90 protein-coding genes (1 of these 90 running past the window's edge) are annotated in these 115,343 nt (G+C 49.7%); 53 read left to right on the top strand and 37 right to left on the bottom strand.

Annotated elements, in window-relative coordinates; genetic code table 11:
- Both uvrB and pepE read right to left on the bottom strand, forming a co-directional pair.
- Nucleotides 1-1,883, bottom strand: the 5' portion of a protein-coding gene (gene uvrB / locus L4D19_RS15220) for an excinuclease ABC subunit UvrB (RefSeq protein ID WP_428453143.1). 142 nt of this gene lie to the left of the window's left edge; the window shows 1,883 of its 2,025 coding nt (coding positions 1-1,883); its start codon is at nucleotides 1,881-1,883; its stop codon lies beyond the left edge, outside the window.
- Nucleotides 1,884-2,583: 700 nt separating this feature from the next.
- Nucleotides 2,584-3,321, bottom strand: a complete 738-nt coding sequence (pepE, locus tag L4D19_RS15215; RefSeq protein WP_428453142.1) for a dipeptidase PepE — start codon at nucleotides 3,319-3,321, stop codon at nucleotides 2,584-2,586.
- A gap of 479 nt (nucleotides 3,322-3,800) precedes the next feature.
- Between pepE and rsxA the strand changes: the two genes are divergently transcribed.
- From rsxA to gloA, 9 genes are all read left to right on the top strand, one after another.
- A complete protein-coding gene (gene rsxA / locus L4D19_RS15210) occupies nucleotides 3,801-4,382 on the top strand; it encodes an electron transport complex subunit RsxA (RefSeq protein WP_075764789.1) in 582 nt (193 codons plus the stop codon).
- Between the two features lies 1 nt (nucleotide 4,383).
- The gene (gene rsxB / locus L4D19_RS15205) at nucleotides 4,384-4,965 is read left to right on the top strand and encodes an electron transport complex subunit RsxB (protein ID WP_075764791.1); all 582 of its coding nucleotides are present in this window, start codon (nucleotides 4,384-4,386) and stop codon (nucleotides 4,963-4,965) included.
- A gap of 2 nt (nucleotides 4,966-4,967) precedes the next feature.
- Nucleotides 4,968-7,547 carry an electron transport complex subunit RsxC gene (gene rsxC, locus L4D19_RS15200; RefSeq protein WP_428453141.1) on the top strand — a complete coding sequence of 860 codons (2,580 nt, stop codon included), beginning with the start codon at nucleotides 4,968-4,970 and terminating at the stop codon, nucleotides 7,545-7,547.
- A gap of 2 nt (nucleotides 7,548-7,549) precedes the next feature.
- Nucleotides 7,550-8,599 carry an electron transport complex subunit RsxD gene (gene rsxD / locus L4D19_RS15195; protein WP_428453140.1) on the top strand — a complete coding sequence of 350 codons (1,050 nt, stop codon included), beginning with the start codon at nucleotides 7,550-7,552 and terminating at the stop codon, nucleotides 8,597-8,599.
- Nucleotides 8,600-8,607: 8 nt separating this feature from the next.
- Nucleotides 8,608-9,243: an electron transport complex subunit RsxG gene (gene rsxG, locus L4D19_RS15190; protein WP_160648586.1), complete on the top strand. Its 636-nt coding sequence runs from the start codon at nucleotides 8,608-8,610 to the stop codon at nucleotides 9,241-9,243.
- A complete protein-coding gene (locus L4D19_RS15185) occupies nucleotides 9,240-9,938 on the top strand; it encodes an electron transport complex subunit E (RefSeq protein ID WP_428453139.1) in 699 nt (232 codons plus the stop codon). Before rsxG ends, L4D19_RS15185 begins: the two co-directional genes overlap by 4 nt.
- Before the next feature lie 131 nt (nucleotides 9,939-10,069).
- On the top strand, nucleotides 10,070-10,711 hold the full coding sequence (nth, locus tag L4D19_RS15180; RefSeq protein ID WP_428453138.1) for an endonuclease III: 642 nt from the start codon (nucleotides 10,070-10,072) through the stop codon (nucleotides 10,709-10,711).
- 218 nt (nucleotides 10,712-10,929) lie between these two features.
- Entirely contained in the window at nucleotides 10,930-12,564 is a 1,635-nt protein-coding gene (locus L4D19_RS15175) for a methyl-accepting chemotaxis protein (protein ID WP_428453137.1), read from the top strand.
- A gap of 71 nt (nucleotides 12,565-12,635) precedes the next feature.
- Nucleotides 12,636-13,028 (top strand): lactoylglutathione lyase, encoded by a 393-nt coding sequence (gloA, locus tag L4D19_RS15170; protein WP_239413363.1) that lies wholly within the window; start codon nucleotides 12,636-12,638, stop codon nucleotides 13,026-13,028.
- A 59-nt stretch (nucleotides 13,029-13,087) separates the two neighbouring features.
- Here the strand turns inward: gloA and L4D19_RS15165 are convergent, their stop codons facing one another.
- Complete coding sequence (locus tag L4D19_RS15165) at nucleotides 13,088-13,420, bottom strand: hypothetical protein (protein ID WP_428453136.1); 333 nt, start codon at nucleotides 13,418-13,420, stop codon at nucleotides 13,088-13,090.
- A gap of 171 nt (nucleotides 13,421-13,591) precedes the next feature.
- Between L4D19_RS15165 and L4D19_RS15160 the strand changes: the two genes are divergently transcribed.
- Nucleotides 13,592-14,206 carry a superoxide dismutase gene (locus L4D19_RS15160; RefSeq protein WP_428453135.1) on the top strand — a complete coding sequence of 205 codons (615 nt, stop codon included), beginning with the start codon at nucleotides 13,592-13,594 and terminating at the stop codon, nucleotides 14,204-14,206.
- 14 nt (nucleotides 14,207-14,220) lie between these two features.
- On the top strand, nucleotides 14,221-14,664 hold the full coding sequence (locus L4D19_RS15155; RefSeq protein ID WP_428453134.1) for a DUF2753 domain-containing protein: 444 nt from the start codon (nucleotides 14,221-14,223) through the stop codon (nucleotides 14,662-14,664).
- Between the two features lie 110 nt (nucleotides 14,665-14,774).
- Here L4D19_RS15155 and motY read toward each other — a convergent pair whose 3' ends face one another.
- Nucleotides 14,775-15,665 carry a flagellar protein MotY gene (gene motY / locus L4D19_RS15150; protein ID WP_428453133.1) on the bottom strand — a complete coding sequence of 297 codons (891 nt, stop codon included), beginning with the start codon at nucleotides 15,663-15,665 and terminating at the stop codon, nucleotides 14,775-14,777.
- Nucleotides 15,666-15,815: 150 nt separating this feature from the next.
- On the opposite strand from motY, the gene rnt reads away from it, so the two are divergent.
- From rnt to L4D19_RS15135, 3 genes are all read left to right on the top strand, one after another.
- Nucleotides 15,816-16,487: a ribonuclease T gene (gene rnt, locus L4D19_RS15145; RefSeq protein WP_239413607.1), complete on the top strand. Its 672-nt coding sequence runs from the start codon at nucleotides 15,816-15,818 to the stop codon at nucleotides 16,485-16,487.
- A gap of 599 nt (nucleotides 16,488-17,086) precedes the next feature.
- A complete protein-coding gene (locus L4D19_RS15140) occupies nucleotides 17,087-18,355 on the top strand; it encodes an outer membrane protein transport protein (protein ID WP_428453132.1) in 1,269 nt (422 codons plus the stop codon).
- Between the two features lie 51 nt (nucleotides 18,356-18,406).
- The gene (locus L4D19_RS15135) at nucleotides 18,407-20,878 is read left to right on the top strand and encodes a VolA/Pla-1 family phospholipase (RefSeq protein ID WP_428453131.1); all 2,472 of its coding nucleotides are present in this window, start codon (nucleotides 18,407-18,409) and stop codon (nucleotides 20,876-20,878) included.
- Nucleotides 20,879-20,958: 80 nt separating this feature from the next.
- On the opposite strand, the gene L4D19_RS15130 is transcribed toward L4D19_RS15135, so the two are convergent.
- On the bottom strand, nucleotides 20,959-21,564 hold the full coding sequence (locus L4D19_RS15130; RefSeq protein ID WP_428453130.1) for a peroxiredoxin C: 606 nt from the start codon (nucleotides 21,562-21,564) through the stop codon (nucleotides 20,959-20,961).
- 303 nt (nucleotides 21,565-21,867) lie between these two features.
- Here L4D19_RS15130 and L4D19_RS15125 point away from each other — a divergent pair, with 303 nt between their 5' ends.
- The 3 genes from L4D19_RS15125 to L4D19_RS15115 all read left to right on the top strand — a co-directional run bounded on the left by L4D19_RS15125 (nucleotide 21,868) and on the right by L4D19_RS15115 (nucleotide 29,232).
- Nucleotides 21,868-23,190, top strand: a complete 1,323-nt coding sequence (locus tag L4D19_RS15125; RefSeq protein ID WP_428453129.1) for a Na+/H+ antiporter family protein — start codon at nucleotides 21,868-21,870, stop codon at nucleotides 23,188-23,190.
- 183 nt (nucleotides 23,191-23,373) lie between these two features.
- Complete coding sequence (locus tag L4D19_RS15120; protein WP_428453128.1) at nucleotides 23,374-24,702, top strand: response regulator; 1,329 nt, start codon at nucleotides 23,374-23,376, stop codon at nucleotides 24,700-24,702.
- A 153-nt stretch (nucleotides 24,703-24,855) separates the two neighbouring features.
- A complete protein-coding gene (locus L4D19_RS15115) occupies nucleotides 24,856-29,232 on the top strand; it encodes a transporter substrate-binding domain-containing protein (protein WP_428453127.1) in 4,377 nt (1,458 codons plus the stop codon).
- A 90-nt stretch (nucleotides 29,233-29,322) separates the two neighbouring features.
- Here L4D19_RS15115 and L4D19_RS15110 read toward each other — a convergent pair whose 3' ends face one another.
- The 3 genes from L4D19_RS15110 to L4D19_RS15100 form a co-directional block, all read right to left on the bottom strand.
- Nucleotides 29,323-30,654, bottom strand: coding sequence for a sigma-54-dependent transcriptional regulator (locus L4D19_RS15110; RefSeq protein WP_428453126.1), 1,332 nt, complete (start codon nucleotides 30,652-30,654; stop codon nucleotides 29,323-29,325).
- A 6-nt stretch (nucleotides 30,655-30,660) separates the two neighbouring features.
- Nucleotides 30,661-33,186, bottom strand: a complete 2,526-nt coding sequence (locus L4D19_RS15105; RefSeq protein WP_428453125.1) for a PAS domain S-box protein — start codon at nucleotides 33,184-33,186, stop codon at nucleotides 30,661-30,663.
- 148 nt (nucleotides 33,187-33,334) lie between these two features.
- On the bottom strand, nucleotides 33,335-35,737 hold the full coding sequence (locus L4D19_RS15100; RefSeq protein WP_428453124.1) for a HEAT repeat domain-containing protein: 2,403 nt from the start codon (nucleotides 35,735-35,737) through the stop codon (nucleotides 33,335-33,337).
- Nucleotides 35,738-36,094: 357 nt separating this feature from the next.
- Here L4D19_RS15100 and L4D19_RS15095 point away from each other — a divergent pair, with 357 nt between their 5' ends.
- The 4 genes from L4D19_RS15095 to L4D19_RS15080 are packed head-to-tail and all read left to right on the top strand — an operon-like array spanning nucleotide 36,095 to nucleotide 41,724.
- On the top strand, nucleotides 36,095-37,186 hold the full coding sequence (locus L4D19_RS15095; RefSeq protein ID WP_428453123.1) for a cytochrome-c peroxidase: 1,092 nt from the start codon (nucleotides 36,095-36,097) through the stop codon (nucleotides 37,184-37,186).
- 10 nt (nucleotides 37,187-37,196) lie between these two features.
- Entirely contained in the window at nucleotides 37,197-38,426 is a 1,230-nt protein-coding gene (locus tag L4D19_RS15090; protein WP_428453122.1) for a cytochrome-c peroxidase, read from the top strand.
- An 11-nt stretch (nucleotides 38,427-38,437) separates the two neighbouring features.
- On the top strand, nucleotides 38,438-39,025 hold the full coding sequence (locus L4D19_RS15085) for an arsenate reductase (azurin) small subunit (protein ID WP_425439635.1): 588 nt from the start codon (nucleotides 38,438-38,440) through the stop codon (nucleotides 39,023-39,025).
- A 2-nt stretch (nucleotides 39,026-39,027) separates the two neighbouring features.
- A complete protein-coding gene (locus L4D19_RS15080; protein ID WP_428453121.1) occupies nucleotides 39,028-41,724 on the top strand; it encodes a molybdopterin-dependent oxidoreductase in 2,697 nt (898 codons plus the stop codon).
- A 145-nt stretch (nucleotides 41,725-41,869) separates the two neighbouring features.
- On the opposite strand, the gene L4D19_RS15075 is transcribed toward L4D19_RS15080, so the two are convergent.
- Together L4D19_RS15075 and L4D19_RS15070 are read right to left on the bottom strand one after the other, a co-directional pair.
- Nucleotides 41,870-42,355, bottom strand: coding sequence for a plastocyanin/azurin family copper-binding protein (locus tag L4D19_RS15075; RefSeq protein ID WP_428453120.1), 486 nt, complete (start codon nucleotides 42,353-42,355; stop codon nucleotides 41,870-41,872).
- A 186-nt stretch (nucleotides 42,356-42,541) separates the two neighbouring features.
- Nucleotides 42,542-42,883, bottom strand: coding sequence for a Grx4 family monothiol glutaredoxin (locus L4D19_RS15070; RefSeq protein WP_075764838.1), 342 nt, complete (start codon nucleotides 42,881-42,883; stop codon nucleotides 42,542-42,544).
- Nucleotides 42,884-43,255: 372 nt separating this feature from the next.
- On the opposite strand from L4D19_RS15070, the gene sodB reads away from it, so the two are divergent.
- The 3 genes from sodB (at nucleotide 43,256) to L4D19_RS15055 (ending at nucleotide 48,292) form a co-directional block, all read left to right on the top strand.
- Nucleotides 43,256-43,840, top strand: a complete 585-nt coding sequence (sodB, locus tag L4D19_RS15065) for a superoxide dismutase [Fe] (RefSeq protein WP_075764840.1) — start codon at nucleotides 43,256-43,258, stop codon at nucleotides 43,838-43,840.
- Between the two features lie 247 nt (nucleotides 43,841-44,087).
- Nucleotides 44,088-45,200 carry an efflux RND transporter periplasmic adaptor subunit gene (locus L4D19_RS15060; protein WP_428453119.1) on the top strand — a complete coding sequence of 371 codons (1,113 nt, stop codon included), beginning with the start codon at nucleotides 44,088-44,090 and terminating at the stop codon, nucleotides 45,198-45,200.
- Nucleotides 45,200-48,292 carry an efflux RND transporter permease subunit gene (locus L4D19_RS15055; protein ID WP_428453118.1) on the top strand — a complete coding sequence of 1,031 codons (3,093 nt, stop codon included), beginning with the start codon at nucleotides 45,200-45,202 and terminating at the stop codon, nucleotides 48,290-48,292. Before L4D19_RS15060 ends, L4D19_RS15055 begins: the two co-directional genes overlap by 1 nt.
- A 106-nt stretch (nucleotides 48,293-48,398) precedes the next feature.
- Here L4D19_RS15055 and asd read toward each other — a convergent pair whose 3' ends face one another.
- Entirely contained in the window at nucleotides 48,399-49,514 is a 1,116-nt protein-coding gene (asd, locus tag L4D19_RS15050) for an aspartate-semialdehyde dehydrogenase (protein WP_428453233.1), read from the bottom strand.
- 745 nt (nucleotides 49,515-50,259) lie between these two features.
- On the opposite strand from asd, the gene nhaC reads away from it, so the two are divergent.
- The 4 genes from nhaC to fldA all read left to right on the top strand — a co-directional run bounded on the left by nhaC (nucleotide 50,260) and on the right by fldA (nucleotide 57,970).
- Nucleotides 50,260-51,756, top strand: a complete 1,497-nt coding sequence (nhaC, locus tag L4D19_RS15045; protein WP_428453232.1) for a Na+/H+ antiporter NhaC — start codon at nucleotides 50,260-50,262, stop codon at nucleotides 51,754-51,756.
- A 548-nt stretch (nucleotides 51,757-52,304) separates the two neighbouring features.
- Complete coding sequence (gene hcp / locus L4D19_RS15040; RefSeq protein ID WP_428453117.1) at nucleotides 52,305-53,654, top strand: hydroxylamine reductase; 1,350 nt, start codon at nucleotides 52,305-52,307, stop codon at nucleotides 53,652-53,654.
- 163 nt (nucleotides 53,655-53,817) lie between these two features.
- Complete coding sequence (gene nifJ, locus L4D19_RS15035; protein WP_428453116.1) at nucleotides 53,818-57,390, top strand: pyruvate:ferredoxin (flavodoxin) oxidoreductase; 3,573 nt, start codon at nucleotides 53,818-53,820, stop codon at nucleotides 57,388-57,390.
- Between the two features lie 85 nt (nucleotides 57,391-57,475).
- Entirely contained in the window at nucleotides 57,476-57,970 is a 495-nt protein-coding gene (gene fldA, locus L4D19_RS15030; RefSeq protein ID WP_160648606.1) for a flavodoxin FldA, read from the top strand.
- 122 nt (nucleotides 57,971-58,092) lie between these two features.
- Here the strand turns inward: fldA and L4D19_RS15025 are convergent, their stop codons facing one another.
- The 3 genes from L4D19_RS15025 to yejK all read right to left on the bottom strand — a co-directional run bounded on the left by L4D19_RS15025 (nucleotide 58,093) and on the right by yejK (nucleotide 61,668).
- Nucleotides 58,093-58,452 carry a nitrous oxide-stimulated promoter family protein gene (locus L4D19_RS15025; RefSeq protein ID WP_239411761.1) on the bottom strand — a complete coding sequence of 120 codons (360 nt, stop codon included), beginning with the start codon at nucleotides 58,450-58,452 and terminating at the stop codon, nucleotides 58,093-58,095.
- A 222-nt stretch (nucleotides 58,453-58,674) separates the two neighbouring features.
- Nucleotides 58,675-60,432 (bottom strand): Hpt domain-containing protein, encoded by a 1,758-nt coding sequence (locus tag L4D19_RS15020; RefSeq protein WP_428453115.1) that lies wholly within the window; start codon nucleotides 60,430-60,432, stop codon nucleotides 58,675-58,677.
- A gap of 222 nt (nucleotides 60,433-60,654) precedes the next feature.
- Nucleotides 60,655-61,668: a nucleoid-associated protein YejK gene (gene yejK, locus L4D19_RS15015; protein WP_428453114.1), complete on the bottom strand. Its 1,014-nt coding sequence runs from the start codon at nucleotides 61,666-61,668 to the stop codon at nucleotides 60,655-60,657.
- Between the two features lie 74 nt (nucleotides 61,669-61,742).
- Between yejK and L4D19_RS15010 the strand changes: the two genes are divergently transcribed.
- Together L4D19_RS15010 and L4D19_RS15005 are read left to right on the top strand one after the other, a co-directional pair.
- Nucleotides 61,743-61,961, top strand: a complete 219-nt coding sequence (locus L4D19_RS15010) for a YejL family protein (RefSeq protein WP_075764867.1) — start codon at nucleotides 61,743-61,745, stop codon at nucleotides 61,959-61,961.
- 45 nt (nucleotides 61,962-62,006) lie between these two features.
- Nucleotides 62,007-63,863 carry a DUF3413 domain-containing protein gene (locus L4D19_RS15005; RefSeq protein WP_428453113.1) on the top strand — a complete coding sequence of 619 codons (1,857 nt, stop codon included), beginning with the start codon at nucleotides 62,007-62,009 and terminating at the stop codon, nucleotides 63,861-63,863.
- An 88-nt stretch (nucleotides 63,864-63,951) separates the two neighbouring features.
- On the opposite strand, the gene L4D19_RS15000 is transcribed toward L4D19_RS15005, so the two are convergent.
- Nucleotides 63,952-64,227: a hypothetical protein gene (locus L4D19_RS15000; protein ID WP_428453112.1), complete on the bottom strand. Its 276-nt coding sequence runs from the start codon at nucleotides 64,225-64,227 to the stop codon at nucleotides 63,952-63,954.
- Between the two features lie 167 nt (nucleotides 64,228-64,394).
- Between L4D19_RS15000 and L4D19_RS14995 the strand changes: the two genes are divergently transcribed.
- Together L4D19_RS14995 and L4D19_RS14990 are read left to right on the top strand one after the other, a co-directional pair.
- Complete coding sequence (locus L4D19_RS14995; protein ID WP_428453111.1) at nucleotides 64,395-65,090, top strand: SDR family oxidoreductase; 696 nt, start codon at nucleotides 64,395-64,397, stop codon at nucleotides 65,088-65,090.
- Between the two features lie 295 nt (nucleotides 65,091-65,385).
- Nucleotides 65,386-67,008: a GGDEF domain-containing protein gene (locus L4D19_RS14990; protein ID WP_428453110.1), complete on the top strand. Its 1,623-nt coding sequence runs from the start codon at nucleotides 65,386-65,388 to the stop codon at nucleotides 67,006-67,008.
- On the opposite strand, the gene L4D19_RS14985 is transcribed toward L4D19_RS14990, so the two are convergent.
- The 5 genes from L4D19_RS14985 to L4D19_RS14965 form a co-directional block, all read right to left on the bottom strand.
- Nucleotides 67,005-69,002 carry a DNA topoisomerase III gene (locus tag L4D19_RS14985; RefSeq protein ID WP_428453109.1) on the bottom strand — a complete coding sequence of 666 codons (1,998 nt, stop codon included), beginning with the start codon at nucleotides 69,000-69,002 and terminating at the stop codon, nucleotides 67,005-67,007. The two genes, L4D19_RS14990 and L4D19_RS14985, sit on opposite strands and share 4 nt — an antisense overlap.
- Before the next feature lie 124 nt (nucleotides 69,003-69,126).
- Nucleotides 69,127-70,221: a tRNA 2-selenouridine(34) synthase MnmH gene (mnmH, locus tag L4D19_RS14980; protein ID WP_428453108.1), complete on the bottom strand. Its 1,095-nt coding sequence runs from the start codon at nucleotides 70,219-70,221 to the stop codon at nucleotides 69,127-69,129.
- Nucleotides 70,221-71,258, bottom strand: a complete 1,038-nt coding sequence (gene selD, locus L4D19_RS14975; protein ID WP_428453231.1) for a selenide, water dikinase SelD — start codon at nucleotides 71,256-71,258, stop codon at nucleotides 70,221-70,223. Before selD ends, mnmH begins: the two co-directional genes overlap by 1 nt.
- Nucleotides 71,259-71,415: 157 nt before the next feature.
- Complete coding sequence (locus L4D19_RS14970) at nucleotides 71,416-71,964, bottom strand: NAD(P)H nitroreductase (RefSeq protein ID WP_428453107.1); 549 nt, start codon at nucleotides 71,962-71,964, stop codon at nucleotides 71,416-71,418.
- A gap of 183 nt (nucleotides 71,965-72,147) precedes the next feature.
- Nucleotides 72,148-74,160: an oxidoreductase gene (locus L4D19_RS14965; RefSeq protein ID WP_428453106.1), complete on the bottom strand. Its 2,013-nt coding sequence runs from the start codon at nucleotides 74,158-74,160 to the stop codon at nucleotides 72,148-72,150.
- Nucleotides 74,161-74,424: 264 nt separating this feature from the next.
- On the opposite strand from L4D19_RS14965, the gene sppA reads away from it, so the two are divergent.
- Both sppA and ansA read left to right on the top strand, forming a co-directional pair.
- A complete protein-coding gene (sppA, locus tag L4D19_RS14960; RefSeq protein ID WP_428453105.1) occupies nucleotides 74,425-76,278 on the top strand; it encodes a signal peptide peptidase SppA in 1,854 nt (617 codons plus the stop codon).
- A gap of 84 nt (nucleotides 76,279-76,362) precedes the next feature.
- Nucleotides 76,363-77,373 carry an asparaginase gene (gene ansA, locus L4D19_RS14955; RefSeq protein ID WP_428453104.1) on the top strand — a complete coding sequence of 337 codons (1,011 nt, stop codon included), beginning with the start codon at nucleotides 76,363-76,365 and terminating at the stop codon, nucleotides 77,371-77,373.
- 92 nt (nucleotides 77,374-77,465) lie between these two features.
- Here ansA and L4D19_RS14950 read toward each other — a convergent pair whose 3' ends face one another.
- The gene (locus L4D19_RS14950) at nucleotides 77,466-77,738 is read right to left on the bottom strand and encodes a hypothetical protein (protein ID WP_428453103.1); all 273 of its coding nucleotides are present in this window, start codon (nucleotides 77,736-77,738) and stop codon (nucleotides 77,466-77,468) included.
- 187 nt (nucleotides 77,739-77,925) lie between these two features.
- Here L4D19_RS14950 and L4D19_RS14945 point away from each other — a divergent pair, with 187 nt between their 5' ends.
- On the top strand, nucleotides 77,926-78,597 hold the full coding sequence (locus L4D19_RS14945) for a glutathione S-transferase family protein (protein ID WP_428453102.1): 672 nt from the start codon (nucleotides 77,926-77,928) through the stop codon (nucleotides 78,595-78,597).
- Nucleotides 78,598-78,616: 19 nt separating this feature from the next.
- Here L4D19_RS14945 and L4D19_RS14940 read toward each other — a convergent pair whose 3' ends face one another.
- On the bottom strand, nucleotides 78,617-78,910 hold the full coding sequence (locus tag L4D19_RS14940) for a YeaC family protein (RefSeq protein WP_428453101.1): 294 nt from the start codon (nucleotides 78,908-78,910) through the stop codon (nucleotides 78,617-78,619).
- Nucleotides 78,911-79,187: 277 nt separating this feature from the next.
- On the opposite strand from L4D19_RS14940, the gene L4D19_RS14935 reads away from it, so the two are divergent.
- Nucleotides 79,188-79,985, top strand: a complete 798-nt coding sequence (locus tag L4D19_RS14935; RefSeq protein ID WP_428453100.1) for a DUF2989 domain-containing protein — start codon at nucleotides 79,188-79,190, stop codon at nucleotides 79,983-79,985.
- A gap of 93 nt (nucleotides 79,986-80,078) precedes the next feature.
- On the opposite strand, the gene msrB is transcribed toward L4D19_RS14935, so the two are convergent.
- Nucleotides 80,079-80,480 (bottom strand): peptide-methionine (R)-S-oxide reductase MsrB, encoded by a 402-nt coding sequence (gene msrB / locus L4D19_RS14930; protein ID WP_428453099.1) that lies wholly within the window; start codon nucleotides 80,478-80,480, stop codon nucleotides 80,079-80,081.
- Between the two features lie 347 nt (nucleotides 80,481-80,827).
- Here msrB and gap point away from each other — a divergent pair, with 347 nt between their 5' ends.
- Nucleotides 80,828-81,823 carry a type I glyceraldehyde-3-phosphate dehydrogenase gene (gene gap / locus L4D19_RS14925; protein WP_075764902.1) on the top strand — a complete coding sequence of 332 codons (996 nt, stop codon included), beginning with the start codon at nucleotides 80,828-80,830 and terminating at the stop codon, nucleotides 81,821-81,823.
- Between the two features lie 253 nt (nucleotides 81,824-82,076).
- Complete coding sequence (locus L4D19_RS14920; RefSeq protein WP_428453098.1) at nucleotides 82,077-82,952, top strand: D-hexose-6-phosphate mutarotase; 876 nt, start codon at nucleotides 82,077-82,079, stop codon at nucleotides 82,950-82,952.
- Nucleotides 82,953-83,059: 107 nt separating this feature from the next.
- Here the strand turns inward: L4D19_RS14920 and L4D19_RS14915 are convergent, their stop codons facing one another.
- Nucleotides 83,060-83,440 carry a VOC family protein gene (locus L4D19_RS14915; protein WP_075764906.1) on the bottom strand — a complete coding sequence of 127 codons (381 nt, stop codon included), beginning with the start codon at nucleotides 83,438-83,440 and terminating at the stop codon, nucleotides 83,060-83,062.
- A 573-nt stretch (nucleotides 83,441-84,013) separates the two neighbouring features.
- Here L4D19_RS14915 and L4D19_RS14910 point away from each other — a divergent pair.
- Genes L4D19_RS14910 through L4D19_RS14900 form a run of 3 tightly spaced genes read left to right on the top strand, consistent with a single transcriptional unit; the run spans nucleotide 84,014 to nucleotide 88,818 of the window.
- Nucleotides 84,014-85,948, top strand: coding sequence for a PrkA family serine protein kinase (locus tag L4D19_RS14910; protein ID WP_160648625.1), 1,935 nt, complete (start codon nucleotides 84,014-84,016; stop codon nucleotides 85,946-85,948).
- 38 nt (nucleotides 85,949-85,986) lie between these two features.
- On the top strand, nucleotides 85,987-87,258 hold the full coding sequence (locus L4D19_RS14905; protein ID WP_075764910.1) for a YeaH/YhbH family protein: 1,272 nt from the start codon (nucleotides 85,987-85,989) through the stop codon (nucleotides 87,256-87,258).
- Nucleotides 87,259-87,288: 30 nt separating this feature from the next.
- On the top strand, nucleotides 87,289-88,818 hold the full coding sequence (locus tag L4D19_RS14900) for a SpoVR family protein (protein WP_428453097.1): 1,530 nt from the start codon (nucleotides 87,289-87,291) through the stop codon (nucleotides 88,816-88,818).
- Nucleotides 88,819-88,891: 73 nt separating this feature from the next.
- Here the strand turns inward: L4D19_RS14900 and fadR are convergent, their stop codons facing one another.
- The gene (fadR, locus tag L4D19_RS14895) at nucleotides 88,892-89,743 is read right to left on the bottom strand and encodes a fatty acid metabolism transcriptional regulator FadR (RefSeq protein ID WP_160648627.1); all 852 of its coding nucleotides are present in this window, start codon (nucleotides 89,741-89,743) and stop codon (nucleotides 88,892-88,894) included.
- Nucleotides 89,744-90,209: 466 nt separating this feature from the next.
- Here fadR and nhaB point away from each other — a divergent pair, with 466 nt between their 5' ends.
- Both nhaB and dsbB read left to right on the top strand, forming a co-directional pair.
- Nucleotides 90,210-91,802 carry a Na(+)/H(+) antiporter NhaB gene (nhaB, locus tag L4D19_RS14890; RefSeq protein WP_428453096.1) on the top strand — a complete coding sequence of 531 codons (1,593 nt, stop codon included), beginning with the start codon at nucleotides 90,210-90,212 and terminating at the stop codon, nucleotides 91,800-91,802.
- Between the two features lie 91 nt (nucleotides 91,803-91,893).
- Complete coding sequence (gene dsbB / locus L4D19_RS14885) at nucleotides 91,894-92,415, top strand: disulfide bond formation protein DsbB (RefSeq protein ID WP_428453095.1); 522 nt, start codon at nucleotides 91,894-91,896, stop codon at nucleotides 92,413-92,415.
- A 59-nt stretch (nucleotides 92,416-92,474) separates the two neighbouring features.
- Here the strand turns inward: dsbB and L4D19_RS14880 are convergent, their stop codons facing one another.
- Together L4D19_RS14880 and L4D19_RS14875 are read right to left on the bottom strand one after the other, a co-directional pair.
- Entirely contained in the window at nucleotides 92,475-92,888 is a 414-nt protein-coding gene (locus tag L4D19_RS14880; protein WP_428453094.1) for a (deoxy)nucleoside triphosphate pyrophosphohydrolase, read from the bottom strand.
- Entirely contained in the window at nucleotides 92,888-93,535 is a 648-nt protein-coding gene (locus tag L4D19_RS14875; RefSeq protein ID WP_428453230.1) for a YecA family protein, read from the bottom strand. Before L4D19_RS14875 ends, L4D19_RS14880 begins: the two co-directional genes overlap by 1 nt.
- Before the next feature lie 248 nt (nucleotides 93,536-93,783).
- Between L4D19_RS14875 and L4D19_RS14870 the strand changes: the two genes are divergently transcribed.
- Nucleotides 93,784-94,482: an NAD(P)H-binding protein gene (locus L4D19_RS14870; protein ID WP_428453093.1), complete on the top strand. Its 699-nt coding sequence runs from the start codon at nucleotides 93,784-93,786 to the stop codon at nucleotides 94,480-94,482.
- Nucleotides 94,483-94,552: 70 nt separating this feature from the next.
- A complete protein-coding gene (gene dusC / locus L4D19_RS14865) occupies nucleotides 94,553-95,515 on the top strand; it encodes a tRNA dihydrouridine(16) synthase DusC (protein WP_428453092.1) in 963 nt (320 codons plus the stop codon).
- 49 nt (nucleotides 95,516-95,564) lie between these two features.
- On the opposite strand, the gene L4D19_RS14860 is transcribed toward dusC, so the two are convergent.
- Nucleotides 95,565-96,422, bottom strand: a complete 858-nt coding sequence (locus tag L4D19_RS14860) for a VirK/YbjX family protein (protein WP_428453091.1) — start codon at nucleotides 96,420-96,422, stop codon at nucleotides 95,565-95,567.
- A 463-nt stretch (nucleotides 96,423-96,885) separates the two neighbouring features.
- Between L4D19_RS14860 and L4D19_RS14855 the strand changes: the two genes are divergently transcribed.
- On the top strand, nucleotides 96,886-98,655 hold the full coding sequence (locus tag L4D19_RS14855; protein ID WP_428453090.1) for a bifunctional glycosyltransferase family 4 protein/polysaccharide deacetylase: 1,770 nt from the start codon (nucleotides 96,886-96,888) through the stop codon (nucleotides 98,653-98,655).
- 92 nt (nucleotides 98,656-98,747) lie between these two features.
- Here L4D19_RS14855 and L4D19_RS14850 read toward each other — a convergent pair whose 3' ends face one another.
- Entirely contained in the window at nucleotides 98,748-99,185 is a 438-nt protein-coding gene (locus tag L4D19_RS14850; protein WP_428453089.1) for a YcgN family cysteine cluster protein, read from the bottom strand.
- Between the two features lie 227 nt (nucleotides 99,186-99,412).
- Between L4D19_RS14850 and L4D19_RS14845 the strand changes: the two genes are divergently transcribed.
- Nucleotides 99,413-99,661, top strand: coding sequence for a YkgJ family cysteine cluster protein (locus L4D19_RS14845; RefSeq protein ID WP_075764193.1), 249 nt, complete (start codon nucleotides 99,413-99,415; stop codon nucleotides 99,659-99,661).
- A gap of 27 nt (nucleotides 99,662-99,688) precedes the next feature.
- Here L4D19_RS14845 and L4D19_RS14840 read toward each other — a convergent pair whose 3' ends face one another.
- A complete protein-coding gene (locus L4D19_RS14840; RefSeq protein ID WP_075764191.1) occupies nucleotides 99,689-99,934 on the bottom strand; it encodes a TIGR02647 family protein in 246 nt (81 codons plus the stop codon).
- 191 nt (nucleotides 99,935-100,125) lie between these two features.
- Nucleotides 100,126-100,983, bottom strand: a complete 858-nt coding sequence (locus tag L4D19_RS14835; RefSeq protein WP_428453088.1) for a Tim44 domain-containing protein — start codon at nucleotides 100,981-100,983, stop codon at nucleotides 100,126-100,128.
- Nucleotides 100,984-101,190: 207 nt separating this feature from the next.
- Here L4D19_RS14835 and L4D19_RS14830 point away from each other — a divergent pair, with 207 nt between their 5' ends.
- The 3 genes from L4D19_RS14830 to L4D19_RS14820 all read left to right on the top strand — a co-directional run bounded on the left by L4D19_RS14830 (nucleotide 101,191) and on the right by L4D19_RS14820 (nucleotide 104,344).
- Nucleotides 101,191-101,586, top strand: coding sequence for an NINE protein (locus L4D19_RS14830; RefSeq protein ID WP_075764187.1), 396 nt, complete (start codon nucleotides 101,191-101,193; stop codon nucleotides 101,584-101,586).
- Nucleotides 101,587-101,860: 274 nt separating this feature from the next.
- The gene (locus tag L4D19_RS14825) at nucleotides 101,861-102,457 is read left to right on the top strand and encodes a TetR/AcrR family transcriptional regulator (protein ID WP_160648637.1); all 597 of its coding nucleotides are present in this window, start codon (nucleotides 101,861-101,863) and stop codon (nucleotides 102,455-102,457) included.
- A gap of 12 nt (nucleotides 102,458-102,469) precedes the next feature.
- Nucleotides 102,470-104,344, top strand: a complete 1,875-nt coding sequence (locus L4D19_RS14820) for an MFS transporter (protein ID WP_428453087.1) — start codon at nucleotides 102,470-102,472, stop codon at nucleotides 104,342-104,344.
- A 92-nt stretch (nucleotides 104,345-104,436) separates the two neighbouring features.
- Here L4D19_RS14820 and menE read toward each other — a convergent pair whose 3' ends face one another.
- From menE to L4D19_RS14790, 6 genes are read right to left on the bottom strand one after another with little or no spacing between them, the layout of a single operon-like run.
- Nucleotides 104,437-105,843 (bottom strand): o-succinylbenzoate--CoA ligase, encoded by a 1,407-nt coding sequence (gene menE / locus L4D19_RS14815; RefSeq protein WP_428453086.1) that lies wholly within the window; start codon nucleotides 105,841-105,843, stop codon nucleotides 104,437-104,439.
- On the bottom strand, nucleotides 105,831-106,805 hold the full coding sequence (menC, locus tag L4D19_RS14810) for an o-succinylbenzoate synthase (RefSeq protein ID WP_428453085.1): 975 nt from the start codon (nucleotides 106,803-106,805) through the stop codon (nucleotides 105,831-105,833). The genes menE and menC overlap by 13 nt, the downstream gene beginning before the upstream one ends.
- A gap of 15 nt (nucleotides 106,806-106,820) precedes the next feature.
- Nucleotides 106,821-107,687 carry a 1,4-dihydroxy-2-naphthoyl-CoA synthase gene (gene menB / locus L4D19_RS14805; RefSeq protein WP_160648641.1) on the bottom strand — a complete coding sequence of 289 codons (867 nt, stop codon included), beginning with the start codon at nucleotides 107,685-107,687 and terminating at the stop codon, nucleotides 106,821-106,823.
- 3 nt (nucleotides 107,688-107,690) lie between these two features.
- A complete protein-coding gene (gene menH, locus L4D19_RS14800; RefSeq protein ID WP_428453084.1) occupies nucleotides 107,691-108,479 on the bottom strand; it encodes a 2-succinyl-6-hydroxy-2,4-cyclohexadiene-1-carboxylate synthase in 789 nt (262 codons plus the stop codon).
- A complete protein-coding gene (menD, locus tag L4D19_RS14795) occupies nucleotides 108,463-110,211 on the bottom strand; it encodes a 2-succinyl-5-enolpyruvyl-6-hydroxy-3-cyclohexene-1-carboxylic-acid synthase (protein WP_428453083.1) in 1,749 nt (582 codons plus the stop codon). Before menD ends, menH begins: the two co-directional genes overlap by 17 nt.
- Nucleotides 110,208-111,524 (bottom strand): isochorismate synthase, encoded by a 1,317-nt coding sequence (locus L4D19_RS14790; RefSeq protein ID WP_428453082.1) that lies wholly within the window; start codon nucleotides 111,522-111,524, stop codon nucleotides 110,208-110,210. The genes menD and L4D19_RS14790 overlap by 4 nt, the downstream gene beginning before the upstream one ends.
- 441 nt (nucleotides 111,525-111,965) lie before the next feature.
- Here L4D19_RS14790 and L4D19_RS14785 point away from each other — a divergent pair, with 441 nt between their 5' ends.
- The 3 genes from L4D19_RS14785 (at nucleotide 111,966) to L4D19_RS14775 (ending at nucleotide 115,277) form a co-directional block, all read left to right on the top strand.
- Entirely contained in the window at nucleotides 111,966-113,180 is a 1,215-nt protein-coding gene (locus tag L4D19_RS14785) for a pyridoxal phosphate-dependent aminotransferase (protein ID WP_428453081.1), read from the top strand.
- 145 nt (nucleotides 113,181-113,325) lie between these two features.
- The gene (gene yfbR / locus L4D19_RS14780) at nucleotides 113,326-113,910 is read left to right on the top strand and encodes a 5'-deoxynucleotidase (protein ID WP_428453080.1); all 585 of its coding nucleotides are present in this window, start codon (nucleotides 113,326-113,328) and stop codon (nucleotides 113,908-113,910) included.
- Nucleotides 113,910-115,277 carry an anti-phage deoxyguanosine triphosphatase gene (locus L4D19_RS14775; RefSeq protein ID WP_428453079.1) on the top strand — a complete coding sequence of 456 codons (1,368 nt, stop codon included), beginning with the start codon at nucleotides 113,910-113,912 and terminating at the stop codon, nucleotides 115,275-115,277. The genes yfbR and L4D19_RS14775 overlap by 1 nt, the downstream gene beginning before the upstream one ends.
- The last annotated feature ends 66 nt before the right edge of the window (nucleotides 115,278-115,343 follow it).

Raw genomic sequence — 115,343 nt, 5'->3', positions numbered from 1 at the left:
ATGGTCGTATACGTACCTTTCTGTTCGGCAACCTGATGAAGCTGAGCCGCCTTATTTGGCCTGCGACGTTTACCAGGCTGACCTAATTCCATGATATCCGATACCGCCTTGTTAAGCGCCTTAGGAACAATGCCGCGCTCTTCATTATAGGCTTGCTGCTTTTCCCGACGGCGATTGGTTTCGTTCATAGCCCGCTCCATCGAGCCCGTAATGCGGTCAGCATACAATATTGCCTTACCTTCAAGGTTTCGGGCAGCACGTCCGATGGTCTGAATCAATGAGCGCTCCGAGCGAAGGAACCCCTCTTTATCGGCATCAAGAATCGCCACCAGAGAAACCTCAGGCATATCCAGGCCTTCTCGCAGCAAGTTTATCCCTACCAGTACATCAAACTCACCCAGACGCAGATCCCGAATGATCTCTACCCGCTCAACCGTGTCAATATCCGAATGCAGATAGCGCACCCTGACACCATGCTCATCCAGGTATTCGGTCAGATCCTCTGCCATCCTCTTTGTCAATGTCGTAACCAATACCCGCTCGCCTTTGGCCTCGCGAATCCTAATCTCTGACAACAGGTCATCAACCTGGGTCGCCACCGGGCGAACTTCAATCTGTGGATCGAGCAGCCCTGTCGGGCGCACAACCTGCTCGGCAATATCACCGCCTGACTGCTCGATTTCATAGTTTCCCGGCGTTGCAGAAACATAGAGGGTCTGCGGTGCCAGAGACTCAAACTCCTCAAACTTAAGCGGGCGGTTGTCGAGGGCAGACGGCAATCGAAAGCCGTACTCGACAAGATTTTCCTTACGAGAGCGGTCACCACGATACATAGCGCCAATCTGCGAGACGGTAACATGCGACTCATCAATGATAAGCAGGCCATCGGCCGGCAGGTAGTCAAACAATGTCGGAGGCGGCTCACCCTCCGCTCGGCCGCTGAGGTAGCGCGAGTAGTTTTCGATCCCCGAACAAAAACCCAGCTCATTCATCATTTCAATATCAAACTGGGTGCGCTGAGCTATGCGCTGCTCTTCCACTAGCTTGTTATTCTCTAATAGCTGCTTTTTACGTACCTCAAGCTCAACTTTGATTTTATCTACTGCCTCAAGGATACGTTCACGCGGTGTGACATAGTGAGTCTTAGGATAAATGGTGCAGCGAGGCAGGTCTCGTTGTAGTACGGCTCCAGTCAGCGGATCAAATGCGCTGATGCAATCCACCTCATCATCAAACAGTTCAATCCGTACCGCATTTTTTTCCGATTCAGCCGGAAAGATATCAATGACTTCGCCGCGGACACGGAAAGTGCCTCGTTCAAAGGCAATATCGTTTCGGGTGTACTGCAGTTCAGCCAGTCGGCGAAGAATATCTCGTTGGTCCAGCATATCGCCACGGCGAACATGCAACATCATCTTAAGGTATGAGTCCGGGTCACCCAGGCCATAAATCGCAGAGACGGAAGCAATAATAATAACATCACGTCGCTCCATCAGTGCCTTGGTTGCCGATAGGCGCATCTGCTCAATATGAGCATTCACCGATGCATCTTTCTCTATAAAGGTATCGGTCGTCGGGACATAGGCTTCCGGCTGGTAATAGTCATAGTACGAAACAAAGTATTCCACGGCGTTATCCGGAAAGAACTCCTTCATTTCACCATAGAGCTGGGCCGCCAACGTTTTATTGGGGGCAAGGATCAAGGTTGGCCGATCCGCTTCTGCAATAACATTGGCTACAGTAAAAGTTTTCCCCGATCCCGTCACACCCAGCAATGTCTGGTGAGCAAGCCCCGCATCCAAGCCTTCCAGCAACTGATTGATTGCTGTGGGCTGATCGCCGGAAGGAGAAAAGCGGGAAGATAAATTAAACGTTTTGCTCATACTGAAGTTCCGTAGTAAGGAGGACTTATGGGACATTTTGCTGTTATGACAAGGCTTGTCAATAATCAGGCTTGTTCATCTTTCTATTCTTCCGTCCCTGTCCATTCCCCTCAGTCAAAGCGATTGCTTTTCAGCGTGAAGAAAAAAACGCAAAAAAATTAAATTCAAGGATTGAACAATTTTATCCTTAGGCGTATTATCACCGCCCACGAACAAGAATGACTTTGTTCAGCTATACTTCAGGCTGGTGATTAAAAGCCTATAAAATCCCTCAAAAGCACTCTCTTCAAGAGCGATCATCCACAGCTTTTCCCACAATTGATTCAAATCAATTCACAAGCAACCGTATACTTGGCATTCTCTAAAGTATTTATTCTAATTGATTCATATATATTCTGCCGTTTATTCCTATATCGCTATAATACAACTATTTATTCTTCCTGCGACCATGCTGTACAAAATATAACCACAGCGCTCTACCTGTCGCCATCGCGGCTTTTTCCAAGCATCCATCAACACACTTATCCACAGTTTCCGTGGATAACTCGCCTAAGCCCTTGCCAAGTCTGGGCCGAACAAAATCAAGTGAATTTTAAACGCAATTTTAGAAATCAATTTTGCACTGTGATTATCGGTATCCGCTCACCTCGACAAAAAACGGCAAGCCGTAGCCTGCCGTTATCTTATGTTTAAAGGCTATCTAGCAGCTGTGCGCCATCAGGAACTGAATATCCTGCTGCTCAGAATAATATACTGGCTCGTTTCCATAGCTAAAGAGCTTGAGATCCTTGCCGTTTGCACTGTGATAACTAAGCTGGCCGTTATGCAAATGCAGCCAGGTCCCTTCAGGAATACCAATAACAGGTTCGTGCTTGTTCACCTCCAGAAACTCCTGAATGCGCTCATCCCGGGTTTCACCGTTATGTCCTTCAACCTTTGCTTCCAAATAATGCGGATTAATCTGGAACGGTACCAAATTCAGTGACGGTAATACGGCACCGGTAATAATTGGCATATCGTTGGTAGTACGAATCGTCGGACAGGTAATGTTCGTACCGGCACTCCAGCCGATATAAGGAATACCCAGATCAAGCACTGCTTTGCGTATTGGACCGACAAGCCCCAAGTCATGCAACGTCTTGTTCAGGACCCAAGTATTTCCGCCACTCACCAAAATGCCATCTGCCGCCTGTAGCGCAGCAACAGGATCATCGGCCTGATGGAGACCAGTAACCTGGCAATCCAGTCCGAGAGCATCAAATGTCTCCTGAACCATGGCTACACGATCATCATGACTTGAACGAATGACCGCATACGGGATCAGTACCCAGTTTTTGGCACCGGTGCGTTGTACCTGCTCAATGATTGCCTCACTGGCAAACCCCATAACATGTTCGTTTCCGGCGATCTTGCCGTTGCTCAACATTAAAATATCCATCTTTATCCCCTTACGAATACTTGATAACGGCCAGCCCAATGTCCAGCATACTGTTTTTCATTGACGTTGTTCGCTGGTTTTGTATTTTGATTCTACGCCTAGCCGCCACATATAAAACCACTGACAGGTAATTTATGCAGTGCCTATCACTAAAGTACAGCCGTTAATAAAAAACGAAAACAACACACTTACATCCGCAGGCACATATGTTCAACAGGCAATCACAATTGTCATACATATACTCAACAACCATTTCTAATAGTCCAGAATGCATGTCGACACACTGCGAAAATCAATCAGACAATACACACATTTTTGTGCATGGCATCCATAGATGCTTTCTTATTGATCCGGACTTAACCAAGTAATAACTGATGAAAAAATCAGCAATATCGAAAAACCCTGCAAGACAAGAGTTGTTATAGCTTGTGCAAAGGAAGATAATATGCAGATCTCTAGCAAATTATAATTAAGACGGTATGACTGAATACCTACTACTACTTGTCGGTACAGTGTTGGTTAACAACTTTGTACTGGTGAAATTTTTAGGCCTTTGCCCGTTCATGGGCGTGTCTAAAAAACTGGAAACAGCAATTGGCATGGGTTTGGCAACAACGTTTGTACTTACCCTGGCATCCGTATGCGCGTATCTTGTTGAAGCCTATATCCTCGTCCCTCTTGGCATTCAATACCTTCGAACACTTAGCTTCATTCTGGTGATCGCTGTCGTGGTTCAGTTTACCGAGATGGTCGTCCATAAAACCAGCCCGACGCTTTATCGTCTACTGGGGATATTCCTGCCACTAATCACGACAAACTGTGCGGTTTTGGGGGTTGCACTCCTGAATATCAACGAACGCCACAATTTCATTGAATCTGTGGTGTATGGCTTCGGTGCTGCTATTGGCTTCTCGCTGGTCTTGGTGCTGTTTGCTTCTATGCGTGAGCGCATTGCCGCAGCGGATGTTCCGAGTCCTTTTAAAGGCGCCTCAATCGCCATGATCACAGCCGGCCTGATGTCTCTTGCCTTTATGGGCTTTACTGGATTGGTGAAACTATAAAATGAGCGGAATATTAATTGCAGTTATTGCAATCGCAGTACTTGCCGCGATTTTTGGCCTGGTCCTTGGCTTTGCCTCGATCCGCTTCAAGGTAGAAGCCGATCCGATTGTCGAGCAAATCGATAGCATTCTGCCACAAACTCAGTGCGGCCAGTGCGGTTACCCTGGCTGCCGTCCCTACGCGGAAGCCATTGCCAACGGTGATGATATTAACAAATGCCCTCCCGGCGGCCAGCAAACCATAGAGAAGCTGGCTGATTTGATGGGGGTAGATGTTCAGGACTCGGCTCACGATGATGACAAAGGCCTGAAAAAAGTCGCGTTTATCCATGAAGACATGTGCATCGGCTGTACCAAGTGCATTCAGGCATGTCCTGTTGATGCGATCGTCGGCGGCACTAAGGCGCTACACACCGTCATCAAAGATGAGTGTACCGGTTGCGATCTTTGTGTCGCACCTTGTCCGACCGACTGTATCGAAATGGTTCCGGTAGAAATGACCCCGGAAAGCTGGAAGTGGGAGCTTAACAAAATCCCCGTCGTCAATATTCCTGCTGATACAAGCGCCAACAAGGTAGAGTAACCATGCTGTCAATCATCGAACAAATAAAACAGGGTCAGCTATGGGACTTCCCGGGCGGAATTCACCCACCAGAGCAAAAAGCCCTGTCCAGCCATTCTGAAATTGCCGAAGCCAAGATCCCTGGTGAGCTGGTGCTGCCCCTAAAACAGCACATCGGCGCCGTTGGTGATGTCTTAGTCACAGCCGGAGACAAAGTACTCAAAGGTCAGCCACTGACGCATGCCGACGTAGCACTGAGTGTACCTGTTCACGCCCCGACTTCAGGCACAATTAAGGCGGTAAAACCTCATACTATCGCCCACCCTTCCGGCTTATCCGATCTTTGTATCATTATTGAGCCGGATGGCAATGATACCTGGGGTGAGAAAACAACCATCGCTGACTATCGCCAGACTGAAACAGCTGATCTGATTGATCATATCCGCCTCCAAGGGATCTCCGGCATGGGCGGTGCAGGTTTTCCAGCCGGCCGTAAACTTCAAAGTGGTTTGGGAAAAACAGATATCCTGATCATTAATGCTGCTGAGTGCGAACCATATATCACTGCCGACGATCGCCTGATGCAAGATAACGCTCGCGATGTCGTTGAAGGCATTCGGATCCTGAATCATATCCTTGTCCCCAAGCTCACTATCATCGGTATCGAAGATAACAAGCCGGAAGCAATCGAGGCGCTTCAACGCTGTATCAGCGAAGATGACGGTATTGTTATTCGTGCAATCCCGACCAAATACCCTTCCGGTGGCGAGAAGCAGTTAATCAAGGTGCTGACAGGCAAAGAGGTTCCGACTAAAGGGATACCTGCCGACATTGGCATCATGATGCACAATGTGGGAACCACGCATGCAATCAAGCGTGCCGTAGTTGACGGCGAACCCTTGATTCAGCGTGTTGTTACCGTCACCGGCAAAACGTTCAAACAGCCTGGCAACACCTGGGCATTGCTAGGAACACCGGTAAATTTCCTGCTGGAGCGTTTTGGCTATAAAGCCGATAAGAAACTACCACGCGTGATCATGGGTGGCCCGATGATGGGTTTTACCCTGCCACACTGTGATGTTCCAATCACCAAGATTGCCAACTGTATTCTGGCTCCGACACGCAAGGAAATTTCTCCGACAAACAATGAAATGTCCTGCATTCGCTGTACAGCGTGTGCCGAGGCCTGTCCGGTCTCCCTGCTACCGCAACAGCTACAGTGGTATGCCAAAGATCAGGACTATGCCAAATGCGAGGAATACAATCTCTTTGACTGTATTGAATGCGGAGCCTGTGCGTATGTCTGCCCAAGTGAAATCCCGCTGGTTCAATACTATCGCCAGGCCAAAGCAGAAATTCGTCAGCGTAAGCAAGATGAAGAGAATGCCGAGCGAGCCAAACAACGCTTTGAAGCCAAGAAAGCCCGTTTAGAGCGGGACAAGGCTGAGCGAGAGAACCGCTTTAAGAAAGCAGCTGATGATCGCCGCAAAGAAATGGCCGCTTCCGGAGGCGATGACGCGGTTGCTGCTGCTATAGCACGTGTTAAAGCCAAACAAGCAGCGGCCAGCACCAATGCCGACACCGACAAGAAACCAGCAGTTGCAGCAGCGATTGCCCGGGCAAAAGCCAAGCAGGCTGCAGCCCAGTCCGGTGACAGCCAAGTTTCTCAAGAAGCTTTGCCTGACAATACAGAGATGGCAAAACTTCGCGAAGAACGCAAGCGTCTGGCTCGCGAGCGAAAAGCTGTCAAACAAACAGAAAGTACCGCTGATACACCAGCATCGGAAACAACAGGCGATGCTAAAAAAGATGCAGTAGCTGCTGCCATTGCACGGGCCAAGGCCCGCAAAGCCGCGCAAGCATCTGAGCAAGCTCAGGATGCAACTGAGCCTGCAGCGACCGAAGCTGAGGCTGATCCGAAGAAAGCTGCCGTTGCTGCTGCCATCGCCCGTGCCAAGGCCCGCAAAGCCGCGCAAGCGTCTGAAGCTGCTCAGGAAACACCTGAGCCTGCAGCGACCGAAGCTGAGGCTGATCCGAAAAAAGCTGCCGTTGCTGCTGCCATCGCCCGTGCCAAGGCCCGTAAAGCCGCTCAAGCGTCTGAGCAAGCTCAGGAATCGCCTGAGCCTGCAGCGACCGAAGCTGAGGCTGATCCGAAAAAAGCGGCTGTCGCTGCTGCCATCGCTCGTGCCAAGGCGCGTAAAGCTGCACAAGCGTCTGAGCAAGCCCAGGAATCGCCTGAGCCTGCAGCGACCGAAGCTGAGGCTGATCCGAAAAAAGCGGCTGTTGCTGCTGCCGTTGCCCGCGCCAAGGCCCGCAAAGCCGCGCAAGCTCAGGAAACACCTGAGCCTGCAGCGACCGAAGCTGAGGCCGATCCGAAAAAAGCCGCTGTCGCTGCTGCCATTGCACGCGCTAAAGCTCGCAAGGCTGCCAAAGAAGCTGAAGCGCAGACGGAGCAAACGCAGGACGAGCCAGTCAGCACTGTCACTGAGGAAGACGTCGATCCAAAGAAAGCCGCTGTCGCTGCTGCTATTGCCCGTGCCAAGGCTCGCAAGGCTGCCCAACAAGCAGCAAAAGATACACAACAGAATAACGAGGATAACTAATCGTGGCTTTTAATATTGCCAGCTCACCCCATACACATAGCCGACGCAGTACCAGCGATATCATGCGTACTGTCATTCTTTGTTCGGCCCTTGGTATTGCTGCCCAATGGTTCTTCTTTGGCTGGGGTGTACTGATCCAGGTTATTCTGGCTTCTTTGATAGCGCTCGCCTCTGAAGCTGCAATACTGGTTTTGCGTAAGCGCCCGGTATTACCTTACCTGCGCGATAACAGTGCGCTGCTTACCGGTATCCTAGTTGGTATTTCAATCCCGCCGCTGGCTCCTTGGTGGATCACCGTGATCGGTGTTGTCTTTGCTATTGTTATCGCCAAGCACTTATATGGCGGCCTCGGACAGAATCTCTTCAACCCGGCAATGGTAGCCTATGTTGTCTTGCTGATTTCCTTTCCGGTGCAGATGACAACCTGGCTTCCTCCCTCTTCAATCAGTGCCGCTCCAGTGTCGCTGCTTGATAGCCTGTATACAGTATTTACCGGCTTTACCCAAGACGGGTTCAGTGTGCATCAGCTCAGGATGTCCGTTGACGGCGTAACCATGGCAACACCTTTGGACACCCTGAAGACATCACTGACAACCGGCCATACCACCACTGAAACTCTCGCGGGCCCAATCTTCGGTATGATTGCCGGTATTGGTTGGGAGTGGGTAAATATTGGCTTCTTGCTGGGTGGCTTGCTACTGCTGAAGTTACGCATTATTCAGTGGCAGATCCCTGTCGGTATGCTGGGCGCATTATTTGTGATCAGCACCATTGCCTTCCTTTTCAACCCGGACGGTACGGCATCACCAATCATCCACCTATTCTCTGGTGCTACTATGCTCGGGGCATTCTTTATTGCCACCGATCCTGTATCGGCATCGACCACAGTCAAAGGTCGTCTGATTTTTGGTGCCTTAATCGGGATCCTGGTTTACCTCATCCGAACCTGGGGTGGCTTCCCTGACGGTGTCGCGTTCAGCGTGTTGCTGGCAAACATGTGTGTACCTATGATCGATTACTACACACGCCCACGAACATACGGCCACTTATAGGAGCAAGCATGCTGATTGCAATGAAAAAAAACAGCGGTGTACTGGCAGTATTTGCCCTGCTTGCTACCCTGCTAGTATCTGTTACCCAGCTGCTGACTGCCGGAAGAATTCAAGAGCAGCAACAAAAGGAGCTGCTTAAGGTTCTGAACCAGGTGATCCCTGCAGAAAACCATGACAACGAGCTCTACAAAAGCTGCACCCTAGTCACCAATGAGCAATATCTCGGCACCTCTACGCCAATGCCGGCTTACCTGGCTGAAAAAGAAGGTGAAGTGTCGGGTGTCGCGATTGAAGCTATTGCGCCCGGCGGTTACAACGGAGCCATCAAAATTATCGTCGGCCTTGATACCTCAGGTGTCGTCACGGGTGTGCGTGTCCTAAGCCACAATGAAACCCCGGGGCTTGGCGATAAAATTGATACCCGGATAACCGACTGGATTTACAGCTTTACCGGCAAGAAACTTCAAGGTGAAAAAGATGCCAGCTGGGCAGTACGCAAAGACGGCGGTAATTTCGACCAGTTTACCGGTGCAACCATTACTCCGCGTGCTGTTGTCGGTGCTGTGAAGAAGGTATCGCTGTATTACCAGCGTTACCAACAAGAATTGTTTAATCAACCTCTGAATTGTCAGGGCCACTCATGAGCATAAATAAAGAATTGATGAAAAATGGCCTGTGGGATAACAACCCGGCTATCGTTCAGTTACTGGGACTCTGTCCTCTTCTGGCCGTATCGGCAACCGTCACCAATGCCCTTGGCCTCGGGCTTGCTACCACGGCAGTGCTCATCGGATCGAACCTGATCGTCTCATTGGTTCGTCAATGGGTGCCGTCAGAAGTTCGGATCCCGGTATTCGTAATGATCATCGCGGCACTGGTTACCTGTGTTCAGTTACTGATGAATGCCTTCACTTACGGGCTTTACCAGTCACTGGGGATCTTCATCCCGTTGATCGTAACTAACTGTATTATTATTGGCCGCGCAGAATCTTTCGCCTCCAAGAACGAACCTATACCTGCCGTGTTAGATGGTTTGTGGATGGGGCTGGGTCTTACCTCAACCCTGGTGGTGCTAGGCGCAATGCGCGAAATTCTGGGAAATGGTACCTTGTTCGACGGTGCTGACCGCCTGCTGGGAGACTGGGCAGCATCATTGCGAATTGAAGTATTCAGCTTTGACAGTAACTTCTTGTTGGCAATGCTACCGCCCGGTGCCTTTATTGGTGTCGGCTTTATCATCGCACTCAAGAATGTAATTGATAAAAAACGCGAACAGAAAGCGGCTGATGCTGAAGCCAAACCAGAAATTGAACGGGCACGAGTTACCTCGGCCAACTAAACGTTCAACCTTAAAAAACATACTATAAACCGCAGTTAGCTACATACCTACAGGCGGCTCAACCTGTTTCTGGCCCTACACCAGAGGAATAGCTTACTGCGGCAACAGCCAACAGTTGTTAGGAAGCAAGCATGAACAATGAAAAACGCGTTCAGATCCTTGAACGTCTGCGGGCAGAGAATCCGCACCCGGAAACCGAACTCAACTGGAACTCACCTTTTGAACTACTGATTGCGGTTCTTCTGTCAGCACAGGCCACAGATGTCAGCGTCAACAAGGCCACCGACAAACTCTATCCTGTCGCCAACACTCCTCAGGCCATGTTCGATCTGGGTGTCGATGGGGTAAAGGAATATATCAAAACCATCGGCCTGTTTAACTCCAAGGCTGAGAACGTCATTAAGACTTGCAGGATCCTGCTCGAACAACACGGCGGGGAAGTCCCTGAAAACCGCGAAGCCCTGGAGGCTCTGCCAGGTGTCGGCCGTAAAACGGCCAATGTCGTCCTTAACACCGCATTCGGCTGGCCTACCATCGCCGTCGATACCCATATTTTCCGGGTCTCAAACCGAACCAAATTCGCAATGGGTAAAAACGTTGATCAAGTCGAGCAGAAGCTACTAAAAGTGGTTCCGAAGGAATTCAAGGTTGATGTCCATCACTGGTTGATATTACACGGCCGCTATACCTGTGTGGCCCGCAAGCCCCGCTGCGGCAGCTGTGTTATTGAAGACCTGTGCGAATTCAAAGATAAAGTTTACCCTGGCGAGTAACCACCGTTAACGGCTGTCATTAAGAAGCCGTTAACCTGTTTTTATACCCAATGTGACACATCTAAAAAGGAGTTCTGGGAATTGCGAGGCAACTGTCGCACAACGTAATTCACTATTCCTCACTCAATATGAAAGCACCAGCATAAGTCATACAATTTGAAAACTGATCGTTTTTTCTTACTCTACCTTCAGTGTAGAGGTGCCTTAGTGGTGTTATTATGTTCAATAACTTATCAATATCTCAACGCTTGCTTTTCCCTAGCCTTTTAATTTCTCTGCTTATTTTGCTTGGCAGCTTTATCGGTACCAGACAAATCGAGCAACAGAACCGAATAACCGGGTATATTTTCGCAACAATCAGCCCGGCTCTACTTCGTCATGAAGATGGAAACAAAGATATATTTCAGGCAATGGATGCCATGAAAAGCTATGTTTTGGCCTCTTCAGATAAGCAGAGAAAAAAAGCTAAAGAAGATTACGATAGCAATATTTATAAATCAGCTCCTCGTATTGCCTTCGCCAAAGAAGCCGCAGGGATCCCTGGAACCTCTATCTCAATTGATGCTATAGAGGTGGCCGTTCGTAATATTGAGCAATTAAAACAAGAGATGGACGTTATCATGAACACTCCTCATGAACTGTCCGAAAATATATACAAACAAAGAATTGATAAAATCAATAAGACTCTAGACACCACAATTTCTTCGGCAAAAGTAGTTCACAAAGAGTTATTAGACTCAGAGCAGATACTACTAACGCAGTCAGCCACTGAGTCAACTCAATCTTATTATTACATCCTGATAATTGGCCTCTTAACCGCTTTCATCGTTATTCTAACCGCCGTCTGTACAGCTCGCTACTTCAGTCAACGTATAAAGCTACTTAGTAATCAAGTAATTGATCTAACAAAAGGTAATGGAGACCTAACTGTTCGTCTTGCCGTCACCAATAACGATGAACTGGGCCAACTTTGCCATAATTTCGATTATTTTATTGACTCACTTCACCACACTTTAAAAAATGTTGTAGATGAAAGCAAACAAGTTTCAGAAAACCTTATTGAACTACAGCACCAAGCACATCAGACTAATTCCTTAATGACGGTTCAGCAAAATGAAACTCAAAATGTGTTGTTATCCGTTCATGAATTTGCCAACTCTGCCCAAGATGTCACAACCCAGGCTAATAATGCCCAAAGATATTCAGAACAGGCCCAAACACAAACAAATATTGGTAATGATGCAATTAATATGACTTTCAATGCAATTACCAAACTTGAGCTGGATATTAGCGAATCATCCTCAATGGTCAGGCAATTAGAAAGTGACATTTCCGATATAACTCATGTTATTGATGTTATTCGCACCATTGCCGAACAAACCAATTTATTAGCGCTGAATGCTGCGATTGAATCAGCTCGGGCTGGAGAACATGGCCGCGGATTTGCGGTTGTTGCTGATGAAGTTCGAAGCCTGGCTTCTAAAACGCAGACAAGCACTCGCGAAATAGAATCGATGCTTCACAACCTGCAACAGTCGGCTTCACAAGCAGTAGATAAAATGACGGCCAGCCAGTCTTCATCAGAAATAACACTCAGTGAAGCCCATAAAACAAAAGAAGCCTTTCAACACCTAGTGGCAGCGATAAAAAAAATCAAAGAAGGTAATGAACAAATAGCGACAGCTGCAAACCAACAACGTATCGTAAGTGATGAGATTAATACCAATACACAGCGTATTTCAGAAATGGCTCAAGGGTCTTTAGACCAGGCCATTGCTTCAACAAATACTGCCGACAACTCTCACAGGCAAATGCTAGTGATGAAAGAACATTTAGAACGTTTTAAAATCTAAACGACAATTGAACGTCATTAACTTGCTTTATTATAATACTTGGATTCAGCACCACACACACTGGAGACACTATGGCTAACGGACGCATTCTTCATACTATGCTGCGCGTAGGCGATCTCGATCGCTCTATTCAGTTTTATACCGATATCATGGGCATGCAACTACTTCGCAAGCGTGACAATGAGGCCTATAAATATACCCTGGCCTTTGTTGGCTATGGTGATGAATCAACAGGTGCCGTCATCGAGCTGACCTATAACTGGGGAACAACCGAATACGAAATGGGCGATGCTTTCGGCCATATCGCAATTGGTGTTGAAGACATTTATGCAACCTGTGATGCGATTAAAGCTTCGGGAGGCAACGTGAGCCGCGAACCAGGCCCGGTGAAAGGCGGAAGTACGCACATTGCATTCGTTACCGACCCGGATGGCTACAAAATCGAGTTAATTCAGCGCAGTTAAACACCGCTAATAGAAACAGCAAAGCCTGCTAGAACAGGCTTTGCATACGCATACCGTCACTACTCCACTTTACCGAAGTACTCTACGACAGTTGCGCGGTATTCATTGTCTTTATTAGGATCATTAAACTCTATTGAATAGAAAGGCATCACACTATCTTTCAGCTTCTCGGCAATTTGCAGCTCCAAATTTTCAATACTTACTGTACTGGTAACTTCATACGTATCGGCGCGATTAAGCTCCATTTCGTCTGCTTGCTCTAACGTAATCTGTTTTGCCGAAACCTCACTGGCTAATTGCTCTTTGACTCTTTCTGCATCACTGTCTATCACCGAGTCATCGGCAAATACCAAGCCAGAACCGAACATGAGTACCAACAAAAGCTTTTTCATAACTACCACCGCCCTTTCTTAGTATGTTTATCTCTATACCCATCTCAATTTAGCTCTTTCGGCAGTTACTTCAGCTCCAAAATTAAGAAAGAGGAAAGGCATCATAAAAAGCAAGGTTGATAATGATATTTATTCTCATTAATATACTAAAAAAACCAAGAGAGAACGGTCATGTCATTCAACTTTCCAGAACTACCTTATCCTTATAATGCACTCGAACCGTATATCGATGCCAAAACGATGGAAATCCATCATAGTCGCCATCACAAAACCTATTTTGATAAATTTATCACTGCGATTACTGGCACTGAGCTGGAACAACAATCTCTTCATGAGATTTTTGCTACGGTATCCCAACAATCTCACGCTGTCAGAAATCACGGCGGAGGCTTTTTCAACCACAACCTCTACTGGCAGTGCATGTCTCCCAATGGCGGCGGACAACCTGGCGGCCTACTTGCCGAAGCGATTAACTGTCACTTCGGCAGCTTTGAACATTTCAAAACAGCTTTCTCCGAGGCCGCTGCCAACCACTTTGGTTCTGGGTTCATCTGGCTTTGCGTCAACGATGGGCGGTTGGAAATATCTTCCACCAGCAACCAGGACAACCCGCTGATGGATGTTGTCGATAATTGCGGGGAGCCGATTCTGGCACTCGATGTCTGGGAGCATGCCTACTACATCAACTACCAGAACAAACGTCCGGAATACATCGACGCATGGTGGCATGTTGTTGACTGGCAGCAAATCGAACAACATTTTGTCGAGGCATTACAACAGCAGTAATCTAAGGAATAATCATGGATGTATCACGCTGGGAACGGCATACCTTGCTGGCCGCAGAAGCCGAAGAGAATAACAAGCCAATGATGTCAGTGATTCATTACCAACTGGCTTTGGCCGAATCACAGCAGCTAGAACCGATTCAGGGGACGCGCGAAGAGCTTGAGGACTTACTGACCATCAAAATCACCTCTTGTCATAATCTGGCCTCTTTTTGGCGAAAGGCTGGCGACAACGAGTATGAGCTTAAGTACTTACAGCTTGCCTCTGAGCAAGTAATGGCACTTATTCCTCAGTGTCCTCGCAAAGAATGTGATGCATTCATTGATACCCTTGGATGCTGTAAATCCGCTTTGATCTCATTCCTAAAGCGGCATCCTAACCCGGCGGTTGCCCGGCAGCTTGAGCATATCAATATCAGCAATCAATGCGAGCTGATCGCCAAGTTCCGTCTTCACTAAGACGGCTAAACTTGAATGACTTTATAGCCTGATAGGTACAATGAACTAGGATCAAAAAAGCGAGATACACTGAGTATCTCGCTTTGCTATATTAGGGACTTAGATTTCCGCTAGATCAGTGTCCGGCCAAGCGAAATCACTACCCGACGGTTTTGATTACGCCCGATTGGCGTTTCATTATCGGCAATAGGCCGACGCTTGCCGTAAGCCTCAACCTGGATCCGATCTTTCGGCAAACCCATTGCCATAAAATACTCTTCCAGCTTCTTGGCCCGTCGTTCAGACAGCGCCTGATTGACGTTCTTGCCACCTCGTGAATCGGTATAGGTCGCCACCAATACCAAATCAACATCATCACTATATCGGACAAAGTCACTGATCTGAGCCAGGCGCTTGCGCGAGGCTTTATTCAGCTCATCGCTATCATGATCATAATGGAGAACAGTAAAGGCGATATCATCGAAGCTATAGGGCAGCAAATTATCTATACACTGACTAAATTGCTGATAAGGAGCCTGGAACGATACAGCAGAGAGCCCGACTTCAATACGCTTATTCCTATGCTGCCAGTCCTGATAACTTAGCGTCGGATAACGCCCGCTCTCAAGTTCGGTCAGCATTGCCCAGGCCATTTGCCCACCAATATAGCCATCAAACTGTTTGAAGAAGGTAATTTTAGTGATCGGCTCAGCCGCATCCCCCGGCATCCAGCGCGGTGGCATCGAGACAAGGCTGACATCGCGTGTTTCCCCCATGGGGCGGCGCATCTTGAGTTCAAAATCCAGATTGATTTTTTTACTCGCTCGGGAGGTAAACTGAGCTTCACCGTAATTGGGTATCTTATGCAGCATACGACATTCCAGCGGGGTATCAACAGCGACCTTCCAGCTCGATTGCGCAGGCGTAGCGACATATTGCTTGCTTGCCATCACCGGGCTGCTTGCTGTCGCAACGGCTAGCAATGCGCCAGCCAAGCACAATGATATTGTTGTATTGCCCATATTCCTACCACCAGCTCAATCGTAATGCTGACTATTGTATCGGATCTGACGAAAAAATCTTTAGGTGCAGTTTCCCCACAATGAATTAAGGTTTAGCTCCCGGAGTGAATCTGACATAATGCGCTCTTCATTTTTATCAACCGCAGTGTTATGAGCCAAGATAACGAACTAAACACCCTTAAAAGTCGCTTTCGCGGCTACTTTCCCGTCGTCATTGATGTAGAGACTGCCGGCTTTAATGCCAAAACAGATGCCCTGCTCGAAATCTGTGCAGTCACCCTGCAGATGGACGAAGAAGGCTGGCTTAAGCCTGCTTCGACTATCCATTTTCACATAACACCATTTGAAGGTGCTGTGATCCATAAAGAGGCGCTGGAGTTTAACGGGATCCGGGATCCGTTCAGTCCGCTTCGTGGCGCGGTCTCTGAAGATGCTGCGCTAAAAGAGATCTACAAGCAGATCCGTAAAGAACAAAAAGCGGCAGGTTGCTCCCGTGCAATCATGGTTGCCCATAACGCCAACTTTGATCACAGTTTTGTAATGGCGGCTTCTGAGCGAGCCAAACTAAAACGCAATCCCTTCCACCCATTTGCCACCTTCGATACGGCAGCATTGAGCGGTTTGGCATTCGGCCAGACAGTATTGGCCAAAGCCTGTAGCACCGCCGGGATCCCGTTCGACAACAAGGAAGCTCACTCCGCGCTATATGATACAGAACGCACAGCAGAATTATTCTGTGAGATTGTTAACAAATGGAAGAAATTAGGTGGATGGCCACTTTTTGATTCTGCAGAAGAAAAAAGTGAAGAACCTCAAGCTTAAAGAACAACAAACTCATCGGACCACACTGGAAGCTATCTTTTCGGCATTTTAGAGTAATTACTCAATACGCTTGATTGATATTTTTTTGTGAGTCCGTTAACAAATGAAAGAATTAGGCAAACAGCGACTTTTTAAACCTCAAACAGAAAAAAATGAAGTGTCTTAAAAATTAAACACGCAAAACTCATCAGACCTCCTATGAGTCCAGCTGTGCTGGGCTTTTAGAAACATGTTTTCAAACACCCAATTTATTTAAAACATGTGTTTTAAACATAATTTAATAATATACCATTCAATTACTCATTTCTCACAAAAACAACGTGTTACAACGGCTTAACATTTATATTTTTCATCCTTATACTGCGTAATACTGTTTCATATTGTTTCAGATTGATTCTATGGAAGACTGGTCGCGCCTACGTAATCACCTCGTATCATAATGATGTGAAGCCACTATGCCTGAACAACATGCCTTGTTCTGAGCGCGTTAAGCATAGAGCCGGTGTTATCTGATTCTGCATGAAGCCGTATTTCATTAATTTGTTTTTCCTTCATGGAACGAAGAACAAGAAGCAAAGATCAGAGAGGCAAATATAATAATGTCCAGAAAAATAACACTCACTGCCGTAGCCGTAACCGCGGCATTAATGTCTGTCAATGTCAACGCAGCTGGCTTTCAGGTTAACGAACATTCTGCTTCTGGCTTAGGTAGGGCGTTCTCCGGCGAAGCCGCCGTAGCTGATAATGCATCGGTACTGGCCCGTAACCCTGCCGCAATGACCCTTTTCAAAACCGCTGAATTTTCAGGTGCGATCAGTATCGTCGACCCTGACATCGATGTTAAGGACAATGATTTCAATAAAGAAAACAATGATATAGGCCAAACCGCAAAAGATGTCGCACCTCTGGCTATAGTACCCGCAACTTACTATATTCATCCTCTCAATGATCGCTTTGCAGTCGGACTCGCTATATTTTCCAGCTATGGTGTTGCAACCGAGTATCCGGCAGATTTCAATGCTGGCTCTTCGGCTGGTGAAACATCCCTAATCACGCTGAACTTCAACCCCAATATTGCCTATCGGATCAATGAACACTTCAGCATCGGCGCTGGTGTCAGCCTTGTCTACGGCGACGCCGAGCTCACACGCTTTTTAGGGTCACAGGCTCAAGCAGTTAATGGCGGCAGCCCAAGTGACAAAACCATCAAAATGGAAGGCGATACTACTGGCTGGGGCTGGAATATCGGTGCGCTTTATGAAATCAATGATGATCACCGTTTCGGCCTGAGCTATCGCTCTCAGGTTGACCTAGATTTTGATGGTGACTTCACCGATTACCTCGGCGGTATTACAGGGACTCCAAATAATACCGTTCCCGGCTCACTCTCTGTTGTGCTACCTGCGATTGCTGAATTCTCCGGTTATCACGCTCTAAATAGCCAATGGGCCGTTCACTATGGTATTCAGTGGATACAATACAGTAAATTCGAAGAGCTACGTGGTACCGGCGATCAATGTACCCCTGGTTACGATAACCAAGCCGGGGTTTGCTTGCTGAAAGACGAGGATTACGACGATAACTCCCGCTACTCCATCGGGGCAACCTATATTCTCAACCCGACCTGGACCCTTCGCGCCGGTTTTGCCTTCGACGAGCAAGCCGGTAAATCAACCCTGAGTATCCCTGATACCGATCGTTACTGGTACTCGGCAGGTGCAACCTATACCTACAGTCCGAAGATGACATTTGATGTTGGCCTGACCTATCTCGACGGCAAAGAAGCCACCTTTACAGAGGATGATACCTCATTCACTTCTACCGGTGGTGCAATCATCAGCGCCGCGCAAATCAACTACAAATTTTAGGATTCGGTAGCCCACTCGGCTGCAACATGATTTGAAAGATAGGGATATAACATGAAAAAGAATATTTTAGCGGTACTGATTGCCTCTAGTATTAGCTTGGCTGGTTGTGGGAATGAAAGCGAAGTCGTCGGTAACCCAACCATTGATCCAATCATCGAAAGAAGCCTGAAAGCGGATACCAAGATCAAGTTTGACATTCTTTCCAACCCAAGTGCGCCTGTAGTAGTCAAACCGACCTACCTGGCGGTCGATAAAAACGATGGTACCTTAGCAACAGAAGGTTTAGCTGCAGACCCAACAAAATGGTCTGACCCACTTGTTACCATGGGTAAAACTGATGGCTGGAGCACCAACCAGCCGATAACAATTGAGTTTATTGGCAATAATTTAGATAGCACCACTGCTGCAGATGGATTCTACTTGCTAGAAACAGGCGATCCAACGTCCAATACTTATGCCAGCACCCAACCAGTACCACTGACTGAAGCTAACGGTGACTTCAAAGTCTTTGCCTCAGGAAAAACCTTGACGGTACTGCTGACCAAGCCACTTAAACCTGCGAGCCAATACCAATTTGCTATTACCTCTGATTTAAAAGATATCAACGGTAATGAAGTGGGTATGAGTAACAGCTACGCGGTATTGAAATCAACTACCCGACCACCGAGCGAAAAACTCGAACCAGCACAGCGCCTCGCCCATGCCAGTGAAGCAACGTTTGCAGCAACTGGGGTTGATAAGAACAAGATTATCTTTACCAACTGGTTTACGACCGCATCAGCAGGTGATGTTCTGTTCGCAGGAAAAGCCGCTTCAGCGCTAGCGTTGAAAAGTGGAGCCTCAACCGTCTGGCAGGGTTCTGCAATCGCTGACAATGTTGACCTATCGCAAATTTACGATATGGATCGCCCAACGTTCTTACAAAAAACTGTTGGTGGAAACAACGATATCTATACTGGTACCGTATACCTACCTTATTTCCTCGAAACAGCCGCAGACAAGTTTTCAACAACACCGTGGCAAAGTGGCATGCCAAGTTTGGCTGCTATTAAATACATACTGGAAGATGAAACAGCTAGCAGTGCTGACAAAGCCATTGTTATGCAGAAGCTGACAAGCTGGGGCATTACCTTGGATGACCTTGACAAGGTCAGTACTGATCCGGCCGTACAGCTCAAAGTTCTTCCGCTGCTAACTGGCAAAACAATCACTTTATCCGATGGCAGTCAGCTAGATAGCGAACGCCTAATTACGCGCTACAGCCCTGTACCTAAACTGAAATCCGTTCAGCCAGTTGAGTACACTCTGATCCTTCCTGCTGATGCAAGTTGCAAAGCCACTGGGAAGAACACTGTCAGCATATATCAACATGGGATCACTGCAAGTAGAGAAGAACTAAAAACCAGCTCATTGCCAGATACCATTATCGGCAGCGCCTGTAACGCTATCTTCGCCATAGACTTGCCGTTGCATGGTACACGAGGCGTAACACTTCCAGTCGTTGGTTATACTACAGCATCAACCAAGCCTGAGATCTTCTTAAACCTTGAAACATTACCTGTCGGACGGGACAACCTGCGCCAAAGTGTCATGGACCAGATCAACCTACGTGTTGCTATCGGCCAGAAGTTACTGACGATTAGCAAAGGAGACGCTGGTACAATTGATGAACTTGGATGGCTAAACCCAGCGAATGGAGTTAGCTTTATCGGCCACTCTCTTGGTGCAATGACTGGGGTTGCATTAGGTAACGTAGCCAACCGTCCACTAGGAACATCTGCTGCAGACCAACAAAGCGATGCACTGTTCTTTAATATCAATAAACTTGCTCTAGCCAACCCAGGAGCAGGTATTCCTTACCTACTAATGGAATCGACAGAGTACGGTAACTTTGTAAAAGGCACCCTGCTAGCTGGCTCCAGTGCTAAATTCAAAGCTAATTGTGATGCTCAGACTTTAAATTACAAAACCTGCTATACCGGTTATGAAGCGAGCCTGCTTGGCAATGGTGACCCAACTTCCATAGCAACTTTAACTGAGATATACAAAAACTTCAGTAACTTTGCCTATGCCGCACAGACAATTCTGGATACTGTTGATCCACTCAACCATGCACCACAGATAAGCAGCGGGCTACCTGTCTACTTATCAATGGTGAAAGATGACAGCACAATCCCGACACAGCTTACGTTCAGAAGTACTGTCACTGGTACAAGTATCGCTAAGCCTTATTCGGTATTTGGTGGTACCTTGCCGTTGGTTGACGAAGGCCTGCTAAATTTAACTGTCACCGACAGCAATGTCGCATCTCTAGTCAAGCATGTTACTTACTTCACTGCCGGAGACCATAGCAGTCAGAAGAAAGACAGAAACGCTGCTAGCCCAGATGCAGCTACAGGCGAAATGCAAGATCACATCGCCAACTTGGTCAATGGGGATGGCAATAGCCTTACAGTACCGAATGCAGGTACTGTACTTTCAGCAACCTTGCCAGATCCTTCTACGAAGCAATATGGCTTTTAACTTTCTGCAATACACAAAAAGGCTAGCCTCGCGGCTAGCCTTTCTTTTATCAGTATTCTTCTGCTTATACTGTAACTGAATTACAAATCATCAGTATGTTCAGACAGGTATTTCGCCACCCCTTGTGGTGACGCATCCATACCCTCTTTGCCTTTCTCCCACTGTGCCGGGCACACTTCGCCGTTTTGCTCGTGGAACTGCAGAGCATCTACCATTCGTAGCATCTCGTCGATATTACGTCCCAGCGGCAAGTCATTCACTACCTGGTGACGAACGATACCTTCCTTGTCTATCAGGAACGAGCCGCGGAAAGCAACACCGGCTTCAGGGTGTTCAACATCATAAGCCTGACAAATTTCGTGCTTGGTATCGGCAACCAGCGGGTACTTAACCTGCCCAATGCCGCCATCTTCAACGGCTGTATTACGCCATGCGTTATGAGAAAACTGAGAATCAATCGACACCCCGATCACTTCCACTCCCTTGGCCTGAAAGTCAGCAAAGCGCTTATCAAAAGCGATCAGCTCCGAAGGACAAACAAAAGTGAAGTCCAGAGGATAGAAGAAAAGCACCGCTGCTTTTCCCTGGGTATGCTGTTTCAAATTAAACTGTTCGACAATCTCGCCATTTCCAAGCACTGCCGCAGCAGTAAAATCAGGGGCAGGACGACCTACTAGTACACTCATAACAAACTCCATTTAGTGAATACCTTGCCGGGTTATTGACAGCAAGGCATTGCGTTCGAAAATTAGCGCTAACATATTGTTATCGCTAACGGTTATACATAGCGTTCATTGCAGAATCAGTATAGTCACGGCTTTATGGCAAGGCTGAGACATTCAGCAAAAAAAATAAAATACCCTACCGACATCAAATTTTTCTCGACATGTCGTTAAATTTCAGGAAACTGGATGTTTTTGAGCGAAACAGCCAAAAATAATAATAAACTTTACACATATGCCATAACACAACGGATGGATCTTAGTTTTATGAACCCAGTAGTTATATCGGTATGCGTCATGCTTGTCCTTGCATTAATGCGGGTCAATGTTGTCGTCGCGCTTACCTTCAGTGCCATATTAGGTGGCCTTATCGGCGGGATGCCGCTGGCAGAAACCGTTTCTGCCTTTGAAGGCGGACTAGGTGGCGGTGCCACTACCGCCCTGAGCTATGCCATGCTCGGTACGTTTGCTGTTGCGATTTCACGCTCAGGCATCACAGATGTACTGGCGCAGAAAGTTATCAAGCGAATCAGCGGCCATGAAAATGCAGCAGCTGCAACAGGTGTGAAATACTCCGTTCTTACCATTTTAGTGCTTCTAGCCATCTCTTCTCAGAACGCCATTCCGGTTCATATCGCGTTTATTCCGATTGTGATCCCGCCCCTGCTGCATGTATTTGCCAAGCTGAAGCTTGACCGCCGTCTGATCGCCTGTGTGCTGACCTTCGGTCTGGTTACGCCATATATGGTATTGCCTGTCGGCTTTGGGGGTATATTCCTCAACAACATTTTGCTTAAAAACTTGCATGACAATGGTCTAGATGTCACTGCTGGCCAAGTACCTTATGCGATGTTGCTACCGGCACTGGGCATGATTTTCGGTCTGCTTGTGGCTACGTTCTTCAGCTACCGTAAACCTCGCGAGTACTCTGAGGAAAAAATCCTGGCCAGCGAGCCAGAGCACGCTGAAATCAACATGCAGCATGTCTACATTGCCGTTGGTGCTATTGTTGCTGCACTGGGTGCTCAGCTATACAGCGGCTCTATGATTATTGGTGGCCTGATTGGTTTCATGGTGTTCACATTTGGTGGCGTGATCAAGTGGAAAGAAACCCACGATGTGTTCACCAAGGGTGTACACATGATGGCGATGATTGGCTTTATCATGATCGCTGCTGCCGGCTTTGCCTCGGTAATGAAAGCAACCGGCGGTGTTGAAACTCTGGTTAGTTCTTTGGCCGACGTGATTGGTGATAACAAACCGCTGGCTGCGCTTCTGATGCTGGTTGTCGGCCTGCTGGTGACCATGGGTATTGGTTCGTCATTCTCTACCATCCCAATTCTGGCAACTATCTATGTCCCGCTGTGTCTGACTTTTGGTTTCTCGCCACTAGCAACCGTTGCCCTAGTCGGTACTGCTGCCGCTCTGGGTGATGCGGGTTCACCAGCCTCTGACTCGACGCTAGGCCCAACAGCAGGTCTGAATGCCGACGGTCAGCATGAACACGTCTGGGAAACCGTTGTTCCGACCTTCATCCACTACAACCTACCACTGATTGGCTTCGGCTGGTTAGCATCGATGATCCTGTAGAACAACAAATCGATACGAAATACAATAATAAAAGACCGCGAAAGCGGTCTTTTTCGTTGTTTCGCCCTAATTACATTCACTTCTGTTAATTATCTCAAAACATAGCCAATAATTTTCATATGTGATTTTTCTAAACTATAGTTGATTCATACGGATACGTGTTTTTTCGTGATGGGGCTCTATATGGAAATACTTGCTCAATCAACCTATTTGATCATTGACGACAGCAACATTATTCAGAGTGCTACCCGTGCATTGCTTATGAAGCTCGGAGTACCAATGAATAATATAATTAGTACGGCCAGCGCCAAAGGTGCCATTGCTGCCTGCAACAAACAGAAGTTCGACATTCTGCTCATCGACCATAACCTCGGGACAGGAAGCACCGGATTGCACCTGCTTGAGTTTTTGCGTTACAAGGAGATGCTCAAGCAACAGGCACTGGTTTATATTGTGACCGGCAACGACAGCCAAGATGTATTTCTCGGCTACTCTCAGCTTGAACCCGATGGTTATCTGATCAAACCCATACGCTCAGAAGACATTATCAAGCGTGTGTCGTCCGGGCTATTAAGGCGCGAATTCTGCCAAACTCTCGAGCAGGCATTCAACAGAAACGGGCTGACAGACGTCAAACCGCTGTTTGCCGGTGCGCCGGATACGATGGCGTTAAAGAATGGCATTCTTCATATCGTCAACCTGCTGTGTAAAAACCAGCAATATGACGAAGCGCAGGCAATGCTTTCCGGATTACTGCAACTGCACAACCACCTACCGGCTAAAATCAAGCAAGTCGAAATATTATTACGCAAGCAGCAGCACCAGCAGGCACTTCAACAAGTCAACACCCTGATCAAAGAAAATAAATTCAATGTTCGCCTGCTATATCTCAAAACGGAAATCTGTATCGAGGCAAACCAATGGCCGGAAGCCGAAGATACCATCCAGCGAGCGTTGAAGTTAAACAACAGCAGCATTGAACAAACACTGAATATTACCTGGCTGCATATTGCCAGCGGGCATTTCGACAAAGCAATACCGCACCTGCTGCATGTTGCCCATCTGTTGCCTTATTCGATGTGGGACAACTCGGGCCGCCGTGGTTTGGCTGTCTATGCCGACATGTTCAATACAGAGTTAGAGCCACTGCAAAACTGGCGAACTGATGCCACCTGGTACCGGCTAAGCAAGGGAAACGAAAGTCAGTTATCTTCTAAAGCAACCCTCAAGGCGCTGCAGGCACTGCGGCAGAATCGATTAGGCAATACGGAGCTGGCAGCTGAGCTATTAGGCCAAATCCCCGATCAGGATATTACTGATTTCGAAACTGGCTTTTTAATATGTCTTGGTTATCGTGAACTTGGGCTCAATGAACAGCTTAACCAAATGAAGCTCAAACTGGATGAACTGAACATACATACCACGACAACGCCTGCACTCTCGCGACTTCAGTTTTTGGCCTTGAAGGAGATGGGGAATGTTAATGCCCCTTCAATGACTGTAACTGGTTAACGAGGCCGGTTAACAACAACGACGTTGGAAGGGATGATTGCCATATGTAGTTTTCGGGAGAACTGACTTCAATGCATTAATTCACGAAACATCTCAAGACACACCATTCATTTTAAATTGCTCTTAGAACATTGCTTTACAAGGATGTAGGGAATGATGACCGAACAGTTATTTCACCGGACCAGGTGTTTTTTTATTACCTGTTGTTTGCTCTTGAGTATCTTGCCAATTCCCGGCCAGGCAGATCCACAGTCATCAGTAACGATCGTAAGTGACAGACCCCACCTTCGAGTCGGTCTCCCCGGTTTCAGTTTTCCTCCCTATATTTTCGTTACCGAGAATAAAGAAGCCTCCCCTGGCACCCGCACATCGACAACGACAGAAACTCAGGTTGATGGGTTGCTAATTGAGGTCCTCGACCAGGTCGCCAAACATGCCGATTTTACCTACGAGATTACGTTTTATTCGACTTATAACGAGGTCGTCACAGCCTTTAAAGCCGGTGAATTGGACCTCCTCCCCGGAGTAACCTCCACGTTCAGCCGCCAACAATATATGGCATTCAGCGAACCGATGTTTTCAATACGGCGGGGAGTGATCACCAAGCAACAACCGGTTAATCAGTTTCAGGAATTAACCGGCAAGAAAATTGCCGTAGAGCAAGGCTTTGCCCTGATGGAGCTGTTACCCAGCCTGATGCCGAAAACAACCTTAGTTCCCGTCAGCAACAGCCTGCAAGCCATTGAAGCAGTCCGGCAGTCCAAAGCCGATGGCTATATCGGCGATGCCGTCGTCTTATCCGACCTGCTCCGGCAACATAACGATCCTTCACTGGAACTGTCGATCCTTCCCGGCCTACCGACCAACCATTTACATTTCGCAACTCAAAAGGGTAAGCACAAACTGCTAAGCAGGATCAATTTCGCCTTGGAAGACATAAAAAGTCAAAGCCTGACAGCGATTTATAACCAATGGCTAAATCCCGGGCAAATCAATATGTTCACGAACTATGGACAGCTTCGCCTCAGCCCGGAAGAAAGAAGCTGGTTAGACAAAAATCCCTACATCACCATTGGCGTTCATCGTGACTGGGCGCCCTATGACTATATAAATGTCGATAAGATCCATTCCGGCCTAACAGCAGATTTACTGAATATCATCAGTAATGAACTGGGTGTTAAGTTTGAGATCAGCAGCAAAAGAACCTACTCGGAGCTCAATCGAGCTTTTCATGACGGTGAGCTAATGATGCTCTCTGCACTGCCTGAAACACCGACTCAAGACAAGTTGATGTACTTTTCAACTCCATACGTTGACGAGCCCTGGGTACTGTTTGCACCCGCCGAGGAAGGGATCGACTCCCTGCTTAACAACAGCAAGCTCACTGTCGGCATCATTGCCGATACTTCAGGCTCGGAACTGCTCTCTGATTTTTGTAGCAATTGCTCGTCGGTCTCGTACATCAATCAGGTATCGGCCTTTCAGGCCTTGCAGAAGGAAGAGGTCGACCGCGTGCTGACCTCGCTGCACCACGCCTCCCCGCTGCTACAATCGGACTACCTCGGCCAGTTTAAAATGGTCGGTCAGATCGAAGATAAAAACCTCGTTCCCTTGCATTTTGCGGTAAATTTTCGCCAGCCAATATTACTCAACATCATCAACAAGGCACTCGATTCTATACCGCAAGAAGAATTGACCCGGCTTGAGAACAAATGGCTGACCTTTGAATATCAGGAAGGATTAGCCCCCAAGGAGGTCGCGAAATGGGCCGGCATCATAACATTACTGGTGCTGACGGTGATCATTACCATCACCTGGTGGAACCGTAAAATGGCCGAGGAGATTTTACAGCGGAAAACGGCCGAGAAACGCGCCAAGCGAGCCGAACGGCGCCTGCAACACCTAGCTGACAACCTCGACGGTGTCGTATTACAGCATGTTCAGCCCGACCCGGAACAGCCTCTAAACATCCAATACACCTTTGTCAGTGCGGGCGTTAAAGATCTGCTGGGGGTTTCAGCCACCTCTATCAAGCTCCACCCCGAACACCTGCTCAATCTGCTCGATGACGTTGATATGCCCGCACTTAAACTGAGTATGCGTGAGGCAACTAAGCAAGGTCACTGGGATAGCGAACAAAAACTGAAATACCACAGAGGCCAGCTAAAGTGGATACAGTTCAAGAGCCGTGTCACCCCCCATGAAGAAGGCGGATTTTACTGGAATACGGTTGTCACCGACATTTCCCTGCTAAAACAACAACAACTCGCTCTGGAACATGCGAGACAAAAAGCAGAAATCGCTACAGCCGCAAAATCACAGTTTCTCGCCACAATCAGCCATGAGGTACGTACTCCCATCAGCGGTATTCTGGGTCTACTCGAGTTGATGGCGGACCAACCCCTCAATGATGAGCTTGTTAATCTGCATGGCGGCCTGACCCAATCGGCTAGAAATATGCTCCACATCGTCAATGACGTTCTGGATTATTCAAAAATCGAAGCCGGAAAACTGGAGCTAAATCCAACCAATATCAAGCTCGGCAAAGTGCTGGCTCGTATCATCCAGCCTCAATCCATTCATGCTCAGCAAAAGAACCTGGCCTTTAAATACTGGCAGGATCCCAGGTTGGCTGACTGGTTGCTCGCTGACGATATTCGCCTCCACCAGATCCTTAATAACTTCCTAAACAATGCGGTCAAATTTACCGAACAAGGCACGATCGGGCTGGCTGTTGATGTACTCAGCCCGGTTGATTCTGAGCTCTCTTCCGGGAAACAAACAATACGCTTTACCGTCAGCGACACGGGTATAGGTATCTCACCGGAACAACAAAAGAACCTGTTCAAGCCATTTGAGCAAGCCGATCAAAGCACCAGCAGACGGTTTGGCGGCACGGGGCTGGGACTCGCGATAGCGCGCAAACTGGTCGAACAGATGGATGGGACTATCCAACTCAACAGCCAAGTAGGCAAAGGGAGTGAGTTCAGTATCACAGTAACTCTTCCATTGGGTGAGCCGGAGCCTGAACACAGTCCTTCTCATGCGGCAGACGATACTGATATACCAGCCCCTATGACTAGCGGCTGCAGTCTCATTATCGGCTATTTTATGCAGCGGGAAGCCCTGTACCGCTACCTGCAGCACCTGCAACTCACCCCGGTCATCGTTACTGCCAAGTACCTTCAAGAATTGGAAAACGAAGCGGACAAACACCAGCCCAGACATATCTTTATTGCCATGTCGATCTGGCAGCAGCTTCAGCTCAATGACCAATGGCTGGAAGAACACTTGCCGGACGTCAACATTATTATCATCAACCAGAACCCGATGCTCTCTCCGGAACCTCTCGGAGAGCAGTGGTGTCTGTCTGTCAATCCACTCCTTCCAGACAACCTGCGGCATGTTCTTACCATGCCGGTGAGTAGCATGCAGAATAGACTCATCGAGCTTGTTGAGTCCGAAAACTGGACGGAGAGCCGGGAATCTGCCGAGGCCAACGGGCGGCTGATCCTCGTCGCCGAAGATCACCCCGTCAACCAGCAGGTTATATCCAAGCAACTGAAGAAGATTGGCCTCCATGCCAACATCGTTGACAACGGTGTCCTTGCGCTAGAAGCGATGAAGCACCGCCGCTATGGACTGCTGCTCACCGACTGCCATATGCCTGAGATGGACGGATATACCCTCTCAGCCACAATTCGACAACAAGAACGTCGCGCCACTGACACTGACAACGACAGCGAACTGACACATGAACAACTCATCATGGAATTCGGACCGACCATTAGCCATTCCTACCAACAAATGCATGTCGGACACAGCGTCAAAGGACTCCCCAACTCAGGACTTCCTATCATCGCCCTGACAGCAAATGCGATTCAGGGAGAGGACAGCCATTGTTTTGAAATGGGTATGAGTGACTTTCTAGTTAAACCTGTCTCAATAGCCAAACTCAAACAGGTTCTGCTGAAATGGCTTAACGCAAACCCAGTGACACCGATGAACACAAAAGAGCAAGGCCAAGACGATGATAGCCACAGTGCCAGCGAATTCCTCGATCTGTTCAGCGCTGTCGACCAACAGCTTGACGACGATGATCTGCAAGCGTCTCTGGACGCTCCCCCTCGGAAAGCTAGCAACGCAGATAATATCAACCAAAATGAAAAGTCATCGTCAGCAATACTCGACGAACAAAAGATCCTGTTGCTATTTGAAGACCAGGAGGTGGTCAGTCAACTTATGGAGGAATTTAAGCACAACCACCAGCAAGATTTCAGACTGCTGAATGAGGCAATCGAGCAAGATGACCAGCAAGCAATAAAAACCATTGCCCACCGAATGAAAGGCGCCTCCCAGATGCTGGAGTGCGACACGCTGGCAATACCTTTGGCGGCAATTGAAAAAGAAGCAGAACGCGAACAATTCAGCGCCGACAATACTGCTTATGTCACTTTAAAGGAAATAACAGCCGAGTTGTTAGAAGAAAACCCTGAAGAACATTACAGTAAAACACTAACTGAACCTTAGCCTATACCTTGAACTTGACCGCGGTGGATTACCGCGGTCACAAAAGAACCCCTGAAATTGATTTACGGTACGCCTCCTATACTGCTGCTATTAGGCATCGCTACGTTCGATAATCCGCTGCAGACGAGGACGACTGATTTTGAGGATCTCGCAGGCACGTCCCTTATGTCCTTCAACGCTTTCCAAAATCCGGAGTACATGCTGATACTCAATGTCCTGCAGGCTTTGAGCGGTAACATCCGCAACGGGTTCTTCCCCACCTCCCAAATCAGGGGCAATATCAGCGAATAAATCCAGGGTAAGGATTTCACCCGGGCACAGTGCAACGGCTTTGGTTAAAACATTTTCCAGCTCTCTTACATTACCCGGCCAGTCATAGGCGCACAGCGCTGCCATTGCATCCTGTGCCACTTTGCTGACTTTGGTGCCCAAGTCCCGGTTTGCACGAGCTAACAAGGCCGGGATCAGGTCATTCAGATCTTCCCGCCGTTCTCTCAAGGGCGGAAGGTGGATCCGCACAACCTGCAGCCGGTAGAACAGATCTTCGCGGAAGGTTTTATCTTTAATTGCTTGCTCAAAATCAAGATTAGTCGCTGTAATAATGCGCGCATTAGTCTTGTAGGCGAGCTTACTGCCCAGCGGAGTAAACTCCTTCTCCTGCAGTACACGCAGTAGCTTCGCCTGAATAGGGAGAGCCAGCTCACCCACTTCATCTAAAAACAAAGTACCGTTGTTTGCCAGTTCAAATTTACCCGGCTGATCGGACACCGCACCAGTGAACGCCCCTTTCTTGTGGCCGAACATTTCTGATTCCAATAATGTCTCGACCAACGCGGCGCAGTTTATAGCAACAAAGGGGGCGCTATCGGGCCTACCAGCCTGATGAATCGCCCTGGCTACCATCTCTTTTCCCGTCCCCGACTCGCCAGTGATCATAACCGATGCATTCGTTAATGCGACCCGGCCAATGGTTTTATAGATTTCTTTCATTGCATGGGAAGAGCCAACCATAGAATGGCCCATGCTTTCAGGAATAGCGACGGCAGGCTGCTGGCTGGAAACCTGATACTGTAAGGCTACGGTCACCGCGGAATCGAGTTCATCAAGATCAATCGGCTTATGAATATACTCGTCTGCCCCGCGCTGCATGGCCTCAATCGTACTTTCCATATCGTGAAAGGCTGTGATCATGATGATCCGAGCATCCGGGCACAGCGCCTTGAAGTCAGCAATACCTTCCAAGCCTGATTTACCTTCCATACGAATATCCAACACAATCACATTAGGCTGGAAATTCCGGGCAATCGCTACCCCGTCATCGACACAATGGGCAATTTCAACTTCATGGTCCTGAGACTGAAAATGCAACTGAAGTGTGCGGCTGATCCCTTGATCATCATCGACAATTAACAACTTGCTCATAGCAGCTTAGTGAATCCTTTCATTATTGTTATAACTGGCCGGTGCAACCGGAAGCTGAATACGGGAGCGTGTTCCCTGCCATATACTATCTTTTTGATTCAATGGCTTAATACTTATCTTTCCTTCATGGCTGTCGATAATCCGCTTCACTATCGCCAACCCCAGTCCGGTCCCTTTTGCCTTGGTTGTAAAGAAAGGCTCAAAGACTTTCTCGGTCAGACACGGATCAATAGCCGGACCGTTATTATCAATGTCCACCAATAGCTGTGTGCCGACGTCCGTCATCATAATATTAGTCGCGACCTTCACACACGGAGACTGATTTTCAGTTGATTCTGCCGCCTGTATCGCATTGACCATAATATTCTGCAGCGCCTGACGCAATTTCACCGGATCGGCATAGACGGTCGGCAGGTTGGGTTGGAAAGAGATATCCAATGCCACCCCTTTCTCCTTCGCTAATTTCTGCTGGGTCAAAGTAACCAGCTCCACCAGTTTATTGAGATCCAGCCAGTCCGGCTTAAATTGATCCGGGCGTGAATAAGTCATCAGATCTTCCAGGATGGCTTCCATATACCGCACCTGATCCAGCGAAATCGCCGACAGTTCATCCTGTTCTTTACGGGCATAAATCTGCAACGCCATTTTTATCGAGCTCAACGGGTTTCGCAGATCATGGGCGATCATATTGACCACCTTGCCAACAGCTGCCAGCTTCTCATGTTGGATCCGCTCTCGCATCTGTCGCTCGACCTCCCCGGCCAGACGCTTTTCTTCTGTGATATCCTGCTTGACCGCCACATAGTAGAGCGCCTGCCCTTCGATATTTTTTACCGGCGAAATGCGTGCCCGCTCCCAGTACATCTCGCCATTTTTCTTCCGGTTGTGAAACTCACCGCACCACTCACGACCGTCTTGCAGTGCCAGCCACAACGCTTGATAGCTATCCTCAGGCATCTCTCCGGACTGCAAGAATTTAGGCGTTCGCCCCATCACCTCGTCAATCCCGTAACCTGTTAGTTCGCAAAACACCGGATTGACATAAACAATCCGCCCGGAGACATCGGTGATCATCACTGAGTTCTGGCTTTGCTCAACGGCATGGCTCAATCGCTGCAGCTCATCTTTTGTCATCTGCTGTTCGGTTACATCTTCACCGACAAAGGTCACGGCATCAGCCTGCCCCTGGTGAATGCGGGAAAAAGTCGATGTCCATGACAAAATATGGATTTCCCCGGACTGACTTTGCACCACGCCTTCGGCACGAGGCTGATCGGTTCCTTGCTCCAGCGCCTGTGTTAATGCTTTAGCGGCCTGAGGTTGCAGCTCTTTGGGAGTGAAGGTTTTCACCCAGTTTTTACCGATGACCTCTTCACGTTGGTAACCCACCATATTGAGGAAAAAATCATTGCAGAACACCACCCGCCCCTCGGCATTTACCGATACGGCAGCTAGCTGAATGTTTTCCAGAATATGACGAAACTGCTGCTCGTAACGTTGTTTCTGGCGCAATATTCTGGCCTGTAGCCGGTATCGGCTAAATACCACCGCAAGCAATAACAGCAAAGCTAACGCGGCGATATAAAGCCATAGATACCTATCCGTAAAAGCTATCCGCGCCAGATTCATACGCTGTTCGGGGAATACCGAAATGATTGTCCAGTTGCCGTTGCTGGCTGTATCGGTTTGGGTAAAGGTAAAAAAGCTCTCTCCCAGTTGTAGCTGGCCCGTATGCTCACGGTTTATCAGTCCAAGCACCTGAGGATCGACCGCGCCCTCGGGGTTAAAGCTGAATGCTGACTCACTGCTGCTGGCTGGCTGGATCACCGCTACCCCCTCGGGGTTTAAGATAAACAGATGTTGAATGAACGTTGGGGAAATAGTCAGTAGCTTATCAATCAGCTGTCTGGCTTTGTAGTTCAGTACCACAACGCCAATTCGCTGTTGATCACGGTCGAATACCGATGCCCCGACTCGAATAGTCGGATTTAACGGTTGCTGGATTTTACCGCCTTCGACATTCAGATCCATCGGTGAGATATAGACCTTGTCCGGCGCCAATTCGACACTACGCTGAAAATAATATCGCCGGGATTTATTTTGCAGGTGCTGCTCGTCAACTGCATGGATCCGGTTATCCACGTTGTTAACACGTACTATTTCCCTACCAGAAGTATCAATAAATCGAACTTGATCGTAACTAGATTGGTTACTGGCCAGTTGGATGAAATAGTCAGTCAGATTAGCTTTAAACCGTGCGGCAGGGATATCGGCTTGTTTTCCGGCCATATACGAAAGCAGCTTGGCATCTGACGACATACTGCTCAAGCTATCGTCGAGCACTTCTTCTATCAGCTCGACGATCACTCGTTCGTTATGCAGGGCATATTGCTGCTCGTTATGGACACTCAAAAAATAATGGACCAGCATCAGTCCCAGAATAGCCATCCAGCCCGGGATCAACCATAGCAGCAACTCGGTATAAAACTGGCGTTGTTTCACGAAGTGACGCGGCGCATCCAGTTCGTCCATACCCATTCCCTTGTGCGTTATTGATAATAATCATACCAAAGCCGTTACACATTGAAGGGTTGGCATATTAATTTCGTGACCCATCGTGGACTTAAGTATGCAGCTTAGGCGTATAACGTTTACGAAATACGCCATAAGTGAATAAAAACTATGACAATAGCCCGCCTGCCAGCTTTATCGCCAGGGGCTGGCGATGGTCATCCAGGTCTGGGAGTAATCCCGCCAGTTTACCCAGCACCTCTTCTTTGCTGTGACGAAGAGACGACACGGCAATCTCGTTTACCTCATCATTGCTGATAGCGGCCTCAAGCAGAATATCGAGATGTGACTTAAGATCAATATCTGCAAGCAGCTTCAATGCTAGCTTGCGGATACCTCCCGCAGGATCCTGCAACGCCTTGGCAAGAGCCGCATTTAAGGTCGGGCGATCTTGCTGCCTAACGGTATGGGTGGCAAGTTGCTGTTCAATGGCCATCAGACTGCAAATTCGGACATGTTCATTCTGATCGCGAGTCCCCTGCAATAATAATGGCAACGCCTTAGCCATAGGCATCTTGGCCAGATACCGGGTTGCGGCCTGCTTGGTGACGTTATCGCCGTGATAGAGGGTGTTCGCAGCCGCCCCGATCGCATTTTTGATTTCAGGAACGGAAACTGTATCAGCCAGACGTGCCAACGAACCGAAGATCTCAACCTGCTCGCTTGGCTCCGCGCCCAATAGGGATTCAATCAGCAAGGGAACAGCTGCTGGCTGCTCGCTGCTTCCCAATGCCCGCATTGCGAGGAGTTTGTTTCCCAGTTGCGGTAATTTGGCAACTTTCTTGCGATTTAGCTCTAACTTGTCCGAGGTATCAAAGTGATCACGCACTATCTCAGTGTAATCGGTATAGTCATCAGGCAGTTCTTCGATCATATCAAGCACATGCTGTTCCGGGGCTTGTTCTTCTTTCGGGCTGTTCAACATCGCCTCAACATTGGTTTGCTGAATCGCCGCCAGCGTCGAGGTCGGGGTCGCTGCTGGCAAATCGTCTTCAGCCAAAGCCGAAAACTTTTCTTCATGGGCGACAAGCAGTTGTTCCAACTCCAGAATGTCAGAAGCTGGTTCTGGGCTTGATTCTGAGCTTGGCCCAGCAGCTTCTGCTGATGCCGTCTCTTCTGCCTTACGGTTACCGCTTTCCTGAACGCTCTCATCAGTGTCCAGTTGATAGACCGGTATCAGTTCCCCTTTGGCTGCTAAACCCAAAACAAGCTCACGGAGATATTGATGGCCTGTAGAAGAAGAGATGCGTGCGAGCAAATCCAATGCTGCCTGACGCAATACCCCATCATTCTGCTCATCGTTAACGATATATTGCATCACCGGGTATACGGCAGACAAAAAGGCGTCCCGCTGACAAACCAATTTACTGAGCAGGCGAATATAGTCAGCCCGTAACGACACCGGCAACGTCGTCCGTTCTACATGTTTGAGGCAGCGCTGAACGGCCAGCTCACTATATACATCTACATCGCCCTCATACTTTATTGAAGCAAAAAAGTCAGCCGCCGCATACACCACTGCCGGGTCGTCATGGTGTAACTGCTCAGCAATCCATTCTAGGCATTCAGAGTCGGGCGCGTCGACATGACAAGCCATCAGCGCAAGAATCGTCGACAAAGCAGCACCGGGCGCTTTTTGTGCCAAGAAATACAGCTTGGCCTGCGACAACTTATCCAGCTCTCCCATCATATCCAGCCCTGCTTCGACCGCCTCTCGAACTCTTTGATCTTGATCGCACAGACGAAGCACTATATCCCATTGATACTCAACAGCCTTGCGACGGCAAAGCGCCTCAACAGCAGCTCTTCGGATCTCTGGATCTTCATCTGACATTGCTTTGAACAGTTGAATGGTTGCGATTTTGCTATCACTTTGAGCCAATGCACGGATCAGCTTACGCCGGGTCATCACTCTGCCAGTCTGATATCTGTCAGTCAGCCATTGCGGGGAGACCAGAGCGATGCCGTAGTAAAGCGCCGATTCTAGCTCCGGTTCCGGCTCATCCTCCAGCAACTGGAAAAATAGCCGAACTGTCTCCTCGTCGGGCTTTTTGGCCAGTAGCTGTACCGCTTTTAGCTGGATATCCCACCAATCGTCCCAGTCGGAACTCAATCCCCAGTCATCGCCTTCCGGCCTGCCGCTGGCAAAACTCATCAAAATCGTTGTGATTCTCGCCTGTTCCGGCCCCCCGGCTTGTGCCGACAAAGCTTCCAGCGCTGCCAGTCGAGCATCACTTTCCGGGTGGTGAAGTGCAACATCCTCAAGCGCATCAATATCTCCGACAGCCAGCTTCGCCAGGGCATCTGCGGCATCAACCACGACATCCGGATCGGAGTGATAAAGGCATGTATTCAGACTGGGAGCTGCGTCGGTGATCCTCGCTTGACCGACAGCCTGGGCACTGTAACAGCGCTGGGCTTCATCTCCCTGCTCCAACAATTGCAGCAACTGATTAATCGCGAGCTGGTATCCACTGTTTATTATTTGTGTTGATTCGTGGTTTGGCATCATCTTCTCCACTCAGGCTAGCTGTATGTATCCATACGTTTTAGCGAGTAAAGCAGTTTTCATGCCATGCCCTTAAACAACCCATAAGATAATTAAGTCTTTTATATCAATATCTTATCTATCATCGCTATTCCTTGTTCTTATTTACGGCTTTATTAATTGAACGTTTCGTTCACTTCTCTATTAACGAGTTAAACGAAACGTTCAGTTTTCACACTGTGACAAGCGTCAAGTAACCGTATAACTAATTGTAATTTAAGCATTAATTTCAACAATAAAAGTTGGCTTGGTTTGTGTATACCCCTTTTTTGCTAACAGATTTTTTTAAGCACTTGGAACTGGAAGCTAAGGAGCACAACAATGAACAAAACGCTGATCCTTGCCGCTGCCGCCAGTCTCTCATTTTCAGCCTGGGCCCAGAATGACAACAATACGTTTGGCCCGCTACCACAGCTGAAAATAGATACGGCAAAAGCCGAGCTCGGTAAACGTCTGTTTTTCGATGCCCGTCTATCTGGCGACAGTATGATGTCATGCGCATCATGCCACCAGCCAGAAAGCGGCTTCGCCCACTCGGATGCCCTGGGTCCGGCCTATATCGGAAGCAAAGGCTTTCGTAACGTGCCGACCCTGATCAACAGCGCCTACAAGAAAACATGGTTTCATGATGGCCGGATCGGTACCAACTTGAACGACGTTACCCGTGAGATGATCACTGAAGACTGGCTGATGAACATGGACATGCGCCTGATGCAGGAACGCATCAAGCAAGATCCCGTTTATATCGAAATGTTCAAAAAAGCCGGGTACGGCGAGCCCTCCAACGGCTCGGTACGCAAAGCGATTCCGGAATATCTGAAAACACTGACATCGAGTACCACAGCCTATGACAGCGGAAAAATGAGTGCCGAGGCGAAAAAAGGCTTTGAGCTGTTCAAGGGGAAAGCGGGATGTTCACAGTGCCACAACGGGCCATTATTCTCTGACGGTACCCCTTACAATACCGGTGTCCCCGAGAACTTCGAGATCTTCCGCGATCCAATGCGTCACCAGACCTTCATTGCCTTCAATATGTTCATGGGCAACGAAAACTATATGAACCTCAAACGCGATGTCGGTGCCCATGTCCAAAGCCACAAGGCCGACGGCTCCGATCTCGGCAAATTCATGACCCCGACCCTGCGTGAACTGAAATACACGGCCCCTTACATGCACAACGGTATGCTGACCACGCTGGACGACGTAGTGGCGTTCTATAACGCTGGCGGCGGCGAAGACAGCAACAAAGACTCACGCCTGAAGCCGCTGAATCTAAGCAAGCAGGAACAGCAATCGCTGGTCGCCTTCCTCACGGCACTATCAGGCAAGCCACTCACGAGTGAGCAGCATGTCTGGAAGACCCAGGATTACAACTACCAGCCTATCGCCGACTGGCGCAACGCGAAAAACTAAGGAGGACAAGATGAAGAAAACAATTACCTTGTCTGCATGTACGGCGACTCTGCTATTAGCCGCATCGCTACCCGCTTGCGCCCAGCAAGAAACCAGCACACCGACAGCCGAAGAAATTGCTGCGACCCTGCAGCCAGTTACCCTCGATGACATCAATTATCCGGCGCTGGCTCCGCTGGGTGCCGTGCCGACACCACCGGACAACCCGACCACTCCGGAAAAAGTCGAACTGGGCAAATTGCTCTTTTTCGATGGCCGCTTGGGCGGTGATACCTCGACACCGTGTGTAGCCTGTCACAACCCGAACCTTGGCTGGGATTTCCCTGCTGATCTCTCGCTGGGCTACCCGGGCACCGTTCACTGGCGCAACAGTCAAACCATCATCAACTCAGCCTACTACAACAAGTTTTTCTGGGCCGGTTCCAGCAAATCACTGGAAGGACAGGCCAAGAGCGCAGCCAAAGGTGGTGTTGCCGGCAACGGTGAGGACGACATGATGGAAGCTCGTCTGGCACTGGTACCGGACTACGTCGAGCGGTTTAACAATGTCTTTGGCGATAACTATCCGAAAATAAGCAACGCCTGGAAGGCGATCGCCGCCTTCGAACGCACCCTGATTCAAACCGATACCCCGCTTGATAACTACCTCAAGGGTGACAAGTCGGCACTGAGCAAGCAGCAGCTACGGGGCAAGTCCTTGTTTGAGGGCAAAGCCAAATGTATTGCCTGCCACAACGGCGCCCTGGCTTCGGATCAGAAGAACTACAACATTGGTGTGCCGACAAACTTGCGCTGGGAGTCTGATCCGCTTGCCCAGATCACCTTCCGCTACGAGTTATACGCCAAGGGCTCGAACGAGAAAATGTACCGTACCACCAAAGCCGATCCCGGGGTCTACTTCCGCGGCAAGCGCAAAGAGATGAAAGGCACCTTCCGTACCCCGAGCCTGCGTTATACCAAGTACACCGCGCCCTACATGCACAATGGTGCTATTGCAACACTGGAAGAGGTTGTCGACTTCTACAACCGCGGTGGTGTTGCCGCAGACGGTCGTAGCACCGGCTTCCCGAAAACCAAGAGTACCAAGATCAAACCTCTGGGCCTGAGCGACAAGGAAAAAGCCGATCTACTGGCATTTCTCGATGCCTTCTCAGGCGAGCGAATTGTCATGGAATACCCTCAGATCCCGCCATACCAGCGTCTATTTAGCGAAGAAGAACTTGCGGAGGCGAAAAAATGATTTTTGACCGAATGAAGCGCAAGCAAAAAAAAGAAAGCGCACAAGAACACCGTAAATGCATGATGTCCCGTCGTGAGTTCCTTATGTACTCCGGTGCTGTTGCCGGCAGTGCCAGCGTGGTCTCTGTCACCCTGTTTCCAGGGACAGCTCAGGCCCGCCAGACACAAGCCCGTGTCGTTGGCTACCCGCGGACACTGGTTGCCAAGCTCAGCGAAATGAAAACCAACGAACCGCTCTATTTCAACTATCCGGATGACGGCCCGAACTCCCGTGCCATATTGGTCAAAATGGGTGTCCAGGGTGGTGGTGGAATCGGTGACAAGCAAGATGTCGTCGCTTTTTCTCTGATGTGTACCCACCAGGGTGGTCCACTGGACGGCCAGTACAAGGTCGTTGGCGAGCACCGTGTCCTTGGCCAGTGTCCGTTCCACCTGTCGACATTTGATATGCGCCGCCACGGCATTATCGTCTCCGGTCAGGCCTATGAAAGCCTGCCACAGGTGTTGCTGGAGCAGGACGGCGACAACGTGTATGCCGTCGGCATAATGGGGCTGCTGTTTGGCCGCACCGACAACATCATCGCGATTCAGGAGGCATAATCATGACCACTAACTTCTATATCCCCGAAGATCATGCGCCGTTGCCCCCGAAAAATGCCGAGGTCATTACGACGGCCTGTGATTACTGTATCGTCGCCTGTGGCTACAAGGTCTACCGCTGGCCGCTCGAACAGCAAAACGGCGGCCAGAAAGCGGACCAGAATGCATTTGGTGTGAACTTCCCGAGTGCCCCGCTTCAGGCATGGGTCGCACCGGCACAGCACAATGTGGTGATGCACAATGGCAAACCCCACAATATCGTCATCGTCCCGGACAAGGATGCGGGCGCCGTCAACAAAACCGGTGACTCCTCAATGCGTGGCGGCCTGCTAGCGCAAAAAGTCTACAACCCGGCAACCGGGACCCGCGACCGCCTGACTCAACCGCTAGTGCGTATTGGCGGTAGCCTGCAGCCTGTCCCTTGGGAGTTTGCGCTCGATATTGCCGCTGAAGTCGGCCGCCATGTAATCGACAAACACGGCACCAACGCCTATGGAGTGAAAACCTTCTCGTACCAGTACATCGAGAATACCTACGCTATCACCAAGTATGCCCTGCGCCATGTGAATACCGCCAACTTCTCGTTCCATGACACCCCGTCAGATGTTACCTCGACACCGGGCTTCCGGGATGCTGGTTTTGACAACTTTGGTCCGAGCTATGATGACTGGGGGGCCGCCGATACCCTGATGATCTGTGGTACCGATCCGTACGAAACCAAGACCATCCTCTTTACCCAGTACATCATGCCAGCCGTACAGCGTGGCATGAAAACCGTTATGCTCAACCCACGTGAAACAGCCGGTATTGCCTACCTGAAAAAACACGGCGGTCTGCATATTGACCTCAACCCGGGTTCAGACAACCTGGTCGTCGGTGCCATCATCCGGGTGATCATGGAAAACGGCTGGCAGGACAACGAGTGGCTGCAGAACTGGGTGAACAACAAGTGGGAATCTAACTCAGGCTTCGGTCAGGGAACTCGTAATACCCCTTGGCAGTGGCGCACCACCTGGGGCAAGTTCCAGACCAACGGTTTTGAAGACTACAAGAAATGGAATCTCGCCCAGAAAGAATTCGATCCTAAGTATGCCGCCAAAATGGCCGGAATCGACGTCAACAAGATCTATCTTGCCGCCGAGATGCTGGCTAAACCGGTAGACGGCAAGCGGCCGAAAACCTCCATCGGGATTGAAAAAGGCTTCTACTGGTCAAACAATACTGGTAACACCAATGCCATTTCCGCACTGGCGACCATCATCGGCACCGGAGGCCGGGAAGGCCGTGTGATCGGTCGTTTTGGCGGCCACCAACGTGGCGGCCAGTCCGGCGGCAAGCTACCGCGCAACAAATCTCCGGAAAAAGTACCGGGACGCCGGCGCCGCTCTCTGGATACCGATCGCTATCTATACTCCGGCCATACCCGCTTTGCCCACGTCATAGGTACCACCTGGATCCAGTCGATGTGCGGCAGTCAGGGCCTGCAGAAGAAGTTCTGGGAGCTAACAACAGCCAACCCGCACCAGGTCTATAGCTATGACAAACAAGAGATTATCGACACCCTGAAAAAACGGGCTGACTCCGGTGGCATGGTCGTCATTAACCAGGATATCTACCTGCGTGACCCTATCGGTGCCAAGTTTGCCGATATCGTCTTCCCGGCAGCAACCTGGGGGGAAGCTGACTTTATGCGTGCCAATGGTGAGCGTCGCCTTCGCCTGTACCAGAAGTTCAACGATGCACCCGGACATGCACAACCTGACTGGTGGATCATTGCCCAGCTAGCTCGCCGCATGGGTTACGACGGCTTCGACTGGGAGAACTCCAACGATGTTGCCGAAGAAGCCTCGCGCTTTAGCCGCGGCAGCCGCAAAGACTTCCATATGATCAAGGTTGCCGCCCATGCCGAAGGCAAAACCCTGCATCAGAAACTCCGGGAGTTTGGTACAACGGGGATCCAGGGGCCGGTGTTCTACAACTACGATACCAAGGAGCTGGTCGGTACCAAGCGCCTGCATGATACCGAAATGACCACAGAAACTCTGATCGAGAAAGGCCTGGCTGACGGTCCTCAGGGTGCCAATGTCCTGAAGAAGCAGCTCACGGCCTTCAACAGTCAGACCGGTAAGGTCAACCTGCAGAAACACCCATGGGATCTGTTCAGTGATTTCTACGAGTGGATCCAGCCCAAAGGTGAAGAGCTGTGGTTCTCGAACGGCCGAATCAATGAGATCTGGCAATCCGGCTTCGACGATGTAGAACGCCGTGCCTATGTAATCCAGCGCTGGCCGGAAAACTGGGTTGAAATCCACCCTGATGATGCCAAGCAACGCGGGATTGAGTCAGGCGATCAGGTAATGATGTACTCAGACCGGGTGGCCAACTTCAAGGACACCATTCTGGGGGTACACGGCGATGACTTCCAATTCAGCAAGCTGATGGAAAATGGTCATATCAAGCTCGACAAGGCGGCTGTCACAGCTGTGGCTATCGTTACACCGGCTACTAAGAAAGGTACGTTGTATGCCAACATGATCGACATGCGGCAACCTTCCAACTCGCTGACAACCCGAGTCGTGGATCAGATCAGCGGTAACTACAACTACAAAATGGGTGTCGCCAATATCAGGAAGATTGGTGACTCCAAATACAAGCATGAATTCCGGGCGTTCTCGTTTGCCCCGAGGAATATTGTGTAACACCGTCAAATTCGATGTGTAGAAAATAAAAAAGGGGCTTCGGCCCCTATAACATCAGATGCCATAAGGAGGTGATACTGATCTCACCAATCTATCCACCTACTGTGCCAATTTAAAGTAATGCCGATACGGGTAGCAATGGCAGCTAGCTGCCATTGTTTACCCTCGACTGAATGCTCGCTTCAGCACGATCGAGCAGGCGTTGCATCTTATCCTGACCTCGGCGGCTCACACGCTTAAGCGCCGCCGTCCTGGCTTCCTCGATATTGTTCGACGGATCACCGACAACAATCAGTGCTACCATACCGTAACGGTGATGCACCTTACATTTGATACCGTACACACCCGGTTTGTCGAACTTGATATCCGAGACATTCTGGTAGGAGATGATAATTGGCTCGACACCCTCAGGCAGCATGCCCTGAATACTGTGCGCGGTATGGGAGCCAACCGTTCCCTCGAAGCGGACAGAGTCTCCGACATCAATAGCCACATAATCAGGAATAAACTGGTACATCGCATCCAGATCTGCAGTTTTGATATCGAACACCTGCTTGATAACTTGTGTTTCAGCCCGGACCGCCGGCGAACACACCAGCAACAGGCAAAGAAGTGGCAGTATTTTTTTCATATTGTGTGAGCTCTTTTCTTATTGTTAATGAGAACAATACACAATATCAAGCAAGTGAACCGTAACGGGGATCATTGATTCAGCAAATCTATACAATATTGAACGTCGTCAGGCGTGGCGCAGGCAATAAAAAGCCCCGACAGATATCGGGGCCCTTCTTGAGCTTAGTGTTTACGAACGGGAGAATTACTCCGCAGCCGCTTCACCGTCACGACGCTCGGCCGCTTCTTTGATCAAAGGCTGCAATTCGCCTTTCTGGAACATTTCAAGAATAATGTCACAGCCGCCAATCAACTCACCTTCAATCCATAGCTGAGGGAAAGTTGGCCACTGCGCATAGGCAGGAAGTTCTGCACGGATATCCGGGTTTTGCAGAATATCGACATACGCAAACTTCTCGCCACATGCCATTAGCGCCTGAGATGCCTGAGATGAAAAACCACAGCTAGGCAGTTTTGGCGAACCCTTCATGTACAACAGAATTGAGTTTTCAGCGATCTGTTGTTTAATTTTGTCGATGGTTTCCATAGCTTCCTCTTACGACACTTACTTATAAGTTGAATTTCACAGACATCATTCTACTTGGTCATGCCAAGGAAAAAAACGCCTAAAATCTATATGGATATTTTAAACGGCAATCTAGGCAAGTGTCTGAATGAAAAATATCACTTGAGATCCCAGCATATCCCTCTTTGAAGTGCTATTTTTTAGTAAATGGGGGTTTTAATAAAGTAAAAACTTGCTAAAATAGCTCAGCAGTCACATTATGCCTCTATACCAATGAGTATAGTGACCTAATATGATTGGTATCAGTCAGTTTCAAAACAATAAGTAGGCCGAAGTCTACTGGAAGCAATGTCGGGGGCTTGTCCCCAAAAAATCAGAATGGAGAACCGAGCAATGGCATTTGAACTACCAGCTCTACCGTACGCGATCAACGCTCTTGAGCCACACATCTCTCAGGAAACGCTTGAATACCACCACGGCAAGCACCACAACACCTATGTTGTTAAGCTAAACGGCCTGGTTGAAGGTACAGAGCTAGCTGAGAAGTCTCTGGAAGAAATCATCAAAACTTCTACTGGCGGCGTATTTAACAATGCAGCTCAAATCTGGAACCACACTTTCTACTGGCACTGCCTAAGCCCTAACGCAGGCGGTGAACCAACAGGCGAAGTGGCAGACGCAATTGTAAAAGCATTCGGTTCTTTCGAAGAATTCAAAGCGAAATTCACAGACTCAGCAATCAACAACTTCGGTTCTTCATGGACTTGGCTTGTTAAGAAAGCTGACGGCTCTCTAGACATCGTGAACACGTCTAACGCAGGTACTCCTCTAACAGAAGAAGGCGTTACTCCGCTTCTGACTGTTGACCTATGGGAGCACGCTTACTACATCGATTACCGCAACCTGCGTCCTGACTACATGAATGCGTTCTGGGCACTGGTTAACTGGGAATTCGTTGCTAAGAACCTAGCTGCCTAATTGTTAGAACATTAGACATACTTTCAAAACGCCTGCCTTTGTGCAGGCGTTTTTTATTACCTCTTCAAATAGCTTTTGCCCTCAAAACTGCTCAATCTATAACCACTATTTATCCTTCCAGCGGCCAGCCAAAACAGCGGTGAATAGGTTCGCAATATTATTGAATTCCTAACGAATTCCTGACATTTCGCCTAAAAAATAAACGTAAAAATGCCGGAGCACAGATTGAAAGTAAGAAGATGCTCCTATGAAAAATAAACGACCTATAAATAACCTGTTAGCCTCACTGTTCCTCTTCACCTCTGCCTTCTCGTTTGCCGAGACAGCAGCGATTCCTGTTACAACCGAAACAGTCAAATCCCAAGCATTTGATGTTCAGGTCGAAGAAGCCGCAAAAATTAGCGCGACCGATTCGGCAAACCTGACTTTCAGCACCGGTGAGAAAATAAAAGCGATTTATTTCAAAGACGGTGATGCCGTCAAGAAAGGCAATCTCATCGCCGAGCTTGACAGCACCAAGGCCAAAGCTGACTTCGACAAAGCCAAAAGCTCGTTGAATATGGCCAAGACTAAACTACAGCGCACCCAGAACCTGTTAAAGAAGCAACCTGATGCCCTGTCTCCTCAGGACGTTGACGAGCTGAAGGAACAGGTCAACCTGGCCGCCGCTGATTTCCGCCAAAAGCAGGCCGTGCTGCGCGATTACCAGATCATCGCCCCGTTTGACGGCCGCCTGACAGCCTTCAGCCACTCTGTGGGCAGCCACATCGATGCCTCGAGTGTTCTAGTCAGCCTGTATCGCCTCGATCCAGTAAAAGTCAGCTATACCATCAGCCAGGACGATCTCGGAAAAGCCGCCAAGGAGCAGGCCGTGCAAATTACCGTCGATGCCTTCGCTGACCAGACTTTCAAAGGAAAAGTCAATTATGTTGCCCCTGCCGTCGATGAAAACTCCGGCCGGGTAGAAGTCCACGCCCGTATTGCCAACCCCGACCATGTACTGGCACCGGGCATGTTTGCAAACGTAAAACACAGACTGGCAAAAGGGAAAAAGCAACTCCTGATCCCGCAGAATGCCGTTGTTGCCAACAATAACGAACGCTATGCCTGGGTGATTTCCGAAGGCAAGCCTGTTAAGCAGACGATAAAGCTCGGTCAGAACACCAATGATGGCTACGTCGTGGTTCGTCAGGGGCTGAAAAAAGGCCAGCAAGTTGTGACGACCGGCCAACAAAAGCTGACGGCAGAAAGCGCCGTCAAGGTACTGAATAGCGATATCGATGCCAACGAAAAAGAGAGCAACACCCAAGCGCCAATTCACCCTAGCGCCGGGAAACCAGCGGCATCGGAGGAAAGCTAATGCGATTGCCAGAGATTTGTATACGCCACCCTGTTTTTGCCTCGGTACTAAGTATTGCCGTGATCTTGCTGGGCCTGTTGTCGTTCCAAAAACTGTCTATCCAGTATTTTCCGGATCACAACACACCCACCGCGACGGTCAGTGCCAACATTACCGGAGCCAGTGCCGAGTTCATGTCACGCAACGTTGCTGACAAACTGATCGATGCCGCAACCGGGCTCGATAGCGTTGATACCATGGCAACAGACTGTCAGGAAGGCAGCTGTACCCTGAAGATCGATTTTGCCGACGATGTCGATGACGTCGAATATACCAACCTGATGAACCAACTTCGCAGCGGTGTGGAGGGGATCAGTGATTTTCCGCCGAGCATGACGGATAAACCTACAGTTACTGACAACGCGTCTGATACCAGCTCTGCCAGCAACGTCATCACTTTCGTCAATACCGGCGGGCTAGAACAGCAAGAGATGTACGACTACATCAGTCAGCAGCTTGTCCCGCAGTTTCGCCACATTCAGGGCGTCGGTGCAGTCTGGGGGCCGTATGGTGGTTCGTCCAAGGCAGTCCGCGTCTGGCTCAAGCCCGAGCGCATGATGGCCCTTAACATCAAAACGGCCGATGTTGTCGGTACACTGAGTTCCTACAATGCCAGCTTCACGGCCGGTACTATCATGGGCGAAGCCCGAGATTTTTCTATCAACCCGATTAACCAGGTTGAGAATATTGACGATGTGCGCGATCTGGTTATCCGTGTCGACAACGGCCAGGCCATTCGCCTCAAGGACATTGCCGATATCGTCATGGGAGAAGAGAGCCTCACGCCAAGCCTGCTGACCGTCAACAAGCAACAGGCAATGTCGCTGCAGGTCCTGCCGCTACGCACCGAAAACCCGGTTACCGTTGCCGAGCGAGTGAAAGAAGCCATCGACCAGATGCAGGGCCAGCTGCCTGACGGCATCGAAATGAAAATGGTATACAACCAGGCCGACTTTATTGAAGCGGCGATTGATCAGGGCTTCTCGACACTGATCGAAGCTATTGTTCTGGTCTCCCTGGTGGTCGTGCTGTTTCTCGGCTCGCTCCGGGTTGCCTCTGTCCCAATCATCACCATTCCCGTCTGTGTCATCGGTGTGTTTGCCGTTATGGCATGGCTCGGCTTTAGTATTAACGTCCTGACCATTCTGGCCATCATCCTGGCAATTGGCCTGGTGGTTGATGACGCCATCGTGGTGGTGGAAAACTGTTACCGCCATATCGAAAACGGCGAAACGCCCTTCAATGCCGCATTAAAAGGCAGCAAGGAAATTATCTTCCCGGTGATAGCAATGACGCTGACACTCGCGGTGGTGTATTTACCTATCGGTATGATGTCTGGCCTGACGGCCGATCTTTTTCGTCAGTTTGCTTTTACCCTCGCGGCAGCTGTAATTATTTCGGGCATGGTCGCACTAACCCTGTCGCCGATGATGAGCGCCTATCTGATCAAGCCAGTCGGCAACCAGCCCAAGTGGTTTAGCAAGGTCGATAAGCTGCTAAACAAACTGGCCGACAGCTACACCCGTGAACTTGGCAAATGGTTCAACCGTAAACGCATTATGGTTGCCATTGCACTGGTGCTGGTCGGTTTGTCCGGTGCTGCATTTATGAAGATGCCGCAGATACTGCTGCCTACCGAAGATTCCGGCTTCATTGACGTCACCTCAACCGCACCGACGGGTGTCGGGCGACAGTACCACCTGAAGCACAATGACGAACTCAATAGCGTAATGGCCGACAACGAGGCCATCGAGGCAAACCTGTCCTATATAGAGGGTACCCCGACAAACCATGTGATGCTCAAACCTTGGGGTGAACGCACCCAGAGCGCCGACAAGGTGATCGCCGGGCTAATAGACAAAGCCAGCAGCAATGTGTCTGCCTACAGCATGTCTTTCTCGGTCCGTGCTGCTGACAACCTCAATGTGGCCAACAACCTGATCCTTGAACTGACAACCGTTGACCGCAACACTGATGCGCTAAGTGATACCGCAGACAAGGTCACCCAACTGCTGGAAGACTACCCGGGGGTAACCAATGTCAAAAACTCGGTACTTCGCGATCAGCTCAACTACGATTTGTCGATTGATCGCAATGCCATCATTCTGTCTGGTGTCAGCTACAGCGACGTCACGGATGCCCTGTCAACCTTCCTCGGCTCCGTGAAAGCGGCAGATATGCAGTCGGAAGATGGGTTTACCTACCCGATCCAGGTTCAGGTGAACCGCGAGGCACTGGGTAATTTTAACGTACTGGACAAGCTGTATGTCGGCTCGGCTTCGGGTCAGACACTGCCGCTGTCTCAGTTCGTCACCATCAAGCAGACCACGGCAGAATCAAGCTTCAAGACCTTTATGGGCAAAGATAGCGCCGAGATCACCGCTGATCTTATGCCGGGCTATACGGCCAGCGATATCAAAACCTATATCGACCAGGAAGTGCCCGAGCTGCTTCAAAGTGCCCAGGGCTACGACTATAACGGCGTGGTCAAGGAACTGACCGACTCCCAGGCCGGAACTCAGTTGCTCTTCCTGCTGGCGCTGGTCTTTGTCTACCTGATCCTCGCCGCCCAGTTTGAGAGCTTTGTCGATCCGCTGGTGATTATGCTAACCGTACCACTATGTATCGTCGGTGCGGTGCTGACCCTGACAGCGTTCGGCCAGAGCATGAATATTTACTCGAAGATAGGCCTGCTGACCTTGGTCGGGCTAGTGACCAAACACGGGATCCTGCTGGTCGAATTTGCCAACGAGAAGCGCAAACACGGTATGCCGGCTATCGAAGCGGCCCTGGACAGTGCCCGCTCTCGCCTTCGTCCGATCCTGATGACCTCGCTCACTATGATACTGGGATCACTGCCGCTGGCACTGGCATCCGGACCCGGATCGCTAGGGCGGATCAATATCGGGTTGGTACTGGTTGGTGGATTGATTGCCGGGACCTTCTTCTCCCTGTTTGTCGTACCTGTCGCTTATGTGGGTATGGCTAAGCTCAAGGAGAAAGACATTCTGGCAATAGTCAGGAAATCAAACAAGCCGCAGCCTTCGCAGTAAGGCCTGCTGGCAGCGATTCGACCACGAACTCAAGGCTATTTCAAGACAATAAAAAACGCCTGCAATCGCAGGCGTTTTTCTGTTTAACCGTTAGCAAATACTGCTGTTATTGCTTCTCGGCCAAAATGATACGCAACGTACGACGTAACGGCTCTGCTGCACCCCATAGCAACTGATCACCCACCGTGAAAGCGTTAAGGTAATCATCACCCATTGCCAGCTTGCGCAAGCGACCAACCGGAATAGACAGTGTCCCGGTTACCTTGGTCGGGCTCAGCTCCTGAACCGTGATATCACGCTCATTCGGGATCACTTTCACCCAATCGTTATGGGACGCAATCATTTCTTCAATTTCGTCCAGCGGAGCGTTCTTCTTCAGCTTCAGGGTCAGCGCCTGGCTGTGACAACGCATGGCACCGATACGGACACAAGTACCGTCAATCGGGATTGGGTTATTGTCCAAACCAAGGATCTTATTGGTCTCAACCGAGCCTTTCCACTCTTCCTTGCTCTGGCCGTTGTCGCGCTTCACATCAATCCATGGGATCAGCGAGCCTGCCAGCGGCACACCAAACTCCTGGGCTGGGAAGTCAGCAGCACGCATTGTATCCGCCACCTTGCGGTCAATATCCAGGATTGATGTTGCCGGGTTAGCCATTTCGCTAGACACCGTGTCGTTAATCACACCCATCTGGCTGATCAGCTCACGCATGTTCTTGGCACCGGCTCCCGATGCAGCCTGGTAAGTTTGAGAGGTCATCCACTCAACCAACCCGGCCTGATAAAGGCCGCCTACCGCCATTAGCATCAGGCTGACCGTACAGTTACCACCGGTAAAGGTGTTGGTGCCAGAGTGAATACCTTGTTTAATTTGATCGAAGTTCACCGGATCAAGCGCGATGATCGAGTCTTCTTTCATTCGCAGCGTTGAAGCAGCATCAATCCAGTAACCTTTCCAGCCTGCCTGGCGCAAAGCCGGGAAGACTTTCTCGGTATAGCTGCCGCCCTGACAAGTAATAATGGCGTCGAGTTTTTTCAGGCTCTCGATATCAAATGCGTCCTGCAATACACCAGCGTCTTTACCAAAATTGGGCGCCGGAATACCGACTTGAGACGTAGAAAAGAACACTGGCTCGATAACGTCGAAGTCTCCTTCTTCAACCATTCGCTGCATCAGCACCGAACCCACCATACCACGCCAACCAACCAGACCAACTTTCATCATTGTTACTACACTCCCTGTTCAGAATTTCATATTCGACATACCAATCGGCAGAACTATCTGGCCATACCACTCACAGCATTAGCTGCAGATAGTTATGCCTACTGGCAGTAGTTCATCTATAGAGATTTAGACGATGAAAAACAAGCACAATCTGCATGAAATGAGTAAAAAAATGCCTAATCGCAGAATAAGGAGTATTTTTACTGGGTAAAAATGTCTCATACCAAACAAAACAGCCACCACCAGTTCAGACACCCTTTACGGGCCAGAAAACAATCTACTTAGCAGTAAAACGCCAGATAAACAGCCTAAAAGCGACTCTTTTATACACCAATAAGAGAAAAGCACATTTAACAAAACAAACTGTATCATGCGACTGTTTTTGAAATACTGCTCACACCCTGATAACCTAAAAATAGCCATATCAATGGTTATTTACTTCAACAACAAAGCAAATAACCAGAAATAAAGCTGCAAAACAAGGAATTTAAGACAAATAGATCAACCTTTGAGAACAGTTAAAAAACAACCAAAACACAACACAAACACTAAAAATTAACACTTTTTAAAAGAGTTAATATGTATTTTTTCTTTATTCAGTCAACTGGTTGGATGAGGTCACAGAAAGACACAATATTTATCGCGGGACTCAGTGCATTCGGATAGAGTAGCGCCGAAACGACATGAGCACCTAAATGAATGACTCACAAGTCATAAGAATTATTATTATTTGCCTCTGAGAATTACTAATTCAGAGGCTTTCCATTTTTTACAGGCTCGAACTAACAAGGTTAGAAGTATGAACAAACAGACTGTGAAACTGCCATCGCTGTTACAAGTCATTGTAGCGTTGGGTATTTTTCTTGCGCTGGCATTCTCTTTCACCGCAAAACTAGATTTACCTATCCAGCTGGCTCTCTATATCGGCTGGTTCGTTATCATGGCACTGGGTATTAAACTGGGTCATGACTACAAATCTCTGGAACAAGCTGCAACCAAAGGTATTTCCAACGGCCTGGGTGCTGTACTGATCCTGCTTGCCGTGGGTGCGCTGGTCGGTACCTGGATTGCCGGCGGTATTGTTCCAACCATCATTTATTATGGTCTTAAAGCCATTCACCCATCTATTTTCCTTCTGGCAACAATGATCATCTGTTCCCTGACGGCGCTGGCTACAGGTACTTCCTGGGGTGCTGCCGGTACAGCAGGTATCGCCATGATGGGTATTGGTCAGGGCCTTGGGATCCCGGCACCAATGACTGCAGGTGCGGTACTGTCAGGCTGTTACTTCGGTGACAAGATGTCTCCGCTGTCAGATTCGGTGATCCTTGCTTCTTCTATGTCTAACGTAGAAATCATGGAACATATTAAGGGCATGCTGCCGATTGCACTGATCAGCTACATCATTACAGGTATTCTGTTCACCGCGGTAGGCTTCCACTATGCCGGCAATGTTGACATGTCTCAGGTTGAGTCTGTTATTGCCGCAATGGATCAGCAGTTCGTCATCTCTCCGTTCTCGTTCGTTCCTGTCATTATCGTACTGGCACTGCTAGCCATGCGTCTGCCTTCATTCCCTGTTATTTCGCTTGGCTCTCTGCTAGGTATCGTTTGGGCGGTAATGGTTCAGGATATGGATCCGCTGCTTGCGTTCAACACTGCATGGGCACCGTTCTCTATCAGCTCCGGCGTAGACTTCATCGATGCGATCCTGAACCGTGGCGGTATGTCATCCATGCTGGGTTCAGTTGCAGTTATCGTCTTTGGTCTTGGTTTTGGTGGCCTGCTGGACAAAGTCGGCGTACTGCAGACTATTGCCAAGCTATTTGAAAAACGTGTTAACTCTGCAGGTAGCCTGTCTGTATCGACCATTGCGACTGCGTTCCTGGGTAACGTGTTCGGCTCGGCGATGTACGTATCTCTTATCCTGACGCCTAAGATCTGTGCCAAAAACTACGACCGTCTGGGTTACCAGCGCAAGAACCTGTCTCGTAACGCCGAGTTCGGTGGTACGTTAACTTCCGGTATGGTGCCGTGGAGTGATAACGGTATCTACATGGCAAGTATCCTGGGCGTAGCGACATTCTCTTACGCACCATTCATGTGGCTAAGCTTCGTTTGTATCATCGTAACGATTGTGTCTTCTTACATGGGCTGGTTCGTTGATCGCTGTCCACCATCAGCAACGGCTGATGCAGAAGACGAGATTGAAGGTATTACCCAGCAGCAAACCGCTTAATACCTTGATCATGAACTAAAAAAGCGCCTAAGGGCGCTTTTTTATATCCGCGCCCTGTGTAGTTAATATTGATTATCCTGCCGTTCGTGATCTCGCTGAGAGCTTCGATGTCGATTGCCGGTATACCGTTTCATAAATTTTGCTCTGACCGCACACAGGTGCCTTTGAGACTCATGAAGCATTTCTTTTCTTAGCTTTCTTTCCAGTTTGCACGTTTTCATTGCCAACCTCGATACAGACTTCTATCAGGTCAATACTCATTCTTCTTCATAGCAATGTTATTTCACATTGGTCGTTACACTGGTCATGAATAACTGACGGTTCAATCAATAGAATATAACTGTAAATAGCCCCTCTCAACCAATATGACCCAATCCTGACAAAACCATACAAGGTGATGCTTTCATGCTCGGCATCAAAAGTTTCATTTCAAATGTAGGTTATTGGCGAGATAATGATCCGGATCAATGACCCGGGGTATTCAGTGCCTATATCCTCGTCCCCTATTATAAAGTTGCACAATAAATACACCTTTAAGGAATGCAATAATGTCGAACCTAGCAATGTTTTGTCACCAGTGCTCAATGGCCCAAAGCGGCGGCTGTGGCAGCACAGGTAAAACTCAGGGTACATGCGGCAAGGATGAAACCCTGTCTCGCCTTCAGGATATTATGATTTTCGGCCTAAAAGGCCTGTCAGCATACCGTACCCATGCCGACGATCTTGGCGCGGATACCAAATCGGTTGACGATGTTATCGCTGAAACACTGTACTTCACACTAACAAACGTTAACTTCAGCTTTGACCAGCATATTGCCCAGCTAATGAAAATCGGCGGTGCCGGTAGCGAAATGATGTCTCGCCTCGGTGAAGCTCACCACGGTCGCCTCGGGATCCCTACTCCTGTATGCGTACCGCAGAACAAAGCCGAAGGTAAAGGTATTCTTGTTACCGGTCACGATCTTGAGCTGCTAGAGCGCCTGCTGATTGCCACTGAAGGCAAAGGCATCAACATCTACACCCACTCGGAAATGCTGCCAGCCCACGGCTACCCTGAGCTACGTAAGTACAGCCACCTTAAAGGCAACATCGGTAAAGCCTGGTTTGACCAGAAACAACTGTTCCAGAAGTGGAACGGTACCATTATTGTAACGACTAACTGTATCGTTCCTCCGACAGGCCGAGCAGATTATGCCGATCGTCTGTACAGCTACGGTATCGTCGGCATCGACAACTGCCGCCAGTTGGAAGATGACTTTGCGCCGCTGATCGAGCAGACACTAAGCCTGCCGGATATCGAAGGCTTCGACAGCGAAGATACCCTGATGACAGGCCACAACTACAAAACGATTCTTGGCCTTGCTCCGCAAATTCTGGAAGCCGTTAACGCAGGCAAGATCAAGCAGTTCTTCGTGGTTGCCGGTTGTGACAAACCAGGCAAGCCAAACGACTACTTCCGCGATTTGGCGCTGTCGATCCCGGATGATTGCATTATCCTGACCTCGTCTTGCGGCAAGTTCCGTTTCAATGACCACGACTTCGGTACGATCCCGGGCACAGAAATTCCTCGCTACCTTGACCTTGGTCAGTGTAATGATAGCTACGGTGCCGTGATGATCGCGCTGGCACTGAGCGACGCCATGGGAGTACCAGTTAACGAACTACCGGTTAACATCGTCCTGTCCTGGATGGAACAGAAAGCCGTTCTGATCCTGCTTGCGCTGTTCAACCTGGGTATCCAGAACATCTACCTGGGCCCTAACCCACCGGAGTTCGTCAATGAAGCCATTTTCGAATTCCTACAGCAGCAGTTCAACCTTCAGCTAACCGGTAACGTCGAAGACGACCTGGCTAAAATGCTGAACCCGCAACCAGAGATTGAAGTAGTCGAAGCGTAAGCGCGGCCCCCTTCAGTCAACCGGGCCGACTTCGCCCTACCCACTAAGAAGTCGGCCCTATTCAAAATAATAAAGACAGCCAAGCTTAATCACTGACGGTACCCCATTTCAGACACCATCAGCCTTAGCTTGAACAGACAGTGCTTGTTCGCTGGAGTAAGTTATGCCTAAAAATCCACGGATTGATAACCAAAACATCACCTATGCCACGATGGACGGCAACGAAGCCGCCGCTTCCGTCGCCTATCGCTGCAATGAAGTCATCGGCATTTATCCCATCACACCTTCTTCCCCGATGTCGGAAGCCTGTGAGATCTGGGAAAGCCAGGGACAAAAAAACCTGTGGGGACAAGTTCCGCGGGTCATTGAAATGCAATCTGAAGGTGGTGCTGCCGGGGCGGTTCACGGTGCATTGATGGCCGGTTCCATGGCCACCACCTTTACCTCGTCCCAGGGCTTGCTGCTTAAAATCCCGAACATGTACAAAATTGCCGGTGAGCTGACGCCGTTTGTTATGCATGTTGCCGCGCGAACACTTGCCACCCATGCCCTGTCCATTTTCGGTGATCATTCCGATGTAATGGCGGTACGTCAAACCGGTTTTGCCATGCTGGCGGCCAATTCGGTCCAGCAGGCCCACGATTTTGCCCTGATCAGTCAGGCCGCAACACTGGAAAGCCGGATCCCGTTTGTCCATTTCTTCGATGGCTTCCGCACCTCGCATGAGATCAACAAGATCGCGATGATCGACGACAACACCATTCGTCAGATGATCTCCGAAGATCATGTTGATAGCTTCCACCAGCGTGGGCTGACACCCGATGCGCCAAGCATTCGCGGTACGGCACAAAACCCGGATACCTTCTTCCAGGCGCGTGAAGCTGCCAATGGTTTCTATCAGGCATGTCCGGATATCGTGGCCGATAAAATGGCCCAGTTTGCCAACCTGACCGGAAGAGAATACAAGCTGTTTGATTACTACGGCCACCCGGAAGCCACCGATGTCATTGTGATTATGGGTTCGGCCACCTCGGCTGTTGAGCAGGCAATTGATCACCTGCTGACGACCGGACGTAAAATCGGTATCGTCAGTGTTCACCTTTATCGCCCGTTCTCGCTCAAGCATTTCATGTCCGTGCTGCCTGCCAGCGTTCAGCAGATCGCAGTCATGGATCGTACCAAAGAACCAGGCTCGGTCGGTGAGCCGCTATATCTGGATGTGGTTTCGACCATCCAACAGGCGTACGCGGCAAAACAATACCCGCACCTGCCTGCAATAATGGGCGGTCGCTACGGCCTGTCATCGAAAGAATTCAATCCGGGCCATGCCGTCAGCATCTTCAATGCGATGACCGACGAGCAGCTCAGCCATAACTTCACGGTGGGGATCTGTGATGATATCACCCACCTTTCTCTGCCGCCGGTTCCTACAATTGATGCCGAGCCAAGCAGCCGACTACGTGCCCTGTTCTACGGTCTGGGTGCCGACGGCACGGTCAGTGCCAATAAAAACACTATCAAGATCATAGGTGAAAACACCGACCTGCATACGCAGGGGTATTTCGTCTATGACTCCAAGAAATCAGGCGGTACGACTATTTCGCACCTGCGTTTTGACACCATGCCTGTCGAAGCGCCGTACCTGATTGAGCAGGCTGAGTTCATTGCCTGCCACCAGTTCCAGTTTGTCAACAAACTGGAAATGTTCGAGCACGCTGCCGAGCAGGGTACCCTGTTGCTTAACAGCCCGCATAACGCTGATGACGTCTGGGAGCACCTGCCGCAGGAAGTCCAGAAAGTTATCATCGACAAGCAGCTCAACCTGTATGTTATCAATGCCGTAGAGCTAGCCCATGAGCTCGGGCTGAAAAACCGCCTGAACACCATCATGCAGACGGCCTTCTTTGCCCTCAGCGAGCTGATGCCAATAGAGCAGGCTATTGCCCAGCTCAAAGAGGCGATTGAAAAAAGCTACAGCAAGCGCGGCCCGGCAATTGTCGAGGCCAACCACAGGGCCGTCGATGCAACAGTTGCCCGTCTGCAACAGGTGGCAATTCCGCAGCAGGCCACCAGCCTGTTCCGCCGTCCGCCTGTCGTTAATGAAAAGGCCCCTGAACTGGTCAAGCGTGTCAGTGCCATGATGATGGCGGATAAAGGTGATCTTCTGCCGGTGAGTGCCTTCCCTGTCGATGGCTGCTGGCCAACGGCGACCAGTCAATGGGAAAAACGCAACATTGCCCAGGAAGTGCCGGTCTGGGAAGAAGACCTGTGTACCCAGTGTAATATTTGTACCCTTGTCTGCCCGCACGCTGCTATTCGTGCCAAGACCGTCACCCCTGATGCTCTGGAACTTGCACCCGATGGCTTCAAGAGCGCCGAATATAAACAACGCGACTTTAAAGGTCAGCAATACACCTTGCAGGTCTCTCCACAGGATTGTACCGGGTGTAACCTCTGTACCACGGCTTGCCCGGCCAGTGACAAGGCCGATCCATCACGCAAGGCCATCAACATGGCACCGAAGCAGCCGGTACTGGAATCACAAAGCAAGAACTACGAGTTCTTCCTTGACCTGCCAGAGCTTGAGCGTATTGATATCAAACGTATCGATGCCCGTACCAGCCAGTTACTGCAGCCATTGTTCGAGTATTCCGGAGCCTGTTCCGGTTGCGGAGAAACGTCCTATGTGAAGCTGCTAACCCAGCTGTTTGGTGATCGCCTATTGGTTGCCAATGCCACCGGCTGCTCTTCAATCTATGGCGGTAACCTGCCGACCACACCGTATACCGTCGACAAGCACGGGCGCGGACCGGCCTGGGCGAACTCCCTGTTTGAGGATAACGCCGAGTTTGGTTTAGGTATGCGCCTGGCACTCAACAGTAAGCGTAACAACGCCCTTAACCTGTTGGAGACAGCTGCTGACATCTTACCGACCGAGCTACTGGATCAGATCAAGCAAGATGCCTTTGACAGCAGTGAAGCCGCTGTTACTCGTCAGCGCCAGAACCTTAGCCGCATGCGAGCCGAGCTGCCTTACAGCCACCGTCAGCTCAACGAACGGGCGGACGACCTGGTTGCTAAGAGTAACTGGATTGTCGGCGGAGACGGCTGGGCTTATGACATTGGCTTCGGCGGCTTGGATCATGTCCTGGCTGGCAGCGACAACGTCAATGTGCTGGTCATGGATACCCAGGGCTATTCCAACACTGGTGGCCAGCAATCAAAAGCGACCCCAACTGGTGCAGTGGCCAAATTTGCCACTCAGGGCAAAACAAGCAACGGCAAAGATCTGGCGCTAAACATGATGATGCACGGCAATGTCTATGTCGCCAAAATTGCATTGGGTGCCAATATGAACCAGACCATCAAGGCTCTTCAGGAAGCTGAAGCGTATCCCGGCCCGTCACTGGTTATCGCCTACTCTCCATGTATCACCCATGGCTTTGACATGGCCGAGGGTGTCGAGCACCAGCAGTTACTGGTAGAAACCGGTCTGTGGCCACTGTTCCGCTTTGATCCGCGACGGACAGACAAAGGTCGGGCCGCTCTGCAAATGGACTCCAAAGCACCGAAAAAGGATGTCGAGGAGCTGATCAGCCGTGAAGCTCGCTTTACGCAGATCCTGCGCCGCAACCCTGAACAGTATCAGGCCAACCTGGAACGGTTGCGCCAGCAAGTTGCTCACAAGCACCTGTTGCTGGAGCAACTAGGCCAATGGAAGCCTAAAAAGAAATAATCATTTGGCGTGGCAGCTCTCTGCTACGCCTAACCGAACATAAACAGACTGAACCATCAGCAATACAAGTTAGCTGGAGATGAACATGACAAATATTGGTATTTTTTTCGCAAGTGACACAGGCAACACCGAGAAAGTTGCTGAAAAAATCGCGACCCGACTAGAGCTGGAAACCAACGATATTGCCGGCTGCAGTAACGAGGTTTTTGACGACTATGATTTGCTGATCCTCGGTACGCCAACTGCTAACTATGGTGAAATGCAGCCGGACTGGGACTGTTTTGTACCAGAGCTGGAAGATGCTGATCTAAGCGGAAAGAAAGTAGCGCTATTTGGTCTGGGTGATCAGGTGGACTATCCGGATAGCTTCCAGGACGCCATGGGTGATCTGGCCGATCTGATTGTTGAAGCAGGCGGCGAGATCATCGGCCAATGGCCAACGGACGGTTACGAGTTTAATGACTCGCGTGCGGTTAAAGATGACAAATTTGTCGGTCTGGCTCTTGATGAAGACCGCCAGCCTGAGCTTACCGATGACCGTATCGCAACTTGGCTAAATACGCTAGGCCTTTCAGCTTAACGTCTTAACATGTACCAGCCGTTATAATGGCGCTTAACAAACAAAGGCTGCATCATGCAGCCTTTGTCGTATTCGTAGCCAAAATGTATCTAACACTTCTGTGTGATTTATCTCGATAACTGTTATCTTGTCGACATTGACTGCGCGTCAACCGTTCCTACAGAGCGAAAACTGTCGAGTTTAAACTTTAAGGCCTGCAACGGACGCCGCCAGGCGAATTTTGGCGAAGACCAACGCAGCACATGAGAGAAATGCAGTCGCTTGGCAGGGTGGTAACACTGACTCTTGCATTGCAGACAGTTAGGCTTGTCTTCTCCCAGGCGACAGCTGGCAACCCGCGTTTCGACATATTCAATAAGCCCTTCACATTCAGGGCAAATAATCGCCCCACGGTGCAGCGTTTTACAATATAGGCGAATCATCGCTTTTGCTGTGTCCAGTTCACGCTGCTTACGAACTGAATGTTTCGTTTGAACTATCATAGGGGCGGTATTATCCACCGCAGCTAAAAACACCCTTTGATAAAGATCAATTTTGCCTATCGATTGAATGATTCCGCCAAATCAGCCATACCTACAGTATAAATATCTAACCAAGCTCAAACTAGAAAGCTGTTATTCTGTGATAAGTGCGTCCACCCTCACGTTTTTGAGTCAAAAAACACCAAATTCACCCATATTGATCTCAATTTTCCCAGCAAGAGCCTAGGCAACTACCGCTGCGTTCTGAGTCAAGTATTGGGTAACGGCAACAACGGTATCGTTCAGGACTTTCTCGAGCTTCCTATATTCAGCATCAGCAACAACTTGCTGCTTTTTGAAATGCTTCTCGATGATCTCCGCCTGCCGCTTTAGGGACTCAGCCCCCAAACTGCTTGCGACCCCTTTTAGACTGTGAACCAACCTCAGAGCAGCCTCATCTATTTCATCGGGCGCACGCTGATAGACCATCTGCTGTAGCTTTTTGGCATCAAGAGCATGTTCCTCGATAAATATCTCAAACAACATTTTGACGGATTCTGCATCGTCATCCATGGACTCCATCACATACGCCACATTCAGCACGTCTAGCTGCTCCCCCTCTCTCTGAGGCCCGGGCTGTTGAGCTTCTAACTCCAGACTCTCACTGGACGCACTGTCGCACTCAGTAATATCAGGTATCTCAGAAGACTTGGCCTCAGAATACTTGATCTGAGAAAGATCAGTCTCAACGGGCTGGATCTCAGCATCCTGAATCACGTCAGGCGCAACAACCCCAATCTGTTCAGCATTCGCCACCTCTTCAACACATGTCATCTCTTCAACAACCACAACAGCATCTTGTTCGCGCTCTGCTTCCTCGGCAAGGTACGCCTCGATGGCCACCTTCAGCTCTTTAAGCGCCTGATCTAATAGCTCAATATCTTCGGCATGAACTGCAATACCCTGTTTGCAACAATGCTCGATATATTCAGCTCGTTGGCGCAGTTGCCCTGCACCAAAACTGCTAGCAACACTTTTGAGGCTATGTGAAATTAAACTGACCTCGTCACACTGACCGCGCTCAAGACTGGCAGATAGCCGCTTGGCATCATCAATGTGCTCCTCGAGGAAAACCTCCAGCAGCATCACCACAGACTCCCTGTCACCGTCCATGCTGTCGAGCATCTGTTCCGTATCAAGTACAGAATCCGCAATGCGGGCTTTTTGCTCTGAGCCCTCGCCAAGCACATCCGAGCCCTTAACCTCGCAGTCCTCTCTTGTATCATGCTCCGGTACCAACAATGCTGATGTCGCCTCCGTGATCTGCACGGACTGCATTTTCCTGCGTCGACCGACAACACCATAACTCACCCCACCAATACCCACGAGCGCTACCAGAACAGCCAGTAACAAGCTCAACCAGGTCAGAGTTGTCTCAGATTGGATCAAAGCAGATTGCAACTTCTGAAGGGAGGCAAGGAAAGGGTTCATGTCGACGCTTTTGATCGCCGTCAGGTCTGCGGTAACCTGACCTTTAGCAAGGAGAGTCTCCTTGTCAAAAACATAATGCCGCGTCAGCCAGGCATATTCGGCCTGGTCGGCAAATTGATCACCCTGCTTAACCAACGGGGTGATCTTGGCTTGAACTGAAGCCGGAATATCACCATGTTGCCACTCGAGCAACCGACTACGAAACGGCGCTGTCAGTTCACTTTGCTGTTCTGAAACAGGCAGCGATAAATCTACAGGTACGGTAATCACTTGCCACCGCAACTGCTCTGCCTCATTCTGCAACTGTGAGGTAGAACTGATGAAACTCAGGGTCGATGCTGATAGCACAGAAAGATAGGCAATAACGCCCGTTCCGACCAACAATAACAATAAACCCAATACGAGAATAATAGGTGACGAGTCTCTGCCCTGCTCTTCAACCTGCCGACTTAGTGCTGGCATTACAGGTGCAACAGCAAACTCTGATACAGGCTTTTCTTCTATTTTCATACTCACCCCTATCTACGGTATTTCAAGATCCGGTTGGCACACCTCTTTCCAACGCTATATAAAAACCAAGTCATCATAGCCTAGCAACACTAACATTTAGCTTAGCCAACATCTTAACCATATTCCATTAGACATTATGCTCACAATGGCATAGCCATGTCCAAGATACAAAAAAGCCACCTTCATCATAGATAAAGGTGGCTGTCTGCTCGTCAGCGTAATTTAGCTATCAGTGTTTAGACGTCGCTGCAGTTGATCCTTCAGATTCGGTGGCGTTCCCTTAATTGTCAGCGTATCGGTTTCGGCATCATAAAAAATGCGCTCGCCCAGTAGCATGCTGTCAAAGTTAATCGACACCCCGCCACCTGAACCGACAAATTTGGTCAGCTTGCGCATGGCGGTACGATCGGCCGGAAAGCTCTCTTCCAACTCGTAGCCCTGGTTGGCAGCAAACTGATAGAAGTCAGTCCCGTCCTCGGTGGTCGGCAGCTCTCCCGCCAGCTCCTTCACCGTCACCTCATCGCCGGCCTGTAGCTGGCCATTGCAGTAATCGTAGACTTGCTTACGGTATTGCTGTTTCTCATCCTTTTCCAAACGCGAGTCAGCACAGTAGTCCTCTACCGCCTGCATCAGCACCTGATTTTGCTCCTTCACGTCCAGCCCGACTTCTGCCTGCATGAAATCAAGGAAAAAGTCTGCAATTTTACGACCGACACGCCCCTTAATGAAGGTCAGGTAACGGTTTGATTCGCTATCCGTTTCCCAGGACGAGAGATCGATGCGCGCAACAATGTCCATTTTGCCGACATCGAGATAGTCAGTCGCACTGATATCTAGTTGCTCGGTCACCTTCATACTGTGACAGGTCGGCAGCAAACCGATAAACAGATAGTCGGTTGCCAAAGACTGGTACTCGGCCAGAACCAGGGTGCCGGCATCGGCAAACGGATATTTAGCCAGCTCGGTCTGCAGTTTTTTCGCCGATTGGTTAGAAAATGACAGGAAATCTAATTCTCCGGAGCGAATTTGCTTCAGCCAATGACTAAACTCACTGTCTTCGGCAAAGTGGGCAAAGCCTTTCGCGCCCTTGCTGCTGTAGACCCGGTGTAGTTCAGCAACCAAATCCTCTGTCGATTGGCTATTTTCAAGCGTTTGTTTTCTAAGATGAACTTCAAGTTCATCCTGATCATTTTTTGTCAGTTGGTGCAGGATGACGTTCGAAAGCGTAAGACTCATAATGGAAAAGTTTCAGTTAATCTAAAGTGTAGGTTATTATAAGTCGCTTTCTTTAACATTAAACAAGACTTCCTATGCCAATTACTTCAAAATACACCAATAAAAAAGTTGAACAAATCATTGATGACGTGTTCGATGTACTAGAGAAGCATGATGCTTCTGCGGAACTAGCACTGATGATCGTAGGTAACATCGCTACCAACGTGATCAATGCCGACGTTCCAGCATCGCAAAGGAAAGCAATCGCAGAAAAATTCTCACAAGCTCTGCTCTCCTCGATTAAGGAAGATTAATTTGTTTGTTGGCGTCGCAACTATGACTGGGAATTACTGACATCTATGGTCAACAGCGGTAACAATTATAAAGACAAAGTCTCACAGCTCATCAGCTGGGGACACTGGTTCAGTTTTTTCAATATCATCGCGGCCATGCTTCTTGGCACCCGTTATATTGCCCATTCTGAATGGCCTGAAACTATCCTGGGCCAACTTTATCTTGGATTAAGTTGGGTCGGACACTTCGGGTTTCTTGTATTTGGTTTTTATATTCTGGTTCTCTTTCCGGCCAGCTTTCTGATCCCCTCACAGCGCCTGATGCGGCTGTTTGCGGTGTTGGTCGGCACCATTGGCCTGACAGGGTTGCTTCTGGACACCCATGCCTATGAGTCTCTGGATTTGCACCTAAGTCCACTGGTGTGGGACTTGCTGTTAAGCGGTGAGAAAACAGATCTTAACGCCCGCTGGCAATACCTATTTGTTGCTGTCCCTGCGATATTCCTTATGCAGTTAATTCTGTCGGAATGGTTGTGGCGCAAGCTCAGGAAGCTGACTCGAAAACATGTCGGCGTACCTATCGCTGTTATTTTCGGTTTCTGTTTCCTGAGCAGCCACCTGATATATATCTGGGCGGATGCGAACCTATACCGCCCTGTGACCGTGCAGCGCTCCAACTTCCCGCTGTCCTATCCGATGACTGCGAAGACCTTCATGGAAAAGCATGGCTGGCTGGATAAACAGGAATATGCCAAACGCCTTGATGCCCAGGGCATTGCCGAAAGCGAACATATCCGCTATCCAATGAATAAGCTGGCATTCAACGATCAGGGCACGGGTCAGAATGTGCTGATCGTGATGATTGATAGCCTGCGTAGCGATATGGTCAACAAAGAGACCATGCCGTATCTAACCGCTTTTGCCCAGCAAAACCTGAACTACAGCAATCACTATAGTGCCAGTAACGAGAATGCCGGGGGTGTCTTCGGCCTCTTCTACGGGTTGCCGGCCGGCTATATCAACAGTGTCCGCTCTGCAAACTCGTCACCGGTATTACTCGATACGCTCAAAAAGCGCGGTTACCAGTTTGGCTTGTTCAGTGGTAACGGATTCGAGACATCAATCTACTCGGAAGCCATTTTTTCCAGCCGCAAGCTGGCTGAAATAGCAGACGAAACCGTTACCAATAGTGACACGAAAGCCATCGCGGAGTGGAAGGACTGGCTTGACACCCAATCCAACGACTCACCATGGTTCAGCTATATTGAACTGGCATCTATCGAGAATTTCGAGGAAGATGGCGACTTTGCCCCGCAATTTGAACCGTCTCTGAGCAGTACCGACTCAAATCCTGCCAGTGTCGATACGACCCAGTTGCTGAAGAACAGTTACCGAAATACCGCCTATTATGTTGATGAGCTGCTTATTGATGTATTTGATCAACTCGTTTCCAACAATGCGCTGGACAATACCGTGGTTGTCATCACATCGAACCACGGCAACGAATTTAATGAAACCGGCACCAATAGCTGGGGTGCAGAAACCAACTACAGTCGCTACCAGCTAAAAGTACCGTTTGTCATGCACTGGCCGGGAACTGTACCGGCCCAGACTACCCGCGCAACAAGCCATTTGGATCTTGTACCGACATTGATGGAGTCATTATTGGCAACAACCACGCCGGTAACGGACTACAGCAGCGGAGTCAGTTTGTTCGAGACTAGCCCCAAGCGCCGCTGGGTACTGGCTGGGAGTGACCGGGACATTGTCGTATTGCAGAAAAACACGACAACAGTCGTGGATAAACACGGTAACTACCGGGTTTATGATCAGGACTACAAGCTGAAAAGCGGTGGCAAACCGAAGCTTTCAACCCTGATGCAGGTCATGCATGAGCTGAAGCGCTTCTATCAGCCGGAGTGATCCTACAGTCACCGGCTGTCACAGCTAATCCATAACTTATCAAAGGCAGCTTCCGAGCTGCCTTTGTTCTACACCCAAGCAACCCAAACTAATAATACTTGGAATTATCGGCATAACACTGCTCGAACCCGTCATTCCAGCCATTGGCATATTTCTTGTCAATCAGCAGCCGCTCAGGATCACGACGAAAGCCGTCATGGTAAGTCTGAGCTTCTTCTTTCCGGCTGCTACAGCCATCTTGGTATCCATCAAGGTAATTGCGGGTAAACCCCAGCTCAACAAGTCTTTCATGGCGAGTATCTGCACAGCTGGCAACCAAAATAACGATGCCGGCAATCCAGCTCCCGCGCATTATGAGAGTCATAGCACACCACCCTAAATTGCATCGAAAATCATAGGCAACACTGAACATAATAGGCTAGCTTGACGGCGTTGCGCTGTCTTAGTTTCGATACTGATTCTGAATAAATAGCCAACTACAAAAACGATTTGATTGGTATACACTTGGCAAAAAACTAACAGGATTGAACCATGCAAAAAAATGCACTGATAACCGGGGCTAACCGAGGTGTCGGCCTCGCACTGGTGAAGGCCTACCTGTCAGCAGGCTGGCGAATCTATGCCTGCTGCCGTCATATCGCCGATGCAGCTGAGCTTCAGCAGCTTCAGGCCAATAACACCGCCCTGACCTTGCACCAGCTGAATGTCACTGACTATCAGGCAGTAACAGCACTCAGTCAGGAAATGGCCGATGTAACTCTCGATCTGCTCATCAATAATGCAGGCTACTACGGCCCCAAAGGCTACGGCTTTGGTAACACCGATATCGACGAATGGCGAAAAGTACTCGAGATAAACACCATCGCACCGCTTAAGCTGGCCGAAGCATTCTACCCCCAGCTCTTGGCCAAGCAGCCCGGTATCATCGCCAACCTCTCGTCCAAGGTTGGAAGTATGACCGAAAATACCAGCGGCGGCGGTTATATCTATCGCTCTTCCAAAGCGGCACTTAATTCCGTGGCCAAGAGCCTGTCAAACGATTTGTCACCGCAGGGGATCATCTCGGTTGCCCTTCACCCAGGTTGGGTACAAACAGAGATGGGCGGGCCTAATGCCCTTATCACACCCGATGCTTCAGCCGCCGGGCTAAAGCAGGTGCTAGACCAATTAACCTTGGAAGACTCCGGATCATTTATTGATTTTCAGGGACAGCAACTTCCTTGGTAGCCTTCACTGAACAAGATACTACGCCCAGCGTTCTCCAGGCCCCCTCCGAGCCTGGAGCCCCCATAACAACGCCATATCACCGTAATCCACTGATTGATATAATAAACATTCCACCACAATGGCCAACCAACCTGACACAATCCCCCACACACACTAAAAATCGGTGTGTTTTGAGTCGCAAATTTATAAATCTGCCCAACTTTCTAATCATAATGCGGGCTTGATGCCTAGCTTTATTTCTGTGATTGATAAAAATAAGTGCTCAACGACTTAACTCTCACACGGACAACCTGTATTGACCCAAACTGAACGGTTAGACAATTTCTATCAACGCATCCTTGAGCAATGGGGGAAAGCCCATGGACTTCGTACTGTCTGCGAACTCACCTGCCGAAACCTAAGCGAAAGCTTCTCGGCCTACCGTGCCCAGCTGGTCGTTGCCTACAAGTCGCGATGGAAAATTCTTCTCGAAATGAATGACACTGGGATCCACTACCAATTCCCGCCCGTCGACATCTCTGACCGTAACAGTATTCCATTCTTCCAGGTAACCAGGGCTATTCGTCAACGTACGCCCAAAGTTGAACTACGTGACGGTTACGCGCGCTTATGCCTGCCGCTGGAGCACCGTTCCCATATCATCGGCTGCCTTATCGTCGACTTTCCGGAGCATTCAATCACGGAAGGCAGTGAATTCGCTTTCCTGGCTGCCCTCATGGCCTCTGAGCTCGATGCCTGCCTGCTGAGCGAGAGTATCCAGGATGAACATGACGGCCGCCGCTCTGCTGAGCGTGAACTGCAGATCAGCCAACAGGAACAGCAACTGCTCAAAGAGCAGCTCCAGGCGCTACACGATATTTCATTCAAGCTCTGGCGCGCCGGTTCCATGGATAATATGCTTTTTACCGCCGTCGATGAGGCAAAAAAGCTGCTGCTCATCGACCGCATGGCCATCTTTCTGTTCAAAGGGAAGAACCGCATGCAGGGCACCTATGGCACAGATATTCACGGCAATACCGTTAACGAGCACTATTTCGAGGAAGAAATTCCGGATCTGTGGTTTACCAAGATAAACAAAGACTACCGGCGCAAAGAGTACCTGGCCATTGAAGAAGATACGCCGCTTTTCCATGAACTCAAGCAGGTTGGATTTGGTTGGAGCGCCTATATTTCTCTATGGGACGAAGACACCCCGGTAGGCTGGATTGCCTGTGACAACCTGTTAACCGGTACTCCACTCCATAACTATCATCAGCAATTGCTAAAACAATTTGGCTTCATCGTTTCACAACATCTGGTTCGCCGTCAGGCAGAAGAAAACTTAATCAACCTGAACAAAGAGCTTGAGCAGCGGGTATCCGACCGTACCGCCGAGCTGGAAAAGGTAAACCGAAAATTAGAGAAGATATCCCGGCTTGATCCGCTCACCTCGGTGTCCAACCGCCGGGTCTTCGATAGAAGGATTAACGAAGAGTGGCGTCGCGCCGAACGTCACCAGCTTCCGCTTTCCCTGCTAATCATCGATGTCGATCTGTTTAAGGCCTATAACGACAGCTACGGTCACGCCGCTGGCGACCAGTGCCTGAAAATCATTGCCAACACCTTGGCAACGCTGGAAAAGCGTGCCGGAGCCCTCTTTGCACGCTACGGCGGGGAAGAATTTGTACTACTGCTCCCGGGCCAGGACAAAAGTGCGGCCCGTTACGCCGCCCAACGCGCCATCCATGCTATACGTGAACTGCAGCTCCCCCGCAGCCAGGGAGTCAGCAGCGCGCCAGACATAGTTACCATCAGCATAGGGATCAGCACGACGGTTCCCTCGGTGCAGAGTTCCCCCGGCGAGTTTTTCAAACAGGCCGATGGGGCGCTATATGAAGCCAAATCACTGGGCCGCAACCAGTATTACGAACATGCTTAGTCGTCTTTCTTTCTTGGCTTACGTTTCGCTCCCGCCCGGCTGCTGCCGGCCTTGGTGCCAGTTCTGCCTCCTCCCTTGCTGTTTTTGCTGTAACGCCGCTTCTTGCCGCCTTTAAAAGGCTCCGGCGATTTCAGCTCTCGCAAACTCGGGGGGACCTCGCTATGTTTCACTTTCTCCATGATCTGCTCGACCCGCTCCTGCAGTGCATCCATAAACGGCTGATAGGCACATTTCTTCTCCGCCATATCCTGCAACTGGTGCTCCCAGTGCGCCGTCATATCCGGATAGGTTGACTCATCGGGAAGCGCATAAACGAGCCCCCGGCCAGCCTCGGTGGCGTGAATGCTCTTGCCCTGCCGTGTTAATAACTGACGTTTAAACAAAATATCGAGGATCCCGGCACGGGTGGCCTCGGTCCCCAACCCGTCGGTATCACGGAGGATTTTTTTCAGAGACGGATCTGACACGAACCGGGCGATACCTGTCATTGCCTGCAACAATGTCGCTTCGGTAAACGCTTTGGGCGGCTCTGTCATTTTGTCCTTTATTTCACCGTCCTGGCAGGTCAGTACCGTGCCTTTTTCAAGCGGTGGGACCTTATCGGCCAGGTCCTGTTCACTGGTCGAGTCCTCTCGTCCCAGCAGCTCTCGCCAGCCTGCACTCATCAACTGACGCCCTTTGGCCACAAACATCCCACCCGCGATGGTAAAGACAAGTTTCGCCTCACTATAGACAGCGGCCGGATAGAACTGCATCAGGTACTGTCTGGCGATAAGCTGGTAGATCTTATTCTCCCCGGCGCTCAGCGCATTGCTGTTTACAGCCTTGGGGGTCGGGATGATTGCATGGTGGGCATCCACCTTCTTATCGTTCCATGCCTTGGATTTTAGTGAAGTATTGGCACCGTCGACGGCCGAGCTAAGCGCTGCGGCAGTCTTGGCTATGGCCTGACAGACCTCATCGGCCTGCCGGAAATGATCCAGTGGCAGGTACCGGCAATCTGAACGCGGATAAGTGATGACTTTATGCTTTTCATAGAGCGACTGACAGGTTGCCAGGACATCGGCTGCACTCATACCGAATCGCTTGGCGGCATCGATCTGCAACGCCGACAGGGAATACGGCAAAGGCGCAGACTGGCGCGTTTCCTTACGTTCTGATTCGGTCACCTCTGCAGGCTGGCCCTTTATTCGGTTAACGACGTTTTCACACAGCTTCCGATTCAGTACCCGGCCGTCTTCATCCTGCCACGACTTGCATGCCTCACTGGGGATCCAGCGGGCGCGGATGATATTGTCCTGATAGGGGATCAGGGCGAACAGCTCATAAAATGGCTTGGGAACAAAATTGGCAATTTCATCATCCCGTCGCGTTACCAGCCCCAGCACGGGAGTCTGAACCCGGCCAACCGATAATACGCCCCGGTATCCCCCTTTCTGCCCCAACAGGGTATAGGCACGAGTCATATTCATGCCATACAGCCAGTCTGCCCGCGAACGGGCCAGCGCCGAAACCGACAGCGGGATGAAGTCGCGGTTGCTTCGCATCTTGCCCAGTGCCCGCTTAACGGCAGCCGGGTTAAGATCGGAAATCAGCAAACGTTGCATGCTGGCCTTCTTGTTCGCAGCGAGCTTGATATAGTCAATCACCTCATCAACCAGCAGTTGCCCTTCCCTGTCCGGGTCACCGGCATGGACAACCTCGGTAGCCTGCTTGGCCAACTTGCGGACAACGCTCAGCTGTTGCCTGGCCGTCTTCCTCGGCACCAGTTGCCATTGCTGCGGCACAATCGGCAAATCGGCCATGTTCCACTTCTTGTATTTTTCGTCATAGGCATCGGGTTCGACCTGCTCGAGCAGGTGGCCGATACACCACGTCACAATATCGCCATTTCCGACTTCGATATAACCGTTGTTGTTTTTATGGGGGCGCGGCATTACCGCAGCGATGGCTCGGCCTAAGCTTGGTTTTTCAGCAATATATAGACGGGTCATGAAAATTGTTGGCTAGTTCTTAGTAACACGAACTATAGAGAAAAGAAGAATAAAGGACAAGAATACACTGGATATAAATACAGGACGAGAAGCGAGAACAGTATCCCCGCTTCTCGTTGTAAGCTTACGCCGTTTTATCAGCCAACCAGGCTTTTACCTCATCGTATTCACCACGGAATACAATGCGATCAGCTTTTTTGCTGAGCTGGTAGGTATACATAGGATCGTAATACTGCTCAAGCAAGGGCTTGAGCCAGCCTTCATGGCCGCCCAGCGAGCCCGAGCTTTGCATCAGGCGAACCGCATCTTGCTGTACCTGCAGCAATTGCTCATAACGCTCTAGCCCGAGGCGCTTACGAATACTGAACATACCGCGCTCCAAGTACTCGGCAAAACGTGTCCAGCCCAGCTCCTCACCGTAGTGAGCAACAAAATCCCGCTGCATCCGTACGACATAGTCATCCGTCAAGCGAGCCAGACGCACATCGAGTGGATCATCAACAATAGCAATCGGTGCCTCTTGCATTGCTGCATGAATAGGCAAAGGAACGCTGACCGAGCCGATAATTTTCCCTTCGTCCTCAAGAACAAACTGGTTGATACCAAGCGCCTGCTTTTTCAGCATTGACACAGCCAGTACATTCTCGAAGTCAATCTGGGTTCGCTGTTTGGTCACATACCGTCCGAACGAGGAGCCACGGTGGTTGGCCGCGCCTTCCAGATCAAGACCGCTTTCCAACTCGTTGACCATAATGGTTTTACCACAACCGGTGTTGCCACCAATCAGGGTCATCGGCTGCTGGGCAACCTGCTCGATGGTATCAATCAGGAAGCGTCGCAATGCCTTGTAACCACCCACAATTCGCGGATACTCAATGCCAGCCTCTTTCAGCCACTGCTGGGTGATCTGGGAGCGCAAGCCGCCGCGGAAGCAGTAGAGATAACCATCGGGATTCGCTTCGCAGAAAGCTTTCCACTGGGCTATACGCTCGGCTTTGATATCACCATGAACCAGCTCGTGACCAAGCGCAATCGCAGCCTCCTGGCCTTGTTCTTTATAACAAATACCGACAGCCTCACGCTCGCTATCTTGCATCAAAGGACGGTTTACCGATGCCGGAAAGGCACCCTGTTCAAACTCGACCGGAGCACGCAAATCAATTAACGGGGTATCATTGACAAATAACTGTCGAAAATCTTCGCAATTCGGACGTGACATTAACAAATCTCAATCAAGGTAGTATCGCCATCAGCCGGTAGCAATTCACCAATTGCGTTTAGCTCAATGCCGTGGCGCTCGGCAACAGCCTGAACCTCAGCTTCGGCTTCCGGGCTCACAGCCAACAGCAGGCCACCTGATGTTTGCGGATCACATAGCAACGCTTTTTGCTGCTCGCTCATGTTACCCAGGCGATGGCCATAGCTATCAAAGTTACGTCCCGTACCACCCGGTACACAACCCTGCTCGATATAATCAAACACACCCGGTAGATGCGGGATCTGATCAAACCATACTTTTGCCTTTAACTCGCTGCCTTCACAAATTTCGTTCAGGTGGCCCATCAGGCCAAAGCCGGTCACATCCGTCATGGCTTTAACGCCTGCTACATCGGCAAAATCTGCACCCGGCTTGTTCAGCTTGCACATCCAGTCACGCGCCAACCCCTGGTGCTGCTCGGCTAGCTTGGATTTTTTCTCGGCCGTGGTCAGTACACCGATCCCCAACGGCTTAGTCAGATACAGCTTGCACCCGGCTTCGGCCTGATTATTTCGCTTCACGCGATCGGTATCGACAATACCCGTTACGGCAAGGCCAAAGATAGGCTCCGGCGCATCAATAGAGTGTCCGCCAGCCAGGGAAATCCCTGCCTCACGACATACCGAACGACCACCTTCGATCACCTGCTGGGCAATCTCCGGAGCCAGCACATTGACCGGCCAGCCAAGAATAGCGATTGCCATAATCGGCTTGCCGCCCATCGCATAGATATCACTGATGGCATTCGTGGCGGCAATGCGGCCAAAATCAAATGGGTTATCGACAATCGGCATAAAGAAATCAGTGGTACTGATCACCGAACTGCCATTGCCGAGATCATAGACGGCAGCATCATCCTTGCTTTCATTTCCCACCAGCAGGTTAGGATCCGAGAATGGGGCGAGTTGAGTTCGGAGAATAGTATCAAGAACTTGAGGGGATATTTTACAGCCGCATCCTGCGCCGTGGCTGTATTGTGTAAGGCGGACATTTTCCATGACACGCTCCGGAATAATAACAAGAGCAGAGAATTCTACTCCGGCGGTCAAACCCTGTCACCTCTCTGGATCAATAAAGAGGGGAAACTGATGGAGTATCAGCTTCCCGATAAATGATATTTAGCGTTCAGCACCTGAACAAAACTTCAAGCTGAGCCTAGAGGTATTCAACAAACTGGCCCAGATCTCGCTCAGAGACTTTTGCCTCGCGACACCCCGGCGTACCAAGATATAAAAAACCGACAATCTGGTCATCGCCCTGTACGCCCAATGCCTCACGTACGACCGGATGATAGGCCCATTTACCGGTGCGCCAGAAACCGGAAAAGCCCTGCGCTACCGCCGCCATCTGCATTGCCTGAGCAGCGCAACCTGCCGACAGGTGTTGCTCAATCACCGGCACCTTCTCGTGCTCGGTCACTTTAGCAACCACAGTGATCACCATCGGGGCGCGAAACGGTGCTCTCACGGCTTTTTCAATGGTCGCCTCGTCGGCACCATCCGCTTTCGCCGCTTCCACCAAAATATCCGCCAGCTTATTCAGGCCCTCACCATGTGAAACGATAAATCTCCATGGCGTCAATCCGGCATGATCCGGCGCACGCAGGCCGGCCCGGAAGATATTTTCCAGCACCTCACCCTGCGGAGCCGGTTCCATCAGCTTAGGTAACGAACGACGATTTAACAATAATGACAGAGCATCCATAACAACCTCATGATGATAATAATTATTGTTTTACAATATCATAAATAACACGTAGTAAAACCGCAGTAATATTATGGAATTTAGTGGAAGAATACTCCTCCCCATTTTCAAGGGGGAGGCTGGGAGGGAGTTCGCAGCCAGCCCCGAATATCACGGCACTGGCTGCTTAGCTTACTAACTTTCTTATAGTTTCGCGGCCAGCTCGATACCCTGGCGGATCACTCGCTTGGCATCGACTTCCCCTGCGACATCGGCACCGCCAATGACATGCACATTGACATTCATCGCTTTTAACTTGTCAGACAGCATCTCCACCGAGGTTTGACCGGCACAGAGCACGATATTGTCGACCTCCAGCAGGCGGGGCTGACCTTCGACCGTAATATGCAAACCCTGATCGTCAATCTTGTCGTAGCTTACGCCGCTGAGCAGCTCCACACCGCGCTTTTCCAGTACCTTGCGATGAATCCACCCTGTGGTACGCCCCGGTCCCTTACCGACTTTGCCCGGCTTACGCTGCATGAGCCACACCTGACGCTGACTCACATACTCATCATGGGGATACAGGCCTCCGGCATGTTCAATCGACTTGTCGACGCCCCAGTCCTGAAGCCAGCTGTCGAGATCCTGATTTTCCGGCTCTGTCAGCATGGTCGAGACATCCACACCGATACCGCCAGCACCGATAACGGCAACTTTCTGACCAAGCTGTACCTTATCTCGGATCAACGTCTGATAGTCGATTACTTTTTCATGATCCACACCCGGGATCTTCGGGTTTCGCGGCTGAACCCCGGTTGCAACGATCACTTCGTCATAGCCTTTAAGCTCATCGGCATCGACAGGATGACTCAGCTTGACGTTAACGCCGGTCTGTTCCAGGCGGCGGGTAAAGTAACGAATCGTTTCCTTGAACTCTTCCTTACCCGGTATTTGCATGGCCAGATTAAACTGACCACCGACATGATCGTTCTTCTCAAACAAATCAACCTCAAAGCCACGTTCAGCCGCTGCTACGGCAGTTGCCATCCCGGCCGGTCCGGCCCCGACGATGGCCACACGCCGCTTGCTGACCGATGGCGTCAGCACCAGCTCGGTTTCGTAACAGGCCTGCGGGTTGACCAGACAACTCGCGCGCTTACCGACAAACACATGATCCAGGCACGCCTGATTACAGCCAATACAAGTATTGATATCGTCAGCTCGATCCTGCTCTGCTTTGACCACAAAATCCGGGTCGGCAAGAAACGGTCTTGCCATCGAGACCATATCTGCCTGCTGCGAGGACAATATATCTTCGGCAACCTGAGGAGTGTTGATCCGGTTACAGGTTACCAATGGAATGTTGACTTCACTCTTGAGCTTTTCGGTCACCCAGGTAAATGCCGCACGCGGTACCTGGGTCGCAATAGTCGGCACCCTGGCCTCGTGCCAGCCGATACCGGTATTTAGAATTGTCACCCCGGCCGCTTCGAGCTCCTTCGCCAACTGGACCACTTCTTCATGGGTACTGCCCTGCTCGACCAGATCCAGCATCGACAGACGGAAAACAATAATGAAGTCTCGCCCGACTCGCTTGCGAACCGCCTTTACCACTTCAATCGGAAAACGAATACGGTTTTCATAACTTCCGCCCCATTCATCATAACGATGGTTGGAACGCTTACAGATAAACTGGTTAATCAGGTATCCTTCCGAGCCCATGAGCTCAACACCGTCATAACCCGCTTCGCGCGCAAGCTCTGAACTACGCGCAAAAGCCTCGATCGTCTTGTTAATCTGGCGGTTACTCATCTTGCTCGGGGTAAACTTTGAAATTGGCGCGCGAATGGCTGATGCACTCACGGCAAACGGGTGCATCGCATAGCGGCCGGCATGCAAAAGCTGCAGGGCTATCTTGCCGCCTTCTTCATGCACAGCATCGGTAATCACCCTGTGGGCACGGGCAGCACGCGCCGAACTGAACTCGGCACTCAGTGGATGCAGCCTGCCACGGAAATTCGGCGAGAAACCGCCGGTGACAATCAACCCGACCCCGCCTCGAGCTCGGGCTGCATAGAACGCAGAAAGTTTCTTGAAGCCGTCTCGCGACTCTTCAAGACCAGTGTGCATAGATCCCATTAACACACGGTTACGTAACTGAGTGAAACCAAGATCTAGGGGCGCTAACAAATGAGGGTAAGATTTATCGTCCATGGCTTCCATTCTTTTGTTGTTATGGTCTGACCAGTATATTAACTGCTCAAACTTTTATCAAACACTTGTTTACATTATTACAACATTCATCTCTACATGTGATAACTCATAACCCCGGGTTCTAAGCTGAACTTTCCTTACAGCACGCTCTAAAGCACGCAATACTTAAGGGAAGGAATACATTGTAAACAAGGATTATTACTGTAATTCCTTGTTTACTAAGTTAGGATAGAAATAATACCGATCGCATCATCAGGAACGTTCATGAAAGTGGTACTCAAAGGAATTGGAAAACTATTCCGAGCTATCTGGAAACTGATCAGTTTCACCCGGCAGCTGATACTTAATCTGATTTTTTTATTTGTTATCGGCCTGCTTTTCTTCGCATTTAACCAGAGCGGAGAGCAACCGGCACTACCCAAAGAAGCCGCATTGGTGTTGGATTTGTCTGGCCCAATCGTCGAACAGCGCACCTACATTAACCCGATTGACCAGCTGGCCAGCAATGCCCTGGGCCAGCCACCCGTGCAGGAAAATGTCCTGTTCGATATTGTTGATACTATCCGCGCCGCTTCAACAGATAATCGCATCACGGGCCTGGTGCTGAACCTGAAAGGGATGGCCGAGACCAATCTGACCAAACTGCGCTACATTGCCAAGGCCGTCGAGGAATTCAAGCAGGCAGGCAAGCCTGTCTATGCGGTAGGCGACAACTACAAACAGAGCCAGTACTACCTCTCTAGCTATGCAGACAAAGTCTTCATGTCACCCGATGGCGGCGTGTTACTGACAGGCTACGGCAGCTATACCCTGTACTACAAAAGCCTGCTCGAAAAGCTCGATGTCAACACCCATGTATTTAGGGTCGGCACCTATAAGTCTTTTGTTGAACCCTATACCCGAAACGGTATGTCAGCACAGGCACGCGAAGCGAATACAGTATGGCTAAACCAGCTATGGGGCGCGTACACGACAGATGTTGCCAAGAATCGCCACATCGACGCTGCTGCCCTGACGCCGGAACTTGACCAGTTCGTCAAGCAGCTCAAGGCGGTAAACGGTGATTTTGCCAAACTAAGCCTGAAAATGGGACTGGTTGACGAGCTCATCAACCGCCCGCTGCTAAACCAAAAACTGATTGAACAGTTTGGCAGTGACGGTGAAAACAGCTTTAACCAGATCAGTTACTACGATTACCAGCCAACGCTGTTCAGTAACGATCTACCAAGTCCGAACCAAGTTGCCGTCGTTGTAGCCAGTGGGGCAATTGTGGACGGACAACAGCGTCAGGGCACTGTCGGCGGTGATTCAACAGCGGCACTGCTGCGTGAAGCTCGCCTTGATGACGAAGTCAAAGCCGTTATTCTGCGCGTCGACAGCCCTGGCGGCAGCGCCTTTGCCTCCGAGGTGATCCGCAGCGAAGTCGATGCCCTGAAATTGGCCGGAAAACCGGTTGTTGTTTCAATGTCCAGCCTGGCCGCTTCCGGGGGCTACTGGATTTCATCCAGTGCCGACAAGATCCTGGCCCAGCCTACCACTATCACCGGCTCTATTGGGATCTTTGCCATCCTGACAACCTTCGAGAAGGGACTGGAAAAGATGGGCGTATATAGCGACGGAGTCGGTACCACACCATTCTCTGGTGTCGGTGTGACCCGTGAGCTGCCAGAGGGCGTAGCCGAAGTCTTCCAGCTCGGCGTCGAACATGGCTACCAGCGCTTTATCGGCCTTGTCAGCCAGTATCGCAATATGTCACTGGCACAGGCCGACAAGATTGCCCAGGGACGAGTTTGGACCGGTCACGATGCCCTTGAGCTTGGGTTGGTTGATCAGCTGGGTGATTTTGATGACGCTATCGCCACTGCTGTTGAACTTGCCAAGCTAGACAGCTACGAGCTTCGCTGGATGGAAGAGCCTCTCAGCCCGGCTGAGTTGCTGTTGCAGGAGTTTGCCTCTGAGGCAAGCACCAAACTGGCAACCATGGTATTTGGCCAAGTACCTGCGGCGCTGCGGCCTGTTACGCAACAAGTTGTAACAGACTTCACAACGCTAAGTAACTTTAACGACCCAAAAGGTCAATATGCCTTCTGCCTAAACTGCAGCAATATCGAAAAGTGAGAGCAGCCCGGCACACGCCGGGCTTTTTTTACTGTGCGTTAACCGTATAATGCGGCCACCAACTCGTAATGTCTGTACCCGATTATGGAAAGAAAACACATTTACATTGCTTACACCGGCGGCACCATTGGTATGCAGAAGTCAGACCATGGTTATATCCCTGTTGCGGGCTTTATGCAGAAGCAGCTGGAAAGCATGCCTGAGTTCCATCGTCCAGAAATGCCGAGATTTACGATTCACGAGTACGAGCCTCTTATCGACTCATCAGATATGACGCCAGCGGACTGGCAGCGCATTGCTGATGATATCAAGGCAAACTACGACAAATATGACGGTTTTGTCATTCTTCATGGTACGGACACCATGGCATATACCGCCTCGGCACTGTCGTTTATGTTTGAAAATCTGGACAAGCCTGTCATTGTTACCGGTTCTCAAATTCCACTGGCCGAACTGCGTTCCGATGGCCAGAGCAACTTGCTGAATTCTCTTCACATCGCGGCGAACTACCCGATCAATGAGGTCACTGTTTTCTTTAACAACAAGTTGATCCGTGGTAACCGCAGTACCAAGGCCCATGCTGATGGCTTTGGTGCGTTTATTTCGCCTAACCTGCCCCCTCTTCTGGAAGCCGGTATCAATATTCAGCTCAATAATGTCGAGCTGAGCAAACAGCCTGAAGGCAAGTTTAAAGTACATGCGATCACTCCACAGCCAATTGGCGTGATCACCATGTACCCGGGGATCTCGCCGGAAGTTATCCGTAATACCTTACGTCAGCCGGTCAATGCGATGATTCTGCTAACGTTTGGAGTGGGCAATGCGCCGCAGAATCCAGACCTTCTTACCCAGTTGAAGGAAGCAACCGAGCGCGGTGTCATTGTGATGAACCTGACGCAGTGCCTATCCGGAAAAGTGAACATGGGTGGCTATGCCACGGGATGTGCCTTGGCTGATGCCGGCGTACTCAGTGGTTATGACATGACCCCGGAAGCAACCCTTGCCAAGCTACATTACCTGCTCAGTCAGGATCTACCGATCGAAACGGTACGTAGTATGATGCAGCAAGATTTACGTGGTGAGCTGACGCACTAGTTTCGCCTCTGGAAACACAATCGCGGCTCCCGTTACAAACTACAGCCCTAGCCTTTGGCTAGGGCTGTTTTTATCAAGGAAACTCGTTCTGTCTAAACTTCAATAAACCCATACGGTTCGCCTTGGGTCGGTATGTCACTCAGCCCGTACTTTCCAGTCTTGGCAATATTCGCAGGAAGTTCTCCGGCTAACTCGTAAACCAGCAAGCTGGCCTTACCCGGATCATCACAGGCAGCGAGCTCCAGATTGCTGCAATCAACACCAGCCAGCTGTTCATATAAGACTTCCAATGCTGCATCCGAGGGAGAGCAGGCGTCCGCGACTCCCTGAAACTCACCTGTTCCACAAAATACCGCATACCTCATGGCTTCCTCCTGAAAAGTAGCATGGTACGGTTTGGTATAAATGTAGCTCCCGAGTCTCAGACATCAAGCTGTGCCGATTGCCAGACCACACCTCTAATCCTTTATCTCGGCTACACTTTATAACAATTACGCCTATTCACCTGTTCATGTCTGTAGCGCTACAGACCAATTTGGCCGAGACAATACTATGATTCTACACGGTGCCTCCATTTCTCCGTTTGTCAGAAAAATCATGCTCGCGCTCTCCTACAAAGGGATTGCCTATGATCTGCAGCCTCTTAATCCCTTTCTAGAAAAAGAACTGGCTCAGAAGCGCCATCCGATGGGCAAAGTGCCGGTCCTCGAGCATGACGGCAGCAACATCATGGACTCGACGGTCATCGCCCACTACCTTGATGATATTTTCCCGGTCCCTCCCCTCTATCCCGGCTCGGCAGCGGCACGCGCCCAGGTTCGCTGGCTGGAAGAATATGCCGATACCCGACTGACATCGCTCATCGGCGGGGTGCTTTTCTACCAAAAAATCATGCGCGGAAAAATGCTGAACAAAGATGTGGACCAACAGGCCATCAAGCAGTGCCTTGAGCATCACCTTCCCCAGGTCCTGGATTACGTAGAAGAGCAGCTGCCAGTTGAAGGTTATGTCGCCGGACACTTTTCGATGGCTGAAATCAGTTTATGGAGTGTATTTCGCAGTGGCTGGATGGCCGGACTAAGACTAACCCACTACCCGAAATTGCAGGCCTATCTTGCCAATATTGAACAGGAGCCCTGGATAGCGAATTTAATCAGCGAAGAAGATCACGAGCTCAGCGGTTTTTACTGTGAACCCATGATCTTTGACAACCATGTCGGTTAGCGATATTGGATTTCACATCTCAGAGCTGACTATGGTCAAAGCGTGCGATGTCATCATGTTCAGGTTCTTTGACGCCAAAATCGCGTTTGAGCTCGGCTTTCGACTTGAATTTAATTTCTCCCCCGGCCTCGACGGACATATGCTCGGCATCGGTGTTATGGCGGGACTGGTAAATCATCACGGCTTGCATCGCCGAGTCACGCTGCTCCTGAGTGAGCGACGTACCATCGGGCCACTTACCAATCTCTACTGCCGTTATGATGCGCTGATACACTTCCGGGGTCATCACTTTTAATAGTTGTTCTAGTTCCATATGCAGGCTTCCTATCTGATGAGGTTAGCCTCATCAGTTTGATTCTAATTAGTTCTATACAAGTATAGGAGGGGCAGTAATACCAATTACACCCCAAAGCGCCAACTACCGGTCGTTTTTTTTGCTCCTCAGATCACAATGCGAAAAAAATCTGGGCCTTTGGCTTATTTTCAATATACATCGGTTAAGATAACACCATATCAGTCGCTAAATTCTATTTAACACTCAAAGTAATCTATTACCCAATATGAGCATTGCCCGTAGATCAACAACATTAATGAAACTATCGCTGGCAGCAGCAAGCCTCACGCTGCTTAGCGGCTGCCTTGAACGCCACCGTTCAACAGACAGCCTGTGCGAAAAGTATCCGGAGATCTGCGAGAACACTAACCTGAATGATGGCCAGTGTCGCCTTCAACGCACCAACCTAATTTGGCAACGCTATGATGTGCTGAAAAATCCTGTCGCCGAAGAGAAATTTAAAGAGCTTAAATTCACCTACGATTACCAAAAGTGCCTGGAATACGCAGCTCGAATCGAGCCGACAGAACTGAAAGAGCGCAAAACCCTGCGAACAAGAGCCCTCATAAATAGCTATAAATCGATTAGAAGGTTGTCCGAGGAACTCGCAAAGTCCGATGATCCTGAAATTATCTATTACCGCTGGAGCCAGGGCGAAAAAGGGGCATTACGTCAGTTCTTGCAGCTTGAAGGCACATCAGCCCTTGAAACACCCGAGATGCAGCTTGCACTGGCAACCTACTACACCGACAAAGACAAAGCTAAAACAATCCAGCTGCTCAAGCATGCCCTGGAGCTATACGAGCGTGGACAGACTATAAAACCAGAAATCATCCAATCTCTGGCAACGCTGTCCCATCAGACAAAATCGATCACCAACGCCTACCTGTGGGCAAGAGTCGGCACCGAGCTCGGAGCTTCCGTTGTCAGCCAGGAGAAGCTAGTCAGCTTTTACCCGATGCCTGACGATGAGCGACAAGCAATAGATCTTAAAGCTCAGAAAATATCGACAGCGCTGGAAAAAGGAAACTTCAGAGCCAGTATGGTCAATTAAATCTGCTGGCTTATTATCGCCTAGCGCCTCTCTCTCAGAGAGAAAAATGCAAAAGGGCTCAACGAGCCCTTCTTCAAACGATCAAATCTGTAATTACTTTTCAACCATAGCGTCAGGCTGAAAGGCCAGTGACACTGAATTGACACAATACCGTTCACCCGTTGTTTTCGGTCCATCAGGAAATACATGGCCTAAATGACTGTCGCAAGAGGCACAACGGATCTCGATACGCTGCATGCCGTGGCTACTGTCTTCCAGGTAGCGGATTGCATCAGTGCTGATCGGTGCATCGAAACTTGGCCATCCGCATCCTGAGTCATATTTGTTCTCTGATTGGAACAAAGGCTTGTTACAGCAAGTACAGTGGTATATCCCCGTTTCGCGGTTATGAAGCAAGATTCCAGAAAATGGACGCTCGGTTCCTCGTTCACGGCAAATATGATATTGCTCCGCCGTTAAATTATCTCGCCAATAAGCATCTGATTTATCTGACATTACCTATCCTATCTGTATTTTTCCATCACTGGCCAAGCAAATTTATTTGCCAATCAAGTGAACTGTAGCACATACTTCCTGCTCGAAAGGATTTTACATGTACGTGTTCATTTAAGCATATTTTAGATGAGCTGAGTGTGGATATTAAAAGTTAACAACAGCAATGATGGATATTCATACAAGTATTGTACGAAATTGCATCGTTGTAGTGGGAATGTAAAAAAAATCCGAACTTTTTTTTGACCTTACGCAATTTAAGTTCGTTTTTGGCTTGCAGGGTCACCCAAGATTCTGTAATTTTACTACCAGTTATCTTTCATTAGAAATTAAGTTGTGGAGCAACTGTAATGACTATCAAAGTAGGTATTAACGGTTTTGGCCGTATTGGACGTTTCGTTTTCCGTGCTGCAGTAGAGCGCAATGACATCGAAGTTGTTGGTATCAACGACCTTATCGACGTTGAATACATGGCATACATGCTGAAGTACGATTCAACTCACGGCCGTTTCAACGGTACTGTTGAAGTTGAAGGCGGTAACCTAATCGTTAACGGCAAAACAGTTCGCGTAACTGCAGAGCGCAACCCAACTGACCTTAAGTGGGACGAAATCGGTGTTGACGTTGTTGCTGAAGCAACAGGTATTTTCCTAACTGACGAAACTGCTCGTCAGCACATCACTGCTGGTGCGAAGAAGGTTGTTCTAACAGGTCCTTCTAAAGACGCAACTCCAATGATCGTTATGGGTGTTAACCAAGACACTTACGCAGGTCAGGACATCGTTTCTAACGCTTCTTGTACTACTAACTGCCTAGCGCCAATCGCTAAAGTTCTTAACGACAAGTTCGGTATCGAGTCTGGTCTGATGACTACTGTTCACGCAACTACAGCTACTCAGAAGACTGTTGACGGTCCTTCTGCTAAAGACTGGCGTGGTGGTCGTGGTGCTTCTCAGAACATCATCCCATCTTCAACTGGTGCTGCTAAAGCTGTAGGCGTTGTTCTTCCAGAACTAAACGGCAAACTAACTGGTATGGCTTTCCGCGTACCAACTGCTAACGTTTCTGTAGTTGACCTAACAGTTAACCTGAAAACTGGCGCATCTTACGAAGCTATCTGTGCTGCAATGAAAGAAGCTTCTGAAGGCGAGCTGAAAGGCGTTCTAGGTTACACTGAAGATGCAGTAGTATCTCAGGACTTCATCGGTGAAGTTCAGACTTCTGTATTCGATGCTAAAGCTGGTATCGCTCTAACTGATAACTTCGTTAAAGTTGTATCTTGGTACGACAACGAAATCGGTTACTCAAACAAAGTTCTAGACCTAATCGCTCACATCTCTAAGTAATGTAAGCTTTTAGCAAGAATGACAAAAGGCGGCTTAATAGCCGCCTTTTTTGTATGTTGAGTTTGGAGCCCCTATTCAACATACACAGCAAAGACAAAAAATATCCTACATATTTAACAAATTTATTTTAATTTTTACTGATATTTTTTAAATAAAATTAAGTCCCTATTTCATTGGTATTTCCTTTCATCTCGTCGAGATGCCAATCAAATAAGCATTGACCCGATTACAACCTGTGAGGAATGAAGATCTTATGGATTTACGTAACCTTCCAACAATTTCAGCACTATCTGACGCAGTCACGATCTGTGAGTTCCAGGGCATCAAAATTGTACGTGTGATTCACCAGCAGGCCGAAGCCGGTATTTCCCTCCACGGCGGCCACCTGATTTGGTACAAGCCTGCTGGAGAAAAAGACGTTATTTGGCTCAGCGAAAAGGCTGAATTCAATACTGCAAAAGCTATCCGCGGTGGTATACCTGTCTGCTGGCCTTGGTTCGGCAAGGTAGCGACGCCTTCTCACGGCTTTGCACGTAATAACCAGTGGACGCTAAATCAGCACCGTGAAAATGAGCAGGGTGTGATTGTGTCACTGACACTGGAAGACACCGAGGCGACTCACGCTATCTGGCCTCACAAATTCCATAATGAGATTACCTTCGAAATTGGTCGGGAACTGACAGTCAGCCTGACCTCGACCAATACCGATGAGCATTCCTGGTCATTCACTGGCGCCCTGCACACCTACTTTAACGTGGCAGCTATCAACGACGTTGCTGTAACGGGCATGGGTGAAGCCTACCTGGATAGCACTAGAGGCAACGAAGCCTGTACTGGCGGCGATACGCTGACATTCAACGCTGAAACAGATCGCGTTTATACCTCGCCAGCTAACCCGGTTGTCATTGATGACAAAGCCCACCAGAGGCAACTACAGGTTACTAACCTGGGCCATGATGCCGCCGTCATCTGGAATCCATGGCAGGCGCTATCTGTCAGCATGGGGGATATGGCAGGCAACAGCTTTGAAACGATGGTCTGTGTCGAATCCGCCATCCACGAGCAAGCCATCGAATTGGCACCGGGTGAATCCCACACGCTCAGCACGCAAATAACTGTGCAGAAGTAATAGCAGAGATTGATTTCAATGCCGCCATCTCGGCGGCATTGCCTTAACCAGCAACACTAGCGCAATCAACGCGATGCCGGAGGGCACGCATTCACTGAGCTGCGTCCCTAGGCAAGCATATGCGTGTTTGTTTCAATGAGTACCCAGCCATTGCCATCCGGATCGGCAAACGTCGCAAACCGCCCGCCAATTATGGTGACGATCTCAGAAAGAGGCACTCCCCTGCCTGTCAGTTCGCTGTGCGTGGTGTGGATATCATCTGTTTGCACAACCAGCCCCTGAACCGATCCTGCCTTCATGCCGCCAAATGGTATGACTAGACTGATTGTCGTCTCGGCCCCTTTCGGTGCTAGCTGGATCCAGCGCTTATGGTTATCGGCGTGATGATCGCGTATCAGCTCAAACCCTAAGGCATCACGATAAAAGAGCAAGGCCTGACTCTGGTCTGAGACCGGAATCGAAACTGTATCAACACGTGAAATCCCCATTAATCAAGCTCCCCCGTTCCACAAATTACTTCTCTAGCATATGTCAGGGGGATCGATTTCGCCCTCCCAAAAAACCGTTATCGCAAATATTTGACAGCTTGGATGCAGGCTACTTTCACAACGATCATCAAATTTTGTTCTGAAAAAGGAAAACAATTCGTCACAAACTGACTGTAAGCAAAAAAAAACCACATCAAGCTAAAAAAAGCACTTTATGGCACATTTTCGTGCAATGAAAAGCTTTACATTTAGGCGGTAAAACCAACAGTGAAACAATATTCCTGATTTGCGACTCAACTTTCCCGCAACGACCGAGATCACAATATCGCAACAAAATCGACGCTATTTTTTAAACAAATCCGCTTGCGATTCCCGATTTATAGGAGGATAGTAAGAATATGTTCAAAAAACATTCAGTTCGTTAGGCAAGGACAAAAGGGAAATTTAGTTTATAAACCAACAACTCAGTGAAGCAATTTGATCAGTTAGGTCTAGTCTTAAGATATGAGGGATGTGAAAGATAATTGTTTTCGTCCTTTCTAATTGATTGATGAACGATTCAGGGGGCATACCATGAGTATTTTTGACCACTATCGTCAACGCTATGAAGAAGCCAAGGATGAAGAGCTTTCATTGCAAGAATTCCTTGAAATCTGTCGTAATGACCGCAGTGCTTACGTCAATGCTGCAGAGCGCTTGCTGATGGCAATCGGCGAACCAGAAATGATTGATACCGCTCAAGACCCACGTTTGAGCCGTCTATTCTCCAACCGCGTCATTTCCCGTTACAAAACGTTTGAAGACTTCTACGGCATGGAAGATGCCATTGAACAAATCGTTTCTTACCTCAAGCACGCGGCACAAGGCTTGGAAGAGCGCAAACAAATCCTATACCTATTAGGTCCTGTTGGTGGCGGTAAGTCATCACTGGCCGAAAAGCTTAAGAGTCTGATGCAGAGAGTACCTGTTTATGTACTGACAGCAAACGGCGAACGCAGCCCGGTTAACGACCACCCTTTCTGCCTGTTCGATAAAAATGAAGACGGAGACATCCTCAATAAAGAATTTGGCATTCCAGAGCGCTATCTGAACAACATCATGTCACCATGGGCAGCCAAACGCCTGCACGAATTTGGCGGTGATATAACTAAATTCAAAGTCGTCAAAGTCCGTCCGTCGATTCTCGATCAGGTCGGTATCGCCAAGACCGAACCCGGCGACGAAAACAACCAGGATATCTCATCGCTGGTCGGTAAAGTCGACATTCGCCAGCTTGAGCACTTCTCTCAGGATGACCCGGATGCCTACAGCTATTCCGGTGCGCTCTGTAAGGCCAACCAGGGTCTGATGGAGTTCGTCGAGATGTTCAAGGCACCACTGAAAGTGTTGCACCCGTTGCTGACAGCAACGCAGGAAGGCAACTACAACGGTACCGAAGGACTTTCAGCATTGCCGTTTGACGGTATTATTCTGGCTCACTCCAACGAATCTGAGTGGCAGACGTTCCGTAACAACAAAAACAACGAGGCCTTCCTTGACCGAGTTTATATCGTCAAAGTGCCTTACTGTCTGCGTGTATCGGAAGAAATCCGCATTTACGAAAAACTGCTTCAGAACAGTGAACTGTCTGCGGCACCTTGCTCGCCAAGTACCCTGGAAATTCTGGCACGCTTCACCGTACTGTCTCGCCTGAAAGAGCCGGAGAACTCCAGCCTTTACTCGAAAATGCGTGTCTATGACGGTGAAACCCTGAAGGATACGGATCCGAAAGCCAAGTCTTACCAGGAGTACCGTGACTACGCCGGTGTCGATGAAGGTATGGCCGGTCTGTCGACCCGATTCGCGTTCAAGATCCTGTCGCGGGTCTTTAACTTCGATCACTCCGAAGTGGCAGCCAACCCCGTTCATCTGTTCTATGTACTGGAACAGCAAATTGAACGAGAGCAGTTCCCACAGGAAATGGCAGAAAAATACCTCGAGCACTTAAAAGGTTACCTGACACCGAAGTATGTCGAGTTCATCGGCAAAGAAATCCAGACCGCTTACCTTGAGTCTTACTCCGAATACGGTCAGAACATCTTTGACCGCTATGTCAGCTATGCCGACTTCTGGATTCAGGATCAGGAATACCGCGATCCGGAAACCGGTCAGTTGTTTGACCGCTCGGCGCTGAATAACGAGCTCGAGAAAATCGAGAAGCCTGCCGGAATCAGCAACCCGAAAGACTTCCGTAATGAGATCGTTAACTTCGTACTACGTGCCCGTGCCAGTAATGCCGGCAAGAACCCGAACTGGACCAGCTACGAGAAGCTTCGTACCGTAATCGAGAAGAAAATGTTCTCGAATACCGAAGAGCTGCTTCCTGTCATCTCGTTTAATGCCAAGACATCCACCGATGAGCAGAAAAAACACGATGACTTCGTGGCTCGTATGATGGAAAAAGGCTACACCCGCAAGCAAGTACGCCTGCTATCCGAATGGTACCTGCGCGTACGCAAGTCGTCGTAGCCTGCCACGGAATTATGGGATGAATAAGGGGAGAGCTTATGGGGCATTTTATAGACCGAAGGCTCAACGGTAAAAACAAAAGCACGGTGAACCGTCAGCGTTTTCTGCGCCGCCATAAACAGCAGATCAAGGAATCGATCGCTGATGCGGTAAACAAACGCTCGATCACCGATGTCGAAAGCGGCGAGGATATTACCATTCCTTCCCGCGACATCCGCGAGCCAAGCTTTCACCAAGGCCGTGGTGGACAACGTGAAGTTGTCCACCCGGGCAATGACCAGTTCAGCCCCGGAGATCGCATTGAACGCCCCCAGGGAGGGGCGGGTCAAGGCGGTGCCGGTGAGGGACAGGCCAGCCCTGACGGTGAAGGCCAGGATGAATTTGTTTTCCAGATATCCAAGGATGAATACCTTGATTTGCTTTTCGAAGATCTGGAACTGCCAAACCTGGAAAAGAACCAGCTCAATAAAATCGTCGAGTGGAAAACATTCCGCTCCGGCTATAAATCTTCCGGAGTACCGGCCAACATTGCCATCGTGAAATCGTTGCAGAATTCACTGGCTCGCCGGACAGCAATGACGGCCGCCAAACGTCGTCAGCTAAGGGAGCTGGAACAAGCGCTAGACTACTTGATGAATACCGAACCGGCCCAGCCACTCGAAGAGGACAGAGTGAAACGGGAGATTCAGGCCCTGCGGGAAAAAATCAGCAGCGTGCCCTTCATCGATACCTTTGACTTACGCTACAAAAATTACGAACGTCGGCCACTACCCACCAGCCAGGCAGTGATGTTCTGCCTGATGGATGTATCCGGCTCGATGGATCAGGCGACCAAGGATATGGCAAAGCGCTTCTATATCTTGTTGTACCTGTTCCTCAACCGAACCTATAAGAATGTCGATGTAGTCTTTATTCGCCACCACACCCAGGCCAAGGAAGTAGACGAGCATGAGTTCTTCTACTCTCAGGAAACCGGGGGCACGATTGTATCTAGTGCATTGCGAATGATGGATGATATCGTCAAGAAACGTTACTCACCGGCTGAGTGGAATATCTATGCGGCGCAAGCCTCGGATGGTGATAACTGGGCTGATGATTCACCCGGCTGTCGTGAATTGCTGGACAAGCATATCCTGCCAGTCAGCCGTTATTATTCCTACATCGAGATCACCCGCCGGGCACACCAGACATTATGGCGGGAGTATGAGGCACTGCAGGCAAGCCACAGCAACTTTGCGATGCAAAACATAAGGAGTGTGGAAGACATCTTCCCGGTATTCCGGGAGCTATTCAAGAAACAAGTGAATTAGATGTCAGCAAGCGCTATAGGGGAGTGTGTTATGGTAACAACCACTAAGTCAAAAACACTCAGTGATGGTCCTGACTGGACGTTTGACCTGCTTGAGCAGTATCACACGGAAATTAAACGCGTCGCCGATCACTATCGGCTTGACGCCTATCCTAACCAGATCGAAATCATCACTGCTGAACAGATGATGGATGCCTATTCCAGTATCGGGATGCCCATCAACTACCATCATTGGTCTTTCGGGAAGCGCTTTATCGAAACGGAGCGTGGCTACAAACACGGCCAAATGGGGCTGGCCTACGAGATTGTGATTAACTCGGATCCCTGTATCGCTTACCTGATGGAAGAAAATACGATAACCATGCAGGCACTGGTCATGGCCCATGCCTGCTATGGTCACAACTCGTTCTTCAAGGGCAACTACCTGTTTAAAACCTGGACCGATGCCAGCTCAATCATCGACTACTTGCTCTTTGCCCGCAAATACATCACCGAATGCGAAGAAAAATACGGCGTCGATGAGGTCGAGAGACTGCTCGACTCTTGTCATGCGCTCATGAATTACGGTGTGGATCGCTATAAGCGCCCGCAAAAAATATCACTCGTCGAGGAAAAGGCCCGGCAAAAGGCACGGGAAGATTACTTGCAAACCCAGGTCAACGCACTGTGGCGCACCATTCCTATCCAGGAAGAAAAAGAACTCAAGACAGAGGAAGCGCGTTACCCCCATGAACCCCAGGAGAACATCCTGTATTTCATCGAGAAGCATGCACCACTGTTGGAACCATGGCAGCGTGAAATAGTCCGTATCGTGCGTAAAGTCAGCCAGTACTTCTACCCGCAGAAACAAACGCAGGTGATGAACGAAGGCTGGGCGACTTTCTGGCACTATACCATCCTCAACCATCTCTATGACGAAGGCCTGGTTACTGATCGATTTATTATCGAGTTTCTTCACAGCCATACCAATGTTGTCGCTCAGCCGGACTACAACAGTCCGTATTATAGCGGTATCAATCCGTATGCCCTGGGCTTTGCCATGTTCCAGGACATCCGCAGAATCTGCGAAAACCCAACGGAGGAAGACAAATACTGGTTCCCGGACATTGCAGGGGCTGACTGGCTGGATACCGTGCACTTTGCGATGGAAAATTTCAAAGACGAAAGCTTCATCAGCCAATACCTGTCACCGAAAGTGATGCGTGATTTTAAACTCTTCGCCGTGGACGACGACGACCGTCACAACTATGTGGAGGTCAGCGCCATTCACAATGAGGAAGGTTACCGAATGATCCGCGAGAAGCTCTCGTCCCAGTACAATCTCAGCAACAATGAGCCGAATATTCAGGTTTGGAATGTGGCGCTGAAAGGTGATCGCTCACTCACCCTGAGGTACGTACCACACAACAGGATCCCGCTGGCAGACAGCCATGCGGAAGTACTGAAGCACATGTACCGTCTATGGGGCTTCGATGTCACACTGGAGGAAGAGATGCCCGACGGCAGAACGCAGATCCTCGGTACCTGCCCTGTTCGTAATCAATATGATTCAGAGATATAGCAACCAAAGCCACAAACAAAAAAGGAGATGCAGTTGCATCTCCTTTTTCATTTACGACAATGTCGTCCCGAGCTTACTGCTCTTCCTCATACAGGTAACGTGCAATCTCAACACGGTTGCTGTACCAAATCGCCCCGCTCTCGCGGCCATACTTCTTGATGCGATCGGCAACCAGCTCCGGCTGGTTATTGTCACAGTAAGACTTCATGTCACGGTAGAAGTTAAGTGCCAGTTCGCAGGCTTCCTTCGACATAAAGTAGTAACCGCCAACACGGGTATAAATCTTGCGCAGGCCATTAATCGTCAGAACATACAGGGTGTTACCTGATTTCGCCGCCATCCCCTGGAACATACGATAATCGTAGTAGTTGAACGCACGGGCACGGCAAATTGCTTCGCAAAGCTCCGGCTGATCTTTTCCGTATTTGTCGACGATCTTCTTCACTTCCTGCATCAACTCTGTCTTTTCGTCGCTTGCTTCAACGAAATCAGTAAAGTTGCCAGCCTTTAGCAAGGTCTCGCAAGAAGTAATAATGTTAGCCAGCAATTGGCTAGCTTCTTCGCTGTTCCCCTTAACAGCATATCGCATATACACGCTGCTAATATCTGTTCGAGCAGAAAGCAGGTCTTCAAGTACCCCCTGAACATCTTGTCCGTCCAAAGTAATCAAAGTATCGAGAATACTCAGGCCCGACGTATCCATGTAGTTGTTTACACGAGTCGGTTTGCCGTGCTGAATGGTCAACCAACCATCACGGGCAAGACGTTGCAGCACCTCACGAAGCGTCGTACGGGTAACACCAATCAGCTCGGACAGTTCCCGCTCAGCCGGAAGAATCGATCCCTGTGGGAAGTGATTATTCCAGATACTCTCTATGATATATTTCTCAGCAAATGTTGCTGGGCTATCAGCCTTTATAACCATCTGATTATTTTTCCAGTTGCTTCTTGCTTATATATTATTAACTCATCATACCACTAGTTACGCACTGGGCGAAACTCTGCTGGGTATGTAAAAGACATGTTTTACTTTGCGCTTCAAAATTTGATAATGCTCAACGTTTCCTGCGAATTGTAAGCAAATATTTCAGAGCGTGGTAATCTACCGCCCTAAATCCCCGGTTTTGAGATGAGATATCAATAAATTAAACATCTTCCCATCTCACTACTTGACTGATCTAGATCAAACTGTACAGTTAGCACGATCTATCTCTGGGAGCTAAATGGAAGCTGCTGCCTGCTTTAAGTTAAAAACCATCAGGGAAATGATTTTTAGCTTAGGGGGTCTCATAAGAACACTTAACCACCAACTGGTTATCTTGGTCTCGGACTAATAGGCAAGTAGCAGCCAGCTCATCGAATAATTTGCGTATTTTGAGAGACCCAAGAACATGGCTATTTCGCTAGGGAACGCCTTCATCAAGAACTTTTTAGGCAAGGCTCCCGACTGGTACAAACTGGCAATCATTGCCTTCCTCATCATCAACCCAATCGTCTTTTTCCTAATCGACCCTTTTGTCGCAGGTTGGTTACTGGTCATTGAGTTTATCTTTACTCTTGCCATGGCCCTGAAATGTTACCCGCTACAACCCGGTGGTTTGCTGGCTATCGAAGCCGTGGCAATAGGAATGACCAGCCCCGAGCAGGTCAAGCACGAACTGGTTGCCAACATCGAAGTCTTATTGCTACTGATCTTCATGGTTGCCGGTATCTACTTCATGAAGCAGCTACTGCTGTTCATTTTCACCAAGATACTGATCAACATCAAATCGAAGACACTGCTATCGTTGTCGTTTGTTGTCATGGCCGCCTTTCTGTCCGCCTTCCTTGATGCACTGACCGTTATCGCGGTTGTGATCAGCGTGACCATTGGCTTCTACAGCATCTATCACAAAGTTGCCTCAGGCCGTGAACCCCATGCCTCGCACGACCATACGACTGACTTGCATATCCGCGAAGTGAGCCGTAATGATCTGGAAAACTACCGTGCGTTCCTTCGTAGCCTGCTAATGCATGCCGGTATCGGTACCGCCCTGGGTGGTGTAATGACCATGGTGGGCGAACCCCAGAACCTGATCATTGCCGATCAGGCCGGTTGGCTGTTCGGTGAGTTCATCCTGCGCATGGCACCGGTCACGGTTCCAGTATTCTTGTGTGGCATAGTGACTTGCGTACTGGTCGAAAAATTTCAGATTTGTGGTTACGGTACCCGCCTACCGGAGAATGTCCGCAAAATTCTAGTGGATTTCGACGACGAAGAACGCAAGCGCCGCACCAACATTGATTATGCCAAGCTGGCTATCCAGGTTGTCATCGCGATATGGCTTATTCTTGGCCTTGCCCTGCACCTTGCAGCAGTCGGCCTGATTGGTCTGACGGTCATTATCCTGGCCACCTCTTTCACCGGTATTACTGAAGAACATGCGCTAGGTAAAGCGTTCGAAGAGGCACTGCCGTTCACCGCGCTGCTTGCCGTTTTCTTCTCTATCGTTGCCGTTATCATCGACCAGCATTTGTTTGCTCCGATCATCGAAATGGTACTCAGCCTTGAAGGTAGCGCCCAGATGACAATGTTCTACATTGCCAACGGCCTGCTATCGATGGTGTCGGATAACGTGTTCGTCGGAACGGTATACATTAACGAAGTGAAAACAGCACTGATCAATGGCGTCATCACCCGTGACCAGTTCGATATGTTGGCTGTTGCTATCAACACCGGTACCAACTTGCCGTCAGTGGCAACACCGAACGGTCAGGCCGCATTCCTATTCGCATTGACGTCGGCGCTGGCTCCGTTGATTCGCCTGTCCTACGGCCGAATGGTGTACATGGCCTTGCCGTATACCATTGTGCTGTCACTCGTTGGCCTTGCCGGTATTGAATTCATGCTGGTTCCGATGACGGAATGGTTCCACGACATGGGCTGGTTAAGTCACCATGTTGCGGAAGCTGCCTCACATATTGCACCTGCTACTGGACATTAATTGAATCTTTAGCAAAGATAAGTGTCAGAAATTACAAGTTCAAAGCCCTGATTTCTCAGGGCTTTGTTTTAAGTATAGGTGAGATCATTTCATGCAATTTCTGAATACCTTTTCCAAAAGCCGGTTATCCTGGCTATTACTGCTCATTTTCATTGTTTTCTTTGAAGCTTGCGCCCTGTTCTTTCAGCATGTCATGAAACTCGACCCATGTGTCATGTGTATCTATGAACGTGTCGCTATGATGGGAATAGGCTTTGCAGCCCTGCTTGGTATGATTGCCCCGCAAAACGCCGTGATCCGCTGGACCGGGCTTGCCGGGTGGGGATACAGCGCCTATCAGGGGCTGGCTCTCGCCAACGAGCACGTCGGTTACCAGTTCAATCCGTCGCCTTTTGCAACCTGTGATTTGTTTGTGACGTTTCCGGAGTGGGCGCCACTAAACCAGTGGGTACCGTGGATGTTTGAAGCAACCGGTGACTGCAGCAAGGTAGTCTGGTCTTTCCTCGGTCAATCCATGCCACAGTGGCTGGTCATCATTTTTGCCGCTAACCTTGTGGTTCTGGCGCTCATTGTTATCGCACAGTTCTTTGGCAAGAAGAAAGAAAGGTTCTAGAAACTAGAATCGCGGAAAGAAACTAAAAAAGCGAGAGGTATACCCTCTCGCTTTTTCGTTTAGTCCTCTAACGCAGCAACAATCGGATAGTCTGCAGGACACAAGGGGTAAGCAGCCATCTCGGCATGTTCGACCCATACGGCATTCTGGTGGCTATGCAACACCAACTCACCGCTCTGCCAGTGGCTAAGGTAGCCTTTGAGGTGAATGACTTTATCACCGTAATCGAACACACTGTCAGCCAGCCAGCGGCCTGTACAGGTAGTGATTGCTAACTCTTCCTCTAACTCACGCTCCAGCGCCTGCTCAGGAGTTTCCCCTTCTTCAACCTTACCGCCGGGAAACTCCCATAAGCCCCCCTGACAGGCATGGTCAAAACGCTGGGCAAGCAGGTAACGGCCCTCTTTTTCAATGACGGCCGCAACAACCAGGATCACCGGCTTATGTTCAGGTGACGGCTGACTATCAGTCATTACCGACCACAGCACTGCTTGAATTTTTTGCCGCTCCCGCACGGGCACTCATCATTACGCCCTGTGCCTTTATACGGGTTTACGGCCTGGGCAGCCGCCCCCTGCTGGAACTCATCGGCCGCCATCACTACTTCGGTCAGCATCAGTGGCAGCTGGGCATAAAGCTGAGCCGGTTCGGGCATACCTTCGACACCCGCTTCTTGCATCTGAGCCAGGGTCGAGCTTTCATCCAGCAGCAACATGCAGGTTGTCAGCAGTGCCGATAACATGCGCATGGTGCCATCAGACATCACCTGATCAGCCCAGTTCGGCTCAATGAAAGGCCAGACTGCCAGAAAACCTTCGGCAAAATGGCTCATCCCTTCGGTCACACCGGACTCTTCCTGCCAGCAAACCTGCTCAGGCAACACATATTCACCAGCCTTGATGTATCGGTACTGCATTTCAAAGTGATTCAAGATGGCCATTTTAATGTCACCCTCAACGGTAATCTGCGCATCTTCCGTCACTCCGCCATGCACCAGTACAGGCAGCCATTTTTCTGGTTCCAGGGGTTTCGGGTTGGCATTAGCCGCCAGCAAAGCACCTTCAATGAAAGCAGCTGGCATACCTTCCCAGTCTGCTGGTAATGTCATTAGTTGTGTCATCATGTGTTCCGGTTCATCGGGCAAAACTGATTAGGCGAAAGATTATATACCCAAATGCCACCAAGATGCTCGTTTCCACTCCTGTGAATTGACTCCATGAGAAAACCTGGCGCCGCCCTGCAGCTAACCCGATGCCAAAACCTCCCACTAGCGGTATCTACCAGACATTACTTGAGTTTTCTTGTTGAATTTTGATGCAGATGCTGGCAAAAATGACGTAATTAACGACAAGTATCAGGACGATGTCGATGTATCAAGGGACAGCAAACGCGATTATTGCCGGTGCCAGTGGCCTGGTTGGCGATGAACTTCTCCACCAGCTTCTCGCCCACCCTCACTTTCATACAGTCTATTCACTGTCTCGCCGTGAATTGCCTTTTCACAGCAAGAAATTGGTCCAGATCGTCCATCCCGAACTACGTGTAACCGCCTGGGGTGAAACGGATCCGACACCAACGATTGGCTTCATCTGCCTGGGCACAACCAAGAAACAGGCCGGCAGCAAGCAGGCACTTGAAGCAGTCGATTTTCAGCTAGTCAAAGATGTCGCAACCACGATGCACTTACTTGGCGTCCGGCACCTTGTAGTGATATCTAGCCTAATGGCACATTCATGGTCTCCTTCGCACTACTTACGCTGCAAGGGAAAAATGGAGCAAGTGATCAGCAAAATGGGCTTTTCCCACTCTGTCTTTGTTCGTCCGGGGCCACTACAAGGCGAGCGTTCTGCTCCTCGCCAGGATGAACAAGTCGTACAGGGCGTTTTCAATGTGATCAGACCATTGATGATTGGTCCCCTTGGCCACTTAATCCCCATACCTGCCGAGGATGTTGCCCGCTCTATGCTGGAGCTTTCTCTGCTCGCCGAAAATGAGCAGCTAGGGGCTGTAGCAACGATCTCCGGCAAACAGCTTTTTCCTGATTCACACCATGTGCTGCAGGATTAGGTGACAAAGGCGCTATTCCGGACTAAAATCTCGCCCCTTATGTAGATAACGGTACAGGGCGAGAGAGCTAATGCCAAAAGCGACGCGTGTAATATTAGGCCCGATGGAAGGTGTACTCGACCATTTAATGCGAGAGATGCTCACCGACTTCAATGACTACGATCTTTGCGTCACTGAATTCGTGCGAGTCATTGATCAGCTGCTGCCAAATAGCGTCTTTTACCGCCTGTGCCCGGAGCTTCATCAAGGAGGCCGAACCGCATCAGGTACCCCGGTGCGGGTTCAGTTGCTTGGCCAGGATCCTGACTGGCTAGCGGAAAATGCCAACCGCGCCGTCATGCTGGGATCTGCCGGTGTTGATATCAACTTCGGGTGCCCGGCCAAGGCAGTCAATAAAAGTCGGGGCGGTGCCGTGCTGCTCCAGGATCCGGAACTGATGTACCAGATAGTCAAAGCTGTCCGACAGGCAACAGATCCAAGAAAGCCTGTAACCGCCAAGGTTCGCCTGGGCTGGGATGATCCGGCCCGCTGCTTTGAAATTGCCGATGCCGTCGCCCAGGCAGGCGGCGATGAAATCACCATCCATGCGCGGACCAAGATCGACGGCTATAAGGCCGGGACCATCCAGTGGGACTACATCCGCCAGGTCAAAGAGAAAATCGCGATTCCAATTATTGCCAACGGCGAAGTCTGGAATTACAAGAATGGTCAGGAATGCCTGCAGGCCACCCAAGTCGATGCGCTCATGGTGTGTCGCGGTGCCCTGAACTTGCCGAATTTATGCAACGTTATCAAACATAACGATACACACATGAGCTGGGTGACGGTTCTTGATTTGCTACTGCGTTACTCCCAATACGAAATCAAGGGAGATAAGGGCCTCTATTACCCGAACCGGGTTAAACAATGGTTTGCCTACCTTCGGCACGAGTATCCCGAAGCCAAGGCCTTGTTTGCCGATATTCGTCGCCTGAATAAGGCTGCGCCTATTGTCGACACCCTGAAGGCAGCCCGGGCAAAACTTGCAGCCTGACGGTCTCGCTCTCAAGCAGCCTCAGCCAAACAGGCTGGGGCTAATGAAATCAGTTGATTAAAGCTTGTTGTATTATCTGTTGATAGCTATCAAGCCACGCATAGCGTTTCCTATACATCTTACGTTTCGTTCTATTCAACTCTTCTATATTTCTTCGCTCCGCGTACAGCGGAATTTCATACAAATCTTTGTTATACGAAATACCGAAATGCTCTTCCCAATAAGAGTCATAGTCAAAATAGACTTTCTTGCTTAAATACCGAAGCGATGTATAAGTATGAGAACGGTTCTTGACGCCAAATATGCGACTCACATCCAGTGACTGCAACACCACTCTCACCGTTTCCAGCATCAGCGACTTGGGCCTTAGTCCAAATAATTCCTTTGTTGCTAATCGACTAAAGCCGTCATCAATATCTGGACCTTGAACACCACCAATATAGGCATTATTTTCAAATACTGTAAATGACAGTACATAGTAGTTTGTGCCCTTATTATCAGATAACCGTAATGTTAATTCCCCCTCTTTCCAATAACGTCCCTCATAAGATAAAACCATATAATAGTTATTATCTCCCAAAGTTAATTCATCAAGAACAATACCGTCCTTATAAATCAGACAAAGCTTATCTTCAGAGAAGATATGTTTTACCCAGTTGTGATGAGCTATCAACATATTCACGACATCTATCTTTTTTAAACCTCGGTGAAGATAAGGTCTCATACACTTCGTTAAGAAGTCAGGTTGCTTTGAAAATAGCATTTCTTTATAAGGACCAGTGAAACTCTTCATCAGCCGAGTTAAATAAGGATAATAAACCAGTCCCCTAAGTAAAAACTTACTGACATGTTTTACCATTTTGGGGTCATCTGGATAACTCATTACTGCGGCACTAACAATATTCATTGATACACCAATACATCACATCAAGAAAAAACACGCACATTAAATTAAAGCAACCTGATAGTCATTTAACAGTTCATTTTGTTTAAAATCAGGGAAAACCGACTCATCGCAAAACAATATGAAACTGACAACGCAAGCAATAATTAAAAGTCAACATTGATACTGAAAATAGATAATTATTAAGGTTTCAATACATAGCTCATCATTAGCAATGATCTTTACCAAGTTGCAATCATTTATTGTGAACAGTGTATTATAAATTATAAAACAGACAATATAATAAACGCACTGCTTTGTATTGATTTGTATCCACACCCTGACAGTTTGATACACCATCTGACTTAATCATATTAATACACTGTATTATTATCAAAAGCCAAATTCGATAGACAATAAACACACCGACAGAAGGCTAGTTTAAATGGCCTTAATCTCTTCGTGTTTCTCTTAATATGGACTAGATATGAATATCTTGATGGCGCTTTCACAGCTAGAGGTTACGGGTGCAGAGGTGTATGCCACGACAGCCGGTGACGAGCTGACAAACCGCGGGCATAATGTTTTTTATATTTCGGACACACTGACCAAACCTCACCAAGGGCCATCGTTCACGTTGCGCTTTAACAAACGCAATATTCCGCGACGTTTTTGGCACGTCGGCTATCTGGTCTATCTCATTAAGAAGCATAATATTCAGTTGGTACATGCCCATTCGCGAGCTTCCAGCTGGAGCTGCCACCTCGCATGCAAGCTGACTGGCACTCCCATGGTCACCACGGTGCACGGTCGCCAACCGGTACATGCCTCACGGAAAAAGTTTCATGCCATAGGCAACAAGGCTCTCCCCGTCTGCGAAGCCATTAAGGCTCAGCTCATTCAAGATCTCGGTGTTGCTGAAACTCAACTGGAGGTCAGCCGTAACGGCATCGAAACCACACGATTCAATGTCTGTAAGCCGCCTCAAAACCCTCGTCCGGTCATCACAATTATCGGCCGGCTCACCGGCCCTAAAGGCGATCTGTGTTATCGGCTACTTAGCGAATGCCTGGATCTGGGAAAATATGACGTTCGGGTCGTATCCGGCTCACATTGTGATACACGCTTCGAGGAATTTAAAAATAACGTGACATTTACCGGTTACACCCATGATGTCCCTAAAATGCTTAGCCAGGCAGACTTGGTGATCGGCGCAGGTCGCGTAGCAATGGAATCACTGCTTTGTGGACGTCCTACCCTTGCCATCGGTGAAGCCGCCAGCATAGGTCTCGTGACTCCAGACAATGTACAGCAGGCTATGGCAACCAACTTTGGTGATATTGGGCCCAAGGATCTGGATATTGATTTTAGTTCTATTGCCAACGAAGTCGAACGAGGACTCAGCCAGCAACAATGTGATCCCGAGCTAACAGCAACTATCAAAGCCAGCTACAACCTGACAGCTGTTGTCGACCACATCGAACGTATCTATCAGGATGTCTATATTGAAACGCTACGGTGCGAGATGCCCGTAATTATGTATCACCGTTTTATTCAGGATAAGAGCGAAAAAGGCGTCCACGGGACTTACCTCCATATCGAGATGTTCGAAAAGCACCTTAAGCTGTTAAAGCGTATGGGGTTCGAGTCCCTTACATTTGAAGACCTGGCGCAAAGTAATCTCATTCGCCGACTGGAACCCGGCAAGCGCTATATCATGATCACCGTCGATGACGGCTACGCTGATAACTACCACCTAATGATGCCTTTGCTCAAGAAATACGGTTTCAAAGCCGTGGTATTCGTTGTTACCGGCGAAACATTCAACCGCTGGGATGTCGAGAACCCGGATAACCCCGAGACTCAGGTAAGCCTGATGACAAAAGAGCAAATCAAGGCACTGGCTGACTCCGGTGTGGTCGAAATTGGTGGCCATACAATGTCGCACCCTAAACTAAACAACCTGAGCCGTGACGATCAGTATCGGGAAATCATCGAGAATAAAACCCTGCTCGAAGAGCTTCTGTGCAAACCGCTGACATCCTTTGCTTATCCGTTCGGCCTTCATAATGAGGACACCAAGTCTATCACGCAGGATGTCGGGTACCAGTTTGCCGTCGCTACCAACTCCGGCCCGCTACAGTTGCATCAGGACCCTTATCAGATCCGCCGTATCGGGATTTTTCCGCGTACCGACGTCTTCGGCTTATGGCGAAAAGTTCGCGGCAACTATTTGTTCAGGAAGATTAAAGAATAGAAATGCTTAAGATTTAGTGGCAACAGCCAGTCTTGTGGCCGAACAGGCGACATGGTTGGCTGTTTACAATAAATAAGAGGTGATGAAGTGTCCTAGCCTCTATTGGGGTGGTTTAAAATGTGATCTTCCCAGTCAATCACATCAATCTCGTAGACAATCTTGTCGCGGACAGATTCATCAGCTTTGTGCATGGCGTCTTTGGAACCGGTCAGAAGCGGGTGCCATTCGGGTAAGTCTTTGCCTTCCGCCAGCATGCGGTATGCACACGTTTCCGGGAGCCAGACAAATTCGTCAATACGTTCACGAGTCAGCTTGAGGCACTCTTCGCCGGACTCAAAGCGGTTCGGGTAGTCTTTACAAGAGCAGGTCTTTTCGTCCAGCAGGCTGCAGGCAACGTTGGTGTAATAGATCTCGTCGGTATCATCATCAATCAATTTATGAAGGCAGCATTTACCACAGCCATCACAGAGTGATTCCCACTCCTGATCTGTCATTGCCTGTAAATCTTTTTCTTGCCAAAAATGTGCCATATACCCAGCCTTTTCTGTAACGACCCTCAACCCTTATGGTTAAGAAGGCGGTTTTATAGCCGCCCAGCAGGTAAAGTGCAAGTGTTTCATCGGGATCTGGCCGCATAAATTGCCGTAATAATAGTCATTATTATTTGCCGCCAATTAAGCTGATATTTTTTGCTTCGATAGCTATTGAATGGTAACTTTCGCCCCGTTTCGAGAGACTAATTAATTATAGGTGGGTTATGGAGTGTCGATTAGGTTGTGGGGCGTGCTGTATTGCACCGAGTATCTCTTCAGCCATTCCTGGGATGCCTAACGGGAAGCCTGCGGGGGTCCGCTGCATTCAGCTAAATGAGAACAATTTATGTAAGCTATTTGGCAAGCCGGAGCGTCCAGCTGTCTGCCATCACTTCAAAGCATGTCCCGACGTTTGCGGCAGCACATCAAAACAAGCAATCGAGAATATCACTGAGTTGGAAAGCATGACCTGACGCCATGCTCTACCCATTATAACTCGCTTATACAGCGACTTTACCGGTCAAAATTCGTAGTACCGACTTGGCATGCTCTACGGCCTGATGACCTGAGTAGGTCAGGTAACCACCGTCTTCATTTGTGACCAGTCCCTTGGCGTACAGTCGCTTCGCCGCTTCTACCAATTCAGGTGCAGCATCGCTACGTACCTTAATTCCTTCCATATCGCTGTGCATAGGAAATTTAACCAGCAAATTCATTTCATTAACCAGTTCAGCTGTATATGGCATAGTCACCTCTTTATTTCTTTGGCCTGACTTAATACTAGCGGCTGGGATGAATAAAAGTAGGTGGCGAGATCATAACAGTTGCAATCATCAGGCGGAAAAAGAGACGTGCTTCAAAGAAATGAGTTTTTCTAGTGAATAAAAAACCGCTCGACTGAGCGGTTTTTTTGATAGTTTTGCTTATTGTTCAATAATTAAGCTTGAATACCGACTATCAGCCAAGGGGCGTTTTGGGCACGCAAGTCACGTTCGAGGTGCCAGATATCGGTAATATCTTCTTCGACATCCTCGTTGCGATCTTTATATCGACCTGAGAACTTAATGCTTATCTGCGCCGTGCTCGCATCGTAATCGGCACGAACCAGCTCAGCATCAACATACATCACTTCGGTATGCTGCTCACCATCCAACTTTGCACGCTCAGCGGCTAGATCGTCAAACAGCGCCGGGCTGACATACTCGCGGATCTTATCCAGCTCATTATGGTTCCAGGCACCCTGGATAATGCGGTAATGATCGCGCGAGCCATTAAGAAACGCATTCATATTAAAGCCTGGAGGCAGATTAAACGGCACATCACTGTCTGTTGAGGTGTAGCTTTCCTGTTGGGCAAAGCCAGAATTCATGCCTTCAGCAGCCTGGCGACGCTGGTTCTGTCGAGGTGAGTTACCGGCATAGGCTTCGCGATGACCCATCGGTGTACGCTTTGCCCCTCGCATTGTCTTAAGCAATTTGAAGATCACGAAAGCAATCAGCCCGAAGATCAAAATATCCATGAACTGGATACCTTCAAATGCGCCGCCAAAGAAAGCAGCAAGTAGACCACCAGCCAGTAAACCGCCAAGCAAGCCGCCCATTAGTCCTTTTTTGCTCGACTTCGCTGGTTGCTGTTGTTTTAGCGTGTCAGTCTGTTTAGGCTGCTGTTGTTTAACCGGTGCCGTTTTGAAACTTTTACCAAACGATTTACCACCGCCGAATTTCTTTGCTTCTGCATGCGGAGTCATAAAAGACACCGTCAAGATCAAAGCAAATACTGTGAAGAAGCGTTTCATTGATACGAATACCTTTGCCAAATATATGCTTTTGAATCCTAACGTGCTACTTCTGAATGTCAACTAAACAACCCGAGCAAATTGTTACTAATATTTATCCGCCTGCGACCGGGCCTCTCCTCGCTCTGCCATATTATCTAGTTGGTATTGTTGCACTTATTGCTAATATTAGTGTCCAATATCGGTATCATAACAACAGGAAAGACTATGCAAGATACTCACAGCAAACTCATTGGCTACCTACTGTGGATTTTCGGTTTCACCGGTGCACATCGCTTTTATTACGGTAAGCCTGTTACCGGCACCATCTGGTTTCTGACACTGGGCTTACTGGGAATAGGCTGGTTAATCGATCTGTTCCTGATACCGTCCATGGATCGTGAGGCCGATATCCGCTTTCAGAGCGGCGATGTTGATTATACCGTGGCCTGGCTCTTACTCACCTTCCTTGGGGTATTTGGTGTCCATCGTATGTACATGGGAAAGTGGCTAACCGGGATCCTCTATCTGTGCACATTCGGCTTTTTCCTGATTGGTATTCTGGTTGATTTCTGGACATTAAATGATCAGGTGTCGATCCGAAACGCAGAAAATAGGCGCTAAAACCTGCTCTTTCCAGCACAAAAGTGGCTTAAATCCTGTTAAATGTGTATTCAAACTGTATGATTTAAGTCACAACAAACTCAGTAACCATAAACCTAGCTTTGTTTCTGCTTGACCTGTCAAAGCGAGAGCAACTAAAATATCGAACATCGTTCTATATTATTCAGCTGGCTTAATGAAGTCAGGACACTATGCTTACTGTGCAGCCACCATTCGGTGTATATCCATATTACAATTAGCTAAGTAAGACTATCTTCGATTAAGAGTAAATTCGATGGCAAGACGAAATGACCACACTCGTGAAGAGTTGGTAAGTATGACACTGGAGCAAGTCAAAAACTTTCTCGATGAACACCCACACCATGAGCTAAGCCTACGTAAAGTCGCCGCGATGATCGGCTATGTACCAAGTACCTTGGTAAACGTATTTGGTAACTACAACCTGTTACTTTTACATGCCGTTGCACAGACGCTGGATGAGTTGTTTGCCGAAGCGGAAGAGCAGATGAAGGATGTATCCTCCCCTGAGAATGCCCTGCGTAAGCTGGCCTACTGCTACCTGGATTTTGCCTCTCAGCACCCTTACCGCTGGCAACTGATCTTCCAGCACACCATGAACGGAGAGGAACTTCCTGACTGGCAGTCTGAGCGTATCGACAGCATGACCGGTATGCTGGAAAGCCTGATCCGTCAGATCACACCCAGCAAATCAGACGAAGCTATCCTGGAGGCAAGCCGCGTACTTTGGGCTGGCGTACACGGTATAACCCTGCTGACCGTCGACGATAAACTCTTTACCTCGACGCCTGTTGACGGCAAGGCACTGATCGACAACCTTATCGACACTTACCTGAACGCCTGGCAGGCATAACCGGAGACTTCAATGAGTGTAAAGCCCCAGTCTCGCCTGCTAACTAAACAGCGTTTTTTACCATATTTTCTTACCCAGGCATTTGGGGCTTTCAATGACAATGTGTATAAGAATGTACTACTCATTCTTATCGCATTTGCGGCCCCCGGCACCCTGCCGATCAACTCCGATCTGGTTATCAATCTCGCGGCGGGATTATTTATTCTGCCGTTTTTCCTGTTCTCGGCTTCTGCCGGTGTCCTTGCCGATAAATATGACAAGGCACTGATCATGAGAGTCGTCAAAATGGCCGAGATTGTGATCATGTCGCTGGCGGCCATCGCCTTTTTGACCGAAAGCTATATGGCGTTATTGGTGCTGCTGTTCTTAATGGGAACACAATCAGCATTTTTTGGCCCAGCCAAATATGCCCTGCTGCCACAGCACCTTAAAAGAGAAGAGCTTGTATCAGGCAATGCACTGGTTGAAACCGGTACATTCCTGGCTATTCTGCTCGGTACTCTGCTTGCCGGTGTCATTGCCAACCAGGAAAATGCCCCCGCTATTGCCGCTACCAGTGTTATCTGTTTTGCAGTAATCGGCTATCTGAGCTCACGCTGGATCCCAGAGGCAAAACCAAGCAACCCCGATATTCCCTTTAAGTGGCATCCAGTCCGTCAGACGCGCCACACTCTGTCTATCGCCCGCAAGGACAAGACTATTTTTCAATGCGTCATGGGGATCAGCTGGTTCTGGTTTTTGGGAGCCTGCTACTTAACCCAATTTCCTAATTTTGCCAAACTCCACTTAGGTGGCAGTGCCGCAGCGGTCTCTTTTTTGCTGACCCTTTTTTCCATCGGTATCGCTATCGGCTCATTACTCTGCGACCGCTTATCCGGCCACCGTATTGAACCGGGAATCGTGCCCCTCGGCAGCCTGGGGATCACGCTATTTGGTGCCGACCTGATGTTTGCCACTCCCGATGTCGTTCCGGCAGCCCAAAGTTTCTTAGCCTTTGTGACTAACCCTGAATTACTACGGGTCTTTGTTTCTCTGACTATGCTCGGCGTGTCCGGCGGGATCTTCATTGTTCCGCTGTATGCCATGATGCAGAGCCGGGCCAAAGAGGAAGAGCGTGCACAGATTATTGCGGCCAATAACATCTGGAATGCCATCTTCATGGTGGTCAGCGCCATCACGGCAATTGTATTTTTGTCGGTGCTAGGACTGTCGATTCCGCAGTTCTTCCTGTTCCTGTCGTTGGTAAACTTTTTTGTCGTCCTCTACATCTACACCCAGGCTCCTGACTTTTTCTGGCGCTTTGTTGTCTGGCTGGTCAGCCACACCATGTATCGGGTTCGTCATAAAGATCTGTCCAATATTCCAACCAAAGGCGGCGCCCTGATTGTCAGCAACCACGTCAGCTATATGGATGCGCTGCTATTGGCCGGGGCCTGCCCAAGACCAATCCGTTTCTTGATGGACAAGGATATTTACAATATCCCGTTCATCAAGGCCTTCTGTAAAGCCTGCAAAGTCATCCCTATCGACTCCACAGATCGAAAATCGATCCTCAAGGCTTTCATCAAAGTTAACGGATATCTGGAACAGGGCGATATTGTCTGTGTCTTCCCGGAGGGACAACTCACCTATGATGGTGAAGTCGGGCCCTTTATGCGAGGTATTGACCTAATTATCAAGCGCTCGAATGTGCCTGTGATACCGGTAGCGCTACAAGGCCTGTGGGGTAGCTACTTCAGCCGCGAAGGCGGACGTGCGCTACTGAAGATCCCCAAGCGTTGTTGGTCTAAAGTCGATATCGTCGCAGGCTCCCCTGTCGAGGCCAAACAGGCAAACAGTGCAATGCTACGGGAACAAGTCCTGGCATTACGAGGAGAAAATAAATAATAGTCAGGCTAGTTTCTAGAAAACAGCGCCTAGAAAAAGCAAAAAGCGAGAACAATACGTTCTCGCTTTTACTTTGAGGCTTAGTGTCAGACTCATTCCTGTGTATCAAGCCACTCAGCCAAGCGTTTACGCGAGACCTTGATCCCGCCCGCTCCCAGGTTATCGGGCATTTCCAGATACTCAACCGGGCGACGGAATGTCGTGACTCTTTCCTGCATATACTCGTGCAGTTTCTGCTTAAGATTATTATCGAGTGGCATTTCTACTTCGACAATAGCAACCGGGCGCTGACCAAATTCACTATCATCGACAGGCAGTACAAACGCCTGTTTCACGCCTGGGTGTGCCAGCAGCTCCTTCTCGACCATCTCAGGCTGAATGTTTTCACCGCCAGAGATAAACATGTTATCGATCCGACCAAGAATATGGAGCTCTTCGCCAGACCAGCGGCCAAGATCTTTGGTTGCGAACCACTCGGCGTCGGCCACCGGAAAAATAGTCTTATTACGATAATATCCGATGCACTGCGTCTTACCCCGAACCAAGATCTCACCATCTTTCAGGGTTAGCTCCCGGTTGGGCAACAAACTGCCGACACCACTGCTGGCATCTGCCCGCTTAGCCGTTACGGTTGATCCCATTTCGGTCAGACCATAACCACACCAACAATTAATCCCGGCAGCCTCAGCCTGCTTCGTCAGGCTAACGGGTATCACCGCACCGCCCAATAGTACCTGCTTTAGGGCTAATGAAGGTGAATCAGATCGATCTTGCGAGACCAGCAACCGTTGGAGCTGAGTCGGTACCAGTGATGCATGGGTAACTGCAGCAAGAGCCGTCTCGAACTGTGCAGGCTCGGCAATAACCAGTCCCGCGCCGCGATATAACCAACGCCAGACAATCGCCAGCCCCGAGATATGAAATAACGGTAACGACAGCAACCAACTATCCTGCTCACCATAATCCATCCACTCCAGCAGCCCGGCGGCACTTGCCAACTGGCTTTGTGCGGAGTGCACCACAGCCTTTGGTTGCCCGGTAGAGCCTGAGGTCAAGGTTAAGGTCGCCGGACGTGTCGGCTGCCAGGTCACCGGTACCAGACGAGGCTGCAGAGGAGGCAACAGGCTCACTCGGGCGTAATGCTCGAATGCATGTTCTATTTTGGCGGGATACCAGATGAAATCACATTGCAATGACTCAAGCTGCTGGTCCAGCTCAGGCTGACTACTTCTCGGATTTAAGCCTACATAACGGGCACCAACCCGGATAGCAGCCAGAATCAGCCACAGTACCTGCACCGAGTTAGGGGCAACAACGGCAATAAGCTGATCACGCTTCACCCCCTGCTCAATCAAGCCCTGCGCATACTCATCAATACGCGCCGAAACCTCAGCCCAGCTAAATGTCTGCTCGCCAAAAGACAAAGCGGCCGCTGACGGCCGCTTTGTTGCCCAGTGTTGCCAGGGCCATGTGGCAAAGTATGACGTTACTTCTGCCATACCACCTCAAGCTCAGACAACCCGGTTACCGGCAGTTCGCAGTTCGGCCACGGTGTTTCAAGCTGCGTCCTGAACAATTGCATGGTATCAAGCCCAGGGATCACACCCGGAGTCTGCCAGGCCGCAAAACGTGCGAGCTGGTTCAGCCCAAGACTCGATTCCATGCTGGAACTAATCACTGCGGTCAGCTTGGCTTCATGCGCTTGCTCAACAAGCGCCATACAACGCTGAACCGAACCCACCAGAGTCGGTTTGATCACGATTGCCACTACACCAGGCTCGGCTTTAACCTCAAACCCTTCGTCACGGACCGTTTCGTCCCATGCGATATTGATACCGGTTTCCGCGGCAAAAGCCAGGCTGTCAGCCGGCGTCTTGCAGGGCTCTTCAAGAAACACTATCCCGGCACGATGCTCAGGCTTAACATACTTGGCAAACTGCTGTGCTTTCAGCGGCGTCCATTTGCGGTTGGCATCCAGACGTAAACGGATTTCCGGGATCGCCTCGATAAACATGTTGGCGACCATGCCATCGCGAACCGCCTCATACATGCCGACCTTGATTTTGGCAATCTTATCGCCCGACATCTTGCTAAGTTCTTCGACCAAATCGTCCGGATCACCGGCACACAGCGGTGCAACTTGATAGTTACCTTCCGCAGGCAGGCCACCGGCCAATTCAAGCTCGGCCATACTCAAGCCAAATGCTACCGAAGGAAGCGCAGTAGCATAATCAAGCGCTTCTCCGCTTACCCAGGCATTCAGCAGTTGCTGAGCCTGCTGGCCAGCCTGTTCCGCCGTTTCCTGACTAAACTCCGGCAACGGCGCAACCTCACCGAAACCGACAGCCTCACCGTCACGTAATTCAACAATCCAGCCCTCACGGGTTACCAGACGCTGATTACGCAGAATTACACCACTGTCCATTGGCAGCTGGTACTGATACAACTTTGCGCTACGCATAAATTCAGTACTCGCTTATGGGTTACGTTTGAACTTGCTGAAGTCCGGACGGCGCTTCTCGTTAAACGAGTTACGACCTTCCTGACCTTCCTCAGTCATGTAGAACATCATCGTCGCATTACCGGCCAGCTCCTGCAGACCCGCCTGACCATCACAGTCGGCATTCAGGGCCGCTTTCAGGCAACGTAGCGCCATAGGGCTATGCTGCAGCGTCTCACGGCACCAGCGGACTGTCTCGCGCTCAAGCTCTTCATATGGGACTACATGGTTTACCAGGCCCATATCAACGGCTTCCTGAGCATCGTAGAAACGACACAGGAACCAGATTTCACGCGCTTTCTTCTGGCCAACGATACGTGCCATGTAAGAAGCACCCCAGCCACCGTCAAAAGAGCCGACCTTAGGACCTGTCTGGCCAAACTGGGCATTATCTGCCGCGATTGTCAGATCACACATCATGTGCAGGACATGACCGCCACCAACGGCATAACCAGCCACAGAGGCAATCACCGGCTTAGGGCAAGTACGGATTTGGCGCTGGAAATCCAGCACATTCAGGTGATGGGTACCTGATTCATCACGGTAGCCGCCGTAGTCACCGCGGATCTTCTGATCACCGCCAGAGCAGAACGCATCTTTACCCTGACCCGTCAGAACAATTACGCCAACCTGCTCGTCGTAGCGGGCATCAGCCAGCGCATCAATCATCTCTTTCACTGTCTGAGGGCGAAATGCATTGCGTACCTGTGGACGGTTAATGGTGATCTTCGCGATACCATCTGCTGATTTTTCAAAAAGAATGTCTTCATAACCTTCTGAACAATCCGTCCATTCTACCGGTGCATACAGTTCTTCTTCAGTCAGACCTACGGTTCTTGCCATGATTTATTCCAATCTATCTAAAAAATGAGTGACAGCCATACTGAACTCATGAGGTAGTTCAACATGGACATTATGCCCCGCTGACGGGATCACGGTCAGATCTAATCCCGAATTTTCAGCTAGGCTTCTGAATTTGTTATCGTTCTCTCCGCAAATATAGTGAACCGGGAACGACAATTGTTCAACCCGTAACTGCAGCTCGGGTTGTTTGGCTAACGATGTAGCCTGTAACATACGTGCTATACCAGCCCCAAGGTTATCACTGCGTTTTGAGATCAAACTTTGTCTTTGGTCATGATTTAGTGACGAAAAAACAGATTGCTGATACCAATCAGCCAGGACTTGGGAAATAGGCTCTGACACAAATCGCTGTGCCCATTTCTGATCATTGGCTAGCCTGGCGGCACATTCTGCGCGCGGAAGACCAAAGTGACCACCTTCGAGTACCATCCCAACCAATTTTCCCTGACTCTGATTGTCAGGAAGACAGGCATGATACATCGCAAGGCGGGCGCCCATCGAGTAGCCAATCAGCACATAAGAGCGAACATTGCGATGTGACAGGGTTTGCAAGATCTGCCGGTTTACCTGTTCAAAATCGGACGGCATCAATAGCTGACTATGACCATGCCCGGGCAAATCAATCGTCAGGCAGTCATACGATGCCGACAAACTATTCACCACCTGACGCCAATCTTGCCCGGAACCAAGCAGACCATGCAGAAAAACCAACACCGGGCGCTCAGTGTCACTTCCGGTCCGACAACCATAGGTGTCAGAGTAAAGTGGCATTCTTCACCTCTGCAAACAGGGCCTTTATCAGTTCGCCGCTTTGACCCGGCGGTGTTTTGATTTCTACCAGTGTCGCACCCGGTTGGCTTAATCCCTGCTTACAAGCCTGTTCGGCTTCCTGCAATGAATTCGGACAAGCGTAATGTAATCCGAACATGGCAGCGGCATGTCTAAATTCCAGCCCGTGCGGCATCCGGTACAAGGATTCTTTCTGCAGATCGGGAACGGGCAAGAGATCAAAAATCGCCCCGCCATCGTTATTGGTCACCAGCACCACAACCGGATAGTCAGCCTGCTTCAACAGTGCCAGAGAATTAAGATCATAAAGCAGCGAGGTATCGCCCAGCACGCACAGCAAAGGGGCCTGCCTTGCCTGTTGTACCCCTGCTGCCGTTGCAATCAGGCCATCAATACCGGATGCGCCGCGATTAGCAAACGTTGCAGTAAGTGGCAACTGGCCACACATATCCAGCAGACGAACAATCAGGCTATTGCCGAGAAAAATCTCAGTGTGATCAGGCAACCAGCAAGGTAAGTGAGCCGCCAGACTGAGCTCATTCAGGCTCTTTTCGCGGCCGGCCAATAATTCAAAATACCCGGCCGAGGCACGTTTTAGCGGTTCAGCCCAACCAGAATGAACAGAGTCAGAGGTTTTCTGGGTTGCGGTTTCAGCCCAGGCTCTGATATTGGCCTGGACACGCTGGCTACGGCGGTGAGATGGGTCCAGTCGTACCGACAGAGGGTCCACCAGCCAATAGTCCAGCCACTGCCGCTCGGCGATCAATTGCAACAGGCGCTTGGAAACCAGGCGGGCACCGAACTGTAATACCGCCTCAGCCTGTTCAATATGTCGGCGACACTCGGCATTTTGCATCCAGACATCATAACCAGCCCAGTCACTGGTTCCGCCCGCCTGGGGATCAACCAATAATGGCCAGCCCAGTTTATCAGCCAGCACCTGAACTGCAGACAACTCACCAGGTAACATTCTACCGGCAACAACAAGCCCTTTCTTCGCGACCAGCGAAGACCAGGCGAGAGGGTCCAGCGTAACCTGTCCGGCATCAGCCTGCTGGAAATGGGTATACGGCTGGTCATCAGCCAGCCATTCATTCAGCGGCGCAAGGTAGTGGGAAAAATCGACATCTTCACCGTACAAAGGCTCGGGATAACGGCAATTAAAGTGAATAGCACCACCTTGAATAGACTGCTGATACATGGCCGCATCAATCGTTGTCAGCAACCAGCCGGGTGCAATATCAAGCGTCGGCGACGGGATATCATGAAACTCAGTCACATGGTCAGAAAAAATGCCATGCTGACGAATAGCCTGATTCGCACCGCACTGGATCAGCTCCACGGGGCGATCCGATGTCAGCACTACCAGTTTTTCGCCAGTCAGACCGGCTTCGGCAACGGCTGGCAATAAATTGGCGACGGCGGTACCCGAAGTCACAATCACGGCAACAGGCTGTTGCGATGCTTTCGCAATACCCAACGCCAAAAAGCCCAACCCGCGCTCATCAAAATGTGTATGCAGTGTCAGCCTGTCATTATTGGCCGCCGCCAAAGTCAAGGGAGTCGAACGAGAGCCAGGCGCAATACACACATGTTTTACGCCCAGCCGTACCAGTTCTTCGAGCATCAGGCCGGCCCACTGGTTATTCAGGGCCGCCCGATATGCAGAAGCGTCATTCTGAACCGATAACGGTGTAAATCCAGCCCGAGTCATGCAGATTTGCGCTCCAGTTCAGGCTCTTCGGAGCCAAGCAAACTGCATAGCGTCGAAGTCTTGCGATCCAGCTCCTGCCATTCGCTGTCAGCCGTCGAGCCGGGAACAATGCCTGCCCCTGCAAACAGGTGGAGTTCTTCGCCCATGATTAGCGCACTGCGGATAGCGACACAGAACTCACTGCGCTGGCGGCTAAGAAAGCCCACTGCCCCACTATACCAACCCCGGGCAAAAGGTTCGTGCTCGGTAATAAAATCCAATGCCTTTTCTCGGGGCAAGCCGGCAATAGCCGCGGTCGGCTGCAGGCTATCTAACAGATCGGCACTGTAGACCTGCTCATTGAGCTGGGCACCAATACTGCGTTTCAGGTGTTGCACTTTGCGCAGACGAACCAGCTCCGGCGTCTCCGCTACGTTCATCGTTGCACAGCGGGGTACCAGGCGGTTGACAATATCATCCACCACCAGACGATTTTCATAGCGGTTTTTATTGTCGTCCATTAGCCATTGCGCCAGTTGATCATCTTCCGACAGATCCTGCCCGCGGCCAATCGTACCCGCCAGTGCTTCGGTTTGCAGATCGCGCTCCTGACGCAGGAACAACCGCTCTGGCGTCGAACCGACAAAACAGTGCTTGGCATCCATCGCCATCATGAAGTGAAAGCTGCTGATATTGCGGCTTCGACTGGCCTTGAGTAGCTGTGCCGGTGAAACAGGCAAATCAAGCTGCAACGTCGTGCGTCGCGCCAAGACCACCTTTTCGAAAAGGTTTTGAGAAATTGCATCCAGCGCATTGCCGATCATCGCAGACCAGCCAGCAAAGTCAGGTGCATATGAGCGACCTAGGATCTTGCTTTTTATCTCAGGGACTTTCGATGTGTCAGGCGTGATCTGTGACAATGCCTGCAAAGTACTTTCTTTATCATCTGCCGAGAGGTTTACGGCCAGCTGCCAGTTGCCGTCCAAACGGATCACTTCCAGCTGCGGCAAAAAGAAAAAAGAAGAAAGGCAACGGCGATTGCGGCTGGTCCGGCCGTCAAAAGAGCGCCCGCCCCAGATGCGTTGTTCGTCCAACAGCACTTTTTCTGCCGCCATCGGATCGGTAAAGGTTTTGATCTGGCCTAGTGCCACTACCTCTTCACGGCTATCTCGAGACTGCCAGTAAAATTTCGGAAAGAGAGGTTGTGACTCCATCCAGTCAATAAGGTCGGTATTGGCCGGTAATTCCAGCGCCACCGTTAATCGTTGGGTTGTTTGTGTCGCCTGTTGAATTTTCTTAATCAAAGACTCAACTGCTGTTTGTAACGCGGTCAAGGTAACCTCACTCAGCTCTAAGCACCCTAGCGGCTCATCCCTGGCTGATTATTAATATGCCAATCACTTGGCACATAATTCTACCTTTATGTGGGTTAAAAGCTTAACCACATAGTGAATGTGCCATTCTACCTCAGTTCATGCAGTCTGACTAATAAAGTAATTAGTCAACACGACTCTTCATATCTCATCACAATTGATCACGGCACCAGACAAAGGTTTTCCTCCCGGTCAGGTACCCATTCTACCACCAGTCTCAAAACAATCATGGTGCGAACACCTCTACGGCAGATCAGAAACCAGTGGATCACACCTAAGCAAATAGAATTTAATTACATAAAATACTATTCTTCACGATTTTTTCCTGCAGGGTATTTATTTTATACAGATTCATAGTGTAATTTGTTGTCAATACATAATAATTTGCGCAGGAATCAAGCAATGCACAACATCGGGATGTCATCCAAGTTAAATAATGTTTGCTACGACATACGAGGTCCCGTTCTCAAACATGCCAAACGCATGGAAGAAGAGGGCCACAAAATTCTGAAGTTGAACATCGGCAACCCAGCCCCGTTCGGCTTCGATGCACCAGATGAGATCCTGGTTGATGTGATCCGTAACTTGCCGACATCGCAGGGCTACTGTGATTCAAAAGGCATTTATCCGGCCCGAAAAGCGGTTGTGCAGCATTACCAAAAACGCGGCATGCTCGATATTGATGTCGAAGACGTCTATATCGGTAACGGTGTCTCCGAGCTCATCATGATGTCGATGCAAGCACTGCTCAACAATGGTGATGAGATTCTGGTACCGGCACCGGACTATCCACTCTGGACAGCCGCTGTGTCGCTTTCTGGAGGAAATCCGGTTCACTACATCTGTGACGAGGAAGCTGACTGGTATCCCGATCTTGACGATATACGCAGCAAGATCACACCCAATACCCGCGGTATCGTGCTTATCAACCCGAACAACCCGACAGGTGCGGTCTATAGCCGTGACTTTTTGCTGGAAGTGGTTGAGATAGCCCGCCAGCATAACCTGATTATTTTTGCCGACGAGATTTACGATAAAATCCTGTACGAAGGAGCCCAGCATACTTCTATCGCCCCGCTGGCCGAAGATGTTTTCTGCGTCACCTTTAATGGCCTGTCAAAATCATACCGCGTTTGCGGTTTTCGCGCCGGCTGGATGATCCTGTCGGGGCCGAGACACCTAGCCAAGCCCTACATCGAAGGGATCGAAATGCTGTCGTCAATGCGCCTTTGTGCCAATGTCCCGATGCAGCATGCAATCCAAACCGCGCTCGGCGGCTACCAGAGTATCAACGAGCTGATTCTGCCCGGCGGACGCCTGCTTGAGCAGCGCGACAAAGCCTATGACATGATCACCTCAATCCCCGGTATTTCCTGCGTGAAACCCAAGGGAGCATTGTACCTGTTCCCGAAACTGGATCAGAAAAAGTTCAATATTGTTGATGACGAGCGAATGGCGCTGGACTTCCTGCAACAGGAAAAAGTTCTGCTGGTACACGGCACCGGCTTTAACTGGAAGAAGCCGGACCACTTCCGCATCGTCACCCTGCCACGGGTTGACGATCTCGAACTGGCAATAGGCCGCCTTGAGCGCTTCCTGCATAGCTACCGCCAATAATCATTGCCCCATCCAAGCAAAGCCAAGCCTCAGTTTTTACTGGGGCTTTTATTTACCTCGCGTTTTTTTCTGTTACCTTTAACTAGATAGGCCAAACTGAATACAGTCAATCAGCCTCACTCTCAGCCGCAAAAGAAGTATCGATATGGAAAAAAGTCATTTTTTTGCCCACCTGGCACGTATGAAGCTCATCCAGCGCTGGCCGCTAATGCGGAGTGTCTCGACGGAAAACATCTCAGAACATAGCCTTCAGGTCGCTTTTGTCGCCCATGCTCTGGCACTGATCAAAAACCGTAAATTCGGCGGCAACACCAATCCCGAGCGCATTGCCCTGCTCGGTATGTTCCATGACACCAGCGAAGTGCTGACCGGGGATATGCCAACCCCGATCAAATATTACAACCCGACCATTGCCGAAGAGTATAAAAAGATTGAGCTTGCTGCCGAGCAAAAGCTGCTGTCGATGCTGCCGGAGGAATTCCGGGACGACTACGCGCCGCTGCTCGATAGCCACACTATCAACAAAGAGGATTATGCCATCGTCAAGCAAGCTGACAGCTTGTGTGCGTACCTCAAGTGCCTTGAAGAACTCAGTGCCGGCAACCATGAATTTACCCAGGCCAAGAAACGCCTCGAACAGACCCTGTCGGAGCGCTCCAGTCCCGAGGTGCAGTACTTTCTCGATACTTTTGTAGATAGTTTCAACCTAACACTGGACGACATCAGTTAATGACACAATTTATTCTCGATCCCGGCTGGGAAAACCGAAAAAGCAATGAACAGAAAGTTCGCCGCAACGACCATCGCTCAGCCTACCAGCGCGACCGGGCAAGGATCCTGCACTCTGCCGCATTCCGTCGCTTGCAGGCTAAAACTCAGGTCCACGGAGCCGGGCATCATGACTTTTACCGCACCCGGCTAACGCATTCCCTGGAAGCCTCCCAAATTGGCACCGGCATTGTGGCCCAATTGAAAATCAAACAACCAACGTTTCGTGATCTGCTGCCATCGACTAGCCTGATGGAAAGCCTGTGTCTGGCACATGATATCGGTCACCCTCCCTTCGGCCACGGCGGCGAGGTAGCACTGAACTACATGATGCGTGAGCACGGCGGCTTCGAAGGCAACGCCCAGACATTTCGTATCGTAGCTCTGCTCGAGCCCTATACCGAACACTTCGGTATGAACCTGTCGCGCCGAACCCTGCTCGGTCTACTCAAGTACCCGGCACTTATCAGCAATACCCGAGCCACCGATCTACCGACAGAAGTGGCCAACTTTCGCCACCTGAAAGCCAAAGACTGGCACCCTGCCAAAGGGGTGTATAACGATGATACGGAAACCTTCGAATGGGTGCTGGCACTGCTCTCCGATCACGACCGCGAACTCTTTAGCCAGATGCGCCATCAACGCACTAGCCCGACAGAGCACCTGAAAACACGCTTCAAATCACTCGACTGTTCGATTATGGAGCTGGCCGATGATATCGCCTATGGTGTGCATGATCTGGAAGATGCCATCGTGATGGGCATCGTCACCCGCGAGCAATGGCACGAGGCCGTCGCCAGCAAGCTTGCCGACTGCGGTGAGCCCTGGCTGGAGGCGCGTATTGGCAAGCTCAGCGAACAGCTATTCGGCACCCACCACCAGCGTAAAGATGCCATCGGGGCAATGGTCAACGCCCTGCTGACTTCCATTCATATCGCTCCGGCTATTCAAAACGGCGTCGATAGTTTTGACGAATCCCTGCTACAGTGGAACGCCTATCTCTCCGAATCAATGGAGCGGGTGCTGGAGGTGTTAAAACAGTTTGTCAGTGATTTCGTGGTGAAAAAACCGGAGATCCAGTTGCTCGAATACAAGGGACAACAACTGGTCATGGAACTGTTCGAGGCATTTGCCTCCGATCCGGAGCGTCTGCTTCCAGCCAATACTCGGGAGCGATGGGAGCAGGCCTTCAGTAATGGAGAAAATGCGCACAGGATCATTGCGGATTATATCTCGGGAATGACTGATGGCTTTGCTCAGCGGCTTTACAGCACTCTATTCCAACCAACTACCGCTGTTGGCGTCGGCCACGAGGGGCATGGGTTTTAGACAAAGCTCCTCCCCATTTTCAAGGGGGAGGCTGGGAGGGGGTTCGCTCAAACCCCACCCTAACCC

Origin of the sequence: Photobacterium kasasachensis (assembly GCF_050336885.1) — a bacterium.
In the GTDB taxonomy this organism is placed as follows: domain Bacteria; phylum Pseudomonadota; class Gammaproteobacteria; order Enterobacterales; family Vibrionaceae; genus Photobacterium; species Photobacterium kasasachensis.
The sequence above is the reverse complement of the archived record's forward strand: the minus strand, read 5'-3'. Positions and strand labels throughout refer to the sequence as shown.

Coding starts and splice junctions, on each gene's coding strand:
- L4D19_RS14970 (WP_428453107.1), bottom strand. CDS start 71,964: ATGGATGCTCTGTCATTATTGTTAAATCGTCGTTCGTTACCTAAGCTG.
- L4D19_RS14915 (WP_075764906.1), bottom strand. CDS start 83,440: ATGGGGATTTCACGTGTTGATACAGTTTCGATTCCGGTCTCAGACCAG.
- sodB (WP_075764840.1), top strand. CDS start 43,256: ATGGCATTTGAACTACCAGCTCTACCGTACGCGATCAACGCTCTTGAG.
- L4D19_RS15000 (WP_428453112.1), bottom strand. CDS start 64,227: ATGACTCTCATAATGCGCGGGAGCTGGATTGCCGGCATCGTTATTTTG.
- yejK (WP_428453114.1), bottom strand. CDS start 61,668: ATGAGTCTTACGCTTTCGAACGTCATCCTGCACCAACTGACAAAAAAT.
- L4D19_RS15020 (WP_428453115.1), bottom strand. CDS start 60,432: ATGAAAATAGAAGAAAAGCCTGTATCAGAGTTTGCTGTTGCACCTGTA.
- selD (WP_428453231.1), bottom strand. CDS start 71,258: ATGGAAAATGTCCGCCTTACACAATACAGCCACGGCGCAGGATGCGGC.
- L4D19_RS14870 (WP_428453093.1), top strand. CDS start 93,784: ATGTATCAAGGGACAGCAAACGCGATTATTGCCGGTGCCAGTGGCCTG.
- nifJ (WP_428453116.1), top strand. CDS start 53,818: ATGCCTAAAAATCCACGGATTGATAACCAAAACATCACCTATGCCACG.
- yfbR (WP_428453080.1), top strand. CDS start 113,326: ATGGAAAAAAGTCATTTTTTTGCCCACCTGGCACGTATGAAGCTCATC.
- L4D19_RS15010 (WP_075764867.1), top strand. CDS start 61,743: ATGCCAATTACTTCAAAATACACCAATAAAAAAGTTGAACAAATCATT.
- nth (WP_428453138.1), top strand. CDS start 10,070: ATGAACAATGAAAAACGCGTTCAGATCCTTGAACGTCTGCGGGCAGAG.
- L4D19_RS15110 (WP_428453126.1), bottom strand. CDS start 30,654: ATGAGCAAGTTGTTAATTGTCGATGATGATCAAGGGATCAGCCGCACA.
- L4D19_RS15185 (WP_428453139.1), top strand. CDS start 9,240: ATGAGCATAAATAAAGAATTGATGAAAAATGGCCTGTGGGATAACAAC.
- sppA (WP_428453105.1), top strand. CDS start 74,425: ATGAAAGTGGTACTCAAAGGAATTGGAAAACTATTCCGAGCTATCTGG.
- L4D19_RS14860 (WP_428453091.1), bottom strand. CDS start 96,422: ATGAATATTGTTAGTGCCGCAGTAATGAGTTATCCAGATGACCCCAAA.
- L4D19_RS15080 (WP_428453121.1), top strand. CDS start 39,028: ATGACCACTAACTTCTATATCCCCGAAGATCATGCGCCGTTGCCCCCG.
- L4D19_RS15120 (WP_428453128.1), top strand. CDS start 23,374: ATGGAAATACTTGCTCAATCAACCTATTTGATCATTGACGACAGCAAC.
- menB (WP_160648641.1), bottom strand. CDS start 107,687: ATGGCAAGAACCGTAGGTCTGACTGAAGAAGAACTGTATGCACCGGTA.
- L4D19_RS14875 (WP_428453230.1), bottom strand. CDS start 93,535: ATGACACAACTAATGACATTACCAGCAGACTGGGAAGGTATGCCAGCT.
- pepE (WP_428453142.1), bottom strand. CDS start 3,321: ATGGATATTTTAATGTTGAGCAACGGCAAGATCGCCGGAAACGAACAT.
- L4D19_RS15175 (WP_428453137.1), top strand. CDS start 10,930: ATGTTCAATAACTTATCAATATCTCAACGCTTGCTTTTCCCTAGCCTT.
- rsxC (WP_428453141.1), top strand. CDS start 4,968: ATGCTGTCAATCATCGAACAAATAAAACAGGGTCAGCTATGGGACTTC.
- L4D19_RS14935 (WP_428453100.1), top strand. CDS start 79,188: ATGAAACTATCGCTGGCAGCAGCAAGCCTCACGCTGCTTAGCGGCTGC.
- dsbB (WP_428453095.1), top strand. CDS start 91,894: ATGCAATTTCTGAATACCTTTTCCAAAAGCCGGTTATCCTGGCTATTA.
- menE (WP_428453086.1), bottom strand. CDS start 105,843: ATGGCAGAAGTAACGTCATACTTTGCCACATGGCCCTGGCAACACTGG.
- rsxA (WP_075764789.1), top strand. CDS start 3,801: ATGACTGAATACCTACTACTACTTGTCGGTACAGTGTTGGTTAACAAC.
- L4D19_RS14840 (WP_075764191.1), bottom strand. CDS start 99,934: ATGCCATATACAGCTGAACTGGTTAATGAAATGAATTTGCTGGTTAAA.
- menD (WP_428453083.1), bottom strand. CDS start 110,211: ATGACTCGGGCTGGATTTACACCGTTATCGGTTCAGAATGACGCTTCT.
- L4D19_RS14845 (WP_075764193.1), top strand. CDS start 99,413: ATGGAGTGTCGATTAGGTTGTGGGGCGTGCTGTATTGCACCGAGTATC.
- L4D19_RS14825 (WP_160648637.1), top strand. CDS start 101,861: ATGGCAAGACGAAATGACCACACTCGTGAAGAGTTGGTAAGTATGACA.
- L4D19_RS15060 (WP_428453119.1), top strand. CDS start 44,088: ATGAAAAATAAACGACCTATAAATAACCTGTTAGCCTCACTGTTCCTC.
- L4D19_RS14900 (WP_428453097.1), top strand. CDS start 87,289: ATGGTAACAACCACTAAGTCAAAAACACTCAGTGATGGTCCTGACTGG.
- L4D19_RS15075 (WP_428453120.1), bottom strand. CDS start 42,355: ATGAAAAAAATACTGCCACTTCTTTGCCTGTTGCTGGTGTGTTCGCCG.
- L4D19_RS14850 (WP_428453089.1), bottom strand. CDS start 99,185: ATGGCACATTTTTGGCAAGAAAAAGATTTACAGGCAATGACAGATCAG.
- menH (WP_428453084.1), bottom strand. CDS start 108,479: ATGCCACTTTACTCTGACACCTATGGTTGTCGGACCGGAAGTGACACT.
- msrB (WP_428453099.1), bottom strand. CDS start 80,480: ATGTCAGATAAATCAGATGCTTATTGGCGAGATAATTTAACGGCGGAG.
- L4D19_RS15140 (WP_428453132.1), top strand. CDS start 17,087: ATGTCCAGAAAAATAACACTCACTGCCGTAGCCGTAACCGCGGCATTA.
- L4D19_RS14920 (WP_428453098.1), top strand. CDS start 82,077: ATGGATTTACGTAACCTTCCAACAATTTCAGCACTATCTGACGCAGTC.
- rsxB (WP_075764791.1), top strand. CDS start 4,384: ATGAGCGGAATATTAATTGCAGTTATTGCAATCGCAGTACTTGCCGCG.
- L4D19_RS14950 (WP_428453103.1), bottom strand. CDS start 77,738: ATGAGGTATGCGGTATTTTGTGGAACAGGTGAGTTTCAGGGAGTCGCG.
- gloA (WP_239413363.1), top strand. CDS start 12,636: ATGGCTAACGGACGCATTCTTCATACTATGCTGCGCGTAGGCGATCTC.
- L4D19_RS14835 (WP_428453088.1), bottom strand. CDS start 100,983: ATGAAACGCTTCTTCACAGTATTTGCTTTGATCTTGACGGTGTCTTTT.
- L4D19_RS14995 (WP_428453111.1), top strand. CDS start 64,395: ATGCAAAAAAATGCACTGATAACCGGGGCTAACCGAGGTGTCGGCCTC.
- mnmH (WP_428453108.1), bottom strand. CDS start 70,221: ATGTCACGTCCGAATTGCGAAGATTTTCGACAGTTATTTGTCAATGAT.
- L4D19_RS15090 (WP_428453122.1), top strand. CDS start 37,197: ATGAAGAAAACAATTACCTTGTCTGCATGTACGGCGACTCTGCTATTA.
- rnt (WP_239413607.1), top strand. CDS start 15,816: ATGAGCCAAGATAACGAACTAAACACCCTTAAAAGTCGCTTTCGCGGC.
- L4D19_RS15155 (WP_428453134.1), top strand. CDS start 14,221: ATGGATGTATCACGCTGGGAACGGCATACCTTGCTGGCCGCAGAAGCC.
- L4D19_RS15130 (WP_428453130.1), bottom strand. CDS start 21,564: ATGAGTGTACTAGTAGGTCGTCCTGCCCCTGATTTTACTGCTGCGGCA.
- motY (WP_428453133.1), bottom strand. CDS start 15,665: ATGGGCAATACAACAATATCATTGTGCTTGGCTGGCGCATTGCTAGCC.
- L4D19_RS14910 (WP_160648625.1), top strand. CDS start 84,014: ATGAGTATTTTTGACCACTATCGTCAACGCTATGAAGAAGCCAAGGAT.
- L4D19_RS14785 (WP_428453081.1), top strand. CDS start 111,966: ATGCACAACATCGGGATGTCATCCAAGTTAAATAATGTTTGCTACGAC.
- L4D19_RS14880 (WP_428453094.1), bottom strand. CDS start 92,888: ATGACTGATAGTCAGCCGTCACCTGAACATAAGCCGGTGATCCTGGTT.
- L4D19_RS15085 (WP_425439635.1), top strand. CDS start 38,438: ATGAAGCGCAAGCAAAAAAAAGAAAGCGCACAAGAACACCGTAAATGC.
- fldA (WP_160648606.1), top strand. CDS start 57,476: ATGACAAATATTGGTATTTTTTTCGCAAGTGACACAGGCAACACCGAG.
- L4D19_RS14905 (WP_075764910.1), top strand. CDS start 85,987: ATGGGGCATTTTATAGACCGAAGGCTCAACGGTAAAAACAAAAGCACG.
- L4D19_RS14945 (WP_428453102.1), top strand. CDS start 77,926: ATGATTCTACACGGTGCCTCCATTTCTCCGTTTGTCAGAAAAATCATG.
- nhaB (WP_428453096.1), top strand. CDS start 90,210: ATGGCTATTTCGCTAGGGAACGCCTTCATCAAGAACTTTTTAGGCAAG.
- L4D19_RS15160 (WP_428453135.1), top strand. CDS start 13,592: ATGTCATTCAACTTTCCAGAACTACCTTATCCTTATAATGCACTCGAA.
- menC (WP_428453085.1), bottom strand. CDS start 106,805: ATGCGTAGCGCAAAGTTGTATCAGTACCAGCTGCCAATGGACAGTGGT.
- L4D19_RS15115 (WP_428453127.1), top strand. CDS start 24,856: ATGATGACCGAACAGTTATTTCACCGGACCAGGTGTTTTTTTATTACC.
- L4D19_RS14965 (WP_428453106.1), bottom strand. CDS start 74,160: ATGGACGATAAATCTTACCCTCATTTGTTAGCGCCCCTAGATCTTGGT.
- L4D19_RS15105 (WP_428453125.1), bottom strand. CDS start 33,186: ATGGACGAACTGGATGCGCCGCGTCACTTCGTGAAACAACGCCAGTTT.
- ansA (WP_428453104.1), top strand. CDS start 76,363: ATGGAAAGAAAACACATTTACATTGCTTACACCGGCGGCACCATTGGT.
- gap (WP_075764902.1), top strand. CDS start 80,828: ATGACTATCAAAGTAGGTATTAACGGTTTTGGCCGTATTGGACGTTTC.
- L4D19_RS14830 (WP_075764187.1), top strand. CDS start 101,191: ATGCAAGATACTCACAGCAAACTCATTGGCTACCTACTGTGGATTTTC.
- asd (WP_428453233.1), bottom strand. CDS start 49,514: ATGAAAGTTGGTCTGGTTGGTTGGCGTGGTATGGTGGGTTCGGTGCTG.
- L4D19_RS15135 (WP_428453131.1), top strand. CDS start 18,407: ATGAAAAAGAATATTTTAGCGGTACTGATTGCCTCTAGTATTAGCTTG.
- L4D19_RS14940 (WP_428453101.1), bottom strand. CDS start 78,910: ATGGAACTAGAACAACTATTAAAAGTGATGACCCCGGAAGTGTATCAG.
- L4D19_RS15005 (WP_428453113.1), top strand. CDS start 62,007: ATGGTCAACAGCGGTAACAATTATAAAGACAAAGTCTCACAGCTCATC.
- fadR (WP_160648627.1), bottom strand. CDS start 89,743: ATGGTTATAAAGGCTGATAGCCCAGCAACATTTGCTGAGAAATATATC.
- L4D19_RS14775 (WP_428453079.1), top strand. CDS start 113,910: ATGACACAATTTATTCTCGATCCCGGCTGGGAAAACCGAAAAAGCAAT.
- L4D19_RS15125 (WP_428453129.1), top strand. CDS start 21,868: ATGAACCCAGTAGTTATATCGGTATGCGTCATGCTTGTCCTTGCATTA.
- L4D19_RS15025 (WP_239411761.1), bottom strand. CDS start 58,452: ATGATAGTTCAAACGAAACATTCAGTTCGTAAGCAGCGTGAACTGGAC.
- L4D19_RS15100 (WP_428453124.1), bottom strand. CDS start 35,737: ATGATGCCAAACCACGAATCAACACAAATAATAAACAGTGGATACCAG.
- L4D19_RS15055 (WP_428453118.1), top strand. CDS start 45,200: ATGCGATTGCCAGAGATTTGTATACGCCACCCTGTTTTTGCCTCGGTA.
- L4D19_RS15070 (WP_075764838.1), bottom strand. CDS start 42,883: ATGGAAACCATCGACAAAATTAAACAACAGATCGCTGAAAACTCAATT.
- L4D19_RS15165 (WP_428453136.1), bottom strand. CDS start 13,420: ATGAAAAAGCTTTTGTTGGTACTCATGTTCGGTTCTGGCTTGGTATTT.
- L4D19_RS14820 (WP_428453087.1), top strand. CDS start 102,470: ATGAGTGTAAAGCCCCAGTCTCGCCTGCTAACTAAACAGCGTTTTTTA.
- rsxG (WP_160648586.1), top strand. CDS start 8,608: ATGCTGATTGCAATGAAAAAAAACAGCGGTGTACTGGCAGTATTTGCC.
- hcp (WP_428453117.1), top strand. CDS start 52,305: ATGTCGAACCTAGCAATGTTTTGTCACCAGTGCTCAATGGCCCAAAGC.
- L4D19_RS15095 (WP_428453123.1), top strand. CDS start 36,095: ATGAACAAAACGCTGATCCTTGCCGCTGCCGCCAGTCTCTCATTTTCA.
- dusC (WP_428453092.1), top strand. CDS start 94,553: ATGCCAAAAGCGACGCGTGTAATATTAGGCCCGATGGAAGGTGTACTC.
- L4D19_RS14855 (WP_428453090.1), top strand. CDS start 96,886: ATGAATATCTTGATGGCGCTTTCACAGCTAGAGGTTACGGGTGCAGAG.
- L4D19_RS14985 (WP_428453109.1), bottom strand. CDS start 69,002: ATGACCCGTCTATATATTGCTGAAAAACCAAGCTTAGGCCGAGCCATC.